The organism is Microtetraspora niveoalba (assembly GCF_001570405.1).
Classification (GTDB): Bacteria; Actinomycetota; Actinomycetes; order Streptosporangiales; family Streptosporangiaceae; genus Microtetraspora; species Microtetraspora niveoalba.
In genome coordinates this window covers 54,456-165,907 of sequence record NZ_BBYM01000009.1, presented here as the reverse complement: position 1 = coordinate 165,907, position 111,452 = coordinate 54,456, and the positions used below count along the sequence as shown (strand labels likewise).

The window sequence follows — 111,452 nt, the reverse complement described above, 5'->3', positions numbered from 1 at the left end:
GGGCACGGTCGGACGTCTTCCAGGCGGCCATGGCGACCGCGGAGACGTTCGGCGAGCCGCTCCCGCGGACGGGCGGATCACCGGAAGGGCCGCCGGGACCGGCGGGCGGCCGGCTGGAGCGTGTCGCGGTGCGGCTGTGCATCGCCACCGACATCGAGAAGTACAGCCGGTTCAACGACGTCACCGCGCTGCGCGCCCAGGACCGGCTGGTCGGGCTGCTGGCCGCCGCGCGCCGCCGGGCCGGCGTCGACGAGGCGGCGGTCGCCCTGCAGGAGCACGGCGACGGCCAGTTCGCCGCGCTCCCCCCTGACATCGAGGAACCCCAGGTCATCCCGGACTTCGTCCGGGCGCTCCGGCTGGAACTGGAGGCGCTGAACGCCGATCTCGCCGCGCACGCCCGGCTGCGGCTGCGCGTGGCGATGTGCCGGGGCAACATCAGGCGCGGCGCCAACGGATACGTGGGCAGCACCGCCATCGCGGTCCACCGCATCCTCGACGCCCCGCCGCTCCGTACGGCGCTCCGCGACGAGATCGCCGCCGCCTTCGTCCTCGCCGTCTCCGACTCGATCTTCACCGACGTGGTGGCGCAGGGCCACGGGGACCTGGACCCGTCCGCCTTCCGGCCGGTCACCGCCAAGCTGCCGGAGAAGGGGTTCGAGGAGACCGCGTGGATCTTCCTCCCACCCTCGTCCGGGTCTCACTTCCCTCCCGGCGCGAAGGACAACCCCCACGAGTAGGCGGCGTCCATGGCCTGGTGACCGCCGTGCCGGCCCCAGAAGTAGTTGATCTCGCGGTGCACGGCCAGGTCGTCGCCGGCGTTCTCCAGCAGGGCGATCGCGCAGACCGAGGCGCGGGAGGCGGTCTCGTCCAGCTTGATCTCGACGGTCGGCGCGTCGTCGCGCATCAGCGTGACCACCGCCCGGGCCGCGGCCCAGTTCGGCGCTCCGGAATAGAGGTGCGCGAAGACCAGGATCCGCCGGATCCGGTCCACCTGGGCGAGGTCGATGTGCAGCGTCTCGCCTCCGTCGGCCCGGCCCGTACGGTCGTCCCGGTCGAGCAGGATCACCGGGGCCGGGCCATGACGCGGCACCCTGAACCTGCGTCCCGGCGCCTGCACGCACCCCTTGCTGCCGTCCGACAACTCCCACAGGCAGCACAGGTCGAGGTCGATCGGGGAGTTCGCCGGGCTCTCCCAGTCGAGGTTGACCCGCAGGAGCCCCTTGCGTTCGGGAAGGATCACGCTGGGCGACTCCGGGGTGAGCGCGACTCGCGGCGCGCCGGTCTCGGTTCCGGCCGTGGGCGTGGCCGCCGAGGAGTCCGGACGCGGAGCCTTGAAGTAGTAGACCGGCACTTTCTTCCCTTCCTCGCGCGCCTCCGCCGCCCGGCGCCGTCAGCCGGCGGCCGCTCCCGACGACTCCTCCACCCGCTCCCCGGCACGTCGGTTGCGCCCCGCGGAGGACGCCATGGACGTGCCGATGAAGGCGAGTCCGATGAGCCCGGTGACCATCTCGGGGATCTCGAGGCCGAGGCTGAGCAGCATGATCCCGGCGAGCGCCCCGATCGCCCAGTGGGCGCCGTGTTCCAGGTAGACGTACTCGCCGAGGGTGCCCCGCCGCACCAGGAAGATCGTGAAGGACCGGATGTACACCGCCCCGATGCCCAGACCGAGGGTGATCAGGAACAGGTCGTGGCTGATGGCGAAGGCGCCGATGACACCGTCGAACGAGAACGACGCGTCCAGCACCTCCAGATAGAGGAACAGGAAGAAGCCCGCCTTGCCGGCGGCGGCGACCCCGTCCGCCTGGAACAGCTCCCCCAGCCCGTTGACCAGCAGGTACGTCATGATCCCGAGGACGCCGGCGACCACGACGGACGGCGGCGCGGCGAAGACGCGGGCCGCCGTCAGCAGTACCGCGAGGGCGACCACGACCGAGAGCTGGTCGAGCTTGCCGATCCGCGCGAGCGGGCGCTCCAGCCACACCAGCCACTTGAACTGGCGGTCCTCGAACACGAAGTCCAAGAAGATCATGAACAGGAACATGCCGCCGAAGGCCGCGATCAGCGGGTGCGCCTCGTGCAGCCGCACGCCGTACTCGGCGGGGTCGCTCAGCGCGAGGGCGAGCGCCTCCGCGGGGGTGAGCCGCGCGGTGACGCCGACGATGAGCAGCGGGAAGACCAGCCGCATGCCGAACACCGCGACGGCGATGCCCACGGTCAGGAACATCCGCCGCCAGTGGGGGCTCATCCGCTCGATGACCTTGGCGTTGACGACCGCGTTGTCGAACGACAGGGAGATCTCCAGGACGGCGAGTATCACCACCAGGACGAGTGCTCCCGGGCCGCCGAGGAGGAGCGCGAGGAGCAGGCCGGCGGCGGTGCCGGCGAGCGGCCAGCGCAGATCGCGGACGGTCATCGGGTCACGCCCCCGGATCCGGCTCGTGCCGCACGTCGACGCCGAAGTGCCGCGCGATCCCCCTCAGCCCGTCGGGGTAGCCCTGCGCCACCGCGCGGAACTTCCATTCGCCGCCACGCCGGTAGATCTCCCCGAAGACCATCGCCGTCTCGGTCGAGGCGTCCTCGGACAGGTCGAACCTGACCAGCTCGACCCCGTCCATCGCGTTGATCACCCGGACGTACGCGTTGCCCACCTGGCCGAAGTTCTGCCGGTGGCGGTCGGCGTCGTAGATGGAGACGGCGAAGACGATCCGCGCGCAGGCGGCGGGGACGGCGGCGAGGTCCACCTTGACGCTCTCGCCGTCGCCGTCGCCCGTGCGGTCGTCCCCGGTGTGCTCGACGGACCCGTCGTCGCTGCTCAGCTTGTTGAAGAAGATGAAGTGGCGATCGGACAGGATCCTGTCGTCATCGCCCAGCATCAACGCCGACGCGTCCAGGTCGAACGGCGCGCCGTTGGTGACACGCGGCTCCCAGCCGAGGTCGACGAGGACCCGGGTCAGGCCGGGGGCGATCTTGCTCAGCGACGTGTTGCCGCCCTTGGTCAGGCTCACGCTCATTGCGGTTCGGTCCTCCTGGCTGTGTCTTCGTATGTCTTCGTATGTCTTCGTACGGTTCGCGGCGCGGATCAGCTGTCCGCGACGATCCACTCGTGCCGGCGCCGGTGCCGGTCGAGGATCACCGGCACGAAGAGCGCGAGCTCCTCGTCGCCGATCGGCCTGATCAGCTCCTGGACGTAGACCGTCTCGACGGAGTCGAACCCGCGCTCGATCTGCGCCGGACAGGTCCGCTTCCGCCGTTCCAGCTCGTCCAGGAGGCCGGCGATCTCCCCCAGCCGGGTGTCGATCTCGGTGCGCCAGTGGTCCGCGGCTCTCATCTCGGCCTCGGCGCGGCGCAGCCTGGCCCGCTGCTCCCTGAGCTCCTTGTCGTTGGGGTTCCCCATCCTCCGGCCGAGCTCGGTCGCGATCAGCGCCGTGAAGATCAGCAGGGCGAGGACGAGGACCAGCGTGGGAACCACGCCGATGTCGGAGGCCACCGACGCGATCTGCCGCGACTCGCCGGTCTCCTGGTCCTCGACGGAGATCGTGTGGAAGAGCGCGTTCATCCGGAAGTAGGCCACCGAGCCGATCGCGAACAGCCAGATCACCGGGACGATGATCAGGAGCGGCGGCCACTTGGCCAGGCCGTGGGCCTCCTCGCCCCGCGTGCGGTACTCCTGCCACTCCCGCAGGTTCCGGCCGTAGAAGTGGGGGCCGAAGACGAAGACGAAGACCGCTCCGACGGCCAGCAGGTACGTCAGCGCCATGCTGTCGCCCCAGTTGAGGAACGTCTCGTAGTAGATCGGGGTCTCGACGGCGAGCAGCACGAGGAGGATGAGCAGGGGCACGGCCCAGTGGCCGACCGTCTTCCTCCACCCGCTGAGCGCGATGGAGCTGGGCAGCCCGTCACCGGGCTCCCGCGAGGGGCCGGCCTCCAGCAGTTCCACCTGCTTCACGGCCTCCTCGTACGCCTCGCGCACCCGCTCGTACCGGGGCTCGCCGATCCTGGAGCGTGTGTCGAGCGCGGCCTTGGCGTCGCCCGCCGCCTTCTCCACCCGCTCCAGGCCGTCCCGTACGGCCATGATCGTCAGCTCGCGCTCCTCGTCGAGCTGGAGGAGATATCCGGGCTCGTAGCCCTGCGTCTTCAGGGTGATCGCGTCCAGGCTGGGCGCCTGGCCGTCCTGCCCGCCTCTGGCCGCGACCCGCTCCCTGAGCTGGGCCCAGTCGGGAAGCGGGACGGGGTCCGGCCGCCAGGCCGGTGGCAGCGCGAAAACGTCGTCCGGTCTCTGCTGCGTGGTCACGACTCGTTCCTCCATCTCGGCATATGTCAGTCGATGGTCAGTTCGCGGACTCCGGCGGCGGTGAAGATCTCCGTCCAGAGAAGCCGGAGCTGGGGCACCCGGTCCGGGTCGCGCTCGGAGAGCAGGTTGAATCCGTGCACGGCGACCGCCGTGTCGGCGAGGTCGGGGAGCAGGTGCTTCTCACGCAGCTCCCGCACCTTGTCCTTGCGGACCTGCTCCTCGCCGTAGTCGGACTCGTTCAGATCGAGGACGCCGACGTTGCTCATCAGGTCGCTGAAGACGACGATCTCCCGGTCCCGGTCCGGCTTCGGAGCGCTCTTCATCCGGTCGCCGACCGCCCGCAGGCCGCCGAGGACGTCCGACCCGCCGCTGGGGTCGTCCTGGCAGGTGAGCAGCTTCTCGGCGCCGGCCCCGACCTGCTTGAGCTTCTCGGCGCGGACCGCCTCCTCGATCTTGGGGTTGCGGTTGGGGTTCTCCCGGTCGCTCGCGTACAGGCGGAGCGAGGCCACCTGGCAGGGCGTGCCGACCGAGTTGCCGGTGATGGCGGCCAGGCCGACCCAGTCGCAGCCGTCGGCGAACCCGCCGAGGTGCCGCCTGATGAGGTCCTTCGCCGTGGCGTACTCGGCGAATCCGGTGCTGTCGACGACGACGCCGCACATCGCCCGGTCGGACTCGCTCGCGCACCCGCCGGCCGGGACGAGCAGGACCGCGGCCAGCGCGGCGAGCGTCCTTCGGAAGCCGGGGATTCTCGGGGATGAGGTGGGGATTCTCATGGCTCTTCGCACCTGTCACGCTCGTGTCTCGTCGCCGTGGTCGCCGTGGCGGTCGCCCTGGTCACCGTGGTGGTCGCCGTGGCGGTCGCCGTGGTCGCCTCTTCCGATGCCGCGCGGGCCCTGTTCGCCCGCCAAGGCCGACCGCACCTGCTCTTGAAACCGGACGGGGCCGTCGAGGACGCCGCCGGGGAACGCCTTCTTCCTCCGCTCCTCGCGGTCCTCCAGCCAGCCGTCGGCGAGCGTCGGCTCCGTGTGCTGCCAGATGCCGTGGAAGCCGACCACCCTGAAGTGCGACTGGGTGAGGCCCTCCTCGTAGGAGTCGAGGAGCACCTTGGTCCGGTCCAGCTCCGCCCGCGCCAGCAGGCCGTGGACGTCCCAGCAGCGCTCCCAGCGGCGCTCCGCGTCGGAGAGCCAGGACATCCGCTCGTGGAGGTCGCGATCGAGCTCGCGGGCTCGCTTCTCCGCGCGCAGGCGGGCGCTTTCCGCCGGGGTCAGCGAGGGGACGCCGCCCCAGTCGGCCGCCGGGTCCGCCACGCCCTCCAGCTCGATCATGCGGCTGTTCAGGCTGGCGGCCAGCGCCCGGAAGCGCTCCTGCGAACGCAGGAGCGCCAGGCCGCAGTCCTTGGCCTCCCGCTCGATCGCGGCCAGCTCCGCCTCGCGCGCCGCGAGCATCTCCTTCTGCTGCGCGTCGAAGAGCCCGATCACCTGCTTGACGAACGGCGGGTCGTAATGCGCTCGCGACAGGTACAGCCGGCGCATCTGCGGGTCCCTGCCGTCCCTCTTGCCGCGCTCGATCGCGGCCTCGCGTGTGACGACCTCGCTCGGGCCCCTGAGCCTCGGTTGACCGTTCCGCTCGGCCATCGCGATGATCCCTTCGCTCCACCTGTCGCGGTCAGGCTCAGGATGGAGGACGTCCGGCCGGCGAAAGCCGCCAAAGTATGGCGTTCCATGAATTGCGCGTCGACGCGGGATGACTCCCCCGCCTGCGGGGATGGTTGGATTGCCGGTGTGGAGGCGTCAGTCGAGCAACTGGTGTTCGTCCGCGAGGACGAGTACACGGTCGCGCGGATGAGCGCCGACGGAGAGCCCTCGTTCGTGGCGTCGGGGCGGGCGCTGGCCGGGGCGCAGCCGGGCGAGACCCTGCGGCTGGCCGGCGAGTGGGACGACCATCCGCGCTTCGGCCGGCGCTTCGCGGTGACCGGATGTGAGCGGATCGTGCCGTCCACGGTCCGGGCGATCCGGCTCTACCTGGGCTCGGGGCTGATCAGGGGCATCGGGCCGCGGCTCGCCCAGGCGATCGTCGAGCACTTCGGCGCGGCCAGCCTGGAGGTCGTCGACGGCAGCCCGGAACGGCTCCGCGAGGTCGTCAACATCGGTCCGGTACGGCAGGCGCAGATCGTGGCCGCGTGGCGGGAGCAGAAGGCGATCGCCGCGCTGATGGTGACGCTCCAGGGGTTCGGCGTCAGCCCGCTGCTCGCGACCAAGATCTACCAGGTGTTCGGGGCGGACTCGGCCGAGGTGCTGCGGTCCGACCCGTACCGGCTCGTGGGGCGGGTGCGGGGCGTCGCCTTCCCCACCGCGGACCGCATCGCCCTGGCGTCCGGGGTCCCCGAGAGCAGCCCGCAACGGGTCAAGGCGGCGATCCTCGACCGGCTGGAGACGGCGGCGGGCCGCGACGGGCACTGCTTCCTCGCCATGCGGGCGCTCGTGACCCGCGCCGTCGAGCTGACGGAGCAGGACGAGGACCTCGTCCGCGCGATGGTCGACGCGCTGGCCGGCGAGCTGCTGGTGGTGGTCGAGGACGGCCCCGCCGGGCCGGTCGTGTACGCCAAGGGGCTGCACGCCCGCGAGACCCGGTTGGCCGCCGAGCTGGGCCGGCTCTGGCGCGCCCGCTCGACCCTGCCGATGCGGCGGTACGAGGAGGACCGGGCTCTCGACGACGACCAGCGGGCGGCCGTCACGATGGCGCTGACCAGCACCGTCTCGGTGCTGACCGGCGGGCCCGGCTCCGGCAAGAGCCACACGGTGCGGGTGATCGCGGCGACGGTGCGCGCGATGGGCGGGAGCGTCACGCTCGCCGCGCCCACGGGGAAGGCGGCCAAGCGGCTGTCGGAGCTGACCGGGCTGCCCGCGATGACGATCCACCGGATGCTGGCGCACGAGCCCGACCCGGAGACGCTCTTCGACGAGACCCCGGCCGCCGCGGACCTGATCGTGATCGACGAGGCGTCCATGCTGGACCTGCACCTGGCCGTCCGGCTGTGCTCGGCCGTTCCCTCGGGCAGCCACCTGCTGCTCGTCGGCGACCGGGACCAGCTCCCGAGCATCGGGCCGGGCAGCGTGCTCGCCGACCTGCTGCGCGTCGAGGAGATCCCCCGGGTGAGCCTCGCCCGCGTCTACCGGCAGGCGGACGGCAGCGGCATCGTCGAGGCGGCCCGGCGCATCAGGTCGGGCGAGCCGCCGTACGTCCCGGGCGGCGGCGGTTTCTGGTTCGAGGAGCTGGACGACCCGGCCGCGGTCGCCGACCGGGTGGTCCACCTGGCGACCGAGGCGATCCCCCGCAAGCAGGGCGTCGATCCCGGCCGGGTGCAGGTGCTCTGCCCTATGCGCAGGGGCGCGACGGGCACGGTCGAGCTGGGCCGCAGGCTCCAGGAGCGTCTCAACCCGCCCTCCCCGGACAAGGCGGAGCACTGGTCGGGCGCCTCGGTGTTCCGGGTCGGCGACCGGGTGATGCCGATACGCAACGACTACGACAAGGGCGTCTTCAACGGCGAGACCGGCACCGTCACCGCCGTGCACGCGGAGGACCGCGCCGTGGAGGTCCGGATCGACGACGGCGACCTCGTCTCGTACGGCTTCGACGAGCTCGACGACCTCACCCACGCCTACGCGGTGAGCGTGCACCGGGCGCAGGGCAGCGAGTACCCCTTCGTGGTGGCGCCGCTCGTGGCCGAGTCGGGCGGCATCATGCTCCGCCGCCGGCTCCTGTACACCCTGGTCACCCGGGCGCGTTCCTGGGTCGTCCTGGTCGGCCCGCGCGACGCCCTGGAGCTGGCGGTCCAGCGTCTCGGCCACCGCCGCAACACGGCGCTCGCCCACCGTCTCGCCGCCGTCCTGTGACGCGCCCCGGGCGGGTGCGGGGGTGGTTCAGGCGGCGGGCTGCGCGGCGCGGTTGCGGGCCCGGACGAGCGTGGTGTAGCGCACGGTGAAGACGGCGGGGATCGCGAAGCCGCAGACCTTCACCGCGATGATCGCGACGGTGGCGTGCGGGGCGAAGGCGATCAGCAGCGCGAGCCCGGCGGCGTTGCAGGTGAAGGCGACCGCCCAGACGGCGGTGATGATCGCGTTGACCCGGTAGAACATCGGGGTGCCGTGCACCGCGGCCGGCACCGACTCGCGGGCGATCCCCAGCGTGAACGGCCTGCGGATGGCGAGCGTGGTCCACGCGGTGAGCGCGAGCCAGCCGACCGCGACGGCGGGGCCGTACTCGCCGAAGGGCGCGGGAGTGATCGTCAGCGCGGCGAGCGTGAGCACGCCGAAGAACACCACCGACCCGATCTCGAGCACCAGGGCGTCCCAGGCGCGTCCCCTGCGGCGGTCCATCCCCAGCAGCAGGGCGGACAGCAGGAGGGCGGCGGCCGCGCCGTACCTGGCCTCGCCGTTCGTGGCGAGCACGGCGAAGGCGATCCAGGGGAGGAAGCTGCGGATGTAACCAAGCACGGGGGCCCCTCAAGCGATGTTCCAGTTGTGACATGTCGAAAGTAGAACCTCCTAGGACGACATGTCAACTTTGGAATGTAGGCTTGCCTCCATGAGCCTTCGCCACGCCATGCTCGGGCTGCTCGCCCGCGGTCCCGCCAGCGGCTACGACCTGATGAAGATGTTCGAGATCTCGCTGTCCAACGTCTGGCCGGCGACGCAGAGCCAGCTCTACGGCGAGCTGGGCCGGCTCGCCGACACCGGCCTGGCCGAGGTCGTGGCCGAGGGCCCGCGCGGCCGCAAGGAGTACGCGATCACCGATGCCGGGCTGGCCGAGCTGCGGCACTGGATCACGGATGTCGAGCCGAACCGCTCCCGGCGCAGCGACATGCTGCTCCGCGTGTTCTTCCTGGACACCGTCGAGCCCGAACAGGCGCGGCACTACCTGCGCGAACGGGCCGCGGCCGCCACCGAGCAGCAGGACGGCCTGGCCAAGGTGCGCGAGCTCATCGCGGAGGGCCGGGACCCGCTGTCGGTCTACGGGCGGATCGCCGTGGAGTGGGGGTTGCGCTTCAGCGCCATGCAACGCGAGTGGGCCGAATGGGCCGTCGGACAGCTCGACCAGCTCCCTCCGCGCTGACGAAGCCCGCGCGCGATGTCACATAGCAGGAGCAAGGTGATCCCGAACCCATAAAGGAATCTTGTCGGCGATACGGACACAACAGAGATTAACGGGAGTTCCCCCAGTCTCTGGAGGCTCCCGTGCCACAGTTACGAGCAGCCCTCATCGCCGCCGCCCTGGTCGTCACGGCCGCAACCCCGGCCCACGCGACCGGCGGCCCCTCCATCACCGTCGAGCAGGGCCGCACCCAGCCGGTCTTCTCGTACGCCGACGCCGTCCGCGAGCACGTCTACGTCGAGTCGGAGGTCGACGGCGACGCCGACGGACGGCGGGACCGGATCCGGGTCGACATCATCAGACCCAGGGAGTCGGGCCCCGGCCTCAAGGTGCCGGCGATCATCGACGAAAGCCCCTACTACGACAACTCCGGCCGGGGCAACGAGTCCGAACGCAAGGTCTACGACCCGGCCGGCGACCTCGCCAAGTTCCCGCTGTTCTACGACAACTACTTCGTGCCGCGCGGATACGCCGTGCTGAACGTCGACATGGCCGGCACGACCAAGTCCGGCGGCTGTCCGGACGTCGGCGGCCGGGGCGACGTGCTGGGCGGCAAGGCCGTCATCGACTGGCTGAACGGCCGCGCCCCCGGCTACCACGCCGACGGCACCCCGGCGTTCGCCGACTGGACCACCGGCAAGGCCGCCATGATCGGGAAGTCGTACGACGGCACGCTCGCCAACGCGGTCGCGGCGACCGGCGTCCAGGGACTGGAGACCATCGTCCCGATCTCCGCGATCAGCTCCTGGTACAAGTACCAGCGCTCCAACGGTGTGGTCTACAACTACAACTACATGTCCTACCTCGCGCGGGTCGTCGACACCGACCCCGCCGCCAAGTGCGCCGCCGTACGGGCCCGCCTGGACGCCGAGGACGGCGACGACACCGGCGACTACAACGCGTTCTGGGCCGAGCGCGACTACATCGCCGGCACTCTGGGCGACGCCTCCAAGGTGCGGGCCAGCGTCTTCGCCGTACACACCGTCAACGACCTGAACGTCAAGCCCGACCACTTCTCCACCTGGTGGGAGGCGCTGGCCGACAGGAACGTGCCCCGCAAGATCTGGGTCGGCCAGTACCAGCACGTGGACCCCTTCGACTTCGAGGGACGCCGCGACCTGTGGGTGGACACGCTGCACCGGTGGTTCGACCACTGGCTGCTCGGCGTGCCGAACGGCGTCATGGACGAGCCGCGCGCCGACGTGCAGGTCGGCCCCACCTCCTGGATCACCCAGCGCGACTGGCCGGCGCCGGCCGCGTCGACCAAGTTCCTCCGTCCGGCGGCCGACGGCTCGCTCGGGCTCTCCCCGGCCAAGAACGGCGCGACCGCGACCTTCACCGACATCCGCCAGTCCGAGGACGCGATGGTGGCCGACGTCGGGACGGCCAAACCGGGACGGGTGGCCTTCACCACCGGCGAGCTGCCCCGGGACCTGCGCATGTCCGGCACGCCCGTCGTGGACCTGCGCGTCGCGCTCGACCGGCCCACCTCGAACCTGACCGCGCTCCTCGTCGACTTCGGTGAGGACACCAGGATCGACTGGCGGCGCGGGCAGGGCATCACCACGCTCTCCGAGGAGAGCTGCCACGGGGACAGCACGGCCGCGGACGACGCCTGCTACCGGAAGGTCGTCACCAACCTCGCCACCCGGCCGCTGGAGATCGTCGCCCGCGGCTGGATCGACGCGCAGAACCGCGACTCGCTCAGCGAGCCCTCCCCCCTCACCCCCGGAACGTACGCGCAGGTGAAGTGGAGGACGCTGCCGCAGGACTACGTCTTCAAGAAGGGGCACCGGCTGGGCCTGGTGATCGCCGGAACCGACTCGACCTACAGCGGTGAGACGGCCACCGGCGCGCAGGTCACCGTCGACCTGCACAGGAGCCGGGTCCAGATCCCGCTCGTGCTCGGCATCGGCCACTCGCTGACCGACGGCGACATCCCGAGCGACAAGGGTTCCTGGCACGGCCCCCGGCAGATCGACCTGCCCGTGCCGGACAACCGCCTCTACTGATCCCGTGCCCATCCCCTACTGATCCGGTCGCCCCGCCCCGGAACGCGGTTGCGTCACGCGGCGGGGCGGCCGTACTCTTCCGGCAACACGTTGACGGAGACGAGTAGTCACCGGACCGGGCAGGTGGGAGAGAGCCGCCGGAAGCTGCGAAGGCGGACCTGCCCCCGGCGGCGAAGACCCTCCCGAGTGCGGGGAGGAACGGCGCGCGCGCCCAATGCCCCGCCGGCCGGCCCCCGTCATCGGGCTCGTCGAGGCCGCCCGTACACGTGGCGGCGAAAGTGCGGTGGCACCGCGAGTTCCCTTCTCGCCCGCACTCCCAAGGGATCACCACTCACTTGACAGAGGTTTGTGATGATCTCCACATCCGCAACCGTCCACCCCGCCCGGAGCCTGGCCGCGGACCTCCCGCGCCGGATCGGCGAACGGGTGACCGTCCAGGGATGGCTTCACCGCAGGCGGACCCTGAAGTCCGTGGTCTTCCTCGTCCTGCGGGACCGCTCCGGCCTGGCCCAGGCCGTGGTCACCGACCCCGAGGTCATGAGCGCGGTCGGCGGCCATCCCGAAGAGAGCGTCCTGCAGGTCACCGGGACCGTGACCGCCAACCCCCAGGCTCCCGGAGGAGCCGAGATCACCGCCCCGGCGGTGACCGTCCTGTCCGAAGCGGTCGCGGCCCCGCCGTTCGACCTCTATCGCCCCGCCGTGCCGGCCACGCTGCCGACGATCCTCGACCACGCCCCGGTCGCCCTGCGCCATCCGCTGCTGCGGGCCCCTCACGCGATCTCGGCCGCGTCCGTCGCGGGATTCCGTACGGCGCTCGACGCGCTCGGCTTCACCGAGATCCACACGCCGAAGGTGGTGGCGTCGGCGACCGAGTCCGGCGCCGACGTCTTCGCGATCGACTGGTTCGGCACACCCGCCTACCTGGCCCAGTCGCCGCAGTTCTTCAAGCAGGCGATGGCCGGCGTCTTCGAGCGCGTCTACGAGGTCGGCCCGGTCTTCCGGGCCGAGCCGCACGACACCGCGCGGCACCTGGCCCAGTACACCTCGCTGGACGCCGAGCTCGGCTTCGTCTCCGACCACCGCGACGTGATGGCCGTGCTGCGCGAGGTGCTCGCCGGGATGACGGCCGCCGTCGCGGCCCAGGCCGGCGAGGCGTGCGCGCTGCTGGACGTCGCACTGCCCGACGTGCCGCGCCGGATCCCGGAGATCCACTTCGCCGAGGCCCAGGAGCTCCTCGCCGAGCACACCGGTGAGGACCCGCGCGGCGAGCCCGACCTCGCCCCGGCCCACGAACGCTGGTTGTCGGAGTGGGCGCTGCGCGAACACGGGAGCGAGTTCCTGTTCGTCACCGGGTACCCGATGGTGAAACGCCCCTTCTATACCCATCCCGAGCCCGGCAGGCCGGAGCACTCCAACAGCTTCGACCTGCTCTTCCGCGGCCTGGAGCTCGTGACCGGCGGTCAGCGCCTGCACCGCCACGAGGACTACCTCGCGGCCCTCGCCGCCCGTGGCGAGTCACCCGAGCCGTACGCCGGCTACCTGGCCGCCTTCCGGCACGGCATGCCGCCGCACGGCGGTTTCGCCCTCGGCCTGGAACGGTGGACCACCCGGCTCACCGGGGCCGACAACATCCGCCGCGCCACCCTGTTCCCCCGCGACCTGCACCGCCTGACCCCGTGACGACGGGTGGCCCGGCCCGGCATCGCCGGGGCGGGCCGCACCGCCGGGCGGGGATAAACCAGTCGAAGTCTGGTCGAATCTGCCGGGATCATGACTCTCATGAGGTTCCGCAGGGACAAGGACAGAGGCCGGTCGCGACGCGAGATCCTCGCCGAGCTGCACGGTTCGCTGGATCGGCGGTACCGGCCCGAGGACGTCGCCGATCTGGTCCTCGGAGCACTCGGCGGCCGGCTGTCGCGGCGCGAGCGCGTCGTGCTGGAGCGCGCCGCCAAGCACTCCTCCCGCCGCGAGGGCTGGTTCTCCTCGATGTCGGCCGACTACAGACGACCGGTCGGGGGCGCCCGGCAGGTCGCGGCGGCCGGCCGTATGTTCGGCCGGCGGGTGGAGGTCGACCCCGACGACCCCGAGTCGTTGCTGGAGTTCGCGGCGACCATGGGACACGAGATCCGGTGGACGCCGGACCGCACCGACTTCCTGGCCGACCGGCTCAACCGGGACGCCCGGGAGGCGGCGGGCATGGATCTGTCCAAGCGGCAGTACAACCGCCGGTTCAGGATGTTGCGCCGGATCGCCGCCAAGGCGGAGACGCTGGGCACCGAGCAGGACAAGCGGCGCCTGCTCATGGTGGGGGTGACCGGCTTCGGCGCCGACATCCCGCCGGAGCGGTTCGCCGCCGACGCCGACGCGGCGTGTTTCGTGGCGTACTACACCGCGCGGCGCAAGACGCGCCGCGAGTTCAGCCTCTCGGGGCGGGACAACCCGTTCGACGAGATCGCCCAGGTGCTGCTCGACCGGTGCGCGGACGGGACCGACTGGTGGATGATCGCCCAGGTACGCGCGACTCCCGACGTCCTGGAACGCCTGACCGACGAGGAGCGCGGGCGGCTGCTCGGCCAGTGGTCGGCGGTCATGCGGCACAGCGCCGACCTGCTGCGCACCCGTTGGAATCCCGGCACCGACCGCGCCACGATGATCGTACGGCGCGGCGACGACTCCACCACCTGGAACAACCTGGCGGTCGCCTACAACACGGCCCGGTCCGGCTGGCTGGCCTGCCTGGCGTCGCTGGACGCGCTCCGGTTGCTGGACGCGGCCTGCCCGGGCAAGGCGATGCGGCTGATGGCCGCGGACCTGGCCGCCTGGCATCGCGCGTCCGGCGGAGGTGTCGATCCCGGCACCGCGGTGTGGGCGGCGTTGCCGCTGCCGTGGGAGGTGCTGGACGGCACCGCGGCGTGTACGCGTGCCGACGTCGAGGCGGCCTGCCGTACGGCCGGGCTGGACCCGCGAGAGTCGGGGTGGACGGCGCCGGCGCCGCGGCGTGGCGTGGCGGTGTTCCGGCCGACGCCCGAACTGGTGCACGGGGTGAGCGTCGCCGATCCGGTCTGGGCGGCGCTGCTGCGGCGGGCGGGGGTGTTCAGCGGCAAGGGCGTCAAACCCGAGCTCGCCGCCGACGCCCGGCACGGGCTCGCCGCCGGAGTGGTGGTCGGCGATCTGCCCACGACGGAAATTCCCGAGAAGTAGTCCGGGGCACCGCCCAGCGCGGCCGTTTCGGCCGTCCGGTCGGCGCCGTCCGGTCGAAGCTGCCCGAGGCCGCGCCCGGCCCGATCGGTCGGCGCCGTGGCCCCGGATATTGTGTGGCGCCCGCCGGGCCGTCTGCACCACACTGGGTGCGGCCCGCCGTAGTTCAGAGGTAGAACGCCTGGCTCTTCTCCAGGTAGGCGCCGGTTCGAGCCCGGTCGGCGGTGCCGCGCACGGTGACGTGGCCTCGTCGTAGCTCAGTGGTAGAGCGCCCGGCTCGGGACCGGGTGGACGCCGGTTCGAGCCCGGTCGACGAGGTCCGCCACCGCGAACGCGCCCCGACCCCGGCCATCGAACACGAGGACACCGGCCGCTCCCCGGGCTTGAGCATCCACAGGTGAACCGACCTCGTCGACGTACGGCGACGACGCGGCGGCCCGGGGACGGATCCCGGCGACTTGGGAATGCCGGGTGGGGAACCGGAGCTCGATCACCCCGCTCCCCCACCCGGGCACCGCGGTTCGGCTACTTCAAGGTGATGGTGGTGAAGTGGCTGCTGCCGTCATCGAGTTTCAGCTCGAACTGCCGGCAGGTCTTGGACCAGTCGCGCTCCGTCTTCCACACGTAGTTGTACTGGCCGTCTTCGTAGCCGAGCTTCGAGTTCCCGGGGCCGCTGGTCGGCTCGGCCGGGCCGGTCGGCTTCCCGGTGTCGCAGGCCACCGGCCGGGAGACCGGGTAACCGGAGGCGATCACGCCGGCGCCGCGGTCACCGCCGAGGCCGAACTTGATCGGTACGGCGCTGCCGGCCTTACCCTCCATGGTCTCGGGGAAGTAGGCGTGCCAGGGGTAGACGACCTGGTACGTCGCCTTCCGGTCGGCGGCGTTTCCGGCGTTGTCGGCGGCCTTGACCGTGAACTCGTGGAAGCCGACGGCGGAGGTGTCGAGCGGGCCGCCGTCGGGCACGGTGCCGGCGCAGGACGCCACCCCGGACAGGTTGTCATCGCACCGGTACGACGCGGTCGCGGCCGCTCCGAGCGTGAAGACGGCGCCATCGGCGGGAGTGGTGAGGGAGATCGTCGGCTTGGTGAAGTCGACGGTCATCTTCACCGCCCGGTCACCGGCGATCGACACGCCGCGCTCGGTCGCCACCCGGCCCTCGACCGTGGTGGTGAAGTCGCAGGTGACGTGCGGGAGCACCGCCTCCAGCCGGCCGTCGGCCCCGGTCGTGCCCAGGTCGCGCGGACCGTTGCCGCAGTCGGCCCGCACCGGCGCCCCGGCCAGCGGCTGACCGGCGTCCGAGGCCGCCGAGACCGTCACCGCGTTCAGCGCGTTGTGCGCCACCGCGCCGCCCACGACATCGAGGGTGATCTGCAGCCGCTCGGGGCTGATGTTGTCCATCGTGTCCGTCGGCCGGTGGTACTGCGGTTCCGTGACGTACGTCCCGCCGGTCGGGCCGCAGACGGCCGGCGGAGTCGGCGGACGGTAGTCGAGCCAGATGAACAGCGAGGACGGGATGCCCACGTCGTAGAACGCCTGGTGGTCGCTCTGTCCGAGCCTGCAGTTGCGCAGCCCGTCGAACCCGACGCGCGCGGCCGCGTCGTACGCCTCCTGGACCACGAAGTTCGACTGGCCGTTCGGGGTCAGCGCCCACAGCCGGGCCGGCTCGTACGGCGTGCCGACCATGTCCATCTGCCACTCGCCGACGAACCGGGCCTTCTCCGCGGCGGTCAGCGTGTTGACGTACGCCCGCGCGCCGAGCAGGCCGCCCTCCTCACCGCCGAAGCCGCCGATCCGCAGCTCCTTGTCCAGCGGATACTGGCTGAGCACCCGGGCGACCTCCAGGGAGACGCCGTTGCCCGAGGCGTCGTCGTGGGCGCCCGGCGCGCCCAGCACCGAGTCGATGTGCGCGCCGACCATGACGATCGGCGCGGTGGTGCCGGTCGGGTCGCCGACCGCGTGCCGGATGCCGATGACGTTGGTGCCCATGGGGTTCGCGTACTGGTTGGTCGCGATCCGCAGCGTCAACGGGCCCTTGTCCAGGAGCTCCCTGATCCAGGTGTGGTGCGCGCTGCCGCCGCCGATCACCGGGATCTCGGGCTGGGACGTGGTGAGAGTGAACGACGGAGGCGCGGAGTTACCGGTCGCGTAGGCTAGGACGACCGCGATCGCCCCCCGGCTCACCGCGTTGGCCACCGCGGTGTTCCGGATCGAGGCGGTGGTGCTGTAGTCCATCAGCACGACCTTGCCCGCGGTGTCGGCGGGGAAGTCCGCGGCGGACTGGCCGGTCTTGGCGTAGACGACCTGCCCCTCCACGCCCGCGTTCCCGGTGAACTTGCCGCTGGCCGAGGCGTACATCTGCCAGTTCGGGCCCCCGGGCAGGTCGGCGTCCGGGGACGTGACCTTCGCGACCTGCTTGGTCGAGACCGGGCCCCATGACTGGAGGGTCACCTCGAAGCCGTAGGACTCGAGGACGCCGCCGATGTACTCCGCGCCCTCCCTCTCCTGCGGGGTGCCGTTCAGCCGGGGACCGATGTCCACGGCGAGGTGCCGGATGTGCCCGACGGAGTTGGCCGAGTCGAACTGGTCGACGATCTCGCGGTCATAGTCCTTGAGCGGCGCGCTCGTCGCCACGGCCGCGCCGGCCGGCAGGTCCGCGCCGGACGACGCCTGAGCCTGGACTCCGCCGGCGGCGGACACGGTCCCAAAGGCCAGCGTCGCCGCCAGGCCGCCGGCGATGGTGAGACGTCTGAGGAGTGGGGGGTGATTGAGTGAACTCCTCACGGAGAACCTCCTGGTACTGGCGGACATGGAAGTCCGCATGGCTTCCCCGCCGTTCGGATCACGAGGGCGAGGACAAGGTGCGCGATTAGTATCAGCTAGGTAAAAAAGGGGTCAAGAGCCCTTTTGGTCCTGACACGCTTGACCGTCTCCGGTCACCTCGGCCATCGCTCGACGCGGGGAAAGCGACTCGAACGGCCATCATGATCGCGGAAACCGGTGATCACGGCGATCGCCGGAAGAAGAAAAGGCCCAGGTCGGCGACGCCGACCTGGGCCTTCATGCGAAGTGCGCCGCCAGGACTCGAACCCGGCGAGCGGAGCGCCTGACCGCTCCCGCGACTACTTCCTCAGCCAGAGCATGTAGTACGGGCTGTCCCAGCGGCAGTCGTACTCCTTGTAGCCCTCCATGATGAGCTTGGTGGTCCCCGCCGAGACACAGTTCTGGAGTGTCCGGTAGGCCTGGTACGCGGTCCAGCCCGTAGTTGTGGCACTCGCCGGGGCGGCGGTGGCGAGGGCACCGGCGGCGAGGGTGCCGGCCACCGCCAGCGTCACTCCGAACCGTGCGGCTTTCTGTCGCAAGACATCGTCCTTCCTTTATGGGCGGCGCACGCGCCGCAGTACGGACGACCCCACGCTAACCGTTGTCGATCTCCAAAGGTAAGATTTTCGATCTTCATCTAGCTCCGGCCCACCCCGCCACCGCCTCCCCGCGGCCTCGCCCGCCAGGCCGCCCAGACGGCGGGAGCGGCTGTGGGCGCCAGGAAATGCGAAGATCGCCGTCATGAGCATCGACCGGCATCTCGGCATCCTCGCCCACAGCACCGGAGGGGCCGCGCTGTGCTTCCTCGAATTCTGCCAGGAGGGATTCCGGCGGCTGGGCCGTCACGAACACCCCGACGTGACCCTCGACTACATCGCCTTCGGGTACAGCATGCCGGCCTGGGACGCCGGGGATCACGCGGCGATCCGGACCACCCTGGCCAGGAGCGTGGAGCGGCTCGCCCGCGCGGGCGCGGATTTCTTCGTCTGCCCGGACAACACCGCCCATATGGCCCTGGAAGTGCCCGGACCCGATCTCGGCCTGCCGGGGCTGCACATCGCCGACGTGGTCGCCGCCCAGGCCGCTCGTGAACGGCGCAGGCGCGTCGGCGTGCTGGGGACGACGTACACGATGGACGGCCCGCTGTACCCGCGGGCACTGGCCGCCCGGGGCATCGCCACAGAGGTGCCGGACGCCGACGACCGCCGCATCGTCAACGAGATCATTTTCGACGAGCTGGTGAACGGCGTGGTCACCGAGACCTCTCGGCAGGAGTACGGCCGCATCATCGGACGGCTCGCGGCCCGGGGCTGTGACGCCGTCGCCCTGGTGTGCACCGAGATCCCGCTGCTGGTCACTCCCGAGGCGTCTCCCCTGCCCACGCTGGACTCGACCCGCCTGCTGGCCCGCGCTGCCTACGACGTGGCGGCCGGTCGCCTCGCCCTCCCGACCTGGCGCGGCGGCCCGATATAACCCGGCCAGGCCGAGCATTCCCCAGAGCTGCGGAGCCCCTCGGCCCGTCCTCTGTCACCGTCCGCCCCCGAAGACACCGCCGCCTTGATTCCTCCGGACGGCTAGGTAACGGAAAGCCCAGGTCAGTGGGACTGACCTGGGCCTTCGAAAGGGTGCGCCGCCGGAGACACGAACCCCGGACCCGCTGATTAAGAGTCAGGCGCCCTATCACCCCGTGTTGGCCGCCGCCTCGCCGTGCCAATTGATGCCGCTTCGTACGGCCGTCGCCCGGTCTGAGTGCCGCTCAATGCCAGCCCTTGACGCCCCGTTCCACGGCATCCAAGTAACCACCGAGCGACCGACCATTGATCGAATGGCACTGATCATCACGCTCAGGCCGCGCGAGCTTCGAACCACAGAGAACCGAGATCGTGCCCGGAAGTGAGCCGAACATCGGCATCGAGCGCTGCAGCCAAATGCCGCAACAAGGCGACCGTGGGCGGGGTTCCCCCCTCCTCGATGCACTCGATCTCGTCGACGGTCATGCCCGCCCTCTGGGCGAGGTCCGCAACGGTCATGCCGAGGGCGGTCCGCCGATCGTACAGGGCCTTGCCGAAGGCCAGCGCCTCGCGAATCGCGATCCGCTCTGGATCATCAATCTGCATGTCAGGGCGCACCCAGCGGGTGTGGTGACCAGCCATCACACCTGCCTTTCAAAGCTCTCGGTCGCCGCTCCGTGATGGTCACGTTCGCAGACCTTCTGCGCCCGCACCGCCCGTTCGATGCAATCACGGCGGGCCGACCTCACCCTTTACGCGGCCAATGACGCCGCTCTCATCCCGCTCAGAGACGAGGCACCGCTAAGCGTCTACCGGAAGCAGCGCTGTGGGCTTGCGCACGGCTTTCCAGCACGGCGACGATCGCAGCCATGATCAAGGGTGTCATGTTCGACTTCTCCGGGCCCCTCTTCCGCGCGGAACCGACGGAGACCTGGCTGCGCGCGGTGATCAGGGAGGCCGACTATGACATGCGGGAGGACGAACTCACCGCCTGCGCCGCCCGGCTCGAAGAGGCCGGAGCCATGCCGGGTGGTCTTCCTCCGCGCCATGTGCCCGAATGCCTCGCCGAACTCTGGGAGGAACGCGACCTGAGCGCCGAACAACATCGAGCCGCGTACACCGCGCTCGCGCGGGAGGCGGCCCTGCCCTGTCCGGACCTGGCCGACGCGCTCTATGACCGCACTCTCACACCGGCGGCCTGGCTGCCCTACCCCGACACCGAAAGCACGCTCAAGGAACTGCGCGGACGAGAAAACTCCGCCTCTCAGGAATGCGCACCGCCACCATGAAGGGTTCTCATAACGAAAGCCCAGGTCAGTGGGACTGACCTGGGCTTTCGAAAGGGTGCGCCGCCAGGGACTCGAACCCCGGACCCGCTGATTAAGAGTCAGCTGCTCTAACCAACTGAGCTAGCGGCGCGGAAGCAGTAAGAGGTTATCGCACGACCCAGATCCCTCAAAACCGGGCTACGCTAGAACAACATTCGGTTCGATCAATGAGGAGTGGCGATGTGGTTCGCCTCGCCTGACGAGGTCCGGGAGCGGCTCGCCGCCGTGGACTACCTTGCCGACGACGGCATCGCGACATCGGTGTTCCTCGCGGGCGCGCTCGGCAAGCCGCTCCTGGCCGAGGGCCCGGCCGGGGTGGGAAAGACCCAGCTCGCCAAGGCGGTGGCGCTGGCGACCGGGGCGCGGCTGGTCCGGCTGCAGTGCTACGAGGGCCTGGACGAGGCCCGCGCTCTCTACGAGTGGAACTACAAGAAGCAGTTGCTCCGCATCCAGGCCGACGGCGAGGCGTGGGAGGACATCTTCTCGGAGGAGTTCCTCCTCGAACGCCCGCTCCTCAAGGCCATCAGGAGCGACGAGCCCACGGTGCTGCTCATCGACGAGACCGACAAGGCCGACGTCGAGGTCGAGGGGCTGCTGCTGGAGATCCTCTCCGACTACCAGGTCACGATCCCCGAGCTGGGCACGATCACCGCGACCCGCCGGCCGTACGTCGTGCTCACGTCGAACGCCACCCGCGAGCTGTCGGAGGCGCTCAAGCGGCGCTGCCTCTACCTGCACCTCGGCTATCCGACGCCGGAGCGCGAGCGCGACATCGTGCTCGCGCAGGTGCCGGAGCTGCCGGACCGGCTGGCCGAACGGCTCGCCCGTACGGTGGCGACGCTGCGCGGCCTGGAGCTGAAGAAGTCGCCGTCGATCGCCGAGACGGTCGACTGGGCCCGCACCCTGCTGGCGCTGGGCCGTACGGAGCTGGACGAGGGTGTGATCGGCGCGACGCTCGGCGTGGTGCTCAAGCACGACTCCGACCAGAGCCGGGCGGCCAAGGAGCTGGGGCTCCCCCGCCCGTGATCGGGGGACGACCGGCCGTGGCCGAGGAGCACCCGGATGCCGAGGTCCCGCGCGGCGCCGGGTCCTCGCCGCCGCCGACCACCACGGCGTCGCAGATGGAAGGGCCGCACCGATCGAGGCGTACTCGCGCCCGGAAAGGCAGGGCGGGGTGAGCGAGCCGCTGCTCGACCGGCACGTGGCGTTCGTCGCCGCGCTGCGTGAGGCGGGGCTGCCGGTGTCCGTCGCCGAGGGCCTCGACGCCGCGCGGGCGCTGACGGTGATCGATCTGACGGAACGCGAGACGCTGCGCGAGGCGTACGCGGCCACGATGGTGAAGCGCCCCCGGCACCGGCCCGGCTTCGACGCGCTGTTCGACCTGTGGTTCCCCCCGGTGACCTCGGACGGCCCGGCCGCCTCGGCTTCCGAGGGGGGCGCCGCCCGCCCGGTTTCCACGCTGCCGGGCGAACCGCGCGAGCCGGGCGAGCCGGGCAGGCCGGCCGAACTGGCCGGGCTGCGGGACCGGCTGGCCGAGCTGCTCACGGGCGACCCGGACGCCCCCGAGTTCCGGGCGTTCGCCCGGTCGATGGTGGAGCGGTTCGGCAGGGTGCCGGCCGCGGGGAACCGGCAGTCGTGGTTCTCGTACCCGGTGCTGCGCGCCCTCTCGCCGCAGACGCTGATCGCTCGGCTGCTGGACGCCATGCTCGCCGAACGCGGCGGTGTCCCCGAGCAGGTCGCCCGCCACCAGATATCCCGAAACATCCGGAGATTCGAGGAGGCCGTCGCCTCCGACGTCCGCCGCAGGATCGCCGAGGAGTCGGGCATCGAGAAGATCGCGAAAGCGTCGGTCGCGCCGCCGATCGACCGCGTCGACTTCCTGCGCCTGACGAAGGACGAGCTGGCCCGGCTGCGCCGGGAGGTCCACCCGCTCGCCCGCCGCCTCGCCACCCGGCTCACCGCCAGGCGCAAGCGGGGCCATCGCGGACGGCTCGACTTCCGCCGCACCGTGCGGGCCTCGCTCTCCACCGGCGGGGTGCCGCTGTCCCCCCGGCTGCGCCCGCGCCGTCCGCACCGGCCCGAGCTGGTGATCCTGTGCGACGCGAGCGGCTCCGTCGCCGCGTTCTCGCACTTCACGCTGCTGCTGACGTTCGCGCTGCGCGAGCAGTTCACCAAGGTGCGGGCGTTCGCGTTCGTGGACGCCGTGGACGAGATCACCGCGTTCTTCCGTCCCGGCGCGGACGTCCTGGACGCCGTCACCCGGATGGCGGAGGAGGCCGACATCGTCAGGTTCGGGCGGACGGACTACGGCCGGGTCTTCACCCGGTTCGCCGAGCGGTACGGCGACGCGATCGGGCCCAGGACGTCGCTGCTGATCCTGGGGGACGCCCGGTCCAACTACCAGGCGCCCGCCCTGGACACACTCCGGCTGCTGGCCGGGGAGGCCCGGCACGCCTACTGGCTCAACCCCGAGCCGCGCCCCCAGTGGGACACGGGCGACTCCGTCGCCACCGCGTACGCCGGGATCGTCCCGATGTACGAGTGCCGGAACGTGGCCCAGCTCGCGGCGTTCGTCGAGGAACTCGACTGACGCCGGCCTGGGTCGTGTCTGACAAATCATGCCCTGCTGCGCGCGACGGACAGCGTTCGTCAGACACTCCCTAGCGGCGGAGCGCGGAGCCGCGCAGGATGCGGGCGGCGGTGCGGGCGAGCAGCTCGACCTGCTCCTCGGTCAGCGACCCGTTCGGCTCGGAGCGGATCCAGCGGGCCACCCTGTTCGGGTAGGCGACGGCCAGGCCCTCGCCGTCGACCACGCCGCCCCTGCCCTGGATCCTGCCGCTGTGGACGGCGAGCACCGGCGAGATGGTGACGTCGATGCCGGTCTCGCGGGCGAGCAGCCCGGCCAGCGCGGACGCGGCGTCGATCAGTCCCTTCGCGACCGAGGTGCCGAATTTCTCGTCGAAGAAGAGGCGCTCGCCGTACCTGGCGATGTAGGTGTCCGGCGACCACGCCTCGTTGTCCACGATCCACACGCCGCCGGGTCCGATGACGAGGTGGTCGATCGACGCCTCCCCCGGTACGGCGCGGCCGTCCATGACGCGGTAGCCGTGCCGGGTCAGGGCACGGCGCAGCAGGCGTCCGGTGCGGATCTCGCCGCGTCTGCTGCCCCGCCACACCGCCGTACGGGCGAAGGACCGCCAGGCGACCAGGAAGTCGGCGAGCGCGGCCAGGGCGCCCACCGCGAGCCCGGCGATCAAAGTGTCGGACCAGCCGAACCTGGCCGCGAGCAGGCCGCCCCCGGCGAAGCCCGCCACGCCGATGACGCCGCGGGTCCACAGGCGGCTCTTGCGCCCGGCGAACCAGAAGGTGACGTAGAGGTTCTGCGGCGACGCGCCGGTAAACTTCTCGTCGCGCGGCACGTAGATGGACCCGCTTGGCACCGGATGCTCCCCGAAAGATCAGGACTGCTCTCCCCACGTTAACCGAGCAGGGGCTCCAGGTCTTGAAAACGGGGCTCCAGGTCGCGAAAAGCTCGGAACCGACCAGTCGGTATGCTAGTGCCCGATCTCACCCAGGGAGGGTCGTCATGGCGCGCCGCGTAGTCACGCTCGAGGAGCCCGTACGGCATCGCCTGCTCGCCGAGGCCACCCGCCTGTTCGCGGAGCGTGGCTTCGAGAGCACGTCCGTCCAGGAGATCGTCACGGCGGCCGGGGTCACCAAGGGCGCCATGTACCACTACTTCGCCTCGAAGGACGATCTCCTCCACGAGATCTACGGCCGGGTCCTGCGGATGCAGATGGAGCGCCTGACCGCGTTCTCCGAGGGAGACGGGCCGATCCCCGAGCGCCTGCACGCCGCCGCGGTGGACGTGGTCGTCACCACGGTCGAGAACCTCGACGACTCCAAGATCTTCTTCCGGTCGATGCACCAGCTCGCCCCGGACACGCGCAAGACCGTCCGCGCGGAGCGCCGCCGCTACCACGAGCTCTTCCGCGACCTGGTCGCCGAGGGCCAGCGGGCGGGGGTCTTCCGCGCCGACATCCCGGCCGAGATGGTGGTCGACTTCTTCTTCGGGTCGGTGCACCACCTCGGCACCTGGTACCACCCGGACGGGGCGCTCAGCGGAGCGGAGGTCGGCCGCCACTTCGCCGACCTCCTCCTCGCCTCACTGCGTCCGGCGTCCTGACCCGCCTCAGACAGGGGCGGGGACGTCCACGAGGTCCGCGAGGGCGTTCCGGTGCTCGCCGGGCGTCCCGAAGGCGATCTGGTCGGCCTTCGCGCGCTTGAGATAGAGATGCGCGGGATGCTCCCACGTCATCCCGATGCCGCCGTGGAGCTGCACGCACTCCTCGGCCGCGTGCACCGCCACCTCGCCGCAGTGGGCCTGCGCCACCGCCACCGCCACCGCGCGGTCCGTGCCGGGGCCGCGGCCCGCGAGGGCCCCGGCCGCGTTCCGCGCGGCGGCGCGGGCGCCGCCGATCTCCAGCCACAGGTCCGCCAGCCGGTGCTTGATCGCCTGGAACGACCCGACCGGGCGGGCGAACTGCCGGCGCTCCTTGACGTACTCCAGGGTGGAGGTCAGGCACAACTCGGCGAGGCCGAGCTGCTCCGAGGCGAGCAGCCCCGCTCCGAACGCGAGGGCGTCCCGCACGATCGAACGGACCCCGTCCGGGCCCTCGCTCCGGGCGACGATCCGGCCGCGGACCGACCCGAGCGACACCATGGCCACCGGGCGGGTCAGGTCGAGCGACGTCACCGGGGTGACCTCGACGCCCCGTTCCCGGGTCTCGACCGCGATCAGGGCGCTCTCCTCCCCTCCCGGCGCGCTCGCGGGCACCAGCAGCACGTCGGCGCTCTCGGCCCCCGCCACGCCCGTCACCCGGCCGCTCACGACCGCCTCACCGGCGGCGCCCGCCGCCTCGTACGCCACCTCGCCCCGCACCGGCCGGTACGGCGAGGCCGCGAGGGACACGGCGAGGGCCGCGGTGACCTCCCCGGAGGCGAGTCGCTCCAGCAGCTCGCCCGCCGCCTCGCCCGGCCCGGCCGTACGCGCGGCGAGCAGCGCGCGGGTGGCGACCACGGCGCTGGTGAGGAACGGGACGGGCGCGACGGCGCGGCCCAGCTCCTCGAGGACCACCGCCGCCTCGCGGGCCGACGCGCCCGCGCCGCCCAGCTCCTCGGGGACGAGCAGCCCGGCCGCTCCGATGTCCCGCGCGAGGGCCTTCCACAGGTCCCCGTCGTACGGCGTGGCCGACTCGATCCGGGCGAGGACGGCCCGGTGGGGGCAGGCGTCCGCGAGCAGGGCCCGGACCGCCGCCCGCAGCTCCTCCTCGACGTCGGTGTAGAGCAGCGTGGTCATCGCGGCAGGTCCTTCCAGGGGATGTCCTTGTCGGCGCGCGGCTCGGCGGGCAGGCCGAGCACCCGCTCGGCGATGACGTTGCGGAGGATCTCGGAGGTGCCGCCCTCGATGGAGTTGCCCTTCGCGCGCAGGTAGCGGTAGCCGGCCTCGCGCCCGACGAAGTCGACCGTCTCGGGACGGCGGAAGGTCCAGTCGTCGTAGGCGAGGCCGTCCTCGGCCAGCAGCTCGACCTCCAGGCCGGACAGCTCCTGGTGCAGCCGGGCGAACGACAGCTTCATGCCGGAGCCCTCGGGCCCGGGACGGCCGACGGCGAGCTGCTCGCGCAGCCGCGCCCCGGTGAGGCGCAGGACCTCGGCCTCCACCCAGAGCCGCAGCAACCGCTGGTGCAGGTCGTGGGTGCGCAGCTCGGGGCGGGTCCGCCACGTCTCGCAGACCGTGCCGATCATGGTGCGCCGGTCGGAGGCCCCGCCGATCGCGACCCGCTCGTTCATCAGCGTGGTCTGCGCGACCCGCCATCCGTCGCCGACCGCGCCGAGCCTGAGCGAGTCCGGGAGGCGGACCCCGGTGAGGAACACCTCGTTGAACTCGGCCTCGCCGGTGATCTGCCGGAGCGGCCGCACCTCGACGCCGGGCGCCGTCATGTCGCACACGAAGTAGGTGAGCCCGCGGTGCTTGGGCACGTCCGGATCGGTGCGGGCGACCAGGATCGCCCAGCGCGCGGTGTGGGCGACGGACGTCCACACCTTCTGCCCGTCCACGACCCATTCGCCGCCGTCCCTGACGGCGCGGGTGGCGAGCGTGGCGAGGTCGGACCCGGCACCGGGCTCGCTGAAGAGCTGGCACCAGACCTCCTCACCCGTCCAGAGCGGGCGCAGGAAGCGCCGCTTCTGCTCCTCGGTGCCGAAGCCGAGGATCGTCGGCGCCGCCATGCCGAGGCCGATGCCGATGCGGCCGGGCCGGTTGTCCGGCGTCCCCCGCAGCTCGTGCTCCACCGCCGCCTGGAGGTCGCGCGGCGCGCCGAGGCCGCCGAGCCCCTCGGGGAAGTGGACCCAGGCGAGCCCCGCGTCGAACCTGGCCCGCAGGAAGTCCAGCCGGTCCATGGCCGAGAGGTCGTTGGCGGCGAGGAAGGCGCGGGCGCGCTCCCGCACCGCCGCCTCGCTCCATGTCACGCCCGCCGTCATGCGTCCTCCTCCATGTACTTGCGGAGCTCCCGGTACGCCAGGGAGCGCTTGTGCACCTCGTCCGGGCCGTCGGCGAACCGCAGGCTCCGGGCGCCCGCCCACATGCCGGCGAGCGGGAAGTCCTGGCTGAGGCCGCCCGCGCCGTGCGCCTGGATCGCCTTGTCCAGGATCCACTCGACCGCCGCCGGTGTAGCGATCTTGATGGCCTGGATCTCGGTGTGCGCGCCGCGGTTGCCGACGGTGTCCATCAGCCACGCCGTCTTGAGCACGAGCAGGCGGAGCTGCTCGATCCTGACCCGGGACTCGGCGATCCAGTCCTGGACCACGCCCTGCTGGGCGATCGGCCTGCCGAAGGCGGTCCGGTCGAGCGTGCGGCGGCACATCATCTCGACCGCGCGCTCGGCCATGCCGATCAGCCGCATGCAGTGGTGGATCCGGCCGGGCCCGAGCCGGGCCTGCGCGATGGCGAAGCCGCCGCCCTCCTCGCCGATCAGGTGGTCGGCGGGCACCCGTACGTCCTCGAAGAGCACCTCGGCGTGGCCGCCGTGGTCGGCGTCGTCGTAGCCGAAGACCGTCATCCCGCGCCTGACCGTCACCCCGGGGGTGTCGCGCGGGACCAGGATCATGCTCTGCCTGCGGTGCGGCGGCGCGGCCGGGTCGGTCTGCCCCATCACGATGAAGAACGCGCAGTTCGGGTTCATCGCCCCGGTGATGAACCATTTGCGGCCGTTGATGATGTACTCGGCGCCGTCCCTGGCGATCGACGTGGCGATGTTGGTCGCGTCGGAGGAGGCGACGCCCGGCTCCGTCATCGCGAAGGCGGAGCGGATCCGGCCGTCGAGCAGGGGCTCCAGGTACCGCTCGCGCTGCCACTCGCTGCCGAACTGGGCGAGCAGCTCCATGTTGCCGGTGTCGGGGGCGGCGCAGTTGGTGGCGACGGGGGCGATGGCCGGGGACCTGCCCATGATCTCGGCGAGCGGGGCGTACTGGAGGTTGGTGAGGCCCGCGCCCTCCTCGCCGGGCAGGAAGAGGTTCCACAGGCCGCGACGCCGGGCCTCGGCCTTGAGCTCCTCCAGCAGCGGCGGCGGGGACCAGCCTCCGGCGGCCGCCTGCTCGGCGAAGACGGGCTCGGCGGGATGGACGCACTCGTCCATGAACGCCGTCAGCCGCTCGCGCAGCTCCAGCGTGACGTCGTCGAAGCCGAAGTCCATGCGGTCAGACCTCCATGAGTCCGCGGGCGACCAGCGGGGCCACCTGGTCCCCGACCTCGGCGAAACCCTCGCCGACCGTGAGCCCCTTGGTGTACCGGAAGTGGATGCCCTCGGCGATCACCGCGAGCTTGAAGCAGGCGAGCCCGACGTACCAGCCGAGCCGGGACAGGTCGCGGCCGGAGGCGTCGGCGTAGTGGCCGGCGAGCTCCGGCGCGGCGACCGGAGGGTGCGGGGAGCCGCCGTCGAGGGCGGCGAACTCGTCGTACAGCAGGAACAGCGCGAGGTCGGTGAGCGGGTCGCCGAGCGTGGACATCTCCCAGTCGAGCACCGCCCTGACCGCGCCGTCCGCGACGAGCGTGTTGCCGAGCTTGAAGTCGCCGTGGACGATCGCGGGACGGCCGGAGCCGGGCACGCCGCGGGCCAGCCGGGCGTAGAGGTCGTCGATGCCGGGCACCTCGCGGCTGCGGGAGGCGTCGAGCTGCCGCTTCCACCGGCCGACCTGGCGTTGGAGGAAGCCGTCCGGGCGGCCGAAGTCGCCGAGGCCGACCGCGTCCGGGTCGATGGAGTGCAGTGTGGCGAGCACGGAGACCAGGTCGCGGACGATCTCCGGGGTGGCCTCCGGCTGGTCGCCCTCCACGTGTTCCATGACGTAGAAGGGCGCGCCGACGACGTCGGGGTCCCGGCAGAGGTGATAGGTGACGGGCACGGGGACACCGGTGTCGCGGAGCGCGGTCATGACGCGGTGCTCCCGGCCCATGTCGTGCGCCGTGGCGAGGACGTGCCCGAGCGGCGGCCGGCGCACCACGAGCGTGCGCTCCTCGTCGCGCACGACGTAGGTCAGGTTGGACTTGCCCCCGTGGATCACCTCGGCCCGCAGCGGGCCGCGGGTCAGGCCCTCCCGTTCGAGGTGGTGGGAGAGGCGGGCGAGATCCAGGCCGGGCGGGTCTGCGTTCACGCCAGGCAGCGTACCGACCAGCCGGTATGTGTGTCGACACCGGCCGCCGAGGCCGACGCGCCCCGGCGCCGCCCGCGTCGCTAACCTGCAAACATGACCGCGAAGATGCCCGAACCCGTCGTGCTCGACGGTGATGTCGTCCAGCTCGTACCGCTCGCCCTCGACCACGCGCCCGACCTGTTCGCCGCACTGAACGGGGAGGAGGAGGTCTGGCGGTGGCGACCGGGCCGGTTGCCCGCGTCGGAGACCGCCATGCGCGAGCTGGTCGCCGGGCTGCTCGGCCGTCCCGACACCACGCAGTTCGCCGTGATCTACAAGGAGACCGGGCGCGCGATCGGCTCCACCGGGTTCTGGGAGGTGAGCGGCTTCGACGGCAGCGTCGAGATCGGCTCGACCTGGTACGGCCGCGCCTACTGGCGCACCGGTGTGAACACCGAGTGCAAGGTGCTCCTGCTCGACCACGCCTTCGGCACCCTCGGCCTCAACCGCGTCGTGCTCAAGACCGACATCCTGAACCTGCGGTCGCAGGCGGCGATCGAGCGGATCGGCGGCGTGCGCGAGGGGATCCTCCGCCGGCAGTACCGCCGCGCCGACGGCACCTGGCGGGACAGCCCGTACTACTCGATCCTGGACGACGAGTGGCCCGCCCACCGGGCCCGCCTCACCTCGCGCTGACGGTTCTCCCCGACGGGGCCGCCCCTGAGAGGGCGCCCCGGAGGAACTCCGCGAAGGCGGCCCGCAGGTCCTCGACGGACGGCGTGGCCCCCGCCCCCACGATCGCGTCGAACAGGATGCCCTCGGCGAAGGCCACCGCCTGGCGGCCGTGCCGTACGGGATCGGGGGACCCGACGGCGGCGAGCAGCGCGACGGCGGGCTCGCGGAAGCCGCGCCCGGCCTGGTCGTAGATCTCGCGCAGCTCGGGCCTGCGGGTCGCCTCCAGGGCCAGCTCGTAGCGGGCGATCGTGACGTGCCGGTCGCGGGTGAGCGCGCGGTGCATGATCCGGGTGAGGTTCTCCACGAGACCGTCCACGAGCTCCTCCGTCGCGCCCTCCACCGCGCCCTCCACTGGGGCCTCCTCCGCGCCGGGGTCCGTCCCGAGACCGGCGAAGAGCGCCCGCTCCAGCTCGGTGAGGCGGGCCAGGGCGAGTCCGAGGAGCGCGGCCCTGGTGCGGGCGTGGTTGGAGGTCGACCCCGGGGGCAGCCCGGCCGCCTCGTCCACCGCGCGATGGGTGAGGCCGCGCATCCCCCGCTCCGCGAGAAGCGTGATCGCCGTGTCCCCGATGAGGGTCACCCGCTGGTTCGACATAGAGGGATACTACAGGCGTAGTAAACCTCACTACAGGCGTAGTACGCTTCCGACTACAGACGTAGTGACACGGAGGACACGATGGCGGACGCACTGGTGATCGGCGCGGGGATCGGCGGGCTCACGGCGGCGGCCGCCCTGGCCCGGCGCGGCTGGAAGGTGACGGTGTGCGAACGGGCGGCGTCGATCGAGCCCGTCGGCTCCGGCCTGGCGATCGCGCCCAACGCGCTGCGCGCCCTGGACACGATCGGCGTCGGCGACCGGGTGCGGGAGCTCGCGGCGCTCCAGGGGGTGGCGGGCGTGCGCCGCCCGTCCGGCGGGTGGTTGTCCCGGGCCGACGTCGAGGCGGCGCGGGCCCGCTACGGCGACCCGATCGTGCTGCTGCGCCGCGCGACGGTCGTGGACCTGCTCGCCGACCTGCTCCCGTCCGGCGCCCTGCGCCTGAACACCGCCGTCCGAGACGTGGACGCCGCCTCCGGGCGGGTGACCACCGACGCGGGCGAGCTGCGCGCCGACCTCGTCGTCGCCGCCGACGGCATCCGCTCGGCGGCCCGCCGCGCCCTCTTCCCCGGTCATCCGGAGCCGGTGTACTCAGGCGTGACGTCCTGGCGGCTCGTCGTCCCCGGAGGCGGGGTGTCCGCGCCCGTCGTCGGCGCGGAGTCGTGGGGCCGGGGCCTCGTCTTCGGCGTCATGCCGCTGGCCGGCGACGAGGTGTACTGCTACGCCACCGCGGCCGTCCCCGCCGGGCGGGGCCACGCGGACCCGGCGGAGGAGAAGGCCGGGCTGCTGCGGCTCTTCCGAGGCTGGCACGCCCCGATCCCCGAGCTGCTGTCCCGCGCCGACCCGGCCGGGATCGTGCGGAGCGACGTCTTCTTCATGGACACGCCCCTCACCGCGTTCCACCGGGGCCGGGTGGCGCTGCTCGGCGACGCCGCCCACTCGATGACGCCGAACCTCGGCCAGGGGGCCTGCCAGGCGATCGAGGACGCGGTGGTCCTGGCCCATCTCGTGGACGAGGGCGGGTCCGTCGAGGACGCCCTCGCCGCCTACACCCGCGACCGGCTGCCCAGGACCACGGCGATCGTCCGGCGCTCCGCCTCGATCAACCGGCTGACCCGGCTGGCGAGCCCGCCCGCCGTCTTCGCCCGCGACACGATGCTCTCCCTCGCCGGACTGACCGGGCCGTCCGCCGCGCTGCGGCAGGCGGACGCGGTGTTCAACTGGTGGCCGCCGGCGAGCTGACCGGGACGGGGGCGGCGGCCGGCTTGTGCGAATGGTCCGGCGCCAGCCTGCCCAGCGTGACGGTGCCGCCGATGAGCACCGCGGACGCCAGCAGCGCGGGGATCACCTGACCGGCCCCGGTCGGCAGCGACTCGCCGAGGAGCACGGTGCCCGCGAGCACCGAGGTGATGGGGTCCACCACCTGCACCCCGGCGTACGCGATGCCGAAGTAGCCCACCGCGTACGACTTCTGCAGCAGGACGACGGCGCAGATGAGCAGCACCGGGATCGCGAGGGTGAACCAGTGCAGCAGCTTGGAGAGGTCGCCGTGCAGCCCGCCGCCGACGACGCGGACGAACGTGGACACGGTCGCGGTGACCGATCCCGCGCCGACCGCCATCGCCAGCGCCTTGGCCGGGCCGCGCAGGAACCGCGCCGCGCCGAAGCTCACCGCGACGATCAGGGCGATGCACCCGATGAGGCCGAGCGCGTCCCCGTCCGAGAGCGACGGCGTGACGTTGTGCGCCGGCACCAGCAGCATCAGGCCGAGCAGCCCGACGGCCACCGCGACCGAGCCGAGGATCTCGGCCCGGTGCGGTCGCCGTCCGTGCAGCATGGCGGCGAGCGGCACCGCGAACACGAGCGTCGCGACGCTGACCGGCTGCACCGCGACCAGCGGCGCCATGCTCAGCGCCACGGCGTGCAGGCTCGCCCCGGTGAAACCGATGATCCCGCCGATCCACCAGCGCGGACGCTTGACCAGTTGGAGGGTGGCGCCGTCGCGGACGGCCTCGAACTGCTGCAATGCCGCCCCCAGCGCGTATCCGAGCGCGCCGACCAGGGCGATGGCCACTCCCGCCCAGATCATGCGCACCGGCCGGGGAATCGTTCACCGAGGGATCTCACCACGTCAGCTTAGGGACAAAATCCACCGGCCCGGCCACCGCCGCGGCTGGAATCAGGATCTTTCCGGGCAGACGCAGAACAGGTGACCCTCCGGGTCGGCGAGGACGACCCAGTCGCCCGGCTGGAACTCCGGCTTGGTCGCGCCGAGCGCCAGGTACTCCTCGACGGCCTTCTCCACGTCGGGCACCCGGAAGTCGAGGTGGAACTGCTTGTCCGGGCCGGGCCAGGAGCCGGGCCGGCGCTCGGGCACCCGCTGGAAGTAGATGCTGGTGGTGCCGTCCCCGATCCCGGCGTACTCCTCCTCCGCGTACTGGACCTCGAAGCCGGTGATCTGGGAATAGAAGTCGGCGAGCCGCTTCGGCTCGGCGCAGTCGATGGTGAAAGCGATCAGTTTCGCGATGGTCGTCATGGGCTTCACTCTGCCAGCCATACCTGTCAGGGCGTGTCATGAACATTTCGCACTCGAAAGATCGTTGGGTGTCAGCTTCTCGGCCCTGAGAGGCCGAGCTTGCAGCTCCTCACCATCGATGGGTTCAACGGTTCAGGCCGCATCGTCGGCAGCGTGACTCACTGCCCAGCCCGCGACGCCGCGCGCGGCGATGTTGCGGGCTGCGTTCACGTCGGCGTGCTCAGCGAAGCCGCACGACGTGCAGGCGAAGGTGGCCTGGTCGGGCCGGTTCCTGTCATCCACGTGGCCGCAGGCCGAACACCCCTTGGAGGTGTAGGCGGGGTCCACATGCACCACCGGCACCCCGCACCGCTGGGCCTTGTAGGTGATGAACGATCCGAGTTGGGCGAACCGGCGGTAGCGGGTGAGCATGTCGAGCTGGGCAGGTGAGCAGGCGAACGGGATACGCCCGCAGCGGCCGCGTGCCGTCCAGATCGACACGGTGCGGGCGTCGAGTTGCCAGGACAGGCAGCGGTCGTCGAACGGCTGCGCGGCGTCCTTGCGCAATCGCACCGGGGTGCTTTCGACCGCTGCCCGCCGCCTGGACCCTTGCGGGCCGTAGTTCCCCGCCTTGAGGTTCGCTTTCAGTGTGGCGTAGGCGTCGGCGACCTTACGGATGGCGTGGATGGCCGGTTGCGCTGACAAGCCCATGGCTTTCGGCTCGCCGTAGACGACCCGCTGCAGGGAGGTCTTGCCTTTCACGCCTGTGGTGAAGGCGCGGCGGGAGGCGTGGTTGGCGGCCCGGTTGCACAGGACGAGCGTCTCCCGCAGCGCCGCCTGCGTGGCGGCATCGGGCAGCAGCTTTACCTGCACGACCAGTTTCACGCCAGGGTTTTACCATGCGTACAGTCATGACGTCTTGGGATGAGGCGATGCTCGCGCGGCTGCGAACAGGTCATGCGGGACGCGTGTGTGCGGGGTTCGCCGGCCGCGCTCAGGTGGCCATTTTCCGGTCAGAGCTTGTTGAATGGCTCGGGGAACCGGACAGACGAAACCCAGTCCGGCAAACGACTCCTTGGAGCTGGCATGGCCTGGGTGCCGCAGATGATCAGACGCTTCCTCGAGAAGCCGGGGAGCGTGGACCTGGCCCGGTTCCAGGCGACGGTCGCCGAGGCCGCCCGGCTGGAGCCCGAGGTGCGGGCCCGCCCCGAGCTGCCGCCCCCCGCGGCGGACGCCGTCGGCACCGCGGAGTTCTGCGCGGTGGCGCGCGAGGCGGCGGTGCGGACGCTGGGGCAGCGGCCGTACGACGTGCAGCTCGTGGGGGCGCTGGCGCTGCTCGACGGCAACGTCGCCGAGATGGCCACCGGCGAGGGCAAGACCCTGTCGGGGGCGCTGGCCGCGGCCGGTTTCGCGCTGCGCGGCAGGCGGGTCCACGTGATCTCGGTCAACGACTACCTGGCCCGGCGGGACGCCGAGTGGATGGCCCCGCTGTACGGGGCGTTCGGCCTCACCGTCGGCTGGATCGGGCAGGACTCCACGCCGGAGGAGCGGCGCGCGGCCTACGCGCGCGACGTGACGTACGCGGCGGTCAGCGAGCTGGGGTTCGACGTGCTCCGCGACCGGCTGCGTACGGACCCGGCCGACCTGCTGGTGCCTGCGCCGGAGGTGGCGCTGGTGGACGAGGCCGACTCGGTGCTGGTGGACGAGGCCCGGGTGCCGCTGATCCTCGCCGGCGCGGCCGACGCGGGCCGGACCGCGCCGGAGACGGCGGCGCTGGTGCGGCGGCTGTCCCGGGGCTACCACTTCGAGGTCGACGACGAGGGGCGCAACGTCTTCCTCACCGCCAAGGGCACCGACACGGTGGAGAAGGCCCTGGGCATCGACCTGTACGACCATCCCGGCACGGTCGCCGAGGTCAACCTCGCGCTGCACGCGCACGCGCTGCTGACGCGGGACGTGGACTACATCGTCAGGGACGGGAAAGTCCATCTGATCAACCCGTCGCGGGGCCGGGTCGCGCTGCTGCAACGCTGGCCGGACGGCCTGCAGGCCGCCGTCGAGGCCAAGGAGCGGCTCGCGCCCTCGGAGACCGGCGAGATCCTCGACTCGATCACGATCCAGGGCCTCCTCACCCGCTATCCCGAAATATGCGGCATGACGGGTACGGCGGTGGCCGTCGGCGAGCAGCTCCGCGAGTTCTACGACCTGAAGGTCGCGGTCATCCCGCCCAACCGCCCCTGCGTCAGGGTGGACGAGCCCGACCGGATCTTCGCCGCGGCCGAGGACAAGGTGGCCGCGATCGTCGAGGAGATCGCCGCCCGGCACGCGACCGGCCGCCCGATCCTGGTCGGCACGCTGGACGTCGCCGAGTCCGAGAGCCTCGACCTCCGGCTGCGCGCACGGGGGCTCGAGCCCGTCGTGCTCAACGCCAAGAACGACGCCGAGGAGGCGGCGATCATCGCCCGGGCCGGGGCGTACGGCGCGATCACCGTGTCCACCCAGATGGCCGGGCGCGGCACCGACATCCGCCTTGGCGACGACACCGCCGGCGGCGAGGGCTCCGAGGAGGCGATCAGGCGGCTCGGCGGGCTGTACGTGATCGGCACCGGCCGCCACGACAGCAGCCGGCTCGACGACCAGCTCCGGGGCCGCGCCGGACGTCAGGGCGACCCCGGCGGCTCGGTGTTCTTCGTGAGCGGCGAGGACGAGCTGCTCACCGCCTACGCCCCCGACGCGGCCCTGCCCGCCGCCGACCCCGACGGCGTCGTACGGCATCCGGAGGCCGCCTGGACGGCCGGGCACGCGCAGCGGGTCGCCGAGGGCGTCAACCTGGAGATCCACCGCAACACCTGGCGCTACACGCGGCTGCTCGAACGACAGCGGGCCGAGCTGCTCGAACGGCGCGACCGGATCCTGCACGGCGACGCGGGCGCCCGCGCGCTGGAGGACGCCTGCCCCGAGCGGTACGCCGAACTGCGCGCGTCCGCCGGGGAGGAGGCCGTCGAGCGGGCGGCGCGCCAGATCGTGCTCTTCCACCTGGACCGCTGCTGGACCGAGTACCTCGCCCACATGGCGGACGTCCGCGAGGGCATCCACCTGCGGGCGCTGGGGCGGCTCAACCCGCTCGACGAGTTCAACCGCGAGGCGGTCCCCGCGTACCGGCACGTGCTGGACGAGATCGGGCGGCGGTCGAAGGAGACGTTCGAGACCGTGGACGTCACCCTGGACCTGGCCGGCCAGGGGCTGGCCCGCCCGACCGCGACGTGGACCTACCTGGTGCAGGACAACCCGTTCGGGTCGGAGTGGGACCGGGCCCTGTCCCGCGTCGCCTCCCTGCTCAAGGGCCGCCGTCGCGGGCGGTGACGCGTCAGGGCTGCCGGCGCAGCAGCGCGGCCGGCACGGGGATCGCGGGGAACGGGTTGTCGGGCGGCAGGACGAGGCGGCGCGGCTCGCCCGCCCGCCCCGCGGCGTCCAGGTGCAGGAGCGCGGCGCCGATCCCCGCCGCGCCGACCATGTAGCCGGTGTCCGCGGTGACCTCCCAGGGCCGCAGCCGCCGGTACGCCTGGTACCAGCGGTATCCCCGCCCGTCGTGGCCGGTGGCGCGGCCGATCAGGTTGGCGGCGAGTGACCGGGCGAAGTCGAGGTGCGCCTCGCGTCCCGTGGCCGCCCACAGGCCGACGAACAGCTCCAGAAGCCCGGCCGTGCCGCAACACTGGCAGGCCACGTTCCAGTACCCGGCGGTCTGCCGTCCCGGCACGCCGCTCTGGACGACGCCGTGCGCCAGCCGCTCGACCCAGTCGAGGTCGCCGGGGTCTGCGGTCACGCGGTACAGCTCGTAGAACATGCGGGCCACCCCGGCGGAGCCGGAGCAGAAGCCGAGGTAGTGCAGGCCGCGCCCCTGCGGGACGTGGTGCGGCACGAGCGCGCACCGCTCCGTGACCAGGCTGACCGTGCGGACGAAGTCCGCGCCCCTGCGCGCGGCGACGAGGAACCGCTCGTCGCGGGTGACGCCGTACAGGCGGGCCAGCAGGAACGCGGTCCCGGCGGTGCCGGACAGGAACCCGGGGGTGACGGCGTCGGCGGGCAGGTCCGCGCAGGAGTCGCCGCCGAAGCGGTGGCCGGGCACCGCCATCCCGGCGATGCGCTCGCCCGCCGCCACGGCGATCTCCTCGTACAGCGGCACGCCGAGCATCCCGGCGGCGTGCAGCAGGCCGAGGACGATGCCGCCGTCCCCGCGCTGGGCGGGGTCGCCGGTCCATCCGACGCCCCCGTCCATCGGGCGTACGGCGCGGGCGACGCGGTCGGCGCCGGCCCGCGCCGCCTCGCAGAGCCGCTCGTCACCGGTCGCCCAGCCGGCCTCGCCGAGCGCGAAGACCACGCCCGCGAGCCCGTGGTGGAGCGAGAGGTCGGTCAGGCCGGGCCAGGCGGCGGCCAGGTGGCGGGCGCCGGCGCGGGCGTCCTCCAGATACTCCTCGTGGCCGGTGGCGGCGGCGAGTTCGAGGAAGAACAACACGATCCCGGCGGCCCCGGAGTAGAGCGAGAACCGGTCGCCGGCCATCGCGGACCGGCCGCGCGGGTCCGGGTTCGGCTCCCAGTGGCGGTCCGCCCCGGAGTCCCGCCCGGGGCCTGGGCCGTGGTCGACGACGGCCGACCTGATCCAGCGGCCCGCCATGATGGCGGCGGTGATCGGCGTCTCGGCGCGCTGCCCTGGGCTCACCGGCGCACCATCCTCCCACGACGGCGGACCATTCTGGTAAATCCCTACCAGAATAGTCCTAAATCAGATTCACCGCACGGTCTCGCGGGCGGATGATCCGGGGTTCAGCAGTGTACGGGCATGGCGGATCGCGGCGGGCGTGTCCGGGAAGACCAGGCCGTCCTCGCGGAGGTGCGCGGCGACGCCGAGCGAGGCGAGGACCTGGTCGTGCCCGGGACGGATCCCGGACAGCAGCACGACGATGCCCCTCCGCTCCAGCCTGGTGATCACGTCGCCGAGCACGACCGCCCCGGTGGCGTCGACGGTGGACACGCGCGACATGCGCAGGATGACGACGCGGACGTCCGCGACCTCGGACAGTTCGAGCAGGAAGCGGTGCGCGGCCCCGAAGAACAGCGGCCCGTCGAAGCGATAGGCCACGATGTGCTCGCCGAGCAGCCGCAGCTCCTCGGCGTCGTCCGCCGCGGTCGCGGCCTCGCCCTCGCCCTCCAGCGGCACCCGCTCGACCCGGACGCTGCGCGCCACCGCCCGCAGCGCGAGCACGATGGCGACCCCCACACCCACGGCGACGGCGGTGACCAGGTCGAAGAGGACCGTGACGGCGAAGGTCAGAACCATCACGACGGCGTCGCTCCGGGTGGATCGGGCGATGGCCCGCAACGAGCCCACCTCGACCATCCGGACGGTGGTCGCGAGCAGGACCCCGGCCAGCGCCGCGAGGGGGATGCTCGCGACCAGGCCGCCGGCGGTGAACACGATCACGGCGAGCACGGCCGCGTGGGCCAGCGCGGACAGGCGCGAGCGGGCGCCCGACCGGACGTTGACCGCCGTCCGCGCGATCGCGGCGGTCGCCGGGATGCCGCCGAACAGCGGCGCGGCCAGGTTCGCGACGCCCTGCCCGAACAGCTCCCGGTCGGGGTCGTGCCGCTCGCCCACGCTCATCGCGTCCGCGACGGACGCGCACAGGAGGCTCTCGAGCGCGGCGAGCGCGGCCACCGCGAGAGCCGACGGCAGCAGGACGGTGACGACGCCCGGGTCGGCGAAGCCGAGGGACGGCGCGGGCAGCCCCGGCGGCAGCGCCCCGATGCGGGCGACGTCCAGCCCGCCGGCCTGGGCGACCACGGTGGCCGCCGCCACCGCCGGCAGCGAGAACGGCACCGTGGGCCGGAGCCGCGCTCCCAGCAGCATCACCGCCGCGACGGCGAGCGCCATCAGCGGCGCGGCGGGGTGCGGGTCGGCCGCGAACCGGGCGACGGCGTCGGCGGCCACCTGCCAGACCCGCTCGCCCGCGGCACCGGCCACGCCCAGCGCCGCGGGGACCTGCTGGAGCGCGATCACCACGGCGATGCCCGCGGTGAACCCCTCGATGACCGGCATCGGCATGTAGCGGGCGAACCGGCCCACGCGGGCGACGGCGAGGGCGACGAGCACCAGCCCGGCGAGCAGCCCCACCATGAGGACCCCGTCCGCTCCGTACTGCCGCATGATCGGCAGCAGGACGACCGTCATCGCGCCGGTCGGACCGGACACCTGGAGGTTGCTGCCGCCGAAGACGGCGGCCAGCGCGCCCGCCACCACGGCCGTGGCCAGACCGGCCTGGGCGCCGAGCCCGGAGCTGACCCCGAACGCGAGCGCCAGGGGAAGGGCGACGACGGCCACCGTGAGCCCGGCGAGCAGGTCGCGGCCGGGGCTGCGGCGGGCCGGACGCCAGTCGGCGCGCGCGGGAAGCAGTCCGCGCAGCCTGGCCCGGGCGGAGGGCGCGGCGGCGTGGGGGCGGAGCACTGACATGAAGTGGTCCCCAATTGAAGAATTTTTCACATCAGCATACGTAGATATGCTGAGTCCGCGGTCACCCCCCTGGCCGGACGGCGAGGCGGCGGCGGGCGGCCCGGCCGCGGCCGAGCAGCAGCGCCAGGAGCACGGCGATCACCACCAGGGAGATCCCGGGGCCGAGCAGCGCGCCCAGCCGCTGGTCTCCGGCCCGCTCGGGCGCCCAGGGCAGGGTGAGCGCCGCGTACCAGTCGTGCCCCTGGGGCGGCCCGGTGAACAGGAGCAGCCCCACCCAGACCTGCACCACGGCCGCGCCGAGCAACATCCGGACCCGGACCGGCACCCCGATCGCGCGCGGCAGCGGATCGACGCCCAGGGCGACCGCGAAGAACAGCGTCCCGGTCACCACCACGACCGCCTGCGTCGCCAGCCGTACAGCGAGGCTCGACTGGGCCAGGTCGAAGAGCCCGGTCAGATAGAGCAGCGGGTACGGCACGGCGTAGCACGCCAGCGCCGCGAGCGGATGGGACAACGGCCGCGAGACCGCGGCGAGGCGGAGCGACAGCGGGGCCCCGAGGGCGAGCAGGGCCGGGCCGGCCGTGCCCGCCAGCGCGAGCTGCGCCGCGTGCGCCGAGAAGACGGCCGGGCCGTACGCGGCCACGCCTCCCACGAGGGCGTACAGCAGGACCAGCGCCCCCGCCGACCAGGCGGCGATCCGCCGGACGGGCCACGGGCCGCCGGTCCGCCGCACCGCGACCAGATAGGCGGCGAGCGCCCCCGCGACGGCGAAGAGCACGATCGGGTCCGGCCGGACAACGGTGAGCAGCCGTCCGGGGACGAGCGGCGCGACGACGTAGCCGAGCAACTCGTGCTGGTGGGCCAGGCCGCCCTCCGCCTGGGGCGGCGCCGTGCGCGACAGCGCCACGGCCAGTCCGAGCGTCGCCGCCATCACCGCGATCTCCGCCGCCGCCAGCCGCAGGAACGGCCGCGAGCCGCGCCCGCTCTCCAGCGCGGCGATGGTCGAGCGGCGGTGCCGCCATCCGAACCAGCCCAGCGCCGCCAGCGCCGCGATCTTGGCGAGGAGCAGCAGGCCGTACCGCGAGTCGAGGAGCCGGACCGGATCGCCGAGCCGGATCCACGCGTTGACCAGCCCCGAGAACCCGGCGGCCGCGAAGCACCACAGGGCGAGGGCGCTGAACCGGCGCACCGCGAGCACCGGCCCGCGCAGCAGCGCGACCACCCCGTACAGGCCGCCGACCCACAGGGTCACCGCGGCGATGTGCAACATCAGGCTGGAGACCGCGAGGTTGTGGTCCGCCGCCGAGGCCGAGTGCCCCACGTACGCCGGAGGCAGCACGGCGACGACCGCGAGCCCGGTCAGCACGGCCGGTCCCGTACGGCCGAGGGCGCCGAGCGGCCCGCGCACGCCGACCGCGACCAGCAGGGCGAGCACGCCGACGACGAGGAACGCCTGGCCCTGCGGGATGTCCAGGACGAACGTGGGCAGCACCCCGGAGCTCAGCGTCTCGGGCACGGACAGGGCCAGGAAGTCCGACAGCGTGAGGACTTCGGTGAGCATCGCGCTCACCGCCCACCCGAGGGCCCACGGCCCGGCCGAACGCGCGATCCGTCCCGCGCTCTCGGCCGGGCCCATCAGGGAGGCGAGCAGTGTTCCCACGGTCGCGGCGGCGCAGGCGTCGTGGAGCACGCGTACGGCCGGGAGGCCGATCATCGTGACCACGTCGGGGGCGGGCAGCCCCTCGATCGGCGGGCGCGGCGTGCCGCCGCCGAACCACAGGGCGAGCCCGAGCACGGCGAAGGCGGCGACGCCCACCAGAGCGGCGACCGCCGTGATGGAGGCCGCCGGAGCGGAGGCCGGGGGCGCGTCGCCCGGTGCGGGGTGTACGGCGTGCGAGCCCTGCGCCGGGGGCTCCTCGGGACGTGCGGGGGGAGACGTCACGGTGTCCTCGCCACGGTTCGTCGCGATGGGGGGTCGTCGCCACGGGACCCGAGCCGGGCGCCCGAACCGCGTTCCCGGGCCCGGTCCCCGGCAGGGAAACCGCTCGGGTCCGAGTATGTCCGCACATGCCGTCAGAGACGAGGGTTTCGTCGGGAAACGGGCCCCCCGGCTCATCCGCCCGCAGGCCAGCGCGGGAAATGAAAGGTTCAGGGGAGAGACGGCCCGGCGACTCTCTGTGAGACCATTTGGGCGTCATGCGTGCCCGCCTCCCCCTGCGTCTCGCCCGCGCCGCCGCCTTCTCGGTCGTCTGCGTGGTTCTCGGCGTCTGCGCGCACAGGTTCGCCGGAGGGACCGGGCCCACGCCGGGCGCGCTCGCCGTCGGCGGCACGGTCATCATGGCGGCCTCGGCCGCGTTGGCCGGACGCGAGCGCTCGCGCGCCGCCATCACCGGCCTCCTCGCGGGAGCGCAGCTCTTCCTGCACCTGCTGCTCGGCCGGGCCACCGTCCCGGACGGCCTCGCCGTGCCGCCGCACACCCACCGCCTCGGCGTGGACGTGGGCATGGTCGCCGCCCACCTCGTCGCCACGCTGGTCACCGGGTGGTGGCTGGCGCGCGGCGAGAACGCGTTGTGGTCCCTGCTCCGCAGGCTGGGCGCGTCCGCGCTGCGCCTGCTCGCCCCGGCGCGACTGCCCGCCGCGCCGCTCGTCCCGCTCCCCCGCGCCGCGGCCGCGCCCACGCGGCTGACCGGCCGGGTGCTCAGGCACGCGCTGGTACGGCGCGGCCCGCCCGTTCTCCCCGCCTTCTGACGTTCCGCGCGCGACCGCGTCCCCCAGGGCCGGGGCCCCTCCCCGCCCGTCCGGCGGTTCGCGCCCTTCCGGCATTCACGAAGACGACTGGAGACCTCCCATGACCATGACCACCGCCGCCCGCCGCGCCGCCGCCGTCACCGCCGGTGCCCTCGCGCTCACGATCGGCCTCGCCGTACCGGCTCTCGCCCATGTCAGCGTCAACCCCGGATCCGCGGTGAAGGGCTCCTGGAGCAAGCTCGCCTTCCGCGTCCCGAACGAGCGGGACGACGCCTCCACCACCAAGGTCGAGGTGGAGTTCCCGACCGACAACCCGCTGCCCTTCGTCTCGGTCCGGCCGGTCCCGGGCTGGGACGTGAAGGTGACCCAGGGCAAGCTGCCCGCCCCCGTGGTGTCCGACTCCGGCGACACGATCACCGAGTCGGTCCTGAAGATCACCTGGTCCGGCGGGAAGATCGGCCCCGGCCAGTTCCAGGAGTTCGAGGCGTCGGTCGGCCCGCTGCCCAGCAAGGTGGACGAGCTGGCGTTCCCGACCGTCCAGACCTACTCGGGCGGCGAGGTCGTGAAGTGGGCCGACCCGGCCAAGGCGGACGGTTCCGAGCCGGACCACCCGGCGCCCGTCCTGAAGCTGGTCGCGGCCGGCGACGACACGGCCGGCGGCCACGCTGCGTCCCCGTCCGCCGCGCCGTCGGTCGCCGCGGTGGCCGAGACCTCGTCGTCCGACGGCACCGCGCGGCTCATCGGCGCGATCGGGGTCGTCGTCGGCGTCGCGGGCACCGCCGTCGGGGTGGCGGGCCTGCGCCGCCGGGCCCAGTGACCGCTCTCCGATGACGTGAAGGCCCGCGCGGACACCCTCCGCGCGGGCCTTTCCGTGCGCGTCGTCAGGCGGTCGCCGCGCCGGACCGGCTGAGCCGGACCACGACGCTCTTGGACGTGGGAGTGCCCGAGGTCTCGGCGACCGAGTCCAGCGGCACCAGCACGTTCGTCTCCGGGAAGTACGCGGCGCAGCAGCCGCGCGCGGTCGAGTAGGCGATGACCCGGAACGCCTCGGCCCGGCGCTCCCCGTCCGGCCACTCGCTGATCAGGTCCACCATGTCGCCGTCGGCCAGGCCGCGCTCGGCCAGGTCGTCGGGGTGCACGAAGACGACGCGCCTGCCCGCCTTCACCCCGCGGTAGCGGTCGTCCATGCCGTAGATCGTGGTGTTGTACTGGTCGTGGCTGCGCACGGTCTGCAGCAGCAGCCTGCCCTCGGGCACGCGCAGCACTTCCAGGGTGTTCACGGTGAAGTTGGCCCTGCCGGTCGCCGTGGGGAAGCGCCGCTCGTCGCGGGGGGCGTTGGGCAGCGCGAAGCCGTCCAGGGCCCGCGCGTTGAAGTCGTCGAACCCCGGGATGACGCGCGCGATCCGGTCGCGGATCGCGCCGTAGTCGGCCGCGAACTCCTCCCACGGCAGGTGGTCGTCCGGACCGAACAGCTCGCGGGCCAGCCGGCAGACGATCTCCACCTCCGGCAGCAGGTGCGGCGAGGCGGGCCGCAGCCGCCCGCGCGAGGCGTGGACCATGCCCATGGAGTCCTCGACCGTGACGAACCTGTCGGCGTCCCGCTCCGTACGGCCAAGCGTGGGCAGGATCAGCGCCTCCTCGCCGCACACGGCGTGCGAGCGGTTCAGCTTGGTGGACACCTGGACGGTGAGCCGGGCCCCGCGCATCGCGGCCTCGGTCACCTCCGTGTCGGGCGTGGCCGCGACGAAGTTGCCGCCCATCGCGAAGAACACCTTGGCCCGCCCGTCGCGCAGGGCCCTGATCGCCTCGACGGTGTCGAACCCGTGGCGGCGGGGCGGCTCGAACCCGAACTCGTCCCTGATCGCGTCGAGGAACGCCGCCCCGGGCTTCTCGTAGATGCCCATCGTGCGGTCGCCCTGGACGTTGGAGTGCCCGCGCACCGGGCAGACGCCCGCGCCGGGCCGTCCGACGTTCCCGCCCAGCAGCAGGAAGTTGACCACCTCGCGGATCGTGGGGACGGAGTTCTTGTGCTGGGTGAGGCCCATCGCCCAGCAGACGATCACGGACTCGGCCGCCATCACGTCCCGGGCGGTCTCCTCGATGGCGGACCGGTCCAGCCCGGTGGCCTCGGCCACCTCGTCCCAGTCGAGGCCGCGCAGACCCTCCGCCCACTTCTCGAAGCCGTACGTGTGCTCCTCGACGAACTCCCGGTCCACGACCGTGCCGGGGGCGGCGTCCTCGGCGTCGAGCAGCAGCCGCGACAACGCCTGGAAGAGCGCGAGGTCGCCGTTGAGCCGGATCTGCAGGAAACGGTCGGCCAGGGTGGTGCCGCGCCCGACCACGCCCGAGGCGCGCTGCGGGTTCTTGAAGCGCAGCAGCCCGGCCTCGGGCAGCGGGTTCACCGCGATGATCCGCGCGCCGTTCCGCTTGGCCTTCTCCAGGGCCGACAACATCCGCGGGTGGTTGGTGCCGGGGTTCTGCCCGACCACGAAGACGAGGTCGGCGCGGTGCAGGTCGGCCAGCGACACCGTCCCCTTGCCGATGCCCAGGGTCTCGTTGAGCGCGGAGCCGCTGGACTCGTGGCACATGTTGGAGCAGTCGGGCAGGTTGTTCGTGCCGAACCTGCGGACCAGCAACTGGTAGACGAACGCGGCCTCGTTCGAGGTGCGGCCGGAGGTGTAGAACAGGGCCTCGTCCGGCGACTCCAGCGCCCGCAGTTCCCGGGCGATGATCGCGAACGCCTCGTCCCAGCTCACCGGCCGGTAGTGGTCCGCGCCCGCGGGCTTGTGCATCGGCTCGGTGAGCCGTCCCTGCTGGCCGAGCCAGTAGTCGGTGCGGCCGGCCAGCTCGCGCACCGGGTGCGCGGCGAAGAACTCGCGGGTGACCCGGCGGGTGGTGGCCTCCTCCGCCACGGCCTTCGCGCCGTTCTCGCAGAACTCGGCCGGGCTGCGGTGGTCGCCCTCGGGCCAGGCGCAACCCGGGCAGTCGAACCCGTGCTTCTGGTTGACCCTGGCCAGGGTGAGCAGCGTGCGCCCGGCGCCCATCTGGTCGTACGACATGCGCAGGGAGTTCGTGACGGCCGGGATGCCGGCGGCCCACTCCTTGGGCGGTCCGACCGTGAGGTCCTTGTCGCTGACGTCCTCGCCGGGTGCCTTCCTCGCCACGTCGCGCCTCCTTGTTCGCGTGCCGGGTGAACCGCCCGACGGGACTACCTGGACATTCCGCTTATTGTCTACCAAATCCCATAACCTGGCCAAATGTCTCCAAGGACCAGCCGTCCAAGCGTACGCGCAGGTCAGCGCGGCCCGCGGCGCGGCCGACCAGCTCCGCGTTGCGCTCGTCGCTGCCGGTGGCCCAGGCCCGCGCCTGCTCGGGCGTCTTGCCGAAGGCCGCGTGCCGGGCGGTGAGCCGGTCGAGCCGCAGCGCGTCCGCGACCTCCACGTACCAGACCTCGTCGAGGAGGGCGCGGGCCCGCCGCCACGGCTCCCCGTCCAGCAGCAGGTAGTTGCCCTCGGTGATCACCAGCCGCGTCTCCCTGGGGACGGGGATCGCACCCGCGACCGGCTCCTCGACGGCCCGGTCGAACGTCGGGGCGTACACGACCGGCTCCCGCCCGGCCCTGATCCGTTCCAGGAGGGCGAGGAAACCCCAGGCGTCGAACGTCTCGGGCGCCCCCTTGCGGTCGCGCAGGCCCAGTCCGTCGAGGACGTCGTTGCTCAGGTGGAAACCGTCCATCGGGGCGAGCACCACACCCCGGTCCGGCGCCTCGGCGTTCAGCGCCCGGGCCAGCGCCGCGGCGAGCGTCGACTTGCCCGCGCCCGGCTTTCCCGCGATCCCGAGCACGACCGGACGGCCGGCGTCCGCCGACCTCCCCGCCAGCACCCGGGCCCGGCGCACCAGCTCCGCGCCGTTCGTACTCTCCATGGCTCCTCGTCTCCACATCGGGGGTGGACTCGCAGGTTAGCCGCGGACCGGGGGCAGGATCCGCACGTCGTGGGCCGCGGCGCCCGCGGCGGCGAAGCCGAGCAGCCGGGCCCCCTCCTCCACGACGGCGTCCGCGTCCCCCGGCGACAGCGCGGCGTACGGCTGGATTTCGAGGACGGCCCCCTCCTTGCCTCGGCTGATCTTCCAGTTCGCGGCGGTGAACCCGTCGACCAGCACAGCGCCGGGGACGAGGCCGTTCTTGACGTGCGAGCGCGTCCTCGCGCACGCCTCGGTCTGGACGCGGCTCCGGTCGGCGTGCGACAGCAGGAGGTTGTCGAAGTCGTACAGGAAGCGCGGCGGCGCCGGCACGTCCTCGCCCGGGCGGGGGGCCTCCGGCAGGTCGAAGAGCTCCTGGCCCCGCTCGTCCCGGAACGTGACGAGCCCGGGCCGCAGGCGGTCGAGCACCTCGCCGAGCCGGGTCAGCCCGGACCAGGTCTGCACGTCCTTGACCGTGGCCGGCCCGAACGCCCCGAGATAGCGCAGGATCGTCCTCTCGACGGACGGCGCGGGGTCGAGGGGACGGCCGAGCCAGGTCTCGGCCGTCGCGTACCGCGTCTGCCCACTCCCGCCCCAGAGCCCTCGGGGCGGCACCTGCACGAGCGTGGCGAGGTTGCGTACGACGGAGGCGAGGGCGTTGGGAGGGCCCTCGGGGAACCGCTCGTGGAGCAGCGCGCCCAGCTCGGCGGTGGTGCGCGGCAGCTCGTCCAGGAGCTCCCGCCCGGCGGCCACCACCTTGTCCAGGTCCAGGCCGGCGATCGGCCGCATGGCTCTGTTGGCGTACAGGCCGCGTTCCATGGCCGGCTGCACCACGGGCCGCAGCGCCAGGCAGTCGGCGGCGGTCACCAGATGGATCGTCGAGCGCATGAGCGCGACGCGGACCAGCTCGCGCCCGGCCAGCAGGTCGGAGGCGTCCTCGGGCCGGAACCCCTCGATGCGCGTCCACAGGCCGGTGTACCAGGTCTGCGTGGTCTGCGCCTGCAGACCGACGAGGTGCTCCACCACGGCGGCCACCGGAAGGTCGTGGCGGCGCAGCAGCAGTTGCCGCTCCAGGGTCGCCCGGCTGAGCGCCCGCCGCCCCAGCACCCGTGGACCGCCCGGACCGGCCTCCGGGGCGTCCACGCGGAAAGGGCGGGTTTCGCTGTTGTCTGCCATGCCGGTGACACTAGACGGCCAATAGGACGAAACCGGTCCTAATTCACCAGGCGGAAGGCACGCCCCGGGTCACGGCCGCAGCGGGAACTCGGCCTCCTGACGCCACCGCTCGCCGTCGAACACCTCCAGCGACACCGACAGGGCGCGGACGACCACCGGGAGGCGGGCCGCGACCTCCCGCTCGATCGTGTCGAGGTCGTCGCCGTCCGCCACCGTCAGGTGCGGGATCACCTCGTCGAACTGCCCCCGGTACGGCGGAGCCTCCGGCCAGCGCGCGGCCACCGCCTCCGTCAACGCCACGAACCGCTCCTCCGGCTCGGGAACGAGGTACAGGATGCCGGGAAAGCGGCCACACCGCGCGAGCCGCGACTCGAACGCCGCGTGACCGGAGAACAGCTCCCGCAGCTCCGCCACGACCGCGGCGTCGATCCGCGCGTACTCAAGGAACGGGTAGAGGACGGTGACGTGGGCGGGCACGCCGTACGCCGCCGACGGGTCGAACCGCTCCCGCCATCGGCTCACGATCGGCTCCGCCTCGGGCGTCCTCACGATGAGGGAGGTCTCCCCCGGCTCGAACGGCGACGGCGTCCTGCTGGTGGTCACATCGATCCTCGAAGGTACGGCGGTGCGCCCGGCATCCCGCAAGCAACGATAGAAAGAAAAACGGATGCCGTCATGTCCCGCCTTCCACGACAATCCAGGCCATGCGTCACTGGCCGCTCCTCGATCTCCGCCTGACCACGCCTCGCCTCGAACTCCGGCTGCCTACCCTCGACGACCTCGACCGACTCGCGGACCGGGCCGTCGAAGGAATACACGACCCGGAGTTCATGCCGTTCCTGTCCTCCTGGACGGACGCTCCGGCCGAGGAGCTGCCCGGACGCTTGATCCGGAGCCAGCTCGCCGCCCTGGCGAACTGGACGCCGGAGAACTGGCGCTGCTACTTCATGATCGTCCACGAGGGACAGGTCGTGGGCACCCAATGTCTGCGGGCGACCGACTTCGCCGTCACACGGGAGGTCGGCAGCGGATCCTGGCTCGGCCGCGCCCACCACGGCAAGGGCATCGGCACCGAGATGCGCGCCGCCGTACTCCACCTGGCCTTCGCGGGACTCGGAGCGGAGAGCGCGATCTCCTCCGCGCTCTCCGGCAACGAGGCGTCGCACGCCGTCTCGCGCAAGCTCGGCTACCGGCCCGACGGCCACGACATCGTCGCGGTGCGCGGCCGCCGGGTCGTCGACCACCACTTCCGGCTGCTGCGCGAGGACTTCGTCTCCCCCGTTCCGGTGGAGATCCACGGCCTGGACGCCTGCCGGGCCGACTTCGGCGTGGGGTGACGGCGCTGGAGTGGCGGTATTGAGGCGGTGCCGGGTTCACCTCGCCGAACAGTGACCGCTGCGCTACGGCGGGCGGCTGCTCCGGCGCAAATGGTGGCGGCGGCGGAACGGAGCCGTATCCGGTTCTCGTCGCCTCATGGTGACCGCTGCGCTGCGGCGGGCGGTTGCTCCGGTGTAAATGGTGGCGGCGGCGGAACGGAACCCTGCTCGGTTCTCGTCGCCTCATGGTGACCGCTGCGCTACGGCGGGCGGCTGCTCCGGCGCGCCGTGATAGTTGCGCTCTGGCGATTCCCCGCTTCGCGGTCTCGGGCGCGGTGGTACAGGGCACGGTCTTACGCGCGCCGGAGCAACCGCCCGCACTCCGCTCCGCTCGCCACCGCCTTGCCCCCGTGGCCGTCACCGCACCGTCTCGTCCTCGGCCTGCTTCTCACCGCAGGCCGGAAACCAGCGCATGGTCCTGCACGGCGGGGATCGCCGCTGCGCTGCGGCGGATGGCTCCTCCGGCGCGCCGTGACAGCTGATCTCTGGTGCAACCGCTTCGCGGCTCCGGGCGCGGTGGTACAGGGCACGGTCCTACGCGCGCCGGAGGCCCCACCCGCCTCCGCTTCGCTTCCCCGCCGCACCCTCTGACCACGCGATTCGGTCGATCCCCGTCCCACCGGCCCGCCGCCGGCCACCTTCACGACAAGATCGAACGGATCCGCCGAGAAACCAGGCCCGCCATCGATCACGGCCGCGTACCTTCCTCGGCCTGCCAGTGGCTCGGCTCAGCCCCTTGGCCTCTCAATGGCCCTTCACAGCGTGGCCGGTCCACTTGGTGTGCCGGCGATCTGGGTGACAAGGAAGTCGAGCCGCTCCGTTTGGCCGTTCGGGGGGATGCGGCCGCTGTCCGACAGGACGGCCATGCCGTGCAACGCGCTCCAGGTGACTTCGGCGAACAGTTCACGTCGCGAGTTGTCCGAGCGGAAGCAGTTCACGAACTCGTCGAAAGCGGCGCGCAGTGGGGGCGGCGTCTCGGCGTGCGCGAACTTCACATCGGTCGGCAGGACGAACATGGCCTGGTAGAGGGCGGGCTGCTCGGCCGCGAACTCCAGGTAAGCGCGGCAGACGGCGTGCAGCGCCTGAGGCGGCTCGGGGGTGGCCAGCCGGGCACGGCGCAGGCGGGCCGCGAGTTCACCGAAGCCTTCGAGGGCAACGGCGCGCAGGATGGCGTCCTTCCCGTTGAAGTGGCTGTAAAGCACAGGCTGGCTGTACTCGACGCGCTCAGCCAGCTTTCGCGTTGTCACCGCCTCCCACCCTTCGGCCTCGGCCAGTTCGCGGGCGGCCGTGATGATCAGCTGATGGCGTTGGGCGCGTTCACGTTCGCGACGTTTGGCGATGGCGGACATAGCGACATCATAGCAATGCTAGACATCATGTCTACGATAGGAATATCGTCGCTATCACAACTAGCGCTGCTATCGCGCTTGTGCGCGACATCGCCTCTACTCCACGGCGCTACCGCAGTGGTGATGCCGGCGATCAGCGTGCTCCTGCTCGTCGCGTAACCACTCGTCAAGCCACCTTGGCCTGTTGCCGCCCACCCCACCGCCTTGCGGAACGCCCCCACTCACCTACTCCCTGGACGACGGCCGTGCGAACGCCGCTTCGGCGAGGCGGAGAGCCCGCCTGGCGAGAAGGCCGCCTCCACATCCCCGCCCTAGCGAAAAGGCCGGGCCGGGAAGGCATCCCCCCTTCCGAAACGAGGCGAAGCACTCCCACGCCGACATGAGAAACGAGACCGACCCATACGGCGGTGAACCTGGAAATCGGAACGGCGGAGCGGGGAGGCCGAAACGGCGGGGAAGCGGAGCGGAGGCGGGTGGGGCCTCCGGCGCGCGTAGGACCGTGCCCTGTACCACCGCGCCCGGAGCCGCGAAGCGGTTGCACCAGAGACCAGCTGTCACGGCGCGCCGGAGGAGCCATCCGCCGCAGCGCAGCGTGATCTCAGACGGCGCGAGCCATGAGTCTGGTTTCCGGCCTGCGGCGAGAAGCAGGCCGAGGACGAGACGGTGCGGTGACGGCGACGGGGGCAAGGCGGTGGCGAGCGGAGCGGAGTGCGGGCGGTTGCTCCGGCGCGCGTAAGACCGTGCCCTGTACCACCGCGCCCGAGACCGCGAAGCGGGGAATCGGCAGAGCGCAACTATCACGGCGCGCCGGAGCAGCCGCCCGCCGTAGCGCAGCGGTCACCATGAGGCGACGAGAACCGGATACGGCTCCGATCCGCCGCCGCCACCATTTGCGCCGGAGCAGCCGCCCGCCGCAGCGCAGCCGTCACCATCCAGCAGAGCGAACCGGATACAGCTTCGATCCGCCGCCGCCACCATTTACACCGGAGCAACCGCCCGCCGCAGCGCAGCGGTCACCATTCCTTGGCGATCGAGTGGCCGACTCGATCGCCAAGGGGACGGGTCTGTCAGGCGCGGCGGGCGACGGCGGCGATGAGGGGTTGGACGAGGCGGGCGGCCAGCGGGCCGAACGCCGCCAGGATCAGGACGTACGCGGCGGCGAGGGGGCCGAGGTCCGGATGTGCCCCGGCGGCGACCGCGAGTCCGGCGATGACGATGTTGAACTCGCCTCGCGGGATGAGGGCGATGCCGGCCCGTACCCGGCCTTCCCGTGCGATGCCTGCCCTCCGGGCCGCGTACGCGCCGGTGGCCAGCTTGGTGATCATGCTGACGACGGCGAGGAGCGCGGCCAGACCGGCGACGGGCCAGATGGCGGCCGGGTCGGTCTGCAGGCCGAAGAAGACGAAGAACACCGCGGCGAACAGGTCGCGGATCGGGGAGAGCAGGGCGCGGGCGTCCTCGGCCAGCTCGCCGGACAGGGCGATGCCGACGAGGAAGGCGCCGACCGCGGCCGAGACCTGCAGCTTCTGGGCGAGGCCCGCGACCAGCAGGGCCAGGCCGACCACCTTGAGCAGCAGGACCTCGGAGTTGGGGCTGCGCACGAACGCCTCGATGACGCGGCCGTACCGCAGGGCGACCAGGAGGACGACGCTGACGGTGGCGAGCGCGATGGCGACGGTGACCGCGCCGCCGATGAAGCTCACCCCGGCGAGGACGGCGGTGAGGATCGGCAGGTACAGCGCCATCGTGAGGTCTTCGAAGACCAGCAGCGACAGCACCACCGGGGTTTCCCGGTTGCCGATCCAGCCCAGGTCGGACAGCACCTTGGCGGTGATGCCGGATGACGTGGCGTAGGTGACGCCGGCCATCGCGATCGCCGCGACCGGTCCCCAGCCGAGCAGGAGGGCGCATACGGCGCCGGGGGCGGCGTTGAGTACCAGGTCGACGAGACCGCCGCGGAAGTTGCCGCGGAGGCTGGTGACCAGCTCGTCCGCGTTGTATTCGAGGCCGAGGGTGAGCAACAGGAGGATGACGCCCAGCTCCGCGCCGACCGAGATGAAGTCCTCACTGGTCGCGAGGGGGAGGATGCCGCCGGTGCCGAAGGCGAGACCGGCGATCAGATAGAGGGGGATGGGAGAGATACCGACGCGCAGGGCGAGCGCTCCGAGCACGCCCAGCGCCAGAATTACACCACCGAGTTCGACGAAGAGGATCGCTGTGTGCACCCGCTGCCCTACCCGTTCGCCATGATCTCGGCGACGGCCTCGGTGCCTTCTGAGCTTCCTACCACGACCACCACGTCTCCTGCTTGAAGCACGAACTCCGGTCCCGGGCTCGCGATCACCTGTCCGGCGCGCACCACGGCGACGATCGACGTCCCCGTCCGGGTGCGCACGCGCGCGTCTCCCATCGGCCGCCCCGCGTACGGGGTGCCCGGGGCGATGGGGAGCTGTTCGCTGACGAGCCCTTCCACCTCGCGATGGAGGGCGTTGAGCCGCTGGACGATCCGGGGCGCGCCCAGCAGCTCGGCCAGGGCGTCCGACTCCTCGTCGTTCAGCTTGATGGCCTCACACGCGCGGTCGGGATCGAGGCGGTCGTACACGATCAGGTCGCGGCGCCCCGTACGGTGCGACACGACACCGATGCGCCTGCCCGCCTGCGTGACGAACTCGTGACGCAGCCCTATTCCGGGCAGCGCTGTCTGTTCGACCTCCACGGGTCTCCTTAACTTTGGGTCTGTCCGGGGCTTCAACCGTACCAATCCGGACAGCCCTCTTCGGGTGGCGTGTCCGCCGGAAAACCGAACCTTCCTCGGGAAGGGCCGGTCTGGTTAGGCTGCGGCGCATGTCCCCTCACGAGACGACCACCCACGAGCCGGAGATCACCGCGCCGATCGATCTCTGCACCTCCGACGGGCGGCTGAACCCGGCCGCCGTCGGCTGGTCGCGCACGCCGCTGCACCGCTGCAACCTGCGGGGCTGGGGCCGCACCAAGCGGTGGGAGTACTGGTGCGTCACGACGCCGACGCACCTGATCGCCATCACCGTCAGCGACATCGACTACATGGCGCTGAACAGCGTCTACTTCCTGGAGTACGGCGGGCGCGAGCACGCCAAGACCAGCATCGTCCCGTTCGCCAAGGGGGTGCGGCTGCCGCGCAGCCTCCTCGACGGCGACGTGACGGTGTACGGCGCGGTCACGGCCGGGATCCGGCACGAGGAGGGCGGCACGCGGCTGCGGGCCCGCTGCGCGACGCCGGACGGACCGCTGGAGGCCGACCTGCTGGTCGCGCTGCCGCCGGGCCACGAGACGCTCAGCGTGGTGATCCCGTGGAGCGAGCGCCGCTTCCAGTACACGTCGAAGCACACGGCGCGCCGCGCCGAGGGGACGGTCAGAATCGGCTCGGAGACGATCGACTTCGCCGGCTGGGGCGTGCTCGACCACGGCCGGGGCCGCTGGCCGTACGACACGCTGTGGAACTGGGGCGCGGCCTCGGGGGAGACCGACGGCCACGTGGTGGGCCTGCAGTTCGGCGGCAAGTGGACGGCGGGCACCGGCATGACCGAGAACGCGCTGTGCGTGGACGGCCGGCTCACCAAGATCGGCGAGGAGCTGGAGTGGACGTACTCCACGGCCGACTACCTCGCGCCGTGGACGCTGCGGACGCCGGGCTCGGACCGGGTGGATCTGACGTTCACGCCGTTCCACGAGCGGGCCGACCGGACCAACGCGCTGGTGATCGCGACCGAGGGCCACCAGTGCTTCGGCCACTACAACGGGGTGATCCGGCCGGACGGCGGCGCGCCCGTCCGGGTGGACGGCCTGCTCGGCTGGGCCGAGCAGGTCCGCATGCGCTGGTAGGCGGCTCACATACGAGAGGCGCCGGGTCACCGCGCCGGTCACGAGGGGACTGTGTCGCCTTAAGGAAGCCGTGACCACGGATTAATCTCCCGTAACTACTCTCCCTCGCATGTCACCAAAAGTCCGGCGGGCGCTCATGACCGGCGCCACCGCCCTGGCGGTCCTCGGTCTCGCCACCCCCGCGGCCCTCGCCGCCGCTCCCGACCACTCGGTGAAGATCACCGTGATGGCCAGCTCCGACATCCACGGAAACGCCCTCAACTGGGACTACTTCAAGGACGCCGAGTACGACGACAGCGCGCACAACGACGTCGGCCTGGCGAAGATCTCCACGCTGGTCAAGCGGATCCGCGCCGAGCGGGGGGCGGACCACACGCTGCTCTTCGACTCGGGCGACACCATCCAGGGCACGCCCCTCGACTACTACTACGCCAAGGTCGAGCCGATCACCGGCTCCCGCGAGACCCACCCGATGGCCAAGGCCATGAACGCCATCGGGTACGACGCGGTGACGCTCGGCAACCACGAGTTCAACTACGGGCTGCCGCTGCTGGCCAGGTGGATCGAGCAGATGGACGCCCCCGTCCTGGGCGCGAACGCGGTGTCGGCCAGGACCGGCCTGCCCGCGTACGAGCCGTACGTCATCAAGACGATGAAGGTCAAGGGCGAGAAGCCGATCAAGGTGGGCGTGCTCGGGCTGACCAACCCGGGCGTCGCGATCTGGGACAAGGCGAACGTCGAGGGCGAGCTGAAGTTCCTCGACCTGGTCGCCACCGCGAAGAAGTGGGTGCCGGTCATGCGCGGCCTCGGCGCCGACGTGGTCCTCGTCACCGCGCACGCCGGCGACAGCGGCCTGTCCTCCTACGGCACCGACCTCCCGGTGGAGAACGCCGCGGCGATGGTCGCCGAGGAGGTGCCGGGCGTGGACGCCGTCCTGTTCGGCCACGCCCACAACGAGGTGCCGCAGCGGTTCGTGACCAACAAGGCCACCGGGCAGCAGGTGCTGCTGACCGAGCCGGCCAAGTGGGGCCAGCGGTTGTCCGTGGTCGACTTCACCCTGACCAAGCAGCGCGGCCGGTGGACGGTCACCGCGAAGTCGTCCACCACGCTCAACACGAACACGGTGGCCGAGGACCCGAAGATCGTCGCGCTGATGAAGTCCCAGCACGACAAGACCGTGGGCTACGTCAACCAGGTGATCGCCCAGTCGAAGGAGCAGCTCTCCGCCGCGGAGTCGCCGTACAAGGACACCGCGATCCTCGACTACATCCAGAAGGTGCAGACCGACCTGGTGAGCAGGGCGATCGCGGGCACCCCCGAGGCGTCGCTGCCGGTGATCTCGATCGCCGCGCCGTTCAGCCGCACGGCCGTCTTCCCCGCCGGCCCGGTGAGCGTGCGCGACATGGCCGGCCTGTACGTCTACGACAACACGCTGCTCGCCGTCACGCTGACCGGCGCCCAGCTCAAGGACTACCTGGAGTACTCCGCCAAGTACTTCGCCCAGGTGGCCCCCGGCGCGCCGGTGGACGTCGCCGCGCTCACCAACGCGTCCGGCACGCCCGACTACAACTACGACCAGCTCTCGGGCGTCGTGTACGACATCGACATCTCCAAGCCGGTCGGGCAGCGGATCGCCGGGCTCTCCTACCAGGGGCAGCCGGTGGCCGCCGACCAGCGGTTCGTGGTCGCGATCAACAACTACCGCCAGTCCGGCGGCGGCGGCTTCCCGCACGTGACGACCGCCCCGGTGCTCTACAACGCGCAGGTCGAGATCCGGCAGGCGCTGATCGAGTACGCCACCGCCTCCGGCACGATCGACCCGGCGACCTTCGCCGAGCCGAACTGGAAGCTGGTCCGCGAGGGCGTTCCGGTCTTCTGACCGGGAACGGGACTACGGCAGGACGCCGGCCTCGTCGAGGATGACCTGGGCGAGCGCGTCGGCGGCGTCGAGGCGGCCGAGGGACTTGGCCGCCCACGCCATCGCGGCGCGGTCGCCCGGGTTGCCCAGCAGGGCGTTCAGCTCGGCGAGGAGCCGGTCGGCCCCGGGCCGGTCCTCCAGGATGGCCCGCGCGGCGCCCGAGTCGGCCAGGTAGCGCGCGTTCTGCCGCTGCTCGTCCCCGGCGGACGGCACCAGCGGGATGAGGACGGACGGCTTGCCCACCGCGGTCAGCTCGGCGATCGTGCCCGCGCCGCTGCGCGAGACCACGATGTCGGCCGCGGCGAAAACGTCCGCCAGCTCGCCCCCGATGTACGGCACCGGGTGGTAGCGCCGCCGCAGCTCGGCGGGAAGGCGCTGGGCGGCCTGCGAGAGCTGGTCGATCCAGCCGGCGCCGCACTGGTGCAGCACCTGCGACCGGGTGAGCAGCGAGGGCAGGATCTCCTCGATCATCGTGTTGATCTGGCGGCTGCCCTGCGCGCCCCCGGTGACGTAGATGAGCGGCAGGCCCGGCGTGAGGCCGAAGCGCTCCCAGACGGAGGCGGCGTCGCCGTGCACGAGGTGCGGCCGGATCGGGTTGCCGGTGACGACGGCCCGCTCCCGGGCCCCGCGCGGCAGGTGGTCGATCGACGACGGGTGGGTGAGCGCGATCCGCGAGGCGAACCTCGCCAGGATGCGGTTGGCCAGGCCGAGCGCGGTGATCTGCTCGTGCATCACCAGCGGCCGGCCGAGCACCCGGGACGCCAGGCCGATCGGCACGCACACGTAGCCGCCGGTGGACAACACGACGTCGGGCCGGTAGCGGGCCGCGATGACGGCGGCCTGCGTGAGGCCCACCGGGATCCGGAACATGTCGGCGACGTTCGAGGCCAGCTCGCGCAGGTTGGGCCTGCGGCGCAGCTTGCCCGCCTTGATCGCCCGGAACGGGATGCCGTTCTCGGCGCTGACCCGCGCCTCCAGGCCGTCGGCCGTGCCCACCCACAGCACGTCGAGGTCGTAACCCGCGGCTGCGGCGCGCTCGCGGACGGCCCCGATCGTGGTCAGCGCCGGATAGGTGTGCCCGCCGGTCCCACCCCCGGTCACGAGCAGCCGCAGGCTTCGGCGGTCTCCGGCCATTGCCGTTCGTCCTCTCAACGGTGTCCACACTTGCGGAGCACTACTTTTCCACGAAAACGGCCATGTCCCGACATCAGGAACCGGACGGCCCCCGAGACTGCTGCTCCCTGAACACGCTCGGGGCGACCCCGACACGCCGGGTGAACAGCCGGGTGAAATATCCGGGATCGTGGTACCCCACCCGGCGGGCGATCGCGGCCACCCCGAGGTCGGTGCCGGCCAGCAGCTCCTTGGCCTGGTTGAGCCGGATCCGCAGCACGTAGTCCTTGGGGCTGCACCCGGCGCTGCGCCGTACGGCGTCGCGCAGTTCGGCGACCCGCATGGACAGCCGGCGGGCGTGCTCGGGCACCGACAGCGGCAGGCAGGCGTCCCTGGCCAGGCTCTCCAGCACCGGGTTGCCGTTGGGGTCGTGGTCGGCGCGGCTGCGCCGCAGGACGACCAGCAGCTCGTGCACGGCCGCGGAGGTCTCCACCTCCATGTGGGGGCCGCCCCTGCGGCAGGCCGCGGCCATCTTCTTGACGACCAGGTGGGCCGGCTCCGCCGACGTCAGCGGGACGACCGCCTCCTCGGGGTCGAGGAACCCCAGCTCGGCGTACGCGGCGACGGCCGGGCCGGTGAAGTCGGCGAAGCACTCCGACCAGCCCGGCTCGTACGGGCCGTAGTGGTGGACGACGCCGGGGAACAACCACAGCAGCACGGGCGCGGCGACCTCGACCGGGGGCCGCCCGCCCCACGAGAACCAGCCCTCGCCGGACAGGACGACCACCGCGACGTGGTGGTCGAGGACGCGCGGCCCGACGGGTGGCAGCCGCCCGTGCTGGGTGCCGACGGCGAGACAGGCGAGCCCCATCCGCCGGTGGACCGGGCTCGGGGTGAGGTAGTGCCACCAGTGGTCCCAGGGCTCCTGCCCCTCGACCCAGTCGATGGGTCCAACAGGACGCCGCGAATTGTCCATGGTCGTCCCACCCCGTCCTCGGCAAGCTCGTGCGCCGGGGATCGTAACGAGGACGGATGACGATCCCGTCACGAACCGAGGGGGATCGTCCGTGGGACGTTTCACGATCGAGGGCGGCGGGTTCCGCCTGGACGGCGCGGAGTTCCGCCTGCTCTCCGGCGCGATGCACTACTTCCGGGTGCATCCCGACCAGTGGCCGCACCGGCTGGCGATGATGCGGGCCATGGGCCTCAACACGGTGGAGACCTACGTGCCGTGGAACCTGCACGAGCCGCGCCCCGGCGCGTACCGGCGCCTGGACGACCTGGACCGCTTCCTGGACGCGGCGGCGGCCGCGGACCTGCACGCGATCGTGCGGCCCGGGCCGTACATCTGCGCGGAGTGGGAGAACGGCGGCCTGCCGTCGTGGGTGACCGGCCGCCTGCGGACGAGCGACCCGGAGTTCCTCGCGCACGTGGACCGGTGGTTCGACCGGCTCCTGCCGCGCGTCGCGGCGCGGCAGGTCACCCGGGGCGGCAACGTGCTCATGGTGCAGGTCGAGAACGAGTACGGCTCGTACGGCACGGACGCCGCCTACCTGCGCCACCTCGCGGACGCCATGCGCGCGGCGGGCATCGACGTCCCGCTGTTCACCGCGGACGGGCCGGAGGACCACATGCTGACCGGCGGCTCGCTCCCCGGTGTGCTCGCCACCGCGACGTTCGGCTCCGACCCCGCCGGCGCGCTCGGCACGCTGCGGCGGCACCGGCCGGACGACCCGATGGTGTGCATGGAGCTGTGGATCGGCTGGTTCGACCACTGGGGTCGCCCGCGCGTCACCCGGGACCCGGCCGAGTCCGCCGCCGTCCTCGCCGAACTGCTGGAGGCGGGCGCGTCCGTCAACATCTACATGGCGCACGGCGGGACGAACTTCGGCACCTGGGCGGGGGCCAACCGCGACCTCGTGACCGGCGCGTACCTGCCCACGGTCACCTCCTACGACTACGACGCGCCGATCAGCGAGAGCGGCGCGGCGACGGAGAAGTTCCGGCTCTTCCGCGAGGTGCTGACGCGCTACAACCCGGCGCCCGAGCCCCCTCCCGCGCCGCCGGTGCTGCCCCCGGCCGCCGTACCGCTGACGGAGTCGGCCGCGCTGCTGCCGCTGCTGCCCGCCCTGGCGGGCCCGCCGGTCGCCCGGCCGACTCCCCCGGCGTTCGAGGATCTCGGGCTCGACCACGGGCTGGTCCGCTACCGGGTGGAGGTGCCCGGCCCGCGCGGGCCGTACCCGCTGGCGGTGGACGGCCTGCGCGACCGGGCGCACGTCTACGTGGACGGCGTCCGCGTCGCCGTGCTCGACCCCGCGGCCGGCGGGACGGAGCACACGGAGGTGGAGGTGTCCGGCCCGGCCACGGTGGAGCTGCTGGTCGAGTCGTTCGGGCGGGTCAACTACGGCCCCCGGATGGGCGAGCGCAAGGGCGTCACCGGCGGGATCCGGCACGAGCGGCAGTACCTGCACGGCGTGACGGCGGAGCCGCTGCGGCTCGGCGACCTGCGGTTCGGCGAGGGGGGCGACGTCCCGTTCCGTCCCGGGGCGGCCGCGGCCGTGCCGGCCTTCTTCCGGGGGACCGCGACCGTGGAGGAGCCGGCCGACACGTTCCTCGCGCTGCCCGGCTGGGGCCACGGCTACGTGTGGGTGAACGGCTTCTGCCTGGGCCGCTACTGGTCGATCGGGCCGCAGCGGACGCTCTACGTCCCCGGACCGCTGCTGCGGTCCGGGGACAACGAGATCGTCGTCCTGGAGCTGGACGCGGCCGGCGAGCCGGTCGTGGAGCTGCGGCCGGAGCCCGACCTCGGGTGAGTCAGCGCGTCACAGCTTGACGCTTCCCGCCGCCAGATCGGCCTTCCAGAAACGCTGCAACGACACGAAGGCCAGGATGACGGGGACGATCGAGATGAGCGCGCCGGTGACCACGGCGTCCCGCAGGAAGCCGGTGCGGATCCCGTGCCATTTGACCAGGCCCAGGGTGACGGGCCACAGGGCCTGGTCGTTGAGCACCATCATCGGCAGGAAGAAGTTGTTCCAGATCGCCACGAACTGGAACAGGAACAGCGTCACCAGCGCGGGCGCCATCAGCCGGATCCCGACGGTGAAGAAGATCCGCAGCTCGCCCGCCCCGTCGATGCGGCCCGCCTCCAGGAGCGTGTCGGGCACCGCCGCCTCCGCGTACGCGCGGGCGAGGTACACGCCGAACGGGCTGACCATGCACGGCAGCAGCACGCCCCACACGGTGTTCAGCAGGCCGAGCCGGCTCTCCAGGAGGTACAGCGGGAGCGTGATCAGCGGGGCGGGGATGAGGACGGCGCCCATGATGACCGCGAAGACGGCCCCGCGCCCCCGGAAGGGGTACTTCGCCAGCGCGTACCCGGCCATGGCGGCGAGCAGCGTGGCGCCGAGCGCACCTCCCCCGGAGTAGATCAGCGTGTTCAGCAGCCAGCGGGGGTAGAGGCCGCCGTCCTGCGACATCACCCGCTCGACGTTGCCCGCGAAGTGGAGCTCGCCGAACCACAGGCCGGGCGTGTCGAACAGGTCGCCGCCCGACTTGGTCGCGGACACGACCAGCCACCACAGCGGCAGCAGGATGTAGACCGCGACGACGAACAGGAACGCGGTGGTGAGCACCTGGGCCCGCATCGATGCCCGCATCGGTCACATCACTCCCCTTCGGGTGAGCCAGGCGGAAAGCCGCAGGAAGAGGAACGACAGCGCGCCCGCGAGGACGGCGAGCACGATGGCGATCGCCGACCCCAGCGAGTAGTCGTTGTTGTCGAGCGCGACCTGGAGTGACCACATCAGCGGCGTGTAGCTCTTGGAGACCGCCGTGGTGACGCCGGTCAGCACGGTCGGCTCGTTGAAGAGCTGCAGCGTCCCGATGATCGAGAAGACGCCGGTCAGGATGAGCGACGGGCGCACCATCGGCACCTTGATCGACCAGGCGACGCGCCACGGGCTCGCCCCGTCCATCGCCGCGGCCTCGCACAGCTCCCTCGGGATCGCCTTCAGCGCCGCGTAGATGACCAGCATGTTGAAGCCGGTCCACGTCCAGGTGACGATGTTGCCGATCGACCACAGCACCACGCCGTCGCCGAGCAGGTCGAGCCCGAACGGCGAGATCTCCGGCGTGTAGAGGAACGACCACACGATCGCCGCGATCACGCCCGGCACCGCGTACGGCAGGAAGTAGACGAGCCGGAAGAACCGGGTGAACCGGGCCGCGTACCCGTCCAGGATCAGGGCCAGCACCAGCGCCAGGCCGAGCATGATCGGGACCTGCACGATCCCGAACAGCAGCAGCCGCCGCACCCCGGACAGGAAGGTGCCGTCGCGGAAGACGGCCGCGTAGTTGGCCAGGCCGGAGAAGACCCGCTCCGGCGTCCCGAACCCGAGCCCGGACCGCTTCAGCTTGTACAGGCTCTCGTTGACCGCGTACCCGATGGGGAGCACGAAGAAGAGGACGAACAGCGTGCCGAACGGCAGGAGGAAGACCAACGCCGCCCGGTTGGTCTTCCCGCCGCCCCGCACCCGGCCCGTCCGCTGTCGCTGGACTGCCATTTTCTCGCTTTCTCGGGGGATGAGTGGCCGGGCTCAGCCCTCGGCCACGCTCAGGCCCTTGTCCTTGATGGAGGCCACGGCCTTCTCCTGGACGGTCTTCAGCGCGTCGGCCAGGCTGCCCCCCTTGGTCACCACCTCACCCACCGCCGAGTTGAACGCGTCGTTCACGACCGGGGTCGTCGGGCCCCAGCCGAAGGACGGCGCCACCGTCCTCGCGGCCTCGGAGAACACCTCGAAGACCGGCTGGTCACCGTAGAAGGGGCGCGGCGCCTTCATCGCGGGCAGCGAGGTGCCGTCGGCGGAGGTCGGGAACAGGCCGCCGTTGACCACCAGGTCGTCGAACGCGCCCGGGTCGGTGGCCAGCCAGGTGGCGAACTCCACGGCCTCCTTCGGGTGCGCGCAGCCCTTCAGCACGGCGTTGGGCGAGCCGCCGACGTTGCCGGTGACGGTCGTGCCCGCCTCCCAGGACGGCATCGGGGCGACCGCCCACTTGCCAGAGGTCTTCGGGATCGAGTCCTCCAGCACCTTGGTCATCCACACCGCGCCGACCAGCGAGGCGATCTTCCCGTCGGTGAAGTCCTTGAACCAGGCGTCCGACCAGGCGGGCTTGACGTCGACGAGCTTCTTGTCGAGCAGGCCCTGCCAGTAGTTCGCCACCTTGAGCGTGGGCTCGTCGGTGATGCTCACCTTCCACGCGTCGCCGGAGGTGGAGAACCAGTTCGCGCCCGCCTGCCAGGCGTAGCCGCTGAAGCCGTACATGTCGTCGGGGTTGAACGAGGTGAGGAAGACCTTCGGGTCGGCGGCGTGCAGCTTCCCGGCCGCCGCGGCGAACTCGTCCCAGGTCTTCGGCACCTCGATCTTGTGCTTGTCGAAGATGTCCTTGCGGTAGTACAGGCCCATCGGCCCGGAGTCCACCGGCACGGCGACCTGCCGCCCGCCGAACGTGACCGAGTTGACCGCCCACTGCTGGAACTTGGCGTTCGAGTCCTTGGCGTACCCGGTGATGTCCTCCAGCGCCCCCTCGACGAGGAAGCTGGCCAGTGTCTCGCCGCCCACCTGCCCGAGGCACGGGGCGTTGCCCGCCTTCACCGCGGCGAGCATCTTCTGGTAGCCGCCCTTGGCGCCGGACTCGATCTGGGTGTACTTCACCTGGATGTCCGGGTGGGAGGCGTTCCACGCCTCGGCGGCCTTGTCGTAGCCCGGCGCCCAGCCCCACCACTCGACGGTCACCGGCCCGCCGGCGGCGGCCGACGCCGCGGACGCGGCCGGGGCCCCGGGTTCGCCCGCCCCGCCGCTCCCGCACGCGGCGGCCATGAGGATCGCGGTCATCCCACCGGCCAGCCCTACGGCCCGCCTCGCCTGCTGTGTGACGCCCATGACGCCTTCGTCCTCCCTAGCCCAAGGTGATCCGGTCCGCCGCAACCTTCACCTTCGGGGCAGGGTGCGCTCCATGGACAAACAGCGGCCGATCCTTGCACTTTGCGCACGAGGACCTCGTGGTTCACGAAGACGCGTGCGCGGGCGTGCGGCCAAAGTGCCCGGAAAGAGCATCTTCACGCACGTAACAGGACATGATCTAGCATTGCCGGAGATATCGCACTACGGGGGAGGCATCCATGGTGACCGAAACGGATCTGCGGCATCTTGAGCGCTGCGTGGAGCTGGCCGTCGAGGCGCTGGAGGACGGCGACGAGCCGTTCGGCTCCGTGCTCGTCTCCGGGGACGGCGCCGTCCTCGCCGAGGACCGCAACCGGATCGCCGGCGGCGACCGGACCCGCCACCCGGAGTTCGAGCTGGCGCGCTGGGCCGCGGCGAACATGACGCCGGAGGCGCGGGCGGCCGCGACCGTCTACACCTCCGGCGAGCACTGCCCGATGTGCGCGGCGGCGCACGCGTGGGTCGGCCTGGGCCGCATCGTGTACGCGACCTCGACCGCGCAGCTCACCTCGTGGCTGGACGAGCTGGGGGTCCCGGCCGCCCCGGTGCGCGCCCTCCCCGTGCGGGAGGTCGCGCCGGGCGTCGCCGTGGAGGGGCCGGCCCCCGAGCTGGCCGAGCGGGTGCGCGACCTGCACCGCCGCTACCACTCGGCCCGCTGAGAAGGAGATCCCCGGTCAGGAGGAGGTGCGGTACCGCTCGACCTCCGACCAGGCGGCCCACATGCCGGCCAGGCACCGGTCGAACACCTCGGCGTGCCGCACGTACGCCTCGCGGGCGGGACCGGGGCGCACGCACAGATCGTCCTCGTCACTGACCGACCACGGCGCGACGTCGTGGCCGAGCGCCGCGGGCAGCAGAGACGCGACGCCGCGGGCGCCCAGCTCGCTGGTGAGCTGGCGGCGGACCGGCCGCCCGAGCACGTCGGCGAAGATCTGCGCCCACACCTCGGACCTGGCGCCGCCGCCGGCCAGCCGCCACGGGCGGTCGCCGACGTCGGCGCCGCTGGCGAGGACACGGTCGAGCTGCACCCGGTGATACTGCGCGACACCCTCGATCACCGCGCGGGTGAGGTGACCGCGCCGGTGGACGCCCGAGATGCCGAGGAACGTCCCGGACGCGGCCGGGTGCTCGGGGGCGCCGTTCACGAAGGGCAGGAACAGCAGGCTCTCCGCGCCCGGCGGCACCGTGGCCGCCTCGTCCAGCAGCTCGGCCGCGGGGACGCCGCCGACCCGGCCGTGCGGCACCGACGCGGACGCCAGCCACTCCAGGTTGGCGGCCGAGGTCGGCGCGACCTCCATCGCGAGCATCGTGCCGCTGTCCGGCATCAGCGCGCTGAGCGTGACCTCGGGCGCCGGGGTGCCGGCGGGCACGACCACGCCGTTGATGGCCCACGTGCCGACGATGATGGTGACGTCGCCGAGCGCGCGGCCTCCGGCGCCCAGCGTGGCGGCCACGCAGTCCATGCAGCCCGCGATGACCGGCAGCCCCTCCGGCAGGCCGGTCAGCTCGGCCGCCCGCGCGCTCAGCCCGGCGACGATCTCGCCCGACTCGCGCAGCGGCGGGAACCGGTCCAGGTCGCTCGCGGGCAGCCCGACCAGTTCGAGCGCGGTCGCGCTGTACTCGCGGGTGTCGAGCGCCACCATGCCGAACGCGCTCGCGTCGCTGTAGTCCGCGCTCGGCACCCCGGTGAGCTGCGACGTCACCCAGTCCTTGCAGGACAGCGCCCACCGGGTGGCGGCGTACGCCTCCGGCTCGGCCTCGCGCAGCCAGCGCAGCAGCACGCTGGGCTGGGCCGCCCACGGGATGGAGCCGGTCTCCCGCGCCAGCCGGAGGGCGTCCTCCTCCGCGATCTCGTCCACGATGTGCTGGGCCCGGCTGTCCGACGACGCGATGGCCGGGCCGACCGGCCGCAGGGACGCGTCGACCGGGTAGAGGCCGTTGCCGTGCGCCGCCACGCCGATGCCGGCCGGGACGTACCCGTCGGCGGCCAGCTTGCCCGCCAGCTCGGCGAGCAGCGACATCACGGTGTCGGCGAGCACGGTCATGTCCACGTCGTGCCGGTGCGCGGTCACCGCGGTGCGCGGCGTGCGGGCGTGGACCACGCCGATCTCGTTGCCGTCGGTGTCGAAGGCCGCGGCCTTCGACGCGGTCAGCCCGACGTCGACGCCGATGTAGCAGGTGGTCGGGGCGGTCACGAGCTCCTCCTGTCGCTGCCGCTTGTTGTCGAGGTGGCCAGGGCCCGGGGGCGGAAGCGGCGCAGCTCCGCTTCGTAGTCGGCGACCTCGGCGCGCGCCCGCGCCTCGTCCCATCCGAGATGCCGTACGGCGACGTCGGCGCAGGCGGCGGCGGCCGAAAGGCCCATGTCCGCGCCGAGCCCGACAAGGATACGCCGCAGCAGGATGTCACCGAGCGTCACGGCCCCCTCCTCGCGGACGGCCATCACGACCTCGGCGGCCAGGGCGCCGGACTCCCGGTCCACGACCTCCGCCAGCGAGGGGTCCTCGGCGGCGAGTTCGAGCACCCGCCGGGCGCGTACGCCGTAGAGGGTGAGCAGGCGGCGCGAGTGCCGGGCGGACAGCGGCGAGAAGCGGATGAAGTCCTGGGCGAACGCCTTCCAGTCGGCGGTGTCCGCGCCGGGGAACGGCCGCTCCCGGGTGACGCACCGCCGGGGGCGGCGGCCGAGCACGCGCAGCACCTCGTCGGTGACGTCCTCGGCGAGCGCGCGGTGGGTGGTCAGCTTGCCGCCGATGACCGTGAGCAGCCCCGAGTACGCGGGCTCGTGGTTGAGCACCGTGTGCCCGCGGCTGATCTTCGCGTTGTCCGACACCCCCTCCGTGTACGGCAGGGGCCGCACCCCGGCGATGCTGTACAGCACGTCGTCGGGGGTGAGCCCGGCGTCCGGGAAGATCCGGTTGGTCTCGGCGAGCAGGTAGTCGATCTCGGCGTCGCTGGCGACGACCTCGTCCAGGTCGCCCTCGAACGTGAGGTCGGTGCTGCCCAGGACGTACCGGCCCTGCCAGGGGAAGACGAAGATCGGCCGCTGGTCGGAGGCGGCCTCGAAGAAGATGCAGGTGTCGGGCGCCCCGGGGAACGGGTCCACGATCACGTGGCTGCCCTTCGTGCCTCCGTTGAGGCGGCGGCTCTCCACCTGGCCGTCGAGGATCCGGTCGATCCACGGCCCGGCCGCGTTGACGGTGACGGCCGCCCGGATCTCGCTCCGCTCGCCGGTGGCGTTGTCCTGGATCCGCAGGCCGCGAACCTGGGAGCCTTCGACGACCAGCCCGGTGACCGTGGTGTAGGTGAGCACGCGCGCCCCGAGACGCTGGGCGTCGAGCAGCAGTTCCACGCAGAGCCGCTCGGCCCACGGCACCTGCGCGTCGTGGAACAGCGCGGCGCCGCGCAACCCCTCGCGCGACAGCGTGGGCCAGCGGCGGGCCACCTTGCGCACGGAGACGCCGCGGCTGACACCCCGCCCGCGGTTCATCGCCATGGCGTCGAACGCCGCGAGGCCGAGCCGGATCAGGGGGCCGGGCCTGCTGTTCCCCTCGTAGAAGGGGATGAGCATCGGATAGTCGCGCACGAGGTGCGGCGCGGTGCGGAACAGCAGGTGCCGCTCGCGGATGGACTCGTGCACGAGGGTGAAGTCGTACCGTTCGAGGTACTTCAGACCGCCGTGGATGAGACGGCTCGACGTGCTCGACGTGCCCGCGCCCACGTCGGCGCGGTCGACGACGACGACGCGCAGGCCGCGGGCGGCGGCGTCTCGGGCTACGGCGAGCCCGTTGATACCGGCTCCGATGACGGCGAGGTCGACGACGTCGTCACGTCCGGCGGGGTGGTGCGGCATGGGGTTGGCTCCCGGGGGTGGCGGGCGCGGGTCCCCGCCGGCGGCACCGCCGGTGCCGCCCGGGACCCGCGCCCTCGAAGGGTCAGGACGCTGCGGTGCCGGCGGCCGAGCGCTCCTTGAAGAGCTCGTGGGCCTCCTCCGGCTTCAGCCCGTCGTGGACGACCGCGCGCACGGCCGCGAGCATGGCCGCGGGGTGCTCGCTCTGGAAGATGTTGCGGCCCATGTCGACGCCGGCGGCACCCTCCTGGATGGAGCGGTAGGCCATGGTCAGCGCGTCCAGCTCGGGCAGCTTCTTGCCGCCGGCGACGATGATCGGCACCGGGCAGCTCGCGGTGACGGTCTCGAAGCCCTCGTCGACGTAGTACGTCTTGACGATGTGCGCGCCCATCTCGGCGCTGATCCGGGTGGCGAGCCGGAAGTAGCGGGCGTCGCGGACCATGTCCTTGCCGACCGCGGTGACGCCGAGCACGGCGACGCCGTGCCGCTGGCCGGCGTCCACCAGCTTGGCGAGGTTGGCGACCGAGCGGGACTCGTGCTCGCCGCCGACGAACACCTGGATGGCCAGGGCGTCCGCGTTCAGGCGGACCGCGTCCTCGATGTCGAGGGCGATGTGCTCGTCGGACAGCTCGCGCAGGATGCTCGGGCCGCCGCTGGCGCGCAGCACGATGCCGGCGCCGGTGGTCGAGGGGATGCTGGTGCGCAGCGCGCCCCGCGTCATCATGATCGCGTCGGCGTCGGGGACGAGCGGCGCGATGTTGGTGTCGAGACGCTCCAGCCCGGCCATCGGCCCGACGAAGTAGCCGTGGTCGAACGCCAGCATGACCGTCCGTCCGGTGTCCGGCCGGAAGATGCGGGACAGCCGGTTCTGCAGCCCCCAGTCCTGCGCGTGCGCGCCCTTCACGTGGAAGCCGCCCGCCGGGGCCGCGGACGTCCCGAAGTCGCGGGCGTCGATCAGGCCGTCGGTGTCAGCCATGAATGTTGTCTCCTGTTGTTGTGGTGGTCGCGGCCGCGGGTCGCGGCCGTCTTCTGAATCGGGAGGCCGTGCCCCCGGCACGGTCACCCCCGCCGGCGAGGAAGAGGACGAAGAGCACCAGGCCGCCCTTGAGCAGGTTCTGCGCGGCCGTGCTCCAGCCCACGAGGTTGACCAGGCCGTCGAGCAGGATGAAGAAGAGGCCCGCGCCCCACACGCCCACCGGCACGGCCCGGCCGCCGGAGATGAGCGTGCCGCCGATGACGACGACGGCGACGGAGTCGAGCAGGTAGCGCGTGCCGAGGTCGGCGGAGGGCGCGATGTAGGCCGCGAGCAGCGCACCGGTGAGCCCGGCGAGCGCGCCGCTCACCAGGTACGTCGTGGCGATGACCCGGGCGACCGGGATGCCGGCCCGCTCGGCCGCCCTGCGGTTCTGCCCGACCGCGATCAGGGACCGTCCGTAGACCGTACGGCGCAGCAGCACGATGACCAGCGCGGTCAGTGCGGCGACGGCCACGGCCAGTACGGGGATGCCGGCGGGGCGCACGTTGAGGAGCTCGCGCAGGCCGGGGTCGGGCACGGCGGTGAAGCCGTTCGCCAGGGTCAGCGTGACCGACGAGGCGACGAGCCCGGCGGCCAGCGTCGCGATGATCGGCGGCACGGACAGTCCGAGGATGGCCACGGTGCTGATGACCGCGACGAGGACGCCGACGCCGACGCCCGCGAGGACGCCGACGGTCGCCGAGCCGGTCGAGGCGGCCACCCCGACCGAGGCGAACCCGGCCAGCGAGATGATCGGCGCCACCGACACGTCGATGTTGCCGGGGCCGGCCGTGATGACGAGCATCTGGCCGAGCCCCACGATGACGAGGTAGGGCGCCAGGGACAACGCGAGCGACACCGTCTGGCCGCCGCCCTGGCCCGAGATGGCCATGATGATCGCCCAGACGAGCACCGCCGCGGCGAAGCCCCAGATCCACGGGCGCGAGACGATCGCGCGGATGTTCATCGCAGCACCTTCCCGACCACGACGCGGCCGGCGAGCACGGCCAGGACGATCACGCCTTGCACGGCGGACTGCATGTTCGACTGGACGTCGAGGAGGCTCAGGACGACGCTGACCAGCCCGAGCGTCACGCCGCCGATGGCCACGCCCCAGGGGACGGCGCTCCCGCCGAAGAAGGAGCCGCCGCCGAGGATCACCGCGGCCACGGTCATGAGCGTGTAGCTGGACGCCGACGACACGTCGCCGCCGCCCGTCTGCGAGGCCAGCACGAGGCCGGAGACCACGCCGAGCGCGCCCGCCACCGTGTATGCGATGACGCGGGCGGCCAGCGGGCGCAGCCCGGCCCGCTGCAACGCCACCGGGTTGCTGCCGAGGCCGCGCATCCGCACGCCGAGCGCGCTGCGCGCGGTGAGCAGGTAGACCACCAGGGCGACGACCAGGATCGGCAGCAGCGGCGCGGGGAACCCGGCGGGCTGCCACGAGCCGAACGTCGCCAGCCACTCGGGGGTCGAACCGCCGGGCGTCGGCAGGATGAACAGGCCGAGTCCCAGCCAGACGAACGACGCGCCCAGGGTCGCGATCAGCGACGGCACCCGACGCAGGTGGATGAGCGCGCCCAGCAGCGCGTACGCGGCGACGAGCCCGAGCAGCGTCAGGGCGCCGACCAGCGGCGACGACACGAGCGTGGTCGCCGAGACCACGGTCACCAGGCCGACGAAGTTGCCGATCCCGAGGTCGATGTCGCCGACCGACATCAGCGCCATCTGGGCCTGGGCCGCGATGACGAGGGGCACGGTCGCGGACAGGACCAGGGTGAGGCCGCCGACGCTCAGCACGTCCGACTGCAGCGACGCGCAGACCGCGAGCATCGCGGCGAGGGCGACGGCGCTGACCACGGCGGGCGCCGTGCGGCGCATCCTGGCCCGGGACGGCAGGGCCGACGCGAGGAGATCACTCATTTGCTCTGCTCTCCATCCGTCTCATCCGACTCGTCGAAGGAGACGGCGATGATGCGTTCCTCGGAGATCTCGTCGCCGACGAGCTCGGCGACCACCCGGCCGGCGCGGAAGACGTACACCCGGTCGCAGTGGGCCATCTCGGCGTTCTCGCTCGAGTACCAGACGACGCTGCGGCCCTGGGCCGCCTCCTGCCGGATCAGGGCGTACAGGTCGGTCTTGGTGTGCACGTCCACGCCGCGGAAGGGGTCGTCGAGCAGCACCAGCCCGGCCGTCGAGGCGAACGCGCGGGCGACGATGACCTTCTGCTGGTTGCCGCCGCTCAGCTCGGTGATGCCGGCGTCCGCGCCGCCGCGGATCGAGAGCCGCTCGACCCAGTCGCCGACCGCCGCGCGCTCCTCGGCCGGGCGGCGCAGGCCCTGGCGTGCGAGGCCGCGCATGGCGGTGACGATGAGGTTCTCGGCGACGCTCCACAGGGGCAGCACGCCGGAGCGCTGCCGGTCGCCGGGCACGTACGCGCGGGTGCCGGCCACCGTGGTGTCGCGGCGGACCGGGCGCCACAGGCGTTCGAGCACCTCCTGCTGGCCCTGTCCGGCCAGCCCGGCCAGGCCCACGACCTCGCCCGCGCCGACCCGCAGCGACACGCCGCGCAGGCCCGGGGCGGTGGCGCCGCGCAGCTCGGCCACGGCCGGCCGGTCGGCGACGTCCGTGGCCGCGCGGGCGGCGGACCGCTCCTTCTCCGACGGGACCGCGACGTGCGCCCCCATCAGTTCGAGCACGTCCTGCTCGCCCAGCCCCTCGGCGAACCGCTCGGCGGTGACCGCGCCGTCGCGCAGCACGGCGACGCGGTCGGCCACCGAGAGGACCTCCCGGATGCGGTGCGAGATCAGCAGTACGGCGGTGCCGGCGGCGGTGAGCGTGCGCACGTAGTCGTACAGGGAGCGCGCCGCGTCGGGGCCGAGCGACTCGGTCGGCTCGTCGAGGATGAGCAGGTCGAGCCGGTCGACCAGGCTGGCCCTGGTGATCTCGACCATCTGGCGCTGGGCCAGCGACAGGTCCTCGACCCGGTCGCGCGGCGACACTCCGTGGCCGGGGAACATCTCGTCGAGGCGGCGGCGCACGGCGTCGCTCGCGGCCCGCCGCCAGCGCAGGCGCGGGAGGCAGTGCCGCGAGGACACCCAGATGTTCTCCGCCACCGTGAGGTCGGGGCAGAGGGAGGTCTCCTGGTAGGCCATCCGCACCGCGCGGAAGTCCGCGGCGCGCGGCCCGGCCTCGCCGGAGACCTCCTTCCCGTGCACCAGGACCGCGCCCTCGTCGCAGGCCTCCAGCCCGGCGAGCACCCGCATGAGGGTGCTCTTGCCGGCTCCGTTGTGGCCGACGAGCCCGAGCACCTCGCCCGCGCGGACCTCCAGGTCCACTCCGGCGAGCGCCCGGGTGCGCCCGTACGTCTTGGTCACGCCCTTGGCGACGACGACGGGCTCGCCGGCCCGCGGTCCCCGGTTGTCCACGTGCATGCCCTCCTGTTACGCGGTCCGGATCAGCCCGCGGCCGTCGGGATCGGCGGCTGCACCGGCTGGCCGCCGGTCTTCACGGCCTCGACCTGCTGGCGGAACAGGTCGCGGGTCCACGGCCACGCGGCGTACTCGTCGGGCTTGAGCGCGGCGGCCCAGGCGTCGCGGTCCTTCTGCTCCACGAGGACGATCGGGAAGGTGAGCTGCTTCGGCACGTCCTTGCCGTCGAGCAGGTCGAGGGCCTCCCACAGGGCGGCGACGGACTGGCCCGGGTCGGACATGACCGCGACCGAGCCGTTGTCGATCTTGTTGTCCTTCCAGTAGTTCAGGGCGCGGCCGTTGGTCTCGAACGTCACGGCGGGCACCGGCTTGCCGGCGGTGGCGAACGCCTGGGCGACGCCGTAGCCGTCGCCGCAGCCGATGACGCCGTCCACCTTGGGCACGCTGGAGAGAACGCCGAGCACGGCCTTCTGCGCGGTGGCGCCGTCGCACATGCCGGTCACCGTCGCCGCGGTCTTCACGTCGGAGTACTCGGCGAGGATCTTCTTGGTGGTGTCGAACATCTCGGCCTCGGGCTGGGAGCCGACGACGCCGCGGCTGACGATCACGTTGCCCTTGCCGCCGATGCCCTCGAGCAGCGGCTTGGCGGCGTACGTGGCCCAGTCGACGAAGCTGTTCTGCAGCACGTGCGCGCAGGGGGCGTCGATCGCGGAGTCGAACACGACGACCTTGACGCCGGCGTCGCACGCCTGCTGGATGACCGGCTTGAGCGCGGTCGGCGAGGACGGGTCGATGAGCAGCGCGTCCGGCTTCTGCAGCAGCAGGCTCTTGATCTGCGCGACCTGCTCGGTGGCCGAGTTCTCACCCGGCGCGTTGACGACCTTGTACTTGCTGATCAGGCCGTCCTTCTGCGCCTGCGTGGCGGCCGCCTCGAACTTGGCGATCATCGTCTGCCGCCAGCCGTTGCCGATGAAGCCGTTGCTCAGCGCGATGAACGGCTTGTCGCCGCCACCGCCGCCGGAGCTCGCCTTGTCGCCCGCGGCGTTGTTGTCGCCGGAGCTACATCCCGCGGCCAGGACCGCGAGAGCGGCGATGGTCGCCGCGGAGGCCGCGCGCCAGGGCCGGCGTGTGGGACGGATACGCATCGTGTCTCCAGAGAGAGCAGGTCCGCCGTAGCGGGAGGGAGGTCGAAAGCCGCGGGAACGCATCACACGCAAGAGGCGGGATGTCATTACAGGCCTGTAGTGACAAGCAAACTAAGCCGACGTTACGTGCCTGTCAAGAGCAGGTTCTGTGACGGGACGAATCGGACGGGCGAGGATAATCTTCACGAGATGGCGCCCACCTGTTACGACAGGTCGCCCTGTCATGGCATGCTTCCAGAAGCCGCCGAGAAGGGACTCCTGACGATGACCTATCCGCGCCTCAACCGCGACGGGGCCGAGCCGCTGTGGATGCAGCTCATGCGGGCGTTGCGCGCGGAGATCGAGAGCGGCGAGCTGGGCCCGGACCAGCCGCTGCCCTCCGAGGCCGAGCTGAGCGACATGTTCAGCGTGTCCCGCACCGTCGTGCGCGAGGCCCTGCGCGAGCTCGTGCAGCAGCGCCTGATCTACAAGATCAAAGGACGCGGCGCCTTCGTCGCCCCCCGCAAGACCGAGCTGCGGTTCGTCGGGTCGATGTCCGGCTCCGCCGACGACCTGCGCGAGTCGGGACGCCGCGTGACCACCCAGACCATCCACCAGGAGCTGGGCGAGGCCGACGAGCGGGAGGCCGCCCTCCTCCGGATCCCGCTCGGCGAGCAGGTCGTCCGGCTGCGCCGGCTGCGCCGCGTGGACGGCCAGCCGTGGCTGCTCGTCGACACCGCCCTGCCCGCCCGCCTGGTCCCCGGCCTGGAGCGCGCCGTCCTGGAGAACCAGTCCCTGTACGACATGCTGCGGCGCCGGTACGGCATCGAGCCCGCGGCGGCGGACCGCTGGATCGAGGCCGTCTTCCCCGCCCCCGCGGACGCGGAGCTGCTGGAGGTGTCCACCTCCACGCCGCTGCTCGGCATCGAGTCGGTCGCCTGGCTGGACGACAACACCCGGTTCGAGGCGTACTACGCGCTCCACCGCAGCGACCAGACACGGTTCTACGTCGGCATCCGGTGACCCGGCCGGGGCCGCGGGCCGGCCTCAGTCCATCTCCACCCAGCCGAGCGTGCGCTCCACCGCCTTCTTCCACCCGGCGTAGCCCTTCTCGCGCTGCTCGTCGCTCCACGTCGGCGTCCACCGGCGCGCCTCGTTCCAGTGCGTCCTGAGGTCGTCGGTCGAGCGCCAGAAGCCGACCGCCAGCCCGGCCGCGTACGCGGCGCCGAGCGCGGTCGTCTCGGCGACGACCGGCTTGGACACGGGCACGCCGAGCACGTCGGCCTGGAGCTGCATGCACAGGTTGTTGGCCGTCACTCCCCCGTCCACGCGCAGCACGTCGAGGACGACCCCGGAGTCGGCCTGCATCGCCTCGACCACGTCCCTGCTCTGGTAGCAGATCGCCTCCAGCGCGGCCCGCGCGATGTGCGCGTTCGTGTTGTAGCGGGACAGGCCGACGATGACGCCGCGCGCGTCCGACCGCCAGTACGGCGCGAACAGCCCGGAGAACGCGGGCACGAAGTACACGCCGCCGTTGTCGTCCACCTGGCGGGCCAGCGCCTCGCTCTGCGCCGCCCCCGAGATGATGCCGAGCTGGTCCCGCAGCCACTGGACGGCCGACCCGGTCACCGCGATCGACCCCTCCAGCGCGTACACCGGCGGCTCGGCACCGAACCGGTAGCAGACCGTGGTGAGCAGCCCGTGCCGCGACCGCACCGGCTCGGTGCCGGTGTTGAGCAGCAGGAAGTTGCCCGTGCCGTAGGTGTTCTTGGCCTCGCCCGCCTCGAAGCACACCTGCCCCACCGTCGCCGCCTGCTGGTCGCCGAGATCACCCGCCAGCGGCACCTCCCCGCCGAGCGGCCCCGTCCGCCGGGTCAGGCCGTACCCCTCCGGGTGGGACGAGGGGAGGATCCGCGGCAACATCGGGCGCGGCACGCCGAAGAACGACAGCAGCTCGTCGTCCCAGTCCAGGGTCTCCAGGTCCATCAGCATGGTCCGGCTGGCGTTGGTGGGATCGGTGACGTGGACGCCGCCGCCGGCCCCGCCGGTCAGGTTCCACAGCAGCCACGTGTCGGTGGTGCCGAAGACCGCCTCGCCCGACTCGGCCGCCTCACGCACGCCGTCGACGTTCTCCAGGATCCACTGGATCTTCGCCCCCGAGAAGTACGTCGCCGGGGGCAGGCCGGCGCGCTCCCGGATGACCTCCCCCCTGCCGTCCCGGTTCAACGCGGCCGCGATCCGGTCGGTCCGGGTGTCCTGCCACACGATCGCGTTGTAGTACGGCCGGCCCGTGCGCCGGTTCCAGACCAGCGTCGTCTCCCGCTGGTTGGTGACCCCGAGCGCGACCAGGTCTGACGCCGACAGCCGGGCGTTGCGCAGCCCCGTCTCGATCACGGCGCGGGTGCGCTCCCAGATCTCGGTCGGGTTGTGCTCCACCCACCCGGCGTTCGGCATGATCTGCTGGTGTTCGAGCTGGTGCCGGGCCACCTCGTTCCCGCTGTGATCGAAGATCATGAACCGGGTGCTCGTGGTGCCCTGGTCGACCGCTCCGACGAAGTCCGGCACGATGATCAACTCCCCTCGTTCTCGCCGGGGACACGGCCGATCTCGGGCTCCGCGACCGGCAGGAACCTGGCGACCAGCGCCTGGTAGAGCCAGGCGCCCACCACGCCGCCGATCAGCGGGGCCACGATCGGCACCCAGAAGTAGAGCTGGCCGTACTGGTCCCGCCACGCCGTCGCGTACCCCGTGAGGAACGACGCCAGGCGCGGGCCGAAGTCGCGCGCCGGGTTGATCGCGTACCCGGCGTTGGCGCCCCACGCCATGCCGATCGCCACCACGATCAGCCCGATGACGAACGGGGACATGTTCACCCCCGGCGCGGTGTTCAGCTCGTCCACCACCGCGAAGATCAGGAACACCAGGATCGCCGTGCCGATCACCTGGTCGCGGAACGCGCCCCACAGCGGCACGGGCAGGGACCCGTTGCCCGGCAGGGTCGAGAACACGAACTGCGTCTTGAACGTGAGACCGGGATCGACCTTCGTCAGCACCTCGTCGTAGTTCCACCGCACCAGCAGGGCGGCGACGAACGCGCCCAGCGTCTGCGCGAGCACGTACGGCACGACCTTGCGCCAGGCGAACCCCTTGAACACCGCGAACGCCAGCGTGACGGCCGGGTTGAGGTGCGCGCCGCTGATCCGCGCCGCCGTGTACACGCCGAAGGTGACGCCGAGCCCCCACGACCAGGAGATGCTGTCGTGGTTCCCGAGGTCCGCGGCGACGACCTGCGCCACCACCCCCGCACCGAAAAGGATCAGGATCAGCGTGCCCGCGAACTCCGCGGCCAGCTCGGCGACCACCCTCGGGGTCTTCGCGTGTGCGGCCACGTGTTCCCCCCAGTCGAGGCGCCTCCTTGGCCCTTGTCGTCTTCTACTGATCTCCGCGTACGGGGTGGGGGACACGGCCGGACGCCCCAAGAATCCGTCGATATGGCATAAAAGTGAGAGACGAGAGACTCGGGAGCCATGGGCACGGACGGACCCTTCTGGCGGGCCATCGCGGTGTACCGCGTCGCCTCGCTCGCGTACGCCGCGCTGCTGCTCGCGGGCTCGGGAGACTACCGGCGCCCCGCCCTCGGGTGGCTCATCCTCGGTGTGATGGCGCTCTGGACGGCGGGGGCGACGGTCGCCTACCGCGTCGCGCGCGGCCGGGCGCTGCTGCTGATCGACCTGCTCGTCACCGTGGGCTGCCTGCTCGCCTCCCCGTACGCGCAGGGGCCCGAGGCGGAGCACGGCGGGGTCGTGCCGATCACGGCGACCTGGATCGGCGGCCCCGTGCTGGCCTGGGGGGTGCAAGGAGGACGCCGCGCCGGCGTCGCGGCCGGGGTCCTGCTGTCGGCCGCCGACCTGTGGGTGCGCGGCCTGCGGGGCTTCGACCTCCTCCTCCCCCTCAACGGGTCGGTGCTGCTGGTCCTGGCCGGGGCCGTCGTCGGCCACGTCGCCCGGCTCACCGAACGGGCCGAGCGGCGGCTCCAGCGGGCGGTGGAGATCGAGGCGGCGGGCCGGGAGCGGGAACGGCTCGCCCGCGGCATCCACGACTCCGTCCTCCAGGTGCTCGCCCTGGTGCAGCGCCGCGGCCTGGAGATCGGCGGCGAGGCCGCCGAGCTGGGACGGCTCGCCGGAGAGCAGGAGGCGGCGCTGCGCGAGCTGATCCGCGCCGAGCCGCCCGCCCCTCCGGGCACCGGGCTGGCCGACGTCGGCGCCCTGCTGCGCCGGCTCGGCTCCGCCTCGGTGACCGTGTCCACGCCCGCCACGCCGCTGCCGCTACCCGCCGGATCGGCCGAGGAGGTCGTGGCCGCGGTCGCCGCCGCCCTGGACAACGTGCGCCGGCACTGCGGCGAGGACGCCCCGGCCTGGGTGCTCGCGGAAGGGGACGGCGGCTCCGTCACCGTGACCGTGCGCGACGACGGCCCCGGCATCCCCGCCGGGCGCCTGGCCGAGGCGGAGGCCGCCGGCCGGCTCGGCGTCGCCCAGTCCATCCGCGGCCGGATCGCCGCGCTCGGCGGCACGGTGGACATCTGCTCCGTCCCCGGGCAGGGCACCGAGGTCGAGCTGACGGTGCCGACCACCGGGCCGACCAACGGGCCGACCACCGGGCCGCTGCTCGGGCCCGCGGCCTCCACGGGCCCCGCCCGGCCGTCCTACAGTTACGGTCGTGAACGGTCTGCGGGTGATGGTGGTGGACGACCACCCGATGTGGCGCGACGCCATCGCACGCGATCTCGGCGAGGCCGGCTGCGACGTGGTGGCGACCACGGGTGAGGGACGGCAGGCGCTCCGGGTCGCGGCGGCCGTGCGACCCGACGTGGTCGTCCTCGACCTGCGGCTGCCCGACCTGTCCGGGGTCGAGGTGGCCCGCGGGCTGGCCGCCTCCGCGCACCCGCCGCACGTGCTCGTGTTGTCGGCGAGCGGCGAGCAGGACGACGTCCTCGACGCGGTGAAGGCGGGCGCCTCCGGCTACCTGGTCAAGTCCGCGAGCCGCGAGGAGTTCCTCCAGGCCGTACGGCGCACCGCCGCGGGCGACGCCGTGTTCACCCCGGGCCTGGCCGGGCTCGTCCTCGGCGAGTACCGCCGGCTCGCCGCTCAGCCGGCGCCCGACGACGGCCCCCGGCTCACCGACCGCGAGACCGAGGTGCTGCGCCTGGTCGCCAAGGGGCTCTCGTACAAGCAGATCGCCGAACGGCTGGTGCTCTCCCACCGCACGGTGCAGAACCACGTGCAGAACACGCTCAGCAAGCTGCGGCTGCACAACCGGGTCGAGCTGGTCCGCTACGCGATCGAGCGCGGGCTGGACGAGGAATAGGACCCCGAGGTCACACGCCGTCCACCTTGTACGGGTCGTGCTCGGACAGGAGCTTCTCCAGGCGCGCCTGGTCCACCCGGTTGGACATGTTGTCGAGCTCCTGCCGGTCGCGCACGCACTTGGCGAGCGCGAACGCCGTCGTCACCGTGTACAACACCCCGACCGCGAGGAACGCCCGCACCCACGGGCTGACCGGCAGGTACGCGACGCCGACCGCGACGCTGGTGAGCGCGAGCCCGAACGAGATGACGCACTGGGCGTAGTAGGCGGCCGTCATCGTGGGCTGGATGGGCTTGGTCTTCATGCCTCCGATGGTCGGCCCCGCCCCGGCCTCCGCGCCTGAGTACGCCTACCCGACCGCACCTGAGTACGTCACCCGGTCGGGGGCCGTTCCCGGCCTCGATGTGGTGGAAGACGGCCGGATATGGTGTGCGACGTGTCAGGATCCCGTAACCCCCTGCCCGCCGCCGACCTGGCCCGGACGGTCGTCTTCGCCGCCTTCATCGCGGTGCTCGGGATTTTCCCCGGCGTCTACGTCGGCGGCTCCGGCGTGCCCATCGTGCTGCAGAACGCCGGCCCGCTGCTGGCCGGAGCGGTCCTGGGCGCCCGCCGCGGCGCCGCGTCGGTCGTACTGCTCCTCGCGTTGACCGCGATCGGCCTGCCTCTGCTGTCCGGCGGGCGCGCGGGGATCGCCCCCTTCGTCGGCCCGAGCGGCGGGTTCCTGCTGGGCTGGATCCTGTCCGCACTGGTCGTCGGCCTGATCGTGGAGCGCGCGAAGCGCCCCCGCCTGCCGGTGCTGCTCGCCGCCACCGCCGCCGGGCTGGCCGCCGACTACCTGATCGGCGTGCCGTTCCTCGGCCTCTACACCGGCGACCTCCCCGCCGCCGCGACACAGTCGCTGGTCTTCCTCCCGGGCGACGCCGCCAAGGTGGTGGCGGCGTCGCTGATCGCCGCCGTACTGCACCGCGCCCTGCCCGGACGGCTGGCCGGATCGGCGAAGCGAGCCCCATGACCCTCGCCACGCCCCCGGTCCTCGGCCCGGCCACGGTCCCGTACGCGCTGCTCGCCCGGGCGCACGGGGCCGCCCGGTGGATGGCCGCGCGCGGCGCCGGCGAGGGGTCGCGCGTCGCCGTCGACGCGACCGGACCGGACGCGCTGGCCTGGTTCCTCGGCGCGGACCTGCTCGGCGCGGCGGCCCTGCTGGTCGAGCCCGCCTGGACTCCGCGCGAGCGGGAGGCGGTGCTCGCCGACGCCCGCCCGCACCTCGCGGTCGCCGGCACGCCGGACCCGGCCGCCGACGGGGTCGCGCCCGCCGGGGACGACGGCACCTTCTTCTACCTGCCGACGACCTCCGGCAGCAGCGCCCGGCCCAAGGTGCTCATCCGCACCCGCGGGTCGTGGCTGCGCAGCTTCGCGGCGCTCGGCCCCCTACCCGGTCCCGTGCTGGTCCCCGGACCGCTGAGCTCGTCGCTCTTCCTGTTCGGCGCGCTGCACGCGCTGTGGTGCGGCCACGACCCGCGGCTTCTGCCGCGCTGGGACCCCGAGGCCGCGGCCGCCGCCGCCCGCGACGCGGCCACCGTCCACCTGGTCCCCACCATGCTGGCCGGGCTGCTCGCCGTACTGGAGGGGCGGCCCGGCGCGGGGACGGCCCTGCGCACCGTGGTCTGCGGAGGGGCGCACCTCGGCGCCGAGACGCGGGACCGGTTCGCCCGGCTGCTGCCGGACGCCGAGCTGGTCGAGTACTACGGCTCGGCCGAGCACTCGCTGATCGCCGTCCGGCGCGGCGGCGACGGCCTGCGCCCGGTCCCCGGCGTACGGCTCGACATCCGCGACGGCCTGCTGTGGGTGAACTCGCCCCTGGCGTACGGCGGCCGCCTCCGGGACGGCGTGCTCCATCCGCCGGACGGCGAGTGGTCCACCGTGGGCGACCGGGTCGAGACGGACCCGGACGGGTGCCTCGTGGTGCGCGGCCGGGACGGCGCGGTCGTGTCCAGCGGCGGCAGGCTCGTGTCCGCCGAGGAGGTCGAGGCGGTGCTGCGCGCCGTCCCCGGCGTGGCGGACGTGCTCGTCACCGGCACGCCGCACCCGGCACTCGGCGCGATCGTCACCGCCGTCGTCGAGGTCGGCGCGGGCGGGCGTCCCGCGCTGCGCGACCTGCGCGACGCCGCGAGGGCCGCGCTCGAACCGGGCAAACGTCCGCGCCGCTGGCTGGCGACGCGGGCGCTCCCCCGCACGCCGTCCGGAAAGCCGGCCCGCGCCGCGATCGCCCTGCAGCTGCGGGACGGCACCCTCCCTGCCGAGCCGCTGCGTTGAACGACGACCTGACCCCCGTGATCGTCGCCGCGCGGCGCACCCCGATCGGCAACGTGGGGGGCGCCCTGCGCCGCCTCGCCGCCGACGAGCTGGCCGCGCCGGTGCTGCGCGCCGTGCTCGACGACGCCGGGCTGGACGCGGTGGACGACGTCGTCCTCGGCAACGTCTTCGGTCCCGGTGGCAACCCCGCGAGGATGGCCGCCCTGCGCGCCGGACTGCCCGAGCGCGTGCCCGGCATGACCGTGGACCGGCAGTGCGCCAGCGGCCTCGCCGCGATCGTCCTCGCCGCGACCATGATCCGCGCCGGTGAGGGGACGGCGTACCTCGCCGGAGGCGTCGAGAGCGCCTCGACCGCGCCCATCCGCGCGTGGCGTCCCGAGAGCCCCGGCGAGCCGCCGCGCCCCTACACGCGGGCGCCGTTCGCCCCCGCCGAGATCGGCGACCCGGACATGGGCCCGGCCGCCGACCTGGTGGCGGCCGAGGCGGGCATCTCCCGCGAGCGGCAGGACGCCTTCGCCGCCCGCAGCCACGCCAGGGCCGTCGAGGCGGCGCGGGCCGGGCGGTTCGCCGCCGAGCTGGTCCCCGTCGGCGGCGTCGAGCGGGACGAGCGTCCCCGCGTCGGCTTCACCGTGGAACGCCTCGCCCGGTTCCGGCCCGCGTTCACCCCCGGCGGCACCGCGACCGCGGCCAACTCGTGCGGCATCAACGACGGCGCCGCCGCCGTGCTGGTGGTGAGCGAGACCGTACGCCGCCGGCTCGGCCTGCCCGGCCTGCGGCTGACCGCCTCGGCGACCTCGGCCGTCGACCCGAACCGGCTCGGCCTGGGCGCGGTCCCCGCGATGAAGGCCGTGCTCGGCCGCACACCCGACGTCGTGGAGTTCAACGAGGCGTTCGCCGGGCAGACGCTCGCCTGCCTGGACGCCGCCGGGATCGACGAGCGCACGGTCAGCCCCGACGGCGGGGCGATCGCGCTCGGCCACCCCTGGGGCGCGTCCGGCGCCGTGCTGGTCGTGCGCCTGTTCGCCACCCTGGTCCGGGTACGCGGCGCGGGCTCCGGGCTGGCCGCCCTGTCCGCCGGCGGAGGCGTCGGCGTGGCCGCGCTGTGGGAGGCGGTGCCGTGATCGAGTTCGAGGACGTCGGGCACAGCTACGGCGAACGGGTCGTGCTGACCGGCGTGGACCTGCGCCTGGCCGAGCGGCGGGTGGCGTTCGTCGGCGCGAACGGCTCCGGCAAGTCCACCCTGGCCCGCATGATCAACGGGCTGGTCGCGCCGACCTCGGGACGGGTCCTGGTCGACGGGCTCGACCCGAGCCGCCAGGGCCGCGAGGTGCGGCGGCGGGTCGGGTTCGTCTTCACCAACCCCGACAGCCAGATCGTGATGCCCACCGCGGGCGAGGACGTCGCGTTCTCGCTCCGGCGGGCCGGGCTCCCCCGGCGCGAGCGGGCCGAGCGGGCCGCCGCGCTGCTGGCCGAGTACGGCCTCGGCGGCTACGCCGACCACCCCGCCCACCAGCTCTCCGGCGGGCAGAAGCAGGTGCTCGCGCTGTGCGCCGTGCTCGCGCTCGACCCCGCCGTGCTCGTCTGCGACGAGCCGACCACCCTGCTCGACCTGCGCAACAAGCGGCGGTTCGTGGAACTGCTCGGCGGCCTGGAGCAGCAGGTCGTGCTGGTGACCCACGACCTCGACCTGCTCGGCGGCTTCGACCGCGTCGTCGTCATCGACGGAGGCCGGGTCGTCGCCGACGACGAGCCGGAGCCCGCGCTGCGCCACTACCGCGCGCTCGTGACATGACGCCGGGCGGATGGTACGAGCCCGGGTCGAGCCCGTTGCACCGGGCCCCGGCCGGCGGGAAGTTCGCCGCCCTGCTCGTGCTGGCGGCGGCGGTGTTCGCGTTGCGCTCCCCCGCCTGGCTCGGCGCGATCTGCGCCGCCGTCGTCCTCGCGTACGGCGTGGCGCGGGTCCCGCTCCGGCGCTGCGCGGGGGTGGCCCGCTCGCTGGCGGTGCTGGCGGCGTTCGTGTTCGTCCTGCAGTGGTGGCTGCTCGGTGCCGGCCAGGCGCTCGTGGTGTGCCTGCGCGTCGTGGCGGCGCTGGCCGCGGCCAACCTGTTCACGATCACCACCAGGATCGACGACGTGGTGTCGGCCGTCGAGGGCGGGCTGGCGCCGCTGCGCCGGTTCGGCGTACGGCCGGACCGGATCGGCCTGCTCGTCGGGCTCACCCTGCGGGCCGTCGCCGCCCTGTCCGCGATCGCCGCCGAGGTGCGGGAGGCCGCCAGGGCGCGCGGCGCGCAGCGGTCCGTCACCGCGTTCGCCGTGCCGTTCCTGGTGCGGACCCTGCGGCACGCGGACGAGCTGGGCGAGGCCCTGGCCGCCCGAGGGGAAGGCGACGGCTGAAAGCCACCCGTCGGAAGGCCGGTGCCGTCAGCCGCGCAGGGTGCGCCAGACCACGGCGGGGCGGACGAGGGCCGAGGGCCGGTCGACCAGGCCGCTCACCCGGCCGAACGCCTCCGCGACCCGCCAGTCCCGCGCGGCCGCCCGCCGCATCCTCCCGAGGTACGCGTTGAGGAGCCGGCTCGCCACCGTCTTCTGCTCCTCGGCCTCGCGCAGGGCCAGGTCCGCGCCGGTCGACAGTCGCCAGGCGGGGTCGAGCGCCCTCGCGACGGCCGCGAAGTACCGCGCGGCCAGGCTCCCGGTCCCCTCGCGCAGGCATTCGCGCATCGCCACCGCGTCCAGCGCCCCCACCGACATGCCCTGCCCGTAGATCGGGTTGAAGTGGCAGATCGCGTCCCCGGTGACGAGGAGCCCCTCCGGGAAGCGGTCCAGCCGCTCGTACCTGCGCCGGACGCTCGTCGGGATCCGCGCCGCGCCGATCTCGCCGAGCGGCTCGGCGTGCCGCACCGCCGCCGCCACGTCGGACGGGAGCACCTCGTCCACCCAGGCGAGGAAGCCGTCGCGGTCGGCCGGCGGGCGCACGCCCGCGCTGCCGCCCAGCGTCACCAGCCACCGGTCGCCCTCCACCATGCAGAGCGCCGCGCCCTTGAGCGTGCCGGGGGACGCGCCGACGAGGACCATGCGCTCCCCGTCCAGGGCCCCCTCGGGAAACCTCAGGTACCAGGTGGCGTACGCGACCTCGACCTTGATCGTGTCCTCCTGTGGGCGGTCGAACCCCATCGCCTCCAGCCAGGCGGGGGTGCGCCCGCCCCGGCCCATGGCGTCGACCACCAGGTCGGCGGGCAGGTCGCGCTCCCCGCCCGGTCCCGCGACGCTCGCCCCGACGACCCGGTCCTCCTCCATGAGGACGCCGGTGACCTGCGCGCCGTCCTCGATCGCCACGCGGTCCAGCGCCCGTACCCGTCGCAGGACGTGCTCCTCCAGGAAGGGCCGCGTCGCCGACACCCCGACCTCACCTGCCGGGGCGCGCGCGAACTCGAACCCTCCCATGATCATCCGTACGTGCGCCGGTTCGTACGGCACGGCGCCGTCCGCGATCATCTCCTCGGTCAGGCCGGGGAACAGCTCGTCCATGATCTGGAGCCCCCTGGGCAGCAGCGCATGGGCGTGGAAGCCTTGCGGCACCCCTTTACGCGGCGCCCTTTCCCCCGGCCCTTCTTCACCCGGCCCGTCTTCGCGCGCCTCTCCTTCACCCGGCCCCAGCGCGTCGCGCTCGACCAGCGTCACCCGGTCGTAGAAATCGGTCAGCACCCGGGCGGCGAGCAGCCCGCTCATTCCCGCCCCCAGGACGATGGCGTGGTCACCGGCCCGTCGCATCATGAGACGGATTTTGCCGAAGGAACCACAAAAGATCGAGATTTAAGCCCCGAACGGTCCTATACAAAACGGATCCATACAAGGCAGCCACTCGCCCCACAAGACTCACAATCATTACAAAAGGGACGATCTTTCACTTGCGGGATAGTGTCCGGCGCACCGGAACGACACATGACCGTCATAACGGGCCGCCAAAACTCAGCTTTTCGGATGAAGTCACGTTTCACGAAGAATCAGGCCGAACGTAACGCTCGCCGCGCGCGACCGCGGCGGCATCCCGGGGCCGATCGCGCAGGAGGCGTCGTCGCCGCACCACTCCCCGGCGATCCCGGCGGCGGCCTGGAGCATCCGAACTCCGGGGGAAACACCCGCCTTTCCCCCGGCGGACAGGAATGCGAGCCGGCCGAGCCGGCCCCATGAAACCCGGGAACCGGCGGGGCCGCCATTCGGATAGCAGGGTCACGACCGCCCGGCGGATTGAGCGGGTTTCCGGAAACCGAGGCGCCCGCCGTCCGGTCGGAATACACCAGGAGCAGATCACCATCCGCTCGGAGAAATCCCGGCCGAAGATTCCGGCCCTCGACCGGAAAGCGATTTACGAGGGGCCGTCGAGCCGATTCGCGAAACGCGGGGGCACCGAAAAGCACCCGCACTTGGAAGCTCCCGTTCAGCCCATGCGCGAATCGGTTTCAAAGGCCGGCCGCCCGGCCATTCCATCGCCTCACCCGAGAATTCAGGCGGCCGCCGCCGGTCATCGGCGCCGGCACGGCGGCGCGGGGGCGCCCCGCCCTCCCGGCCCCAGCAGCCGGCCCGGACATGCCGCCGACCTGCCACGTAGTGCGAAACAGACGACGATACGCCCTTCTTCCCCACTGGGGAAGAGCACGGCCAGCCTCCCCGGCAGCCATCGGCCCGCTGGCCTGCGTTTATTTCCCCATCGTTCCGCCGAGAAGTTTCACACTGTAAACCGTCCCCCGCCGCGGCATTCCATGAATGCACGGACAAGAACCCGGCCGAAGCGGGTTGACAGGCCCGTATTCATACCACAGACTACGTGAAACTTTGCAGTCAACTCGCGATCTTCAGATGCCTACCACAAGATCCCCCGAAATGAAATCCCCACGAAACGGCGTCTTCACGGATTCGGTTCGACTGCAGCTAGAAAGGGTTCCAGCATGTCTTCACGCGGTTCGCATCCCCCCACAGCGATTAATGCCGGAAAACGCGTAATGACGCTTGCGTTGAGCATCGGATTGCTGGGAAGTCTCAGCATTTCGGCCGCCTCGACCAGCTTCGCCGAGTCGGCCGACATCGCGGCGACCACCGAACTGGCGGCGGAGCAGACGTCCGGTCTGCCCAGCGGTCGAACCGGCTACCGGACGATCACGGACTACAACGACGAGATGCGCGCTCTGAGCGAGAAGCACCCCGATCTCGTCAAGCACATCACGCTGCCGCACAAGACGCGCCAGGGCCGTGAGGTGTACGGCATCGAAGTGAGCCGCGACGTCGCCTCCTCCGACGGCAAGCCCGTCCTGTTCATGATGGGCATGCACCACGGGAACGAGTGGCCCTCGGGTGAGCACACGTTGGAGTTCGCCTACGACTTGATCAACAACGACGGGAAGGACCCGCGGATCTCGCGCCTGATCGACCAGGCACGGGTCATCTTCGTCCCGGTCGTCAACGTGGACGGCTTCATGATCAACCGGCGGACCAGCTGCGGTGTCTCGCCGACGTGCGCCAGCAGCGCCGGGGTCGACATCAACCGCAACTACCCCCTCGGCTGGGGCAGCAACGCGGGTTCCAACGCGACGAACCGCGGCCCCGCGCCGGGCTCCGAGCCCGAGATCCAGAACATCATGGACCTGACCACGTCCAACCAGGTCACCGTCCTGATCACGAACCACACCTCCGGCCACACCCTCCTGCGCCCGCCGCTGGAGAAGCGCGCCGGCGACACCCCGGACGAGGCCGTCTACGCCGCGCTGAGCGACGCGATGTCGGCCAAGAACGGTTACACGGGCATGAAGTCGGGCTTCGACTACGAGACGACCGGTGAGACTCCGGACTGGTCGTACTACGCGACCCGCGGCCTCGGGTTCACGTTCGAGATCATGAAGACCCAGTCGACCAACAACACCTACGCCGAGGTGATCGAGGACTACCTCGGCACCGGTCGCTACGCGGGCAAGTCGAACCGTGAGGCGTTCCTCGTGGCGCTGGAGTACGCGGCGGACCCGGCGGGCCACTCCGTGATCACGGGGAAGGCGCCGAAGGGCGCGGTCCTGACGATCACGAAGGACTTCGACCTGTGGACGGCGCCGATCGTGCAGCCGGGCGGCGTCATCGATCCGCCCCAGGCGGTCCCCACCCACCTGCGGTCCAGCCTGGTCGCGCCGACCAACGGCAAGTTCACCTGGCACGTCAACCCCTCGGTGCGGCCGGTCCCGGCGTACACGGGGACCGGCGTCGTCGCCACCGGCCCGGGCAACTTCCTCCGGGAGAGCTGGACGCTCACCTGTGCCCGTCCGACCGGCGAGGTCCTCGAGACGGTGCACGTCACCGTCGACAGAGGCGAACAGGTCGATGTCAGACTGCAGGAGTGCAAGACACGCTTCAACGGCAACGGCCCGAAGAACTGAGCCCGCGTCGTCCCGTCCCGACCCGCCGGGCGGCCTTCTGAAAGGCCGCCCGGCGCGGCGTTGAACCCAGTTGAGCCCAGGGGAACCACGCGACCGGATCTGTCACTCCGCGGAGAAGGGAAGTGTCCGAGATGGGGCACGCCAGGGACAACGGACAGCCCCTCGCCGTACCGGACGCGGCGCGGATCTCCGCGAACCTGCGCGGGCTCCTCGGCGACCACCGGCTTTCCCCTTCCCAACGCCGGATCGCGCGCTACCTGCTCGACCACGCGCAGGAGGCCGTCTTCTTCACCAGCGCCGACATCGCCGAGCGCGTCGGGGTCAGCCAGCCGTCGGTCACCCGCTTCGCCGCCGCGCTCGGCTTCAGGGGGTTCCCCGAGTTCCGGGACGCGCTCCGCTCGTCGGTGTTCGGCGGCCCGCAGCAGACGCTGCTCGCGGACGACCTCAACGAGATCCAGGAACTGGTCGACTCCGAGATCCGCGACCTCGAACGGCTGCGGAACGGACTCCAGGACTTGACGCAGCTCCGAGCGGTGGCCGCTCAACTGGCCAGGTCGCGTCCGCTCCTGGTCATGGGGCTGCGCATCTCCGCCTCCCTGGCGCACCTGTTCGGCTACCTCGCGCAGAAGGTGCTCCCGGACGTACGCGTACTGGACACCGGGGGCTCGACCTTGGAGGACCGGCTGAGCCGGGCGGCCGACGCCGGAGCCGAATGGGTGCTCGCCATCGGGCTGCCGCGGTACCCGCGCGAACTGGCCGACGGGCTCGTCTGGGCGCGGAGCGCCGGGCTGAAGATCGCTCTCATCACCGACCAACCGGTGGGCCGGCTCATCGAGCTCGCGGACGAGGTCCTGCTCGCGCCGGTCAGCTCCGACTTCGCGTTCGACTCGCACGCCGGTCCCACGGTCCTGTGCACCGCGCTGCTGCACACCATGCTGGACACCCTCGGCACCGAGGGCCAGGCCCGGTTGGAGGCGTTCGACGACAGCGCGACCGAGCGCCAGATCTTCCTTCCCTACTGAAAGGCGCACCCCGGACTGACCGAAACTCGTGACTTTTATGATGTTCTGGGGTTGAATGTCATGATCGCATGGGCCGGTGCGACGATCAGGACACGGTGAGAGATGCGCGGCTGGTGCTGGTGAACGGACCCGAGGCTCTCGCCAGGACGGTGTCACCCCTCCTGGTCGGCCGGGATCGGGAGTTGGAGCGGCTCGTCGCCGCGGTGACCTCGGCCCCCTCGGTGTCCGTCGTCGAGGGCGAGGCGGGCATCGGCAAGTCACGACTGCTGGCCGAGCTGACCGCCCGGCCCGAGCTGGCGGATCGCCGCCTCCTCAGCGGCGGCTGCGGCCAGATCAGGGAACCGTTCCCGCTGGGCCCGATCGTGGAGGCGATGCGCGGCCGCGCCGCCGACCTGACCGGCGCTGTCCTCTCGCCGGTGGCGGGAGCGCTGCACGGGCTCCTGCCCGAACTCGAAGCGGTGCTCCCGGAGCCGCCGCCGCCGCTGGAGAACCGGGCGGCCGAGCGGCACCGGCTGTTCCGCGGCCTGGTCGAGGTCCTGGCCGCGCTCCGCCCCGCCGTCCTGATGGTGGAGGACCTGCACTGGGCGGACGAGCAGACCGTCGAGTTCCTGGGCTACCTGCTGGGGACCCCGCAGCGGGACCTGTCGGTGGTGCTGACCTACCGGGGCGACGAGGCGGCCGCCGCCGTCCGCGCGCTGACGGCGCGCCCGCCCGACTCGGTCAGGCACGAGCACCTGGCGCTCGCCCCGCTCGACACGGCGCAGACCCGCGTGCTCGCCGCGGCGATCCTGGACGTGGACGAGGTGACGGAGGAGTTCGCGGAACACCTGCGCGCGCGGGCCTCGGGGCTGCCGCTGGCCGTACAGGAACTGCTCGCGCTGCTGCGCACACGCGGCGCACTGATCAAATGGGAGGGCGGCTGGGCCCGGCGTGCCCTCGACGCGCTGGACGTGCCCGTGGGCGTGCGCGCCTCGGTTCAGGAACGGGTGTCCAGGCTGCCGCCCGAGGCACGGGCCGTGGTGGAGACCGCCGCGGTGCTCCAGCTCGCGGTGCCCGTCTCGGTGCTGGCGCACGCGGCCGGCCGGCCCGAACCCGAGGCGATGGACGGCGCGCTCGACTCCGGGCTGCTGACCGAGCGAGAAGGGACGGTCGGGTTCCGGCACGTGCTGGCGGCGCAGGCCGTCTACGAGGCGATCCCCGTGGGGCGCAGGCGGGTGATGCACGCCGCCGCGGCGGAGGCCGTACAGGGACTGAGGCAGGTGCCGCTCGGGCAGATGGCGCACCACCTGCGGCAGGCGGGCAGGACCCCCGAGTGGGCGGACGCGGCCGCCAGAGCGGCCGAGCAGGCCGCCGCCCTCGGCGACGAGGCCGAGGCCACCCGGCTGCTCGAAGACCTGCTGCGCAACGCGGAGCTGGATCCGGTACGGCGAGCGCGGCTCACCGTGCGCCTGGGCTGGGCCGCCCTGCAGGTGCTGCCCTTCCCGCAGGTGCGCGAGCTGATCACCGAAGCGCTCCACTTCGAGCTGTCACCCGCGCTCCGCGGCGAGCTGCGTTTCCTGTCGGGCATCCACGCCGAGGTGAGCCGGGAAGATCCCACTCATAGGAACAGCGTGCTGGCCGCGGCCATCGAGGACCTGGGCGACCGTCCCGACCTCGCCGCGTGGGCGCTGGTGCTGCTGGGACTGCCGATCGTGCCGGACGTCCCGCCCGAGGTGGAGCGCGACCGGCTCGACCAGGCGCTCGGTCTGCTGCCCTCCATCGAGGACCGCACCATGCGGCTGCTGATCCTGAGCAAGTTGGCGATGGTGTTCGTCCTGATGGGCGACACGCGTTGGGTTGAACTCACCGAACAGGTCCGCGGGGAGACGCACGGCCGCGCACGCGACTACCAGGAGGCCAACGCGTACCGCTCCATCGCCGAGGACGCCTGCTACGCCGGTCACCACGACCTCGCCCGCAACCTGCTGGAGACGGCCCTGGACACCACCGACCCCGACCTGCAGGGCGTCAGCGAGCAACGGACCAGGTCGAGGCTGGCCATCGTCGACTACTGCCGCGGCTCGTGGGGCGGGCTCCGCCCGATGGTGGACGCCCTGCGCCGGCAGGGCGACGCCCCTCCGCACGAGAGCGTCCAAGTGGACACGGTGACGGCGTGCCTGGCGCCCGCGCCGGGACGCCTTGATCTCGCACTGGACGCCCTGCGCGACGTCATCGGCCGGGCGTTCGCGATCGGCGACTTCGACCTGCTCCCCGTGCCCGTCTCGATGCTGCTCCGGCTGGCCACCGCCCGCGGCGAGCACGACGCCGCGATCACCGAGACGGCCGCCGCGGTACGTGTGTGGGAGCGCAAGGAGATGTGGCCCGCCGGCGTGCGCGCGGTGCCTGCGCTCGTGGAGGCGCTGCTCGCGGCCGGGCGGGGGGATGACGCCGCCGAGCTGGTGGACCGCTACGAGGCACACCTGCGCGGGCTGGACGCGCCGCTGGCCGCTCCCGCGCTGGCGCAGGGCCGCGGGCTGCTGTGGGCGGCGGACCGGCGGTGGGCCGAGGCCGCCCGGTCGTTCTCCGCCGCCGCGGAAGGTTTCCGCGCGCTCCCCGCCGCCTACGACGCCGCGCAGGCGGACGAGCAGGCGGCGGCCTGCCTTCTCAGGGCCGGGGACCCGGCCGCCGGGCCGATCCTCCAGGCGGCGACCGCCGCGTACGCGGAGCTCGGCGCCCGGTGGGATCTCGACCGGGCCGGCCTCCTCGGCCGGACGTGGGGGGTGCGCCTCCCGCAGTTCGCCCAGCCGCGCGAGGCGGGAAGTTCGGCGTTGTCCTCGCGGCAGGAGCAGGTCGCCAGGCTGGCCGCCACGGGTCTGACCAACCAGGAGATCGCCAGGGAGATGTTCCTGTCACCGAAGACGGTGGACAAGCATCTCAGCGCCGCCATGCGCAAGGTCGGAGCCCGGTCGCGCACGGAGCTGGCCCTGTTCTACCGGTGAATTGGGGAGTTTTCCCCAGGGGTTCCCCATAACTCCACCCGCGGGTCATTGACCACGCTTGCTCCATGTCCTGCTCCATATCCGAACCAGACCCCACCCCCGTACCGGAGACCGAACCCGAGCCGGGCGCGGAGTTCGAACCCGCGCCCCCTGAGGGCTTCGAGCCGGTATGAGCGTCACCCCCCGTGGAAAGGCAGTCCTCCCTGTGTCCGTGAAGAACTCCCTGTGCGCCGCCGCGGCCGTGCTCGCGCTGCTCGCGGCGCTTCCCCCACCGGCCGCCCAGGCCGAGCCGGAACCGGCCGCCACCGCTCCCCCCTCCGCCCCGCCGTCCGTCTCGCTGTCCGGCTTGGGCGCCGGTGTCCACGCCGTCACCCTGATCACCGGAGACAAGGTCAGACTCACCGACACCGGCGGCGGCAGGTACGCCGTCGACACCGAACCGGTCCCCCGGCCGGACGGCGACCTCCCCACGCTCGCCACGCTGAGCGGCCCCGACGGCGTCTACGTCCTGCCGAGCGACGCGATGCCGGCCGTCGACGCGGGCAGGCTCGACCGCCGGCTGTTCAACGTGAAGTACCTGGCCGAGAACGGCTACACCGACGACGCGACCGCGCGGGTCCCGGTCATCGTGCAGTACCAGGGCACGCCCCCCGCGGCCACGCTCAAGAGCGCGGCCGACGCCCTACCGGCCGGCGCGCCCACCCACACCCTGGAGAGCATTCACGGGGCCGCGGTCGAGGTGACCAAGGGCCAGTCCGGCACGTTCTGGCAGGCCGTACGCGGCGACTTCACCCCCGGCGCGGCCAAACTCAGCGGCGGGATCGCCAGGATCTGGCTCGACGGCAAGATCAAGATGGACCTCGCGGAGAGCGTCCCGATGATCGGCGCGCCGGAGGCCTGGGCGGGCGGCCACGACGGCTCCGGGGTCAAGGTCGCGGTGCTGGACACCGGTGCCGACGCCGGACACCCCGACCTGAAGGGGAAGATCGCCGACTCGCGGTCGTTCGTGCCCGGCGAGGCCGTACAGGACCTCGGCGGACACGGCACCCACGTGGCCACCACGATCGCGGGCAGCGGGGCCGCGTCAGGAGGGAGGAACAAGGGCGTCGCGCCCGGCGCGGACCTCCTGATCGGCAAGGTGCTCGGCAACGGCGGCAGCGGCCTGGAGTCCTGGGTCGTCGAGGGCATGGAGTGGGCGGCCGCCGCCGGCGCCAAGGTGATCAGCATGAGCCTCGGCGGCGACACCTCCGACGGCACCGACCCGACCAGCCTGGCCGTCAACGAGCTGAGCGCCGCCACGGGCGCGCTGTTCGTGATCGCCGCCGGCAACGACGGCAGGGTCGGATCGGTCAACTCCCCCGGCACGGCCGACGCGGCCCTCACCGTGGCCGCCGTGGACAAGGGCGACGAACTGGCCGACTTCTCCAGTCAGGGCCCGCGCTTCGGCGACATGGCGCTGAAGCCCGACATCGCCGCCCCCGGCGTCGGCATCGCGGCCGGCCGCGCGGCCGGCACCTCGATGGGCACCCCGGTCGACGAGTACTACACCAGGGCGAACGGCACCTCGATGGCCACTCCGCACGTGGCCGGGGCGGCGGCGATCATGGCTCAGCGGCATCCCGAGTGGAAGGGAGCGCTGATCAAGGCGGCCCTGATGTCGACGGCCAAGGACGACGGGTTCGCCGCGTACGAGCAGGGCGCCGGCCGGGTCGATCTGGTCCGCGCGCACCGGCAGACGGTCTTCGCCACCACCCCGGCCGCCGACTTCGCCTCGGTGGGCGATCCGGGCGCGAAACTCGAACGGAAGATCAGCTACATCAACCTGGGTTCGGAGCCGGTCACGCTCACGCTGAGCGGCACGCTGCGCGACGTGCGCGGGCCGGCGATCGAGGGCTCGCTGACGACGGAGTCCTCGCTGACCGTCCCCGCATCCGGTACGGCCACGACCACCGTCACGCTGGACCCCGCCGACCTGGAGTTCGGCCGCTACACCGGGGCGGTCGTCGCGCAGGCCGGCGACGTGCGGGTGACCACGCCCGTGGGCGCCGTACGCGAGGCCCCGAAGCACACGCTGACCGTGCACACGATCGGCAAGGACGGCAAGCCGCTCAACCCGAGCACCCAGTACGTCATCGACGTGGACGGGGACCTGGGCCTCCTCACCGACCAGGCGCTCACGGGCGAGGGCACCGTCGTCGTCCGCGTCCCCGAGGGGACCGTGAGCGTGACCCAGCTCGCCTCCTGGGCCGACGGCGACGACAGGAACAACACCGCCTGGCTGATGAACCCGCAGGTCGCCATCACGGGCGACACGGAGATCACGCTCGATGTCAGGGAAGCCACCCAGGTGAGCTTCGGCACCCCCAAGCCCGCCGAGCCGCTGAACAACACCCCTTACGGCTTCTTCCAGCGGACCGTCGCCGGCGGCGAGACCTGGGCGGGGTCAATGCCCGCCGAGCCGTGGGACAAGATGTGGGTCCTGCCGACCGAGAAGGTCACCAAGGGGGCGTTCAGGTTCGCGACCGCGTGGACGCTGGGTCAGGCCGAGGTGGCCATGCGCGTGACCGGGGGCAAGCCGGTCACGCTGCACCCGGCCACGCCGCAGCACGAGCGCTTCGGCCAGCAGGACTACCACCCCGGCTTCGTACCGTTCACCGGAACGCGCGACCTGCAGGTCGTCGACGTCGGCAAGGGAGCGCCCGAGGACCTCGCCGGGCTCGACCTGCGCGGCAAGCTGGCACTGCTGGAGACCGGCCTCAGTGACGGCGTGTTCGGTCCGCTCTGCGGCCTGCCGGTCGAGCTGGTCGGCCCGATCAGGGACGCCGGCGCCGCCGGCATCGCCGCCTTCCCGGGGAAGGGCACCAACTGCACGATCCCGCTGCGCATCACCCAGAAGCCGTTCACCGGCGACGCCAAACCCGTGGGCATCAGCAACGTCTCGCTGTCCAACAAGGAGGGCATGGACCTCCGCGGACGCCTCGCCTCCGGGCCGGTCACCGTCAAGGTGACCGGGACTCCTGAGACTCCCTACACCTACGTGCTCAAGCCGTACGTGGAGGGCAGGGTCCCCGCCTCGATGCGCTACGAACTCGGCGCGAAGGACCTGGCCCAGGTGGACCTGGACGTGCACTCCTCCCAGCCGGCCTCCTTCGAGGACTTCCGCTACGTCTGGAAGCAGGACGACCTGTTCGTGACGGCGACGATGGTGTCCGATCGGGGCGCGACCGCCTTCACCGGGCCCCTCAGCCGGCAGGAGTGGGTCGGCCCGCTCGATCCGGAGATCACGCACCTGCACGGCATGACCGCGCACAGCCTCGACGAGGCCACCACGTACGGGACCCGGTACCGGGTCGAGGCGTTCGACCGTCCCGGGCGCACCGGTCAGCAGTGGTTCGCCACGCCCGGCACGCTCGGCGCCGCGTCTGCTACGGCGAAGGCGCTGTCGATCCCCGACCCGAAGGCGGCGCCGGGAACGCAGCAGGGCACCACCCTGCGCTGCGCCATCTGTGTGGAGGGCGACGTGCTGTGGGCCGAGATCGGCGTCACGAGCGGGGTGCTGGAGGACAGGGACTTCAGCGACCGGTTCTGGGGCCCGGGCCTGCTCAACCCGGCCTACGAGGTGAAGTTCTACCGGGACGACGTGGAGCTCCCGCGGGCTCCGCTGCACCCGGCGCTGAAGAACGCGCCCGCCTTCACCATCCCCGAGGGGGCCGGCGCCTACCGGCTCACCGCGAAGAAGAGCGGGGAGGAGGCCGAGTGGACCTTCGCCTCCCGGCCCGTCAAGGGCACGCCGCAGCCCGGGCTCGTCTGCGTCAGCCAGATCGTCCAGGGCTGGGCCAAGGAGTGCGGGCCGGCGCAGGCCGTGTTCGTCGGCTACGACCTGGGCCGTGATCTGGGGATGGACAACACCGTGCCGGCCGGCAGGACCCACCACTTCACCGTCGAGCCGTACCACTCCCCGTCCGGGGGCACGATGCCGAAGATCGCCGGGATCAAGCTGTGGGCGAGCACCGACGACGGCGCCACCTGGCGGACGGTCGAGGTGAAGCGGCAGAACGACGGCACCTACCGGGCCACCGCGAAGTACCCGAAGCTCGCCGACACCAAGGGAGCGGTCGGCCTGAAGGTCGAGGCGTGGGACGAGGCGGGCAACCGGCTCAAGCACACCGTGACGCGCGCCTTCGGCCTGCGCTGACGAAACCGGACCGGGGCGGCGGCCGTCCGCCGCCCCGGTCCCGGGTGCCGCGGCGACGACGGCGTCAGCCGCAGCGCCCGAACATCTGCACGTACGTCACGGCCGGGGTGACGGTCCCGGCGGCCGGATCCGCGCTCCCCCACGCCGCCTTGGCGTACATCTCGGTGAAAGCCGGGTTGAGGATGGCGTCGCGGTGCGGCTCGCTGTTCATCCACCAGGTGACGGCCGCCCGCGGCGTGACATGGGAGCGCCCCCACCCGGCGTACGTGTTCTCGGCGACGGCGTACGAGGTGCAGCGCCGGCCGTAGCCCACCGCCTGTGCCCGGCTCAGCGGCGTCGAGCCGGTCCGCGGGTTGATGTGCGGGTCGCACCTGCCGGGATCGTCCTTCATGGGGCGGCAGTTCTTGCCCGGCCCCACGTTTCCCCACCAGCGCAGGTTGACGGCGTCCGCCACGTGCCTGACCCGCACCGCCCCGCCACCGCCCGCGTCGCCGCGGAGACGTGCTCCCGTCGCCGCCCCATCAGGCGAGAGCCACCGACCCGGCCTCGGACTCGGACTCGGACTCGGACTCGGACTCGGACTCGGACTCGGACTCGGACTCGGACTCGGACTCGGACTCGGGCTCGGGCTCGGGCTCGGGCTCGGGCTCGGCGAGGAGCTTGGCGGCCAGCGGCACGGTGCCCGCCAGCTGCACCAGCGCGCCCAGCACCGTGACAGCGGAGGAGAACTCCCCGCTGGACAGGACGAACCCGGCCAGCAGGAGCGGCGCCGTCCAGCGTGGGAGGACGCCGGTGCGCAGGATCGCGGCGATCTGTACGACCAGGCCGACGACGACCGAGGCCAGCATGGGCAGCATGATGCCGCCGAACCACGCGGACTCCTGGTACCGCTCGTACGCCGCGGCCGCCTCGCCGACCGCTCCGCCTTCCGGCGCCAGGCCGAGTACGACCGGTCGCATGCCCGACACGATCAGACCGAGCACACCGGCCAGGGCGAACAGCAGGCCGGAGGTCGTCCCGGCCAGTGGTGCCCGGTCTCGCAGTACCCGCATCAGGGCCAGGCCGCTGGGGATGTAACAGCCGACGAAGATCATGTAAAGGACGGTGCCCAGAGCGTAGCCCTGCCTGTCGGCGGCCACCTGGGCGAGGTAGTCCGCCGCCTCGGATCGGGGGAGACCGACGGTGTCGGCCAGATGCCAGACCACGCCGGCGAGCGGACCGGCGAGGACCGCCGCGGCGAGCGGATAGGGCTTACGGGGGACGGGGGACCTGCTCATCGGCTGACTCCTCGGTAGATCGCGGCCTTGGTGCCGCACACCGAAACCCTGGCGGGATCGTGTCCCGGGCCGCCTGAGCCTGCTGCCCCCTTCGCAAATGAGGACGATTTGTCCCGTGCAAACGGGACATCCCCTCCCCACAATTTCTCCCATGCGTTCGCGTCTCGTACTGATCGGGGATTCGGCCGCGGGAGCCGCCGCCGCGGCGACCCTGGCCGGATTCGGGCTGCGCCTGCTGTCGTCGGCGGAGTTCGCCGACGACTACTGGCTGTGGATCTCGGTCACCGCCCTGGTGTACGGCGCACCCGGCGCGTTCCTCATCCGGCGCGGCCGGATGATTCTGGGCTGGCTCTTCCTCACGGTGAGCGCGAGCGCCGCGCTGAGCGTCCTCGCCGCCGAATACGCCGCCACCGCGGCCCGGCGGGACTGGCCCGGCCACCTGGTCGCGCTCTGGTTGTCGGTGTGGACCTGGCTGCCGGCCTACACGATCGTGGCGGCCGTCCTTCCGTACTGGCTGCCGTCGGGCCGGCGGCCGGCGCGGCTCTTCCGCCCCCTCATGTACGCCGGGTGTGCGGCCGTGGTGGCCGGATCGGCCGCGTGGGCGCTGCTGCCGTGGGAGCTCAGCGACGACCGGGCGCTGGCCGACAGCGGGCTCGTCAATCCGTTGGGAGTGGCGGGCGCCGAGGCGCTGCTCCCGGTCTGCCTGGCCGTGATCGCGATCGCGGCACTGGGCGGGCTGGTGTCCCTGGGAGTCCGCCTGCGCCGAGCCGACGGCGACGAGCGGGGCCAGTTGGCCTGGGTGACCGCCGGGATGGCGGTCGCGCTGATCCTGCTGGCGGCCGCTCAGACGGTCGAGGCGAACCGGTCGGGCGTGCTGCTGGCGGCCTCGGCCGTGCCGTTGCCGGTCTCCGTTCTGCTGGCGGTCCAGCGTTACCGGCTCTGGGACATGGAGACCGTGCTGCGCCGAGGACTGGTCTGGGCGCTCATGTCAGCCGAGATCGCACTCTGTTACACGGTTGTGGTCGCGCTGCTCGGCGATCTCCTCGGCCGCGGCGTGGGGGCTCCCCTCGTCGCCGCGGCGGTGGTGGCCATCAGCGTGGCTCCCGTGCACCGGTTCCTGCAGACGGGGGTGCGGCGCCTGCTGTACGGCGACGCGGCGGATCCGTACGAGGCGCTGGGGCGCCTGGGCGCGGCCCTGGAGACGGCGGCGGCACCTGGCGAGGCGCTCGATCGGCTGGCCGGGGAGGTCGCCAGGTTCCTCCGCGTCCCGGCCGTGTGGGTCCTGGTGCTGGACGGGCCCGAGTCCCGCCATGGAGACGATCTCGGTGTGGACCCGGTGCGTGTGCCGTTGGTGCACGCCGGGGAGGCGGTGGGAGAGCTTGTGCTGACCCGGCCGCGCTCCGGGGACTTCCGTCCCGCCGAGGCCCGGCTGCTGCGGGTTCTGGCCCGGCAGGCGGGTGCGACCGCGCACGCCGCCCGGCTGGCCGCGGACCTGGACCGGTCGAGGCGGGCGCTGGTCGCCGCGCGCGCCGAGGAACGCCGCCGGCTGCGCAGGGATCTACACGATCATCTCGGGCCGAGCCTGTCCGCGGTGAACCTGCAACTGTGGGCACTCCGCGACATGACCACGACCGACCCGGCCGCGGCCGGCGCGCTCGCGGGCCGGTGCGCCGAGTGGCTGGCGGGGGCCGTCGGCGACGTCCGCCGGATCATAGACGGCCTCGGTCCGTCCACCCTGGACGACCTGGGCTTGGCCGAGGCGCTGCGCGCGCAGGCGGCGGCGTTCGACCGGCCTGGGCTGGCGATCCGGTTGCGCCTGCCCGAACAGGGCATCCCTCCGCTGCCGGCCGCCACCGAAGCCGCGGCTCTGCGCATCGTGAGCGAGGCGCTGGCCAACACCGCCCGGCACGCGCGCGCCAGCGGCTGCGACATCGAGGTGGAACTGGCACCGGACGCACTGCGCTTCTCCGTACGGGACGACGGCGTGGGCCTGACCGGCTCCTCCCCCGCGTGGCGCGTCGGCGTGGGGCTGGAGTCGATGTCCGAGGCCGCCGCCCAGCTCGACGGGGAATGCGAGATCCTGGCCCCGGCCGGCGGCGGCACCGAGATCCGCGTGCGGCTGCCGAGAGTCGAGGTGTGAGATGCGCGTGCTGATCGTGGACGACCATCCCATGTACCGGGAAGGGCTGGCCGCGGCGCTTTCCCGCCTGCCGGACATCACGGTCGTGGGCGAGGCGGGTGACGGGGCGGCCGCGGTGGAGTCGGCCCTCCGGCTCGCTCCTGACGTCGTCCTGATGGACCTGCACATGCCCGTCATGAACGGCGTCGAGGCGACGGCTCGGTTGCTGAAAGAGCTCCCGGGCACCGCCGTCGTGGTCCTGACGATGCTGGAGTCCGACGAGTCGCTGGCCGCGGCCGTACGAGCCGGCGCCCGCGGCTACCTCCTGAAGGAGGCGGGCCGGGACGAGATCCTGCGGGCGCTGGAGGCCTGCCGGGGCGGCGGCGCCTACTTCGGCCCGAACGCCGCCAGGGCACTCGCCGGACTGGTGGGCGCCGAGACCCGGCGGGCCGTCGCCAATCCCGCCCTGCCCGAGCTCACCGAGCGCGAAGTGGAGATCCTCGACCTGATGGCGCGGGGACTGTCCAACGCCGCCATCGCCTCCCGGCTCTACGTCTCCGACAAGACGGTCCGCAACTACGTCAGCACGGTGTACGGCAAGCTCGGTGTCGGCGACCGCGCCGCCGCCGTGGCACGGGCCCGCGACGCCGGACTGGGCTCGGGACCGCCCGGCAGGCGGTGAGGTCTCGACGCGTTCGCGTGCGCAACCGCCGGCAGCGCGGACGCCCGCGTCCCCCGGTGACCGAGGAGACGCGCCCGGCTGTCGGCGGTCTGCTACGAGGACATCGACTTGCCCCGGACCGGACCGACTGTACGGAGGTGCCGACCGACCAGCGTGGGGCGGCATTGGCCGCCCACCTGTATGAGGCTGCCGGTGGCTGGAATCTCAGCACTTACAGCAGCGGTGCCGGGCGCTTCGACCCGGGTGCGGCGCGGGCCCCCGAAACGGGCCCAGCTTCGGGGCCGCGCCGCACGCCGGTCACTTCTCCTTCGATTGGGTCTACCAGACGTAAAGGACCCAGCGCTTGATGCTCGACGTCCAAACGCAGTTAGTGGACTTCCCGAGAGCCTTGTAGGTGGCAGCCGCACTCGTACACGAGGTCTGGGTCATGTAGACGCCGTACACGACCGGCCCGTACGTGCTGGTGGCCGTGGAGGCGGAGGTCGGCGCCGTCGCCGCCTGTGCCGCGGCGGGGAAGGTGAGGGCGGCGAGGACGAGGCTGACCCCGGCTGCCGCACGACGGAGTGCGTTCGAATTGAAAACCATGGGTCGAACGGTAGAAGTCGTCCCCCTTCCCCGTCGTCAAAGCGCCCCTTGATCCCATGTCCCCCTCTGGGGTGATTCTCCGGAATCAGGATGTCCTCCTCGGGGAGACCCCTCCTCGGCCGGCGGCCGACATCGAACCGGGCGCTTTCCACGGCAGGGTCGCGCGCAGATCTCGTGTCGGCGCGCAACCCCCGGAGCCACGGTGAGCCGCAAGGCAGGGACGGTGAGCCGGTGACGGCCGGACTCACGGGCGCAGCAGTTGCCGTACCCGGGCGGCCTCTCGAGTGAGGTGGTCGCGCTCCGGCACGCTGGCTGCGGCGCGGGAGGCCTCGGCGTACAGCTCGGCGGCGTGCTCGAGGTCGCCGGCGCGTTCGTGCAGGTATGCCGTCACCGCGGTGTAACGGGGCAGATCGGGGTTCACCTCGGCCAGCGCCGCCAGACCGGCCCGCGGTCCGTCGGCCTCCCCGACCGCCACCGCGCGGTTGAGTCGGACCACCGGACTGCCGGTGAGGAGCAGCAGTTCGTCGTACCACTCCACGATCTGCACCCAGTCCGTCTCGGAGGCGCACCGGGCGTCCGCGTGCAGGGCGGCGATCGCGGCCTGCGCCTGGTATTCGCCCAGCCGGTCGCGGGCCAGCGCGGCCTGGAGAATCGTCACCCCCTCGCCGATCAGACCGGTGTCCCAGCACGATCGGTCCTGCTCGGCGAGCGGCACCAGGCGACCTCCCGGGCCGGTGCGGGACGCGCGGCGCGCATGGTGCAGCAGCATGAGCGCGAGCAGCCCCGCGACCTCGGGCTCGTCGGTCAGGGCGACGAGCTGGCGGGCGAGGCGGATCGCCTCGGCCGCCAGGTCGACGTTCCCGCCGTACCCCTCGTTGAAGATCAGGTAGAGAACCCGTAGCACCGTCCCGAGATCGCCGGGCTGGTCGAGTGGCAGCCCCGCGATCCGCCGCTTGGCCCGGCTGATCCGCTGCGCCATGGTCGCCTCGGGGACGAGGTACGCCGCCGCGATCTGCCGCGTGGTCAGGCCACCGACCGCGCGCAGCGTCAGGGCGACGGCCGAGCCCTGCGGCAGGGTGGGGTGCGCGCACAGGAAGTAGAGCCGCAGCGTGTCGTCCGTGGCGGGCGCCGGACCCGCGGGAGGCTCGACCTCCACCGCGAGTTCCCGCCCCCGCCGGGACGCCTCGGCACGCGCGGCGTCGAGGAACCTGTGCCACGCGACCGCGACGAGCCATGCCTTCGAGTCGCGCGGTGGATCGTCCGGCCAGGTTTCCAGCGCCCGGATCAGGGCCTCCTGCACGGCGTCCTCGGCCGACGCGAAATCTGCTCCGCGCCGGACGAGGACACCGATCACCGCGGGCACGAGCTCCCGCAGCAACGACTCGTTCACTCGGTCACCGTGGGCGACTCGGTGAGGAACGGTCGGACCTCCAGCCACTCGTGGATCGGCTCGCCGCCGGCCCCGGGAGCGGCGGACAGCTCCCCGGCCAGCTGGACCGCGCGATCCCAGGACTCCACGTCGATGATCATCCAGCCGGCGATGAGGTCCTTGGTCTCGGCGAACGGACCATCGGTCACCGGCGGACGCCCCTCGCCGTCGTACCGCACGAACGCGCCCTCGGGGGCCAGTGCCTGTCCGTCGACGAACTCACCCGTCTCTTCCAGGCGGGCCGCGAAGTCGCGCATGTACTGCACGTGCGCGTCGACCTCCTCCGGCGTCCACCGGTCCATCGGCACCCAGTCGACAGCGGGAGCCGGGCCGCCTCGGTAGTGCTTCAGCAGCAGGTACTTCATGGTGGTTCTCCTTCTTCCTCGCGCGGCCCGTCGTGGCCGCTCGTGCCCCTGGGACGGAGCCGGCACCACATTCTCGACACCCGGAAGCACACCAAGCTCTAGAACTTTCTTCCAGCCGTCACCGCCCCTCCGGCCGGCCGGCTCATTCAGGCCCGGCACCTCTCGGCGAGGCGGCGCAGCCCGGCCCGGACACGCGGTTCGCCGAGTTCGGGCAGCAGGGCGCTCACGTGCTCGGCCGCCAGCGCGGCGAGCAGGGCGTGCGCGGCGTGGTCCGGGTCGGGTACGCCGTCCAGCAACATCGCCACATGCCGGTGCCAGAAGCGGTAGGCCCCGATCCGATACCGGGCGCCGGGCGCCGCCGTCTCCGACACCCGCACCAGGTCCAGGTGTTTCAGCAGGTAGTCGAGGTAGGCGTCGACGAACGCGGTGAGCCGCTCGGCGGGCGACGCCCCGGGGCCCAGCGGTGGCGGTCCGTGCAGGATCGCCTCCTGCAGCACCCGTTCCCGTGCGTCGAGCAGTGCGACGGCCAGCCCCGACTTGTCGCCGAAGCGCCGGAACAGCGTGCCCTTGCCGACCCCGGCGGCCGCGGCGATCTGGTCCATGGAGACCGCGGCCACGCCGTGCTCGGCGAACAGCCGCGCGGCCGCCTCCAGCACGGCGACCCGGTTGCGCGCGGCGTCGGCACGCTCTTTGGGCGGCTGGGTACGGAGCAGCTCCAGCGGGATTGCAGAACCGGACTGTGGTCCGCTATTGTCGGCAGGCATAACCGGACTATAGTCCATTTCCTGGAAGGAGTGCCATGACCGCGCTCATCACCCGCGACGAACTCCGGGCCGCGATCGACACCGGCACGGTGATCGTCGTCGACGCGCTGGGCGGCGAGTACCACGCCAAGCAGCACCTGCCCGGGGCCCTCGCCCTGACCCCCGCCGAGACGGACGCCCGGGCAGCGGAGCTGCTGCCGGACCGCGACGCCGCGATCGTCACGTACTGCTCCAATCCGGCCTGCCCGAACAGCGGTCAGGTCGCCGACCGGCTCACCGCGCTCGGCTACACGAACGTCCGCAAGTACCGGGAAGGCATCGAGGACTGGGTCGACGCCGGCCTGCCCACCGAGTCGGCCTAGTTGTACTGAACCGGCGGAGCGGCAGGGCCGGTCGGCGTTCGTGATGCCCGCGGGGGCCGGCACCGCGCGTCGGCGTCATGAGCCCGCACGGCCCGCTCGGCACCACCTTCCCGCCCCCGGCGAGCCGGGGGCGGGAGCGAGCCGGGGGCGGGATCATCCGGTTCGGGGGCCGCTCCCCGCCACGCCGAGCACGACGGTCACCTCCAGCCCGCCTTCCGCGAGCGCGCGGGCCTCGAGCGTGCCGTGGTGGGCCTCGACGATCGCGGCGACGATCGACAGCCCCAACCCCACTCCCTCACCGGTGGCCCTCCTGCCGCCTTCCAAACGCTGGAAGGGCTTCAGGAGGGTGCCGACCTGGTCGGGAGGGATCACCGGGCCGCTGTTGGAGACACGCAACGCCGGGCGCCCGGCCGTCACACCGGTCGCCACCATGATCCAGCCGCCGCGCACGTTGTGGCGTACGGCGTTGTCCAGCAGGTTCCCGACCAGGCGCTCGACCAGATCGCGGTCGCCGACCCCGGGAGCCGGACGGAGCTCGGACTCGACCCGCAGGCCCGGATCTCCGCGTTGCCCGACGGCCTGCTGCGTGATCGCGGCCAGGTCGAAAGGCTCCCGGCGATGCGTCCCCTGCTGGCTGCGGGCGAGGGTGAGCAGCGCCTCGATGAGCCGTTCCTGCTGCTGTCCCGCGACCAGCAGCCGTTCCAGTACGGCCCGCAGTGACTCGGCGTCGATCTCCGGGTCGGCCAGTGCGACCTCGATCATGGCCTGCTGCAGCGTCAGCGGAGTGCGCAACTCGTGGGAGGCGTTCGCGACGAACCGCCGCTGCGCCGAGAACGCGGCCTCCAGCCGATCAAGCAGCTCGTCGAACGTGTCGGCCAGCTCCTTGAGCTCGTCGTCCGGCCCGGACGCGGCCAGCCGCCGGTCGAGCCGGTCGGCGGTGATGCGCCGTACCGTCGCCGTCATGTCGCCGAGGGGACGCAGCACCCGCCCCGCCATGAGCCAGCCCAAGAAGGCCGACGCGAACGCCATGACCACCAGCGCGATCACGGAGTTGACCAGCAGCCGTCGCAGCGTCTCCGCCTGCTGCCCCTCGATCCGGGGCGTCCCGACCGGCGGGCCGCCGTCACCGGGTGCGACGGGCGCGATCGGCCGTCCCGGGAAGGGCGAATACTCGACGAGAAAGTAGATGAGGGCGGCCAGCAGAACCGCCGCCGCCAGGAACAGGCCGCTGTAGAGCAGGGTCAGGCGCAGCCGTACCGTCCACCTCATATCCGGTACCCGGCCCGCGCGACCGTCTCGATCAGCGGGGGGTCGCCGAGCTTGCGGCGCAACCGGCTGATCGTCACCTTCACGGTCTGGCTGAACGGATCGGCGAACTCGTCCCATCCCCGCTCCAGGAGCTGCTCGGCGGAGACCACAGTGCCCCGGGCGGACAGCAGCAGCTCCAGCACGGCGAACTCCTTGGGACTCAGCGGCAGCCGCCGCCCGTCCCGGGTGGCGATCCGCGTCGCCGGATCCAGGCGCAGATCGCCGTGCACGAGCACCGGCGGCAGGACCTGGCGCGACCGCCGGGCCAGCGCGCGGATCCGGGCGACCAGCTCCGCGAAGGCGAACGGCTTGGCGAGATAGTCGTCCGCCCCGACGCCCAGCCCGGTGACCTTGTCGTCGATCGACCCCGCGGCCGTGAGCATCAGCACGCGCGCCGGATAGCCGGCCTCGACCAGCGTCCCGCACACCTCGTCACCGTGCAGGCCGGGCAGATCCCGGTCGAGGACGACGACGTCGTAGTCGTTGACCGACGTACGGTCCAGCGCCGAGCGGCCGTCCAGCGCCACGTCGACGGCCATACCTTCTCGGCGAAGCCCCGCCGCCACCGTCAGGGCGAGCTCCTCGTGATCTTCGACGATCAGCACCCGCATGATCCCTCAGGATGGCCCGCCGGCGGTTACAGCGGGGTAACCGCCGGCGTTCCGGTCCTGTAACCGCTCCTCGGCTTCCCTGGTGACGGCGACAGAAATCGACGGAAACGGAGAAAGACCATGACCGGCTCGAAAACCAGGAACGTGATCCTCGCCGTCGTCGTCCTCGGCGTGGGCATCGGCGTCCTCAGGGCCGCCGCGCCGTCCGCCGCGTCCGGTGACGGCGGCAAGGCGTTCAGCTCCTGCATGCGCGCGCACGACCTGCCCGACTTCCCCGACGTCGCGGTCTCGGAGGACGGCCTGATCAACCTCGACATCAGGGGCGAGCGCGTCGACGCCCTGTCCGCCAAGTACGGGGCCGCGGTGAGGGCCTGCGAGTCGCTGCTTCCCTCCGGCGCCGCGCTGCCGAGCGGGCCCCACGCCCCCTCCGCTCCGCCGGGCACCTCGTCATCTCCCTGAACAGGTGCCCGGCTGCGACCACCGCTCACGCGTGCCGGCCGTCGGCTTCCCGCGCCCGCCCGGCTCCCCTCACCGGGCGCCCGCCGCCCGGAGTCGTGACCGGGCGGCACTTACCCGGCGGCGGCGCAGCCAGCGACGTCCTTGACGACACGACCGCCCACGACGACGAACGGGGGATCCAGCAGCGCGTCGACGCCGGACCGCGGGTCGGCGTCGACCGCGATCAGGTCGGCCAGGTATCCCGGCTTGACCGCGCCCGCCTTCTCCAGCCCGGCGGCGCGCATCCCGGCCTCCGTGGCCGCCGCCAGCGCCTGCCGTACGGACAGGCCAGAGGCGACGAGGCCGCGCAGGCCGTCGACGACCCCGCCCACGTGCGGGTGGCGGGGGATGCCCGAGTCGGTCCCGGCGAGGATCGGCACCCCCGCGGCATGGAGCTGGGCCACCCAGCCGCCCCTGATGTCGAGGGAGATGGGATGGGCGTGCGCTCCGGCGAGCCCCAGCGTCGGACAGACCCCGGCCCCGGCGCTCACCAGGTCGCGGACGACGGCCGCGTCGTAGCCGTCCCCGCCCTCGGGGGAGATGAATGTCGCGTGCTCGATCGAGTCGACCCCCGCGGCGGCGGCCGCCCGGACGCCCACCGTGGACAGGGCGTGCGCGGCGACGGTGACGCCGAGGCGATGCGCCTCGTCGACGATCGCCGCCAGGGCCGCCTCGGACACCTCGAAGCGCAGCGGGTCCGTGCCAGGGGTCATGCGGCCGCCGGTGACCATGACCTTGACGAGATCCGCCCCGGCCTCGACCTCCTCCTGTACGGCGGCCCGGGCACGCTCGGGCCCGTCGATCTCGTTGCCCATGAACCAGCAGTGCCCGTTCGGCCGGGTCAGCGGCCGGCCGGCGACCATCAGGCGGGGGCCGGGTGTCGTCCCGCGCCGGATCTCGTCACGGATCCGCGCGGAGAGCCCGTGCGGCGCGCCGAGGTCCCTGGCGAAGGTGACTCCGCTCTCCACCAACTGCCGCGCTGACAGCCGCATCCCGTCGAGCCGCGCCTGCTCGTCCCTGGCGAGCATGCTCGCCACCGGGTCGTTCCCCGCGTCGAACGCCAGGTGCACGTGCGCGTCCATCAGTCCGGGGAACAGGACGCGTCGACCGAGGTCCACGACCGCGGCCGCCTCGTCGGCCGGCGCGTCGGCGGTCGGCCCGACCCAGGCGATCCTGTCGTCTTCGACGAGGACGGTCGCGTCGTCGACGGCTTCGTCGGCGAGCACGTCCGTGATCACGGTGGCCGCCCTGAACACGATCCTCATGTGGTTCTCTGATCCCCTTCGATTCCGCCTTCGCGGTATCCCAAGCTCTGTGACACGGCCGTCGCCGTGTCCTGGACGGCGGCGGACAGACTTGCCAGCCGCCGATCGTCCACCGCCCGCTCCAGCACCGTCACGCAGACGCAGTACCGCACCGATCCCTCGGTGTCCCAGACCGGGGCCGACACGCCGACGGTGTGCGGCGTGATCTCCCCGTCACTGACCCAGACCCCTTCGGCCCTGATCCGGTCGAGCATGTCGCGGATGACCGCCGGGTCGGTCGGCGTCCGGTCGGTGTAACGCGGTTGCGGCGCGGCGAGAACCTCCTGGATGAAACGCTCGTCCTGGAACGCCAGCAGGGTCTTCCCCGCTCCGGCGTTCAGGCCGATGGTGTCGCCGATCTCCACGGTGACCGCGGTCTCCGCGTTGATGTCCAGCCGCTCGACGCAGACGTAGCGGTGGCCCCGGAGCGTGTAGAACAGCACGACCTCCCCCGTCTGCTCGGCCAGCCGGATCAGGTGCCGGCGTGCGGCCGTCCGGGGCGCCCGCCGCCCGGCGGCCCGGCCGAGCGCCACCGCGGCGGGGCCGAGGGAGTACGAACCGCGGGCTTCTGCCTGCTCCAGGAACTGCCGCGCCTCGAGGGACCGGACGATCCGGTGCGTCACCGCCTTGTGCATGCCCAGGTGCTTGGCCAGATCGGAGACACGCCACTCGGCCTGTCCCACGAAGGCCTCAAGCACGGTCAGCACCCGGTCCACGCCCTGCAATGACGCGGGCTTGACAGGTCCCTCCACCACGTCTTCCTCCAACCGCGAGTCAGCTCCGAGGATCATCGCGTCCATTCTCGATCACCGCCGCGGGCTCCCGGACTGGATCACCGGAGGCCGTCGACGAGCGAGCCGACGTGTTCGATCTCCGACTCGGTGTTGTAGTAGTGCACCGATGCCCGGACGACACTGGTCAGACCCCGTGACGGCAGGTCCCACTGCGACGACGTGGATTTGGAGACGCTGACGTTGACCCCGTTGTCGGCGAGAGCGCACCTCACGTCATCGGACGCGACGCGGTCGACGGTGAACGACACGATCCCGCACCGGCTCTGGCCGAGGTCGTGAACCCGGACCCCCTCGACGTCGGCGAGCGTCCGCCGCAGCAGGTCGCCCAGCGCGAGGACGCGGGTCTCGATCGCGTCCATCCCCAGAGCCAGGGCGTAGTCTACGGCCGCTCCCAGGCCGACGACCGCCGCGTAGTTCTTCTCCCACGTCTCGTAACGCCGGGCGTCGGGGTTCATCTCGTACGCCGTGGGTGACGTCCACACCGCGGAGCCGTTGTCCAGTACCGCCGGCTCGAACGTGTCCATGGCGTCCTCCCGTACGTACAGGAAGCCGGTTCCGCGCGGCCCCCGCAGGTACTTGCGGCCCGTTCCGGTCAGCACGTCGCACCTGAGTTCGCGGACATCGAGGTTCAGTTGCCCGACGGACTGGCAGGCGTCGAGCAGGAACGGCACCCCGGCGGACTCGGCCAGCGCGCCGACCGCCGCCGCCGGGTTGATCAGGCCGCCCTGTGTCGGGATGTGCGTCATCGACACGAGCTTGACGCGGTCGTCGCCCAGTTCCTTCTCCAGCCGGTCGAGGTCGATCTGCCCGCTGAGATCGTTGCCGATGGCCGTGGTCTCGACGCCGAAGCGCCTCGCCTGCTGCAGGTAGGCGATCGCGTTGCTCCCGTACTCCGACTGGCAGGTGAGAATCCGGTCCCCGGGCGTGAACCGCATGCCGTAGAACACCATGTCCCAGGCGCGCGTCGCGTTGTCGGCCAGCGCGATCTCCGACGGCCTCGCGCCGATCAGGGAGGCGAGCGAGGTGTAGGTCGCCTCGATCTGCTCGGCTCGGTCCCTCTGGACCTCGTATCCGCCCAGCGACGCCTCGTCCCGCAGGTAGTCCGTCATCGTGTCGACGACGCCCCTGGGAGGCAGGGAGCAGCCGGCGTTGTTCAGATGGACGAGATCCCGGCATCCCGGGGTCTCGTCACGTGCCCGCTCGACGTCGATGCGGTTGTCCACTGTTGTGTCAGCCTCGCTTCAGAAATTCTCGTGCCCGTGCCGTACGCGGATCGGTGAGCACGGTGTCGGGGTGGCCTTCCTCGACGATGACGCCGTCGTCCATGAAGCACACGTGATCGGCGACGTCACGGGCGAAGCCCATCTCATGGGTGACGACGATCATCGTCATCCCCTCGGCGGCGAGGTCGCGCATGACCGAGAGCACCTCGTTCACGAGCTCGGGGTCCAGCGCGGACGTCGGCTCGTCGAAGAGCATGACCTTGGGCTTCATCGCCAGCGCCCGGGCGATGGCGACGCGTTGCTGCTGCCCGCCCGACAGCTCGTTGGGGTAGTGATCGGCGCGCGCGGCGAGGCCCACCCGGTCCAGCAGTCCCATGGCCAGGTCCCGGGTCCGCTCCTTGTCCGCGCGGTTGACGCGGAGCGGCCCGGACATGACGTTCTCCAGCGCGGTCATGTGCGGGAAGAGGTTGAAGCGTTGGAAGACCATGCCGATCTGGCGTCGCTGGTCGGCGATCTCCTTCTCCGGCAGCGGGACCACGTGGTCCCCGTCGATCCGCAGGCCGATCAGCTCGCCGTCGACCCAGACCTCGCCCTCGTCCGCCGGCTGCAACCCGTTGATGCAGCGGAGCAGGGTGGACTTGCCCGAGCCGGAGGGGCCGATCAGGCAGCTGACCGATCCCCTGGACACGGAATAGTCGACTCCCTTGAGGACGTGCACGGAGTCGAACCGCTTCCGGATCCCCCTCAGGACGATCATGGGAGTCTCCACTAGGCCTCCTTGAGCGCGACGGCGTCGCTCGTCCCGGTCGCGGACTGTGGGCGCGACCTCGGCACATAGCCCTTCGAGTACCTGCGTTCCAGCAGCGACTGGAAGTAGCTGAGGAGCGAGGTGAGGAGGAGATACCAGAAGGCCGCGACGATGAGGAGCGGGATCGTCTGGTAGTTCAGCGCGTAGACGACCTGGGCACTGTGGAGGAGATCCGCCAGGCCGATGACGCTGACCAGCGCGGTGTTCTTGAACGTGGTCACCAACTGGTTGGCGGTGGGCGGGATGATGGTGCGCACGGCCTGCGGCAGGATGATCCCGAAGACCTTGATCGGCCGCATGCCGAGCGCCTGAGCCGCTTCGTACTGGCCCCGGTCGACTCCGAGCAGGCCGCCGCGCACGATCTCGGCCATGTACGCGGCCTCGTTCAGCGACAGCGCGAGCACCGCGGCGGTCCACGGCGTGACGAGGGCGTTGGCGTCGATGCCCGGCAGTGTCGGGCCGAACGGCACGCCCAGCGTGATCCGCGGGAAGAGGGCCGCGATGTTGAACCAGAAAATGACCTGGATCAGCAGGGGCGTGCCGCGGAAGAACCAGATGTAGGCCCACGCGCCCCGCGCGACGAACGTGTTCGTGGACGTCCGCATGACCGCCAGGATCACGCCCAGCACACATCCGACGACCATCACGACCGCGGTCAGCTCCAGCGTCAGCAGGAGCCCTTCGAGGATGACGGCGCTGAAGAGGTACTGCCCGACGACCGGCCAGCCGAAGTTCGGGTTGGTCAGAACCACGTCGGCCAGCGCGAGCACCAGGAAGAGCATCACGGCGACGACGACGTACCGCCATGGGCTTCCCTTGGGGTTGCGACGGGGCCTCGGACCGGGCCCTACGGTGGCGCTCATGGGTTCGATCACCTAGCCCTTGAGCTGGCCGAGCTCGTCGGCCGGGAGGACATAGCCGTCCATCCCCCACTTCTCATAGATCTTCCGGTACTCGGGGAGCCCGTGGAGGACCTCCATCGCCTTGACGACCGCCGGCGTCAGTTCGGAGCCCTTGACGACGGCCATGCCGCCGGTCGAGGTGAGCTTGGACTCGTCCTGCAGCACCTCGAACTTGGTCTCCTGCGCCTTCTGCGCGTAGCCCAGGACCGGGCCGTCGGCCATGACCGCGTCGATGCGGCCGCTCGACAGGGCCAGCAGCACCTGGCTCTGGTCGGGTAGTTCCACGGCCTTGATGGCCGGCTTGCCCTGGCTCGTGCACTCCTCCTCGCTGAGCTTCGGCAGCCGGGTCGTGGCCTGGAAGGATCCGACGCCGACGCCCACCTGGAGGCCGCAGAGCGTCTTCGAGCTGAGGCCCTTCGGATTTCCGCTGGGCACGGCGATCGCGGAGCCGCCCTTGGTGAAGGCGACCATGTCGAGGACCTGGAGCCGCTCCGGGCTCGGCGACATGGAGGCCAGGGCCATGTCGTACTTCTTCGACTGCAGTCCGGGGATGATGCCGTCGAGCGGGATGGACACGAGCGTGGGCTCGACCCCCATCGTCCTGGCGAGCGCGCGCCCGATGTCGGCGTTCAGTCCGAGGCTCGTCTTCCCGTCGGGAGAGATGAACGACGTCGGCGGAGCGCCCGCGGAGAGAACAATCGTGATCTTCTTCGACTGCTTCATCCCCGCGGGAAGCAGGGCTTCGACCTCAGGGTTCGGCTGGATCTGGGGGAAGGTGTCGGCTTGTTCGACGGCCGATCCGCCGCTCTTCCCCTGATCACCCTGAGGGGCATCGGTGGGCGTCGAGCAGCTGACGAGCGCGACTGCGGACACCAACGTCGCCGCGGCAACCTGCACCCTCTTCACGGGCCTTCACATCCCTCAGACAGTCTCTTTGAGAGAGACAACGTATCGCGGGGAGAGACGCTATTGGAGCCGGCTCAGCATGGTCAAGAGCCCGGCCGCACACTGGGACGAAAACGGCTGATCCGCCGCATCCGCGGCTGCCTGACTCACCCCGCGCCGACGACCACAGCGGAACGGTCCGCTCACCGACGCCGATCACCGCAGCAGGCGGTGGTTCCGGTCGAAGAACCGGCCGACGCCGAAGCCGTGTGATGCAGCGGATCGGCAGCGCAAACCGTTGCTAGGGCATGGACAGTGAAACTCTCCCGCGCGTGTCCGTGCCTCCCGGAGCCGAGCCGACACTCGCGGGCCTCTACCGCGAGCACCGGCTCGCGCTGGTACGCCTGGCCGTGCTGCTCGTCGGCGACCGGGAGAGCGCCGAGGACGTCGTGCAGGACGTCTTCGCCAGATTGCACGGCAGACCGCCGGACGTGCTCACCTTGCCGTACATCCGAACCTGCGTACTCAATGCCGCGCGCTCGGTACTGCGCAGGCGCGGGGTGATGGCCCGGGGATCTCTGAAACTCGGGCCGGCCGACGACCGGCCCGTCGATTCGGCGGAGACGGCGACGCTGCTCGGAGAGTCGCGGCAGGAGGTCCTGGCCGCGCTCGGCCGGCTGCCCAGGCGGCAGCGCGAGGTCCTGGTGCTGCGGTACTACGTCGACCTGTCCGATGCCGACATCGCGCAGATGACGCGCGTCAGGCAGAGCACTGTACGGTCCACGGTCGCCCGAGCACTGGCCCGGCTCGAGCGGGAACTGGGAGGCAGGACATGAGCAGCATCGAAGACCGGCTCAAAGACGCGATGGCCGCCAAGGCCGAGACCGTGCGCGACGACGGGCGGCCTCGTGCGCTTCCCGCGCCACAGCCGTGGCATCCGCTCCGGAGCAGGTGGGGGGTACCGGCGCTGGTGGCGGCCGCGATCGTGACC

Annotated in this window: 98 protein-coding genes and 3 tRNA genes (1 of these 101 only partly in view); 41 read left to right on the top strand and 60 right to left on the bottom strand. The window is 72.2% G+C overall.

What is annotated here, in order from left to right; translation table 11 throughout:
* Positions 1-737: hypothetical protein (locus AWQ70_RS09810; protein WP_067173163.1), on the top strand; the 737-nt coding region annotated here is incomplete at its 5' end.
* On the opposite strand, the gene AWQ70_RS09805 is transcribed toward AWQ70_RS09810, so the two are convergent.
* From AWQ70_RS09805 to AWQ70_RS09780, 6 genes are all read right to left on the bottom strand, one after another.
* On the bottom strand, positions 698-1,351 hold the full coding sequence (locus AWQ70_RS09805) for a hypothetical protein (protein WP_084516736.1): 654 nt from the start codon (positions 1,349-1,351) through the stop codon (positions 698-700). The genes AWQ70_RS09810 and AWQ70_RS09805 overlap by 40 nt on opposite strands.
* 39 nt (positions 1,352-1,390) lie before the next feature.
* On the bottom strand, positions 1,391-2,413 hold the full coding sequence (locus AWQ70_RS09800) for a DUF475 domain-containing protein (RefSeq protein ID WP_067173160.1): 1,023 nt from the start codon (positions 2,411-2,413) through the stop codon (positions 1,391-1,393).
* Between the two features lie 4 nt (positions 2,414-2,417).
* Positions 2,418-3,011, bottom strand: a complete 594-nt coding sequence (locus AWQ70_RS09795; RefSeq protein ID WP_067173157.1) for a TerD family protein — start codon at positions 3,009-3,011, stop codon at positions 2,418-2,420.
* 68 nt (positions 3,012-3,079) lie between these two features.
* Positions 3,080-4,291, bottom strand: coding sequence for a hypothetical protein (locus tag AWQ70_RS09790; RefSeq protein ID WP_067173154.1), 1,212 nt, complete (start codon positions 4,289-4,291; stop codon positions 3,080-3,082).
* A 26-nt stretch (positions 4,292-4,317) separates the two neighbouring features.
* A complete protein-coding gene (locus tag AWQ70_RS09785; RefSeq protein ID WP_067173152.1) occupies positions 4,318-5,064 on the bottom strand; it encodes a hypothetical protein in 747 nt (248 codons plus the stop codon).
* 15 nt (positions 5,065-5,079) lie between these two features.
* A complete protein-coding gene (locus AWQ70_RS09780) occupies positions 5,080-5,925 on the bottom strand; it encodes a hypothetical protein (RefSeq protein ID WP_067173149.1) in 846 nt (281 codons plus the stop codon).
* A gap of 147 nt (positions 5,926-6,072) precedes the next feature.
* Here AWQ70_RS09780 and recD2 point away from each other — a divergent pair, with 147 nt between their 5' ends.
* The gene (gene recD2, locus AWQ70_RS09775; protein WP_218004476.1) at positions 6,073-8,184 is read left to right on the top strand and encodes an SF1B family DNA helicase RecD2; all 2,112 of its coding nucleotides are present in this window, start codon (positions 6,073-6,075) and stop codon (positions 8,182-8,184) included.
* 27 nt (positions 8,185-8,211) lie between these two features.
* On the opposite strand, the gene AWQ70_RS09770 is transcribed toward recD2, so the two are convergent.
* A complete protein-coding gene (locus tag AWQ70_RS09770) occupies positions 8,212-8,784 on the bottom strand; it encodes a hypothetical protein (RefSeq protein WP_067173145.1) in 573 nt (190 codons plus the stop codon).
* A 91-nt stretch (positions 8,785-8,875) separates the two neighbouring features.
* On the opposite strand from AWQ70_RS09770, the gene AWQ70_RS09765 reads away from it, so the two are divergent.
* From AWQ70_RS09765 to AWQ70_RS09740, 6 genes are all read left to right on the top strand, one after another.
* Entirely contained in the window at positions 8,876-9,403 is a 528-nt protein-coding gene (locus AWQ70_RS09765; protein ID WP_157529975.1) for a PadR family transcriptional regulator, read from the top strand.
* A 122-nt stretch (positions 9,404-9,525) separates the two neighbouring features.
* A complete protein-coding gene (locus tag AWQ70_RS09760; RefSeq protein WP_067173142.1) occupies positions 9,526-11,454 on the top strand; it encodes a Xaa-Pro dipeptidyl-peptidase in 1,929 nt (642 codons plus the stop codon).
* A 351-nt stretch (positions 11,455-11,805) separates the two neighbouring features.
* On the top strand, positions 11,806-13,134 hold the full coding sequence (aspS, locus tag AWQ70_RS09755; RefSeq protein ID WP_067173413.1) for an aspartate--tRNA(Asn) ligase: 1,329 nt from the start codon (positions 11,806-11,808) through the stop codon (positions 13,132-13,134).
* 99 nt (positions 13,135-13,233) lie between these two features.
* Positions 13,234-14,655, top strand: coding sequence for a hypothetical protein (locus AWQ70_RS09750; protein WP_067173139.1), 1,422 nt, complete (start codon positions 13,234-13,236; stop codon positions 14,653-14,655).
* A 152-nt stretch (positions 14,656-14,807) separates the two neighbouring features.
* Positions 14,808-14,879: transfer RNA gene (locus AWQ70_RS09745), tRNA-Lys, on the top strand.
* 19 nt (positions 14,880-14,898) lie between these two features.
* Positions 14,899-14,970 (top strand) — tRNA-Pro (locus AWQ70_RS09740).
* A gap of 207 nt (positions 14,971-15,177) precedes the next feature.
* Here AWQ70_RS09740 and AWQ70_RS09735 read toward each other — a convergent pair.
* Entirely contained in the window at positions 15,178-17,433 is a 2,256-nt protein-coding gene (locus tag AWQ70_RS09735; RefSeq protein WP_169808641.1) for a PxKF domain-containing protein, read from the bottom strand.
* Positions 17,434-17,771: 338 nt separating this feature from the next.
* A complete protein-coding gene (locus AWQ70_RS09730) occupies positions 17,772-18,011 on the bottom strand; it encodes a hypothetical protein (protein ID WP_157529973.1) in 240 nt (79 codons plus the stop codon).
* Positions 18,012-18,213: 202 nt separating this feature from the next.
* Between AWQ70_RS09730 and AWQ70_RS09725 the strand changes: the two genes are divergently transcribed.
* A complete protein-coding gene (locus AWQ70_RS09725; protein ID WP_067173131.1) occupies positions 18,214-18,945 on the top strand; it encodes an aspartate/glutamate racemase family protein in 732 nt (243 codons plus the stop codon).
* Positions 18,946-19,316: 371 nt separating this feature from the next.
* Here the strand turns inward: AWQ70_RS09725 and AWQ70_RS09720 are convergent, their stop codons facing one another.
* On the bottom strand, positions 19,317-19,589 hold the full coding sequence (locus tag AWQ70_RS09720; RefSeq protein WP_245646876.1) for a helix-turn-helix domain-containing protein: 273 nt from the start codon (positions 19,587-19,589) through the stop codon (positions 19,317-19,319).
* A gap of 263 nt (positions 19,590-19,852) precedes the next feature.
* Here AWQ70_RS09720 and AWQ70_RS09715 point away from each other — a divergent pair, with 263 nt between their 5' ends.
* Positions 19,853-20,272: an HAD family hydrolase gene (locus AWQ70_RS09715; protein WP_067173129.1), complete on the top strand. Its 420-nt coding sequence runs from the start codon at positions 19,853-19,855 to the stop codon at positions 20,270-20,272.
* Between the two features lie 56 nt (positions 20,273-20,328).
* Here AWQ70_RS09715 and AWQ70_RS09710 read toward each other — a convergent pair.
* A tRNA-Lys gene (locus AWQ70_RS09710) sits at positions 20,329-20,402 on the bottom strand.
* Positions 20,403-20,491: 89 nt separating this feature from the next.
* Between AWQ70_RS09710 and AWQ70_RS09705 the strand changes: the two genes are divergently transcribed.
* Positions 20,492-21,337 (top strand): AAA family ATPase, encoded by an 846-nt coding sequence (locus AWQ70_RS09705; protein WP_067173127.1) that lies wholly within the window; start codon positions 20,492-20,494, stop codon positions 21,335-21,337.
* Between the two features lie 148 nt (positions 21,338-21,485).
* The gene (locus tag AWQ70_RS09700) at positions 21,486-22,901 is read left to right on the top strand and encodes a vWA domain-containing protein (protein WP_084516732.1); all 1,416 of its coding nucleotides are present in this window, start codon (positions 21,486-21,488) and stop codon (positions 22,899-22,901) included.
* 70 nt (positions 22,902-22,971) lie between these two features.
* On the opposite strand, the gene AWQ70_RS09695 is transcribed toward AWQ70_RS09700, so the two are convergent.
* A complete protein-coding gene (locus AWQ70_RS09695; protein WP_067173125.1) occupies positions 22,972-23,751 on the bottom strand; it encodes a nuclease-related domain-containing protein in 780 nt (259 codons plus the stop codon).
* A gap of 146 nt (positions 23,752-23,897) precedes the next feature.
* On the opposite strand from AWQ70_RS09695, the gene AWQ70_RS09690 reads away from it, so the two are divergent.
* Complete coding sequence (locus AWQ70_RS09690) at positions 23,898-24,497, top strand: TetR/AcrR family transcriptional regulator (protein WP_067173123.1); 600 nt, start codon at positions 23,898-23,900, stop codon at positions 24,495-24,497.
* Between the two features lie 6 nt (positions 24,498-24,503).
* On the opposite strand, the gene AWQ70_RS09685 is transcribed toward AWQ70_RS09690, so the two are convergent.
* The 4 genes from AWQ70_RS09685 to AWQ70_RS09670 are packed head-to-tail and all read right to left on the bottom strand — an operon-like array spanning position 24,504 to position 29,017.
* A complete protein-coding gene (locus AWQ70_RS09685) occupies positions 24,504-25,670 on the bottom strand; it encodes an acyl-CoA dehydrogenase family protein (protein ID WP_067173120.1) in 1,167 nt (388 codons plus the stop codon).
* Complete coding sequence (locus AWQ70_RS09680; RefSeq protein WP_067173117.1) at positions 25,667-26,851, bottom strand: acyl-CoA dehydrogenase family protein; 1,185 nt, start codon at positions 26,849-26,851, stop codon at positions 25,667-25,669. The genes AWQ70_RS09685 and AWQ70_RS09680 overlap by 4 nt, the downstream gene beginning before the upstream one ends.
* Positions 26,848-28,062: an acyl-CoA dehydrogenase family protein gene (locus AWQ70_RS09675; protein ID WP_067173114.1), complete on the bottom strand. Its 1,215-nt coding sequence runs from the start codon at positions 28,060-28,062 to the stop codon at positions 26,848-26,850. Before AWQ70_RS09675 ends, AWQ70_RS09680 begins: the two co-directional genes overlap by 4 nt.
* A 4-nt stretch (positions 28,063-28,066) precedes the next feature.
* Positions 28,067-29,017 (bottom strand): phosphotransferase family protein, encoded by a 951-nt coding sequence (locus AWQ70_RS09670; RefSeq protein WP_067173111.1) that lies wholly within the window; start codon positions 29,015-29,017, stop codon positions 28,067-28,069.
* Between the two features lie 93 nt (positions 29,018-29,110).
* On the opposite strand from AWQ70_RS09670, the gene AWQ70_RS09665 reads away from it, so the two are divergent.
* Positions 29,111-29,692 (top strand): GNAT family N-acetyltransferase, encoded by a 582-nt coding sequence (locus AWQ70_RS09665; protein WP_067173109.1) that lies wholly within the window; start codon positions 29,111-29,113, stop codon positions 29,690-29,692.
* On the opposite strand, the gene AWQ70_RS09660 is transcribed toward AWQ70_RS09665, so the two are convergent.
* Positions 29,679-30,323 carry a TetR/AcrR family transcriptional regulator gene (locus AWQ70_RS09660; RefSeq protein ID WP_067173105.1) on the bottom strand — a complete coding sequence of 215 codons (645 nt, stop codon included), beginning with the start codon at positions 30,321-30,323 and terminating at the stop codon, positions 29,679-29,681. The two genes, AWQ70_RS09665 and AWQ70_RS09660, sit on opposite strands and share 14 nt — an antisense overlap.
* Before the next feature lie 81 nt (positions 30,324-30,404).
* On the opposite strand from AWQ70_RS09660, the gene AWQ70_RS09655 reads away from it, so the two are divergent.
* A complete protein-coding gene (locus AWQ70_RS09655) occupies positions 30,405-31,565 on the top strand; it encodes an FAD-dependent monooxygenase (protein ID WP_067173102.1) in 1,161 nt (386 codons plus the stop codon).
* On the opposite strand, the gene AWQ70_RS09650 is transcribed toward AWQ70_RS09655, so the two are convergent.
* The 3 genes from AWQ70_RS09650 to AWQ70_RS09640 all read right to left on the bottom strand — a co-directional run bounded on the left by AWQ70_RS09650 (position 31,540) and on the right by AWQ70_RS09640 (position 33,723).
* Entirely contained in the window at positions 31,540-32,412 is an 873-nt protein-coding gene (locus AWQ70_RS09650) for a DMT family transporter (protein WP_067173098.1), read from the bottom strand. The two genes, AWQ70_RS09655 and AWQ70_RS09650, sit on opposite strands and share 26 nt — an antisense overlap.
* 90 nt (positions 32,413-32,502) lie before the next feature.
* Positions 32,503-32,859, bottom strand: coding sequence for a VOC family protein (locus AWQ70_RS09645; RefSeq protein WP_067173096.1), 357 nt, complete (start codon positions 32,857-32,859; stop codon positions 32,503-32,505).
* 132 nt (positions 32,860-32,991) lie between these two features.
* Positions 32,992-33,723 carry a zinc ribbon domain-containing protein gene (locus AWQ70_RS09640; RefSeq protein WP_067173093.1) on the bottom strand — a complete coding sequence of 244 codons (732 nt, stop codon included), beginning with the start codon at positions 33,721-33,723 and terminating at the stop codon, positions 32,992-32,994.
* Positions 33,724-33,924: 201 nt separating this feature from the next.
* Between AWQ70_RS09640 and secA2 the strand changes: the two genes are divergently transcribed.
* Positions 33,925-36,201: an accessory Sec system translocase SecA2 gene (gene secA2, locus AWQ70_RS09635; RefSeq protein WP_067173090.1), complete on the top strand. Its 2,277-nt coding sequence runs from the start codon at positions 33,925-33,927 to the stop codon at positions 36,199-36,201.
* Between the two features lie 4 nt (positions 36,202-36,205).
* Here secA2 and AWQ70_RS09630 read toward each other — a convergent pair whose 3' ends face one another.
* The 3 genes from AWQ70_RS09630 to AWQ70_RS09620 form a co-directional block, all read right to left on the bottom strand.
* Positions 36,206-37,555: a lanthionine synthetase LanC family protein gene (locus AWQ70_RS09630; RefSeq protein ID WP_067173087.1), complete on the bottom strand. Its 1,350-nt coding sequence runs from the start codon at positions 37,553-37,555 to the stop codon at positions 36,206-36,208.
* 69 nt (positions 37,556-37,624) lie between these two features.
* Positions 37,625-39,343 (bottom strand): SulP family inorganic anion transporter, encoded by a 1,719-nt coding sequence (locus AWQ70_RS09625; protein ID WP_067173085.1) that lies wholly within the window; start codon positions 39,341-39,343, stop codon positions 37,625-37,627.
* 61 nt (positions 39,344-39,404) lie between these two features.
* Positions 39,405-41,285 carry a bifunctional copper resistance protein CopD/cytochrome c oxidase assembly protein gene (locus AWQ70_RS09620; RefSeq protein WP_067173082.1) on the bottom strand — a complete coding sequence of 627 codons (1,881 nt, stop codon included), beginning with the start codon at positions 41,283-41,285 and terminating at the stop codon, positions 39,405-39,407.
* Positions 41,286-41,539: 254 nt separating this feature from the next.
* Here AWQ70_RS09620 and AWQ70_RS09615 point away from each other — a divergent pair, with 254 nt between their 5' ends.
* Together AWQ70_RS09615 and AWQ70_RS09610 are read left to right on the top strand one after the other, a co-directional pair.
* The gene (locus tag AWQ70_RS09615) at positions 41,540-42,091 is read left to right on the top strand and encodes an MFS transporter (RefSeq protein WP_245646874.1); all 552 of its coding nucleotides are present in this window, start codon (positions 41,540-41,542) and stop codon (positions 42,089-42,091) included.
* Positions 42,092-42,191: 100 nt separating this feature from the next.
* Positions 42,192-42,908 carry a YcnI family copper-binding membrane protein gene (locus AWQ70_RS09610; protein WP_084516730.1) on the top strand — a complete coding sequence of 239 codons (717 nt, stop codon included), beginning with the start codon at positions 42,192-42,194 and terminating at the stop codon, positions 42,906-42,908.
* 64 nt (positions 42,909-42,972) lie between these two features.
* On the opposite strand, the gene AWQ70_RS09605 is transcribed toward AWQ70_RS09610, so the two are convergent.
* The 4 genes from AWQ70_RS09605 to AWQ70_RS09590 all read right to left on the bottom strand — a co-directional run bounded on the left by AWQ70_RS09605 (position 42,973) and on the right by AWQ70_RS09590 (position 47,830).
* Positions 42,973-45,255 (bottom strand): FdhF/YdeP family oxidoreductase, encoded by a 2,283-nt coding sequence (locus AWQ70_RS09605; RefSeq protein WP_067173079.1) that lies wholly within the window; start codon positions 45,253-45,255, stop codon positions 42,973-42,975.
* 61 nt (positions 45,256-45,316) lie between these two features.
* Positions 45,317-46,015 carry a nucleoside/nucleotide kinase family protein gene (locus AWQ70_RS09600; protein WP_067173076.1) on the bottom strand — a complete coding sequence of 233 codons (699 nt, stop codon included), beginning with the start codon at positions 46,013-46,015 and terminating at the stop codon, positions 45,317-45,319.
* A gap of 36 nt (positions 46,016-46,051) precedes the next feature.
* Complete coding sequence (locus AWQ70_RS09595) at positions 46,052-47,227, bottom strand: winged helix DNA-binding domain-containing protein (RefSeq protein WP_084516728.1); 1,176 nt, start codon at positions 47,225-47,227, stop codon at positions 46,052-46,054.
* A 69-nt stretch (positions 47,228-47,296) separates the two neighbouring features.
* A complete protein-coding gene (locus AWQ70_RS09590) occupies positions 47,297-47,830 on the bottom strand; it encodes a 2'-5' RNA ligase family protein (protein WP_218004474.1) in 534 nt (177 codons plus the stop codon).
* A 101-nt stretch (positions 47,831-47,931) separates the two neighbouring features.
* Between AWQ70_RS09590 and AWQ70_RS09585 the strand changes: the two genes are divergently transcribed.
* Complete coding sequence (locus tag AWQ70_RS09585) at positions 47,932-48,564, top strand: GNAT family N-acetyltransferase (protein WP_067173073.1); 633 nt, start codon at positions 47,932-47,934, stop codon at positions 48,562-48,564.
* 794 nt (positions 48,565-49,358) lie between these two features.
* On the opposite strand, the gene AWQ70_RS09580 is transcribed toward AWQ70_RS09585, so the two are convergent.
* The 3 genes from AWQ70_RS09580 to AWQ70_RS09570 all read right to left on the bottom strand — a co-directional run bounded on the left by AWQ70_RS09580 (position 49,359) and on the right by AWQ70_RS09570 (position 52,668).
* The gene (locus AWQ70_RS09580) at positions 49,359-49,952 is read right to left on the bottom strand and encodes a TetR/AcrR family transcriptional regulator (RefSeq protein WP_067173068.1); all 594 of its coding nucleotides are present in this window, start codon (positions 49,950-49,952) and stop codon (positions 49,359-49,361) included.
* Positions 49,953-51,019: 1,067 nt separating this feature from the next.
* Positions 51,020-52,177 (bottom strand): cation:proton antiporter, encoded by a 1,158-nt coding sequence (locus tag AWQ70_RS09575; RefSeq protein WP_067173065.1) that lies wholly within the window; start codon positions 52,175-52,177, stop codon positions 51,020-51,022.
* 8 nt (positions 52,178-52,185) lie between these two features.
* Entirely contained in the window at positions 52,186-52,668 is a 483-nt protein-coding gene (locus AWQ70_RS09570; RefSeq protein WP_067135740.1) for a cation:proton antiporter regulatory subunit, read from the bottom strand.
* A gap of 128 nt (positions 52,669-52,796) precedes the next feature.
* Between AWQ70_RS09570 and AWQ70_RS09565 the strand changes: the two genes are divergently transcribed.
* A complete protein-coding gene (locus AWQ70_RS09565) occupies positions 52,797-53,813 on the top strand; it encodes a DUF2804 domain-containing protein (protein WP_067173062.1) in 1,017 nt (338 codons plus the stop codon).
* Positions 53,814-53,922: 109 nt separating this feature from the next.
* Positions 53,923-55,692: a bifunctional metallophosphatase/5'-nucleotidase gene (locus tag AWQ70_RS09560; RefSeq protein ID WP_067173059.1), complete on the top strand. Its 1,770-nt coding sequence runs from the start codon at positions 53,923-53,925 to the stop codon at positions 55,690-55,692.
* A 12-nt stretch (positions 55,693-55,704) separates the two neighbouring features.
* On the opposite strand, the gene AWQ70_RS09555 is transcribed toward AWQ70_RS09560, so the two are convergent.
* Together AWQ70_RS09555 and AWQ70_RS09550 are read right to left on the bottom strand one after the other, a co-directional pair.
* Positions 55,705-56,865: a UDP-N-acetylglucosamine--N-acetylmuramyl-(pentapeptide) pyrophosphoryl-undecaprenol N-acetylglucosamine transferase gene (locus tag AWQ70_RS09555; protein ID WP_067173056.1), complete on the bottom strand. Its 1,161-nt coding sequence runs from the start codon at positions 56,863-56,865 to the stop codon at positions 55,705-55,707.
* Between the two features lie 73 nt (positions 56,866-56,938).
* Positions 56,939-57,820, bottom strand: a complete 882-nt coding sequence (locus AWQ70_RS09550; protein WP_084516726.1) for a helix-turn-helix transcriptional regulator — start codon at positions 57,818-57,820, stop codon at positions 56,939-56,941.
* A gap of 91 nt (positions 57,821-57,911) precedes the next feature.
* Here AWQ70_RS09550 and AWQ70_RS09545 point away from each other — a divergent pair, with 91 nt between their 5' ends.
* Positions 57,912-59,657 carry a glycoside hydrolase family 35 protein gene (locus AWQ70_RS09545; RefSeq protein ID WP_067173050.1) on the top strand — a complete coding sequence of 582 codons (1,746 nt, stop codon included), beginning with the start codon at positions 57,912-57,914 and terminating at the stop codon, positions 59,655-59,657.
* Positions 59,658-59,666: 9 nt separating this feature from the next.
* Here the strand turns inward: AWQ70_RS09545 and AWQ70_RS09540 are convergent, their stop codons facing one another.
* Genes AWQ70_RS09540 through AWQ70_RS09530 form a run of 3 tightly spaced genes read right to left on the bottom strand, consistent with a single transcriptional unit; the run spans position 59,667 to position 62,786 of the window.
* On the bottom strand, positions 59,667-60,503 hold the full coding sequence (locus tag AWQ70_RS09540; protein ID WP_084516721.1) for a carbohydrate ABC transporter permease: 837 nt from the start codon (positions 60,501-60,503) through the stop codon (positions 59,667-59,669).
* Between the two features lie 3 nt (positions 60,504-60,506).
* Positions 60,507-61,409, bottom strand: a complete 903-nt coding sequence (locus tag AWQ70_RS09535; RefSeq protein WP_067173047.1) for a carbohydrate ABC transporter permease — start codon at positions 61,407-61,409, stop codon at positions 60,507-60,509.
* Between the two features lie 33 nt (positions 61,410-61,442).
* Positions 61,443-62,786 (bottom strand): ABC transporter substrate-binding protein, encoded by a 1,344-nt coding sequence (locus AWQ70_RS09530; protein WP_067173044.1) that lies wholly within the window; start codon positions 62,784-62,786, stop codon positions 61,443-61,445.
* Between the two features lie 239 nt (positions 62,787-63,025).
* Here AWQ70_RS09530 and AWQ70_RS09525 point away from each other — a divergent pair, with 239 nt between their 5' ends.
* Complete coding sequence (locus tag AWQ70_RS09525; protein ID WP_067173041.1) at positions 63,026-63,505, top strand: nucleoside deaminase; 480 nt, start codon at positions 63,026-63,028, stop codon at positions 63,503-63,505.
* A 15-nt stretch (positions 63,506-63,520) separates the two neighbouring features.
* Here AWQ70_RS09525 and AWQ70_RS09520 read toward each other — a convergent pair whose 3' ends face one another.
* The 7 genes from AWQ70_RS09520 to AWQ70_RS09490 all read right to left on the bottom strand — a co-directional run bounded on the left by AWQ70_RS09520 (position 63,521) and on the right by AWQ70_RS09490 (position 72,281).
* Complete coding sequence (locus tag AWQ70_RS09520) at positions 63,521-65,041, bottom strand: FGGY-family carbohydrate kinase (RefSeq protein ID WP_067173038.1); 1,521 nt, start codon at positions 65,039-65,041, stop codon at positions 63,521-63,523.
* On the bottom strand, positions 65,038-66,693 hold the full coding sequence (locus AWQ70_RS09515; protein WP_067173035.1) for a glycerol-3-phosphate dehydrogenase/oxidase: 1,656 nt from the start codon (positions 66,691-66,693) through the stop codon (positions 65,038-65,040). The genes AWQ70_RS09520 and AWQ70_RS09515 overlap by 4 nt, the downstream gene beginning before the upstream one ends.
* Positions 66,694-66,775: 82 nt before the next feature.
* Positions 66,776-67,666, bottom strand: coding sequence for a 3-hydroxy-5-phosphonooxypentane-2,4-dione thiolase (gene lsrF / locus AWQ70_RS09510; RefSeq protein WP_067173032.1), 891 nt, complete (start codon positions 67,664-67,666; stop codon positions 66,776-66,778).
* Complete coding sequence (locus AWQ70_RS09505) at positions 67,659-68,672, bottom strand: ABC transporter permease (protein WP_067173030.1); 1,014 nt, start codon at positions 68,670-68,672, stop codon at positions 67,659-67,661. The genes lsrF and AWQ70_RS09505 overlap by 8 nt, the downstream gene beginning before the upstream one ends.
* Positions 68,669-69,628 (bottom strand): ABC transporter permease, encoded by a 960-nt coding sequence (locus tag AWQ70_RS09500; RefSeq protein ID WP_067173027.1) that lies wholly within the window; start codon positions 69,626-69,628, stop codon positions 68,669-68,671. Before AWQ70_RS09500 ends, AWQ70_RS09505 begins: the two co-directional genes overlap by 4 nt.
* The gene (locus AWQ70_RS09495) at positions 69,625-71,139 is read right to left on the bottom strand and encodes a sugar ABC transporter ATP-binding protein (protein WP_067173025.1); all 1,515 of its coding nucleotides are present in this window, start codon (positions 71,137-71,139) and stop codon (positions 69,625-69,627) included. The genes AWQ70_RS09500 and AWQ70_RS09495 overlap by 4 nt, the downstream gene beginning before the upstream one ends.
* 23 nt (positions 71,140-71,162) lie before the next feature.
* The gene (locus tag AWQ70_RS09490; protein WP_067173022.1) at positions 71,163-72,281 is read right to left on the bottom strand and encodes an ABC transporter substrate-binding protein; all 1,119 of its coding nucleotides are present in this window, start codon (positions 72,279-72,281) and stop codon (positions 71,163-71,165) included.
* Between the two features lie 228 nt (positions 72,282-72,509).
* On the opposite strand from AWQ70_RS09490, the gene AWQ70_RS09485 reads away from it, so the two are divergent.
* Positions 72,510-73,283 carry a GntR family transcriptional regulator gene (locus AWQ70_RS09485; RefSeq protein WP_245646872.1) on the top strand — a complete coding sequence of 258 codons (774 nt, stop codon included), beginning with the start codon at positions 72,510-72,512 and terminating at the stop codon, positions 73,281-73,283.
* Positions 73,284-73,307: 24 nt separating this feature from the next.
* Here AWQ70_RS09485 and glpK read toward each other — a convergent pair whose 3' ends face one another.
* Complete coding sequence (glpK, locus tag AWQ70_RS09480) at positions 73,308-74,825, bottom strand: glycerol kinase GlpK (RefSeq protein ID WP_067173386.1); 1,518 nt, start codon at positions 74,823-74,825, stop codon at positions 73,308-73,310.
* Positions 74,826-74,830: 5 nt separating this feature from the next.
* A complete protein-coding gene (locus AWQ70_RS09475; RefSeq protein WP_067173020.1) occupies positions 74,831-75,649 on the bottom strand; it encodes an MIP/aquaporin family protein in 819 nt (272 codons plus the stop codon).
* A gap of 138 nt (positions 75,650-75,787) precedes the next feature.
* Between AWQ70_RS09475 and macS the strand changes: the two genes are divergently transcribed.
* Together macS and AWQ70_RS09465 are read left to right on the top strand one after the other, a co-directional pair.
* Complete coding sequence (gene macS / locus AWQ70_RS09470; RefSeq protein ID WP_067173017.1) at positions 75,788-77,083, top strand: MacS family sensor histidine kinase; 1,296 nt, start codon at positions 75,788-75,790, stop codon at positions 77,081-77,083.
* Complete coding sequence (locus tag AWQ70_RS09465) at positions 76,995-77,624, top strand: response regulator (RefSeq protein WP_067173014.1); 630 nt, start codon at positions 76,995-76,997, stop codon at positions 77,622-77,624. Before macS ends, AWQ70_RS09465 begins: the two co-directional genes overlap by 89 nt.
* 10 nt (positions 77,625-77,634) lie before the next feature.
* Here the strand turns inward: AWQ70_RS09465 and AWQ70_RS09460 are convergent, their stop codons facing one another.
* Positions 77,635-77,928: a YiaA/YiaB family inner membrane protein gene (locus AWQ70_RS09460; RefSeq protein ID WP_067173012.1), complete on the bottom strand. Its 294-nt coding sequence runs from the start codon at positions 77,926-77,928 to the stop codon at positions 77,635-77,637.
* Between the two features lie 132 nt (positions 77,929-78,060).
* Between AWQ70_RS09460 and AWQ70_RS09455 the strand changes: the two genes are divergently transcribed.
* Genes AWQ70_RS09455 through AWQ70_RS09435 form a run of 5 tightly spaced genes read left to right on the top strand, consistent with a single transcriptional unit; the run spans position 78,061 to position 82,331 of the window.
* A complete protein-coding gene (locus AWQ70_RS09455; RefSeq protein ID WP_218004473.1) occupies positions 78,061-78,636 on the top strand; it encodes a biotin transporter BioY in 576 nt (191 codons plus the stop codon).
* Positions 78,633-79,937, top strand: coding sequence for an AMP-binding protein (locus tag AWQ70_RS09450; protein WP_067173006.1), 1,305 nt, complete (start codon positions 78,633-78,635; stop codon positions 79,935-79,937). Before AWQ70_RS09455 ends, AWQ70_RS09450 begins: the two co-directional genes overlap by 4 nt.
* Entirely contained in the window at positions 79,934-81,058 is a 1,125-nt protein-coding gene (locus tag AWQ70_RS09445) for a thiolase family protein (protein ID WP_245646871.1), read from the top strand. The genes AWQ70_RS09450 and AWQ70_RS09445 overlap by 4 nt, the downstream gene beginning before the upstream one ends.
* Complete coding sequence (locus AWQ70_RS09440) at positions 81,055-81,729, top strand: energy-coupling factor ABC transporter ATP-binding protein (protein ID WP_067173378.1); 675 nt, start codon at positions 81,055-81,057, stop codon at positions 81,727-81,729. The genes AWQ70_RS09445 and AWQ70_RS09440 overlap by 4 nt, the downstream gene beginning before the upstream one ends.
* Positions 81,726-82,331 (top strand): energy-coupling factor transporter transmembrane component T family protein, encoded by a 606-nt coding sequence (locus AWQ70_RS09435; RefSeq protein WP_067173003.1) that lies wholly within the window; start codon positions 81,726-81,728, stop codon positions 82,329-82,331. The genes AWQ70_RS09440 and AWQ70_RS09435 overlap by 4 nt, the downstream gene beginning before the upstream one ends.
* Before the next feature lie 27 nt (positions 82,332-82,358).
* Here AWQ70_RS09435 and AWQ70_RS09430 read toward each other — a convergent pair whose 3' ends face one another.
* Complete coding sequence (locus AWQ70_RS09430) at positions 82,359-83,708, bottom strand: FAD-dependent oxidoreductase (RefSeq protein WP_084516719.1); 1,350 nt, start codon at positions 83,706-83,708, stop codon at positions 82,359-82,361.
* Between the two features lie 1,238 nt (positions 83,709-84,946).
* On the opposite strand from AWQ70_RS09430, the gene AWQ70_RS09425 reads away from it, so the two are divergent.
* The 4 genes from AWQ70_RS09425 (at position 84,947) to AWQ70_RS09410 (ending at position 94,545) form a co-directional block, all read left to right on the top strand.
* Positions 84,947-86,350 (top strand): M14 family zinc carboxypeptidase, encoded by a 1,404-nt coding sequence (locus AWQ70_RS09425; protein ID WP_169808640.1) that lies wholly within the window; start codon positions 84,947-84,949, stop codon positions 86,348-86,350.
* Positions 86,351-86,481: 131 nt separating this feature from the next.
* Positions 86,482-87,372: a MurR/RpiR family transcriptional regulator gene (locus AWQ70_RS09420; protein ID WP_067173373.1), complete on the top strand. Its 891-nt coding sequence runs from the start codon at positions 86,482-86,484 to the stop codon at positions 87,370-87,372.
* Positions 87,373-87,467: 95 nt separating this feature from the next.
* Positions 87,468-90,350, top strand: a complete 2,883-nt coding sequence (locus AWQ70_RS09415; protein WP_245646869.1) for a helix-turn-helix transcriptional regulator — start codon at positions 87,468-87,470, stop codon at positions 90,348-90,350.
* Positions 90,351-90,561: 211 nt separating this feature from the next.
* Positions 90,562-94,545 (top strand): S8 family serine peptidase, encoded by a 3,984-nt coding sequence (locus tag AWQ70_RS09410; protein WP_245646867.1) that lies wholly within the window; start codon positions 90,562-90,564, stop codon positions 94,543-94,545.
* Between the two features lie 64 nt (positions 94,546-94,609).
* On the opposite strand, the gene AWQ70_RS09405 is transcribed toward AWQ70_RS09410, so the two are convergent.
* Both AWQ70_RS09405 and AWQ70_RS09400 read right to left on the bottom strand, forming a co-directional pair.
* Complete coding sequence (locus tag AWQ70_RS09405; protein WP_067172998.1) at positions 94,610-95,014, bottom strand: CAP domain-containing protein; 405 nt, start codon at positions 95,012-95,014, stop codon at positions 94,610-94,612.
* 52 nt (positions 95,015-95,066) lie between these two features.
* Positions 95,067-95,822 (bottom strand): DUF4386 family protein, encoded by a 756-nt coding sequence (locus AWQ70_RS09400; protein ID WP_067172995.1) that lies wholly within the window; start codon positions 95,820-95,822, stop codon positions 95,067-95,069.
* A gap of 151 nt (positions 95,823-95,973) precedes the next feature.
* On the opposite strand from AWQ70_RS09400, the gene AWQ70_RS09395 reads away from it, so the two are divergent.
* Both AWQ70_RS09395 and AWQ70_RS09390 read left to right on the top strand, forming a co-directional pair.
* The gene (locus tag AWQ70_RS09395) at positions 95,974-97,962 is read left to right on the top strand and encodes a sensor histidine kinase (protein WP_067172992.1); all 1,989 of its coding nucleotides are present in this window, start codon (positions 95,974-95,976) and stop codon (positions 97,960-97,962) included.
* A gap of 1 nt (position 97,963) precedes the next feature.
* On the top strand, positions 97,964-98,623 hold the full coding sequence (locus AWQ70_RS09390) for a response regulator transcription factor (RefSeq protein WP_067172989.1): 660 nt from the start codon (positions 97,964-97,966) through the stop codon (positions 98,621-98,623).
* Between the two features lie 318 nt (positions 98,624-98,941).
* On the opposite strand, the gene AWQ70_RS09385 is transcribed toward AWQ70_RS09390, so the two are convergent.
* The 4 genes from AWQ70_RS09385 to AWQ70_RS09370 all read right to left on the bottom strand — a co-directional run bounded on the left by AWQ70_RS09385 (position 98,942) and on the right by AWQ70_RS09370 (position 101,766).
* A complete protein-coding gene (locus AWQ70_RS09385; RefSeq protein ID WP_067172986.1) occupies positions 98,942-99,208 on the bottom strand; it encodes a hypothetical protein in 267 nt (88 codons plus the stop codon).
* Positions 99,209-99,452: 244 nt separating this feature from the next.
* The gene (locus tag AWQ70_RS09380; RefSeq protein ID WP_067172983.1) at positions 99,453-100,598 is read right to left on the bottom strand and encodes an RNA polymerase sigma factor; all 1,146 of its coding nucleotides are present in this window, start codon (positions 100,596-100,598) and stop codon (positions 99,453-99,455) included.
* Positions 100,595-101,002: a YciI family protein gene (locus AWQ70_RS09375; protein ID WP_067172981.1), complete on the bottom strand. Its 408-nt coding sequence runs from the start codon at positions 101,000-101,002 to the stop codon at positions 100,595-100,597. The genes AWQ70_RS09380 and AWQ70_RS09375 overlap by 4 nt, the downstream gene beginning before the upstream one ends.
* Positions 101,003-101,148: 146 nt before the next feature.
* The gene (locus AWQ70_RS09370) at positions 101,149-101,766 is read right to left on the bottom strand and encodes a TetR/AcrR family transcriptional regulator (RefSeq protein WP_174552372.1); all 618 of its coding nucleotides are present in this window, start codon (positions 101,764-101,766) and stop codon (positions 101,149-101,151) included.
* A 35-nt stretch (positions 101,767-101,801) separates the two neighbouring features.
* Between AWQ70_RS09370 and AWQ70_RS09365 the strand changes: the two genes are divergently transcribed.
* Positions 101,802-102,128, top strand: a complete 327-nt coding sequence (locus AWQ70_RS09365; RefSeq protein ID WP_067172979.1) for a rhodanese-like domain-containing protein — start codon at positions 101,802-101,804, stop codon at positions 102,126-102,128.
* Positions 102,129-102,281: 153 nt separating this feature from the next.
* Here the strand turns inward: AWQ70_RS09365 and AWQ70_RS09360 are convergent, their stop codons facing one another.
* Complete coding sequence (locus tag AWQ70_RS09360; RefSeq protein WP_067172976.1) at positions 102,282-103,397, bottom strand: sensor histidine kinase; 1,116 nt, start codon at positions 103,395-103,397, stop codon at positions 102,282-102,284.
* A complete protein-coding gene (locus tag AWQ70_RS09355) occupies positions 103,394-104,047 on the bottom strand; it encodes a response regulator transcription factor (protein WP_067172974.1) in 654 nt (217 codons plus the stop codon). Before AWQ70_RS09355 ends, AWQ70_RS09360 begins: the two co-directional genes overlap by 4 nt.
* Positions 104,048-104,167: 120 nt before the next feature.
* Here AWQ70_RS09355 and AWQ70_RS09350 point away from each other — a divergent pair, with 120 nt between their 5' ends.
* Positions 104,168-104,506: a hypothetical protein gene (locus AWQ70_RS09350; protein WP_067172972.1), complete on the top strand. Its 339-nt coding sequence runs from the start codon at positions 104,168-104,170 to the stop codon at positions 104,504-104,506.
* A 110-nt stretch (positions 104,507-104,616) separates the two neighbouring features.
* Here AWQ70_RS09350 and AWQ70_RS09345 read toward each other — a convergent pair whose 3' ends face one another.
* Genes AWQ70_RS09345 through AWQ70_RS09320 form a run of 6 tightly spaced genes read right to left on the bottom strand, consistent with a single transcriptional unit; the run spans position 104,617 to position 110,482 of the window.
* Positions 104,617-105,810: an amidohydrolase family protein gene (locus AWQ70_RS09345; RefSeq protein WP_067172969.1), complete on the bottom strand. Its 1,194-nt coding sequence runs from the start codon at positions 105,808-105,810 to the stop codon at positions 104,617-104,619.
* Positions 105,807-106,640, bottom strand: coding sequence for an IclR family transcriptional regulator (locus AWQ70_RS09340; protein ID WP_169808639.1), 834 nt, complete (start codon positions 106,638-106,640; stop codon positions 105,807-105,809). The genes AWQ70_RS09345 and AWQ70_RS09340 overlap by 4 nt, the downstream gene beginning before the upstream one ends.
* 41 nt (positions 106,641-106,681) lie before the next feature.
* Positions 106,682-107,866, bottom strand: a complete 1,185-nt coding sequence (locus AWQ70_RS09335; protein ID WP_067172963.1) for an aminotransferase class V-fold PLP-dependent enzyme — start codon at positions 107,864-107,866, stop codon at positions 106,682-106,684.
* Positions 107,867-107,873: 7 nt separating this feature from the next.
* Positions 107,874-108,623, bottom strand: coding sequence for an amino acid ABC transporter ATP-binding protein (locus AWQ70_RS09330; protein WP_067173361.1), 750 nt, complete (start codon positions 108,621-108,623; stop codon positions 107,874-107,876).
* Between the two features lie 11 nt (positions 108,624-108,634).
* Positions 108,635-109,537 (bottom strand): amino acid ABC transporter permease, encoded by a 903-nt coding sequence (locus AWQ70_RS09325; RefSeq protein WP_157529971.1) that lies wholly within the window; start codon positions 109,535-109,537, stop codon positions 108,635-108,637.
* A 12-nt stretch (positions 109,538-109,549) separates the two neighbouring features.
* Positions 109,550-110,482 (bottom strand): ABC transporter substrate-binding protein, encoded by a 933-nt coding sequence (locus AWQ70_RS09320; RefSeq protein ID WP_157529970.1) that lies wholly within the window; start codon positions 110,480-110,482, stop codon positions 109,550-109,552.
* 311 nt (positions 110,483-110,793) lie between these two features.
* Here AWQ70_RS09320 and AWQ70_RS09310 point away from each other — a divergent pair, with 311 nt between their 5' ends.
* Both AWQ70_RS09310 and AWQ70_RS09305 read left to right on the top strand, forming a co-directional pair.
* Positions 110,794-111,297: an RNA polymerase sigma factor gene (locus tag AWQ70_RS09310; RefSeq protein ID WP_245646865.1), complete on the top strand. Its 504-nt coding sequence runs from the start codon at positions 110,794-110,796 to the stop codon at positions 111,295-111,297.
* On the top strand, positions 111,294-111,452 hold the beginning of the coding sequence (locus AWQ70_RS09305) for a hypothetical protein (RefSeq protein ID WP_067172949.1). Its footprint extends 1,026 nt past the window's final position; 159 of the gene's 1,185 nt are visible here — the first part of the coding sequence; it begins with the start codon at positions 111,294-111,296; its stop codon lies off the right edge, out of view. The genes AWQ70_RS09310 and AWQ70_RS09305 overlap by 4 nt, the downstream gene beginning before the upstream one ends.

Coding starts and splice junctions, on each gene's coding strand:
- AWQ70_RS09800 (WP_067173160.1), bottom strand. CDS start 2,413: ATGACCGTCCGCGATCTGCGCTGGCCGCTCGCCGGCACCGCCGCCGGC.
- AWQ70_RS09795 (WP_067173157.1), bottom strand. CDS start 3,011: ATGAGCGTGAGCCTGACCAAGGGCGGCAACACGTCGCTGAGCAAGATC.
- AWQ70_RS09785 (WP_067173152.1), bottom strand. CDS start 5,064: ATGAGAATCCCCACCTCATCCCCGAGAATCCCCGGCTTCCGAAGGACG.
- AWQ70_RS09780 (WP_067173149.1), bottom strand. CDS start 5,925: ATGGCCGAGCGGAACGGTCAACCGAGGCTCAGGGGCCCGAGCGAGGTC.
- AWQ70_RS09765 (WP_157529975.1), top strand. CDS start 8,876: ATGAGCCTTCGCCACGCCATGCTCGGGCTGCTCGCCCGCGGTCCCGCC.
- aspS (WP_067173413.1), top strand. CDS start 11,806: ATGATCTCCACATCCGCAACCGTCCACCCCGCCCGGAGCCTGGCCGCG.
- AWQ70_RS09750 (WP_067173139.1), top strand. CDS start 13,234: ATGAGGTTCCGCAGGGACAAGGACAGAGGCCGGTCGCGACGCGAGATC.
- AWQ70_RS09725 (WP_067173131.1), top strand. CDS start 18,214: ATGAGCATCGACCGGCATCTCGGCATCCTCGCCCACAGCACCGGAGGG.
- AWQ70_RS09720 (WP_245646876.1), bottom strand. CDS start 19,589: ATGCAGATTGATGATCCAGAGCGGATCGCGATTCGCGAGGCGCTGGCC.
- AWQ70_RS09715 (WP_067173129.1), top strand. CDS start 19,853: ATGATCAAGGGTGTCATGTTCGACTTCTCCGGGCCCCTCTTCCGCGCG.
- AWQ70_RS09705 (WP_067173127.1), top strand. CDS start 20,492: ATGTGGTTCGCCTCGCCTGACGAGGTCCGGGAGCGGCTCGCCGCCGTG.
- AWQ70_RS09690 (WP_067173123.1), top strand. CDS start 23,898: ATGGCGCGCCGCGTAGTCACGCTCGAGGAGCCCGTACGGCATCGCCTG.
- AWQ70_RS09685 (WP_067173120.1), bottom strand. CDS start 25,670: ATGACCACGCTGCTCTACACCGACGTCGAGGAGGAGCTGCGGGCGGCG.
- AWQ70_RS09680 (WP_067173117.1), bottom strand. CDS start 26,851: ATGACGGCGGGCGTGACATGGAGCGAGGCGGCGGTGCGGGAGCGCGCC.
- AWQ70_RS09675 (WP_067173114.1), bottom strand. CDS start 28,062: ATGGACTTCGGCTTCGACGACGTCACGCTGGAGCTGCGCGAGCGGCTG.
- AWQ70_RS09665 (WP_067173109.1), top strand. CDS start 29,111: ATGACCGCGAAGATGCCCGAACCCGTCGTGCTCGACGGTGATGTCGTC.
- AWQ70_RS09660 (WP_067173105.1), bottom strand. CDS start 30,323: ATGTCGAACCAGCGGGTGACCCTCATCGGGGACACGGCGATCACGCTT.
- AWQ70_RS09655 (WP_067173102.1), top strand. CDS start 30,405: ATGGCGGACGCACTGGTGATCGGCGCGGGGATCGGCGGGCTCACGGCG.
- AWQ70_RS09650 (WP_067173098.1), bottom strand. CDS start 32,412: ATGATCTGGGCGGGAGTGGCCATCGCCCTGGTCGGCGCGCTCGGATAC.
- AWQ70_RS09645 (WP_067173096.1), bottom strand. CDS start 32,859: ATGACGACCATCGCGAAACTGATCGCTTTCACCATCGACTGCGCCGAG.
- secA2 (WP_067173090.1), top strand. CDS start 33,925: ATGGCCTGGGTGCCGCAGATGATCAGACGCTTCCTCGAGAAGCCGGGG.
- AWQ70_RS09625 (WP_067173085.1), bottom strand. CDS start 39,343: ATGTCAGTGCTCCGCCCCCACGCCGCCGCGCCCTCCGCCCGGGCCAGG.
- AWQ70_RS09615 (WP_245646874.1), top strand. CDS start 41,540: ATGCGTGCCCGCCTCCCCCTGCGTCTCGCCCGCGCCGCCGCCTTCTCG.
- AWQ70_RS09610 (WP_084516730.1), top strand. CDS start 42,192: ATGACCATGACCACCGCCGCCCGCCGCGCCGCCGCCGTCACCGCCGGT.
- AWQ70_RS09600 (WP_067173076.1), bottom strand. CDS start 46,015: ATGGAGAGTACGAACGGCGCGGAGCTGGTGCGCCGGGCCCGGGTGCTG.
- AWQ70_RS09595 (WP_084516728.1), bottom strand. CDS start 47,227: ATGGCAGACAACAGCGAAACCCGCCCTTTCCGCGTGGACGCCCCGGAG.
- AWQ70_RS09585 (WP_067173073.1), top strand. CDS start 47,932: ATGCGTCACTGGCCGCTCCTCGATCTCCGCCTGACCACGCCTCGCCTC.
- AWQ70_RS09580 (WP_067173068.1), bottom strand. CDS start 49,952: ATGTCCGCCATCGCCAAACGTCGCGAACGTGAACGCGCCCAACGCCAT.
- AWQ70_RS09565 (WP_067173062.1), top strand. CDS start 52,797: ATGTCCCCTCACGAGACGACCACCCACGAGCCGGAGATCACCGCGCCG.
- AWQ70_RS09560 (WP_067173059.1), top strand. CDS start 53,923: ATGTCACCAAAAGTCCGGCGGGCGCTCATGACCGGCGCCACCGCCCTG.
- AWQ70_RS09555 (WP_067173056.1), bottom strand. CDS start 56,865: ATGGCCGGAGACCGCCGAAGCCTGCGGCTGCTCGTGACCGGGGGTGGG.
- AWQ70_RS09550 (WP_084516726.1), bottom strand. CDS start 57,820: ATGGACAATTCGCGGCGTCCTGTTGGACCCATCGACTGGGTCGAGGGG.
- AWQ70_RS09540 (WP_084516721.1), bottom strand. CDS start 60,503: ATGCGGGCATCGATGCGGGCCCAGGTGCTCACCACCGCGTTCCTGTTC.
- AWQ70_RS09535 (WP_067173047.1), bottom strand. CDS start 61,409: ATGGCAGTCCAGCGACAGCGGACGGGCCGGGTGCGGGGCGGCGGGAAG.
- AWQ70_RS09530 (WP_067173044.1), bottom strand. CDS start 62,786: ATGGGCGTCACACAGCAGGCGAGGCGGGCCGTAGGGCTGGCCGGTGGG.
- AWQ70_RS09525 (WP_067173041.1), top strand. CDS start 63,026: ATGGTGACCGAAACGGATCTGCGGCATCTTGAGCGCTGCGTGGAGCTG.
- AWQ70_RS09515 (WP_067173035.1), bottom strand. CDS start 66,693: ATGCCGCACCACCCCGCCGGACGTGACGACGTCGTCGACCTCGCCGTC.
- lsrF (WP_067173032.1), bottom strand. CDS start 67,666: ATGGCTGACACCGACGGCCTGATCGACGCCCGCGACTTCGGGACGTCC.
- AWQ70_RS09505 (WP_067173030.1), bottom strand. CDS start 68,672: ATGAACATCCGCGCGATCGTCTCGCGCCCGTGGATCTGGGGCTTCGCC.
- AWQ70_RS09500 (WP_067173027.1), bottom strand. CDS start 69,628: ATGAGTGATCTCCTCGCGTCGGCCCTGCCGTCCCGGGCCAGGATGCGC.
- AWQ70_RS09495 (WP_067173025.1), bottom strand. CDS start 71,139: ATGCACGTGGACAACCGGGGACCGCGGGCCGGCGAGCCCGTCGTCGTC.
- AWQ70_RS09490 (WP_067173022.1), bottom strand. CDS start 72,281: ATGCGTATCCGTCCCACACGCCGGCCCTGGCGCGCGGCCTCCGCGGCG.
- AWQ70_RS09485 (WP_245646872.1), top strand. CDS start 72,510: ATGCTTCCAGAAGCCGCCGAGAAGGGACTCCTGACGATGACCTATCCG.
- macS (WP_067173017.1), top strand. CDS start 75,788: ATGGGCACGGACGGACCCTTCTGGCGGGCCATCGCGGTGTACCGCGTC.
- AWQ70_RS09465 (WP_067173014.1), top strand. CDS start 76,995: ATGGTGGTGGACGACCACCCGATGTGGCGCGACGCCATCGCACGCGAT.
- AWQ70_RS09460 (WP_067173012.1), bottom strand. CDS start 77,928: ATGAAGACCAAGCCCATCCAGCCCACGATGACGGCCGCCTACTACGCC.
- AWQ70_RS09450 (WP_067173006.1), top strand. CDS start 78,633: ATGACCCTCGCCACGCCCCCGGTCCTCGGCCCGGCCACGGTCCCGTAC.
- AWQ70_RS09435 (WP_067173003.1), top strand. CDS start 81,726: ATGACGCCGGGCGGATGGTACGAGCCCGGGTCGAGCCCGTTGCACCGG.
- AWQ70_RS09430 (WP_084516719.1), bottom strand. CDS start 83,708: ATGATGCGACGGGCCGGTGACCACGCCATCGTCCTGGGGGCGGGAATG.
- AWQ70_RS09420 (WP_067173373.1), top strand. CDS start 86,482: ATGGGGCACGCCAGGGACAACGGACAGCCCCTCGCCGTACCGGACGCG.
- AWQ70_RS09400 (WP_067172995.1), bottom strand. CDS start 95,822: ATGAGCAGGTCCCCCGTCCCCCGTAAGCCCTATCCGCTCGCCGCGGCG.
- AWQ70_RS09395 (WP_067172992.1), top strand. CDS start 95,974: ATGCGTTCGCGTCTCGTACTGATCGGGGATTCGGCCGCGGGAGCCGCC.
- AWQ70_RS09390 (WP_067172989.1), top strand. CDS start 97,964: ATGCGCGTGCTGATCGTGGACGACCATCCCATGTACCGGGAAGGGCTG.
- AWQ70_RS09385 (WP_067172986.1), bottom strand. CDS start 99,208: ATGGTTTTCAATTCGAACGCACTCCGTCGTGCGGCAGCCGGGGTCAGC.
- AWQ70_RS09375 (WP_067172981.1), bottom strand. CDS start 101,002: ATGAAGTACCTGCTGCTGAAGCACTACCGAGGCGGCCCGGCTCCCGCT.
- AWQ70_RS09370 (WP_174552372.1), bottom strand. CDS start 101,766: ATGCCTGCCGACAATAGCGGACCACAGTCCGGTTCTGCAATCCCGCTG.
- AWQ70_RS09365 (WP_067172979.1), top strand. CDS start 101,802: ATGACCGCGCTCATCACCCGCGACGAACTCCGGGCCGCGATCGACACC.
- AWQ70_RS09360 (WP_067172976.1), bottom strand. CDS start 103,397: ATGAGGTGGACGGTACGGCTGCGCCTGACCCTGCTCTACAGCGGCCTG.
- AWQ70_RS09355 (WP_067172974.1), bottom strand. CDS start 104,047: ATGCGGGTGCTGATCGTCGAAGATCACGAGGAGCTCGCCCTGACGGTG.
- AWQ70_RS09350 (WP_067172972.1), top strand. CDS start 104,168: ATGACCGGCTCGAAAACCAGGAACGTGATCCTCGCCGTCGTCGTCCTC.
- AWQ70_RS09345 (WP_067172969.1), bottom strand. CDS start 105,810: ATGAGGATCGTGTTCAGGGCGGCCACCGTGATCACGGACGTGCTCGCC.
- AWQ70_RS09340 (WP_169808639.1), bottom strand. CDS start 106,640: ATGATCCTCGGAGCTGACTCGCGGTTGGAGGAAGACGTGGTGGAGGGA.
- AWQ70_RS09330 (WP_067173361.1), bottom strand. CDS start 108,623: ATGATCGTCCTGAGGGGGATCCGGAAGCGGTTCGACTCCGTGCACGTC.
- AWQ70_RS09325 (WP_157529971.1), bottom strand. CDS start 109,537: ATGAGCGCCACCGTAGGGCCCGGTCCGAGGCCCCGTCGCAACCCCAAG.